Below are 113,577 nucleotides of genomic sequence, written 5' to 3' on the forward strand. Positions count from 1 at the left end.
CGAGCCGCTGTTTCGCCGTCCGCCGGCCCAGCGGGTCGTAGCGGTAGCGCCACACCGTCCCGTCCGGGCCGGTGACGCAGGTGAGCCGGTCCTCGGCGTCCCAGCCGTAGCGCCAGACCTCCGGCCTGCGGGAGAGCCGCTTCCGGCTCCGCAGCACCACGCGGCCGGCGGCGTCGTGCTCGTACCGGAACGCGCCGGCACCCACCAGCCGGGTGCCGGCGTAGGCGCGCTCGCCCTGGTTCTCCTCGACGCCCCCGGAACTCGACCACCTGGCCGGCCAGGACGCCGTGGTCTGGTTGCCAGACGGGTCGTAGGAGTAGCTCTCGCGCCAGGCGGGCGCGTCGACCTCCGTCACCCGGCCGACGGCGTCGAGCCCGAACCGCGTGCCGCCCACGGTGTCGTCACGGACACCGAGCAGGTGGCCGTCATCCCGGTACGCGTAGCGGTGGCGCCTGACCGGTCCCGCCGTGGTGTGCACCGTCTGTTCGGCGAGCCGGCCCGCGGCGTCCCAGGACTGCGTGACGGCCAGGGCGTCGCCCGTCACCCGCTCGACCTCGTGGCCCGACCGGTCGTGGCCGAACGCGACGACCCGGTCCGAGGCGCGAACCTCCGTGCGCCGGCCGGCCGCGTCGTACCCGTAGGCGCTCGTGACGCCCGAGGGGGTGACCCGCGCGGTGCGGCGTCCCGCGGCGTCGTGCGTCAGCGAGAGCGCGCGCTCGTCCACGGACTCGCCGGCCAACCGCCCGGCGGAGTCCCAGGCGAAGACCAGCAGGCAGTCGTCGCGTTCCGCGCTCAGCACCCGGCCGCCGGGGTCGCGGGTGTAGCGGGTGGTGACGCCGTCGGCGTGCCGCGCCGCCACGCGTCCCAGGGCGTCGTACTCGTAGGCGACCCGCTGCTCCAGCGGGTTGGCGCGCGAGGCGACCCGCCCCAGGGCGTCGCGCTCGTAGCGGATGCGGCGGCCGTCGAAGTCCGTCTCGGCGGTCAGCCGGCCGGCCGCGTCGTACTCGTAGGCCCAGGTGAGCCGATGCGGACCGGTCACCGAGGTCAGCCGCAGCGAGGCGTCGTGGGTGAACTCGTGGCGCGCGCCGTCCGGATCGGTACGGGCGGTCAGCAGGTCGAAGGGTCCGTACTCGTACGTCGTAGCGCCGCCGTTGGCGTCGGTGTACCGGATCCGGTTGCCCTCGCCGTCGTATGCCCACCGCTCCTCGGCGCCGTCGGGGCCGACCCGGCGGACGAGGTGCCCTTCGGTACTCCAGGACAGCGAGGTCTCGGCACCCGAGGGGTCGGTGGTGTGCGCGAGGCGGCCGAACGCGTCGTACCGCCGGTGCTCCCGGTGTCCCAGCGGGTTGGTGATCTCGGCGGGAAGGCCGTCCTCGTCGTAGGTGATGTGGGTGCTGTCCCCGAGCGCGTCCGTGCGGCGCGTGATCCGGTGGTGCGCGTCGTGTTCCGTGCGGGTGACGTTGCCGAGCGGGTCGATCTCGGCGACGACCTGGTGCGCGTCGTCGACGACGTAGCGGCTGACCGCGCCCTGGGCGGTGGTGAGGGTGGTGACCCGGGCTCCTGGCCAGTCGGCGTGGGTGCCGTCGTAGTCGAGTGTGAGGGCGACGTGCCCGGCCTCGCCGCCTTCGGCGACGCAGCGGTCCCGGTCGTCGTAGGCGTAGGCGTAGCGGTGGTCGTTCCGGTCGGTCCAGGAGGTGACGCGCAGGCGGTGGTCGTAGGTGAAGCGGAGGGCGAGTCCCGAGGAGTTGATCTCCTCGGTGAGGTTGCCGTCGGTGTAGCCGTAGCGGCGGACGACGGTTTCGCCCAGTGCCAGGGCGGTGACCCGGTCGTGTTCCGTGGTGAGGGTGAGGTGGTAGCCGCCGGAGTGGCGGATGGCAGTGGGGGCGCCCTCGGCGTCGTAGTCGATGTCGACGCGGTTGTCGTTGCGGTCGGAGATGCCGAGGACGCGGCACTCGCCGCGTCGGTCCGGGCGGCGGAAGTGGCGGGTGTGGCCGGCGATCGGGTCGGTGAGGGTGTAGCCGCCGTCGGCCTGGCGGGTGAGGGGCCAGCGGGGGCCGGTCTCGGGGAAGGCGGCCGTGCCGGGGGTCCCGGGGTGGGGGTAGGCGAGGATCATGCCGTCCTCGGCGAGGAAGACGACGCCCTGGTCGTCGACCTGGAGGTGCTGGTCGAGGGTGGAGGACCAGGAGGGGCCGAACCAGCGGCCGGCGGTGTAGCCGGACTGGACGCGGCGGGTGAGGGTGAACGGCAGGGTGCCGGGCAGGGTGACGTCGCTCCGGGGGAGGAACATGTGGCCGGTCGCCATGTCGACCGGGTCGGTGCCGCCGCTGTGGATGGCGGTGCGGACGCGGGCGTAGGCCGACCGCATGCCGTCCGCGAGCAGTGTCCGGCCGCGCGTCGCCAGGCCGCGCACTCCGTTGGCCATGCCACGCAGTCCCATGCCTGCCAGGGAGCGCATCCCCCGGGTCAGGCCGGCGAACGTGGTGAGGCCACGCATGCCGGGGACGCAGTCGAGGGCGGCGAACGCCACGTCCCACAGGGACGCTCGCCCGTTGGCGTAGTCGTAGAGGGTGTCGGCGAGGACGACCAGCGCGGCGGCCAGCACCACCCAGGCGAGCGGACCGCCGATGATCATCACCACGATGCCGAGCACCGCGACGACGACCTTGCAGACCTCGACGATGGTGTCCCAGTTCTCGGACACCCAGTGGACCGCGTCCTCCCACCACCGCCGGTTCTGGATACCCGCGTCCGACGCCTCGTCGATCCCGTCGGCACAGGTGCCGGCCGCGTCCTCGCGTAACTCCTTGGCCTGCCGGGCGAGCGCGCGCGCCGCCGACAGCGCCTCCTCGGCGTCGTCCACCCGACCCTGGGCGTCCGACCGCGCCTGGCCAGCCGCGGTCGCGTCCCGCGTGGCGGCCCGGACCTCCGCCTCGGAGGGCGGTTCCACGTTCTCCCGCTCGCCCTCGCGCTCCAGCCGGTCGGCCTCGTCGCCCGCCCGCGACACCCAGTCCTGCGCATCGGACAAGGCGGCCTGCGCCGAGGAGAGGTCGGCCCGGGCGGCGATCGCCCGGTCCAACGCGCGGTCGGCCATGCCCTGCGCGGTCTCCAGCGTCGGCCAGTACGCCCGCAACGCCCGCGCCGCCAGGTCGTACGAGGTCCGCAGCTTCTCCAGGTTGCCCGGCACCCCGTCGAACTCCGACCGGAACGCCTCGGCCGAAAGACCCGCCCAGTCGTGTACGGCCCGGTCCCCGGCCATCCCCCGCACCCGGCCCAGCGCCTCGCCGACGTCGTCCGCGAACGTCTCTAACTCCTCGGCGAGTTGCCGGACCTCCAGCGGGTCGCCTGGTGTCGGGTCGGAGTCCATGTCGACGGGACTCCAGTCGGAAGGTCGCGCCATGATCCGCCCCCCCGGGCTCACCTGATGATCATGTACCTGACGTTCTGTTGGACGAGGTTATGAGCCGCCGTTGCCCCGCGCAATGGCGCGGGGGCCCGTGGTGGGGGAACACGAAGGACCGGCCGCCACTCCCCTCGTGTGGCGGGCCGGTCCTGTGGTGCGGTGGTGCGTGGAGTAGCGGGGTCAGCCTCGGGACTTGACGCCGACGAAGGCGGCCGAGCCCAGGGCGACCAGGCCGCCCAGCAGGACCAGCCAGATGCCGATCCCGACCGAGACGTCGACGAAGGCGAGCACCTCGTCGATGTCCGCCGCCGACGCCCCTTCGCTCTCGGCCTCCCCGCGCAGCGCGCGGTCCGGGCTGATCACGTTGAGCACCCCGAAGATCGCGACGACCAGCGCCGGAACGGCGGCCGCCATGGCGATCTTGGCGTTCTTGGTGACCAGTCCGCCGACCGCGAGGCCGAGCGTCACCAGGGCGGCGAGCAGGATGAAGAGGCCGTCGCCCTCCATGCCACCGCTGTTGCCGCCCTCCAGAGCGGAGAAGGGGAGGAACGAGCCGAGCGCGGCGAGCGCCGAGCCGACGATGGTGGCGGCGAGCACTCCGTTCGGGACGGCGCCCCCCGCGGGCGCCGCGCCCGCCGGCGCCGGCTGGGTTGGGTAGTTCTGTCCATGACTCATGGGGCGGGACCCTAGGAAGCCGTGTCATGGCCTCGCAACGCGACTGTCCACATTGTCGCCGATGCCGGAAGTTCGTTCGCCGGACGTTCGCGCCGCCCACGCAATCACCCGGAACGGAGCCTTTCGCTCCTTACCTTCCGATCACCTTCCGACAGACTCGAACGGCGATCTACGACGGCACCGGCAACACTTCCACGACCATCGAAGGGTGCCCGGTGATCCGCGACATCGGTCGCGGCCTCGTGGCCTCCGCCGAGCGGGCCGCCGTGCGGGCCCGCCGAAGGATTCGCCGTTCTCCCCACCACGGATCGAGAGGTCGGTCGCGGAGTCGCTCGCCCCGGCCTGGAGACATCCGGGTTCCATCCGTTCGCCATCCGACGTCTCCCGGCCGGAGACCCGCATCCGTCCGGTGACAGCTCAGGTTGCGGCGTCCTCCCTCGTCGTCCGCGTGACGCGGCCGTACCCGGCCCGGGGCGCCGGACCGATGACCTTCGGATGGCACACGGATGCGGCCGTCGCCCAGCATGAGATCCGTCCCCGATTCCCTGCCCGTCAGGGAATCGGAAGACGATCGACAAGGGCTTCGGAGCTTCCGAGGCGACGAGTGAAGGAGAATCCATGGAAACGTCTCCCTTCGAGGAATCGGAAACGGAGATCCTCTTCGAAGAGGTCGACCTGTTCGCGACCGCCCTGATCCAGGGAAACTGCACCAACTACGATTTCCTGCCGGAGGATCTGCCGGCGCCGGAATCCGCGGAGGAGCTGTCCGCCGCGGAGTGAGCTCCCTTTCTCTCGGTGCGACCGGAGGCTGTCCGGTGAATATGCCGGAAGGCCCACCTGACAGTGGTTCAGGGGCTGCCGGCTGCCGGTAGCGGGGGAATTGGCGCGTTGCCGAGCCTCCGGCGGCCGGCGCGATGGTAGGCGCCGACCGTCGGAGGCGTTCCGCGAATCCGGCTCGGTCATCCAGTGAGTGGCGGTTGGCGATCAGGTGGGCGACCCGCACGGCCAGGGTGGTCTTGCCGACGCCGGCCATGCCGTCCAGCGCGATGACGGCCACCGAGGTACCGGGCACGGAGTCGACCATCGCCAACACCTGGCTGATCTCGGTGATCCGCCCGGTGAAGTCGGTCAGGTCGCGCGGCAGGACTCGCGGTGGCACGGCGGCCATCGCCACGTCGGCCGACGTCGGACGGTGCTCCGCGCCCCCGGCCCTGGGAGCCGCCGTCACGCCCCGGGTCGGCGGGTCGGCGGGCGGGGCGAGCTCCGGAGCGCTCAGCAGCACGCGCTGATGCGTCTCGCGCAGGGCCGGCCCGGGATCGATGCCCAGTTCATCGGCCAACTCCCGGCGGATGCGGTCATAGGTTTCCAGGGCGTCCTGCTGCCGCTCGGCCCGGTGCAGGGCGATCATCAACTGCCGGGCGAAGCTCTCCCGCAGCCGGTGTTCGGTGCACAGCTTCCTCAACTCGGGGACCAGCGTGGCCCCCTCGCCCTCAGCCAGCCGCAGGTCCATGAGCTCTTCGAGCGCGGTCATCCGCTCCTCGTCGAGTCGGGCCGCCGCCGCCTCGATGACATGGCCGGTCAGGCCGGCGAACGCCGGTCCGCGCCACAACTCCAGAGCCGTGGTCATCGTCTCGATGGCGTCCTGACCCAGACCTCGCGCTCGCTGCCGCTTGGCGAACGCGACGGTCCGGGTGAACCGTTGGCCGTCGATCTGCTCCTCGGCGAGATCGGCCCGGTACCCCGGCCCCTCCCGGACCACCAGATCGCGGATCGGCGCCACCGAACGCCGCAGTCTGGCAACGGCGTTGTGGACCTGGCGACGCCCCGTGGGCGGTGGAGTGCCGTCCCACAGGACGTCGACCAAGGCGTCCATGGTCAGCACGCGACCGGCGTGCAGCAGCAGGACGGCCAACAGCCGCTGCTGCCTCGGGCCGGGCACGGCCACCCGCCGACCGCCGGTCCACACCTCCAGTGGCCCAAGGAACCTGACTTCCAGTCGGCTTGGGCCTACCTGAGTGCTACCGCGCATTTCAGCAGTATCCACGAGCGACGTGGATAAGCGATCCCCCGAAGGGCCCCGCCCCTGCCGCACCCGGCGATCGCGACTGCCCTCACGAGTCAGTCGTAGCAGAAGCCGCCGCCCAGCGGGCCGCAACCGCTGACCACGTGCCGCTCCGACTCGTCAGCCCCGACGCTCGGTGCCACAACAGCCACCAAAGCCCCCACCGCACACCACGCGCAAGTGATCGCGCCGGTCAGGCCGACGGGCCGGTGCGGTGCACCGGCCCGTCGGGTGTTTCCTGGTGTTTCCGGTGTCAGTGGCGCCGTACGCGCCGCTGACGGGTGATGAGGACCGCCGTCATGCCCGCGCCGAGCAGCAGGGCGGTGAGGGCGATGATGCTTCCCAGGCCGGACGTACCGGTTTCGGCCAGGCCGCCGCCCGGTTTCCGTCCGTCCGGTGCCGGGTCGTTGGGCCCCGGGTCCGTCGGCTCCGCCGGTGGCGGGGACGTGGGCGGTGTCGGGGACGGGGGGTCGGTCGGCGGCGGTGTCGGGGTTTCCGGCTCCGGGATGTGGACGCCGGCGTCGATCGTGTGGTCGACCCCGCCCGGGGTGTCCGGCGCGGTGACCGGGGCGTAGCCGTTGCAGAGCCGGTCGGAGGTCGGCGGGGTCACGTTGGAGTCATGGACCGGGTCGTCACCGGCGCGCGGCAGTGTGAACCGCAGGTCGGTGGCGGCCGGCTGGCCCGGTACCCCGCTGGTGTCCGCCGTGCAGACATCGAACTGCACGGTGTACTCGGCGCCAGGTGTCAGCTGGTACTCCGCGCCGACCCCGCCGAAGTAGTACTCGCCGGCGGCATCGGTGGTGGTCGTGGCGACCTGTTCGCCGTCGGCGTCCAGGAGGTTGATCGTCGCGTCCGGCAGCAGTACGTGCCCCGGGTCCTGGAGGCCGTTGATGTCGCCGTCGTACCAGACCACGTTGCCGATCTGGATCGGTGCGTTCGCCGCGGCGTACGCGATGTCGCCGAGGCCGCCGGCCTTGCCGAACCCGTTCTGGTTCGGGCCGACGAACTCGTACGCGTTGTTGGCCGGGTCGTTGCCGGGGCCGAGGCCGGTGGCGACGTCGTAGTAGCCGGTTCCGCTGGTGACGACCCGGCCGCTCGGGTCCATCTGGGTGCTGACGACCCACTGCTGCTGCGGGATGTAGGCGACAGAGCCCAGGGCGGACTCCTGGTGCGGCCCTGGCTGGGTCGCGGAGCCGCCGTTCGGGAAGAAGTCACCCGGGAAGTACTCGACGACGCTGCCGGGCTGGACCCCGCTGAGGGTCGGGTCCGTCGCGTGGTTGGGGCAGCTTCCGGTGCCTTCCCAGTCGTACCCGCCGTCGGGCCGGGCGCAGGCCATGTTGATGTCGCCGCCGGACATCCCGTTCTGCGGTGTGTCGATGCCCGGCCTCGGGTCGAGACCGCCCCAGCTCACGACGTCCATGAACCGGTCACGGAAGCCGAGGATCAGCGAGCCGTCGCGGGTGAAGGCCATGCTGGCCAGCGAGGGCTGCGGATTGATCATCGCGCCGCCCAGCTGGAAGGAGTCCCAGTCCGCCAGGCCGGTGTGCCACGGGTTCCAGTGGTTGCCCTGGCCGTTGCCAGAGTTGCCGACGTGCACCTGGCCGCGCTCGAAGTCCAGCGGCTGGGACAGCACGGTGGTGAACTCGTCGCCGTCATAGGTGGCGACGACGGCCCTCAGGTCCGCGCGGTCCTGGGTGCTCTCGGCGCTGCACACGCCCCCGACATACAGCTTGCCGTCGTGGGCGGCCACGCTGAACGGACGCCAGTCCCCGTCCGTCGCGCAGCCCGGGTCGGGGATCGGCACGGTCTCCTCGGGCGCCGAGGCCGTCGGCCCGGTCGCGTCGAAGCTGACCAGGCTTCGGGTGAGCAGGTTCACCGCGTACAGGGTCGAGCCGTCCTCCGACAGGGCCAGGCCGCCGATGCTCTCCGTGCCCGGCGCGTCGGTGAACCCGGCGTCCTTGATCAGGTTGTCGGTGTCGTGCGGTGTCTCCGTGGCGCCCGGCACCGTCGCGAACAGCGTCGGGGCACCGCCGTCGACCGGCTGGGCGTAGATCGCGTCGCCGCCCTCCGGCCCGTACTCGGTGTACCGCCGGGCGAACGCCGCCTGGAACAGCTGGTCGCGGTACCGGTCGTAGGCCAGCCCGTAGGTCGTGCCCACCTGGTCCTGGGTGTTGAGGACCTCCGGGCACCCCGCCTGGTCGGGACAGACGCCCCGGGTGTCCGTCCCGAACGCCACCAGCGCCCGGGTGTCCGTCCCGCCCGCGCCGCTCTGGATCGGCACGAAGTAACGGGAGTCGGGCAGTGTGTGGTCCGCCGGGTTCCAGACCCCGGTGGTCACCGAGTCGTCCTGGCCGTCCGAGACGTCCACGAACGAGGTGAAGCTGTCGAAGTGGTTCTCCGCGGTCGAGGCGGGCGCCGCCCGCAGATAGCTGTCGTAGGGTTCCGGGACGGTGACGTCGACCCGGTACCGGCCGCCGGTCAGTTCGCTCGACGGCGGTACGACGACCCTTCCCGTGACATCCGTGACCCCGGTGACCCGGTTGCCCGCGGGGTCGGTGACATCGACCTGGATTCCCCGCTGGGGCACATCCATGGTCGCGTTGATCACGCCGGTGCCGAAGAAGTCCCGCAGTACCTCGACGGTCAGGGTACCGTCGGAGGTCGCGGCCCCGGCCTGCCCGGCGCCGGCCAGGACCGTGCCGACGCCGCCCCCTACCAGGAGCACGCCGGACAACCCCATCCGCAGCAGTGCACCTAAACGCATAGCGCTCCCTTCGTCCTGGGCTGACACAAACCCAGCGACTTCCGCGCAGAGACTACAGTTGACGACCCGTAGTGTTTGGGCAATCACGGAGTTCGAGGGTGCCTCGGTGAGAACTGTTATCTCGCGCCGCGTGGGGAGCACCGACGTCAGGCAGCGCCGCCGGTGGCCACGGTTACGTTGGGTAGCGGCAGCCGTCGTCTGCGTCTCGGCCGCGGCGACCGGCGCGGTCGTCCTCCTCGGCGGCGACGAAGGACCCGCCGCCCCGCGGGCGTTGACCTCGGACGAGGTGAACCGGCTGGCGGTCACGCGATTCCTCAACTACCAGGCCGAAGGCCGGGCGGTGACGATCGACGTGCCGAACGTCGCCGGGGGGCTGGTCATCACCGCATCGGTCGACTACCGCACCCACACCGGTTACGGGGTGGTGCGAGGGACCGGGCGCGACACGTCGAGCGACGGGCTGATCCGGTGGACGGCCACCACCGTCCTCGTCCACCCCATGGCGGACCCTCCGGCGGCCGTCCCGGCGTCGCCGCCCGAGTCCGGTTGGTACAGCCGTCCGTTGCAGACATCCGGCATGACCCTGGACAGTGCGCTGGCCATCGTGCTCGACCTCGGCAGCGACCGGCCGGACAACGCCGCGCTGCTGGCGCAGAACGGCGCCACCTGGCTCGGGCAGGAGCAGGTACGCGGCCAGCGGACGGACATCATGAACGGGCCGCGCGCCGAGGCCGACTCAGGGGCCGAAGCCGACGCCGAAGACGGCGGCGAGTCCGGTGCCGAGGCCCCTGGCGGCGCCACCGGCACCGATACGTCGGGGACCGTGCGTTACTGGATCGGCTCGGACGGCACCATGCACCGGGTCGAGGTCGGTATCGCCTCCGCGCCCGAGCCGGTGGTCCTCGACTTCGACACCCAGACGTATGTCCCCGTCCCGCCGCCGCCGGAAGCCACCCCGACGCCGTAGCCGCGGCTCACGAGGTCCGTACCCGCGCGCCGTCGGCGAGCAGTGCGGGCGACGGCAGCACGATGTCCGCGATGACCGGCAGCGCCGGAACGTCCGGCACTACGGTGGCGCCGGCCGTGTCGGCCCCCGGGAACTCCGGCTGCGGTCCTGGCGCGGCCACCTCGGTGAAGGGAATGCCCGCGGGCGCCGCCGGGCCGCGCCAACTGCCGTAGGGCGTGGGGGATGTGGCGGGGATGGAGCAGGACGCGGTGTCCGCGAGCCCCTCGGGCACGGTCGTCCGAAGCTCGTTCCCCTCCAGGCAGTTGCCCTCTCCCCGGGTGGCGGTGGGGAACGTCCAGCCGATGTCGACGCCGTTGGCGGTGAAGGTGTTGTCCGTGATCCGGTTGCGGTCCGCCGTCAGGTCGGCGGTCGCGGTGATCACGAGCCCGGCGTTGGGGTTGCCGCTGACCAGGTTGCGGATGAACTGGTTGTCGCTGCCGCCGTCGACGCCGATGCCGATGCCCCAGCCGCCGTCGGCCTGTTCCGGGGTCTCCGGCTGCTGGTTGTCGGCGATCAGGTTGCCCGCGATGACGGCGTCGCGCTGCGGGAGCAGTTTCTCCTGGTGGTCGGAGTTGGTGGTCAGCCCGACCCGGTTGCCGACCAGCCGGTTGCCGACCACATACATGTCACCGCTGGCGTTGGTGCCCTCGTAACCGACCGCGTTGAGTTCGGAGATGTTGTCCCGCACCACGATCCCGCACGGCCTGCACTGGCCGACGTAGATCCCCGAGTCCGCCCCGCCCGAGGTGTAGGAGTGCTCGATGACGCCGTTCTGCGCGGAGAACGCGTAGATGCCATAGAGGCCGTTACGGGTCGCGGTCACGTGCGACACCAGGAACGAGTCCAGGAGGGTGACGGGTTCGTCGCCGGTGTCGTAGCCACCGCTCCCCGGCAGCGCGTCGACCGCCGCCGCCGAGCCGGTGACCAGCACCCCGTTGTGCGTGTTGTTCCGCACGGTCAGGTTCTCCACGGCCACCCCGGGCGCCGTGACGACCACACCGGTCGGCTGCCGCACCTGCCCGTCGATGACCACCTCCGCTCGGGACTCGCCCCGCAACGTGACGCGCTCCGTGTCGATCAGCACCGACTCGTGGTACACGCCAGGCGCCACCAGCACCAGGTCACCTGGCCGGGCCAGGGACACCGCGTCCGAGATCGTCGGAGCGTCGGCAGGCACCCGGATCGTCACCTCCGCGCCGTCCGGCCGCCGCCCCTCGCCCGATCCGTCGTCGCCACCGCCGCCACCGCCGCTACAGCCGGTCACCAGCGTCAGTGCGCCCAGGGCAGCTGTCATGACGCGAAGAGCCAATCGAGACATGATCCCAGTCTGACACGGCGTCACCCCGTCGGAACGTCGAACTCCCGCACGCAGTGCGATGGTTGGGCGGCAGCCTCCGGCCGGGTGTGGCATTGTACGCATCATGTCCCGCGCCGACCGTCCCCCGTCACGCCGCGCGTTCCTCGATGTCACCGGTGTCACGGTGGCCGCCGGTCTGCTCGCCGGGTGCTCAGGGGACTCCGCCCGGTCCGACCGGCCAGGCGATCCCGCCCCCTCCGCGGCGGCCACGCCCACGCCGGTCGCGGTGACGGGCCGGTATCAGGCGGGCGTGACGCTTCCCCGGTCGGCCCAGCCCCACCTGCTTGCCCTGGTGGCCGACCTCGGCGACGCGGTGACGCCAGGACCGCTGCTGGCCGAACTCGGCGACACCATCCAGACCCTCACCGCCGGGTCCGACCCACGGCTGCTCGGCCTGTCCCCTGGCGATGTGACCGTGACCGTCGGCGTGGGCCCACGGCTGGTGCGGACGGCCGGCGCCACCCTGCCCGGCGCGGACGACCTCCCGCCGTTCTCCCGCGAACGGGTCGGCTCGCGGGAACGCGGCGGCGACCTGCTGATCCAGATCTGCGCCGGCGACCCCCTGCTCCTGCCGGTCGCCGCCGCCGCGCTCCTGGACCAGGCCGGCGACCGCGTCCAGGAGCGCTGGCGGCAGTTCGGACGCCGCGGTACGGAGGTGCCGGTGGCCGAGGACCGCACCGCACCGCGCAACCTGCTCGGTTTCATCGACGGCATCGTGGGCCCGCACACCACCGCCGAACAGGAACGTGACCTGTGGCTGGCCGGCCCCCCCGCGGTCGCCAGCGGCACCCTGGCCGTACTGCGGCGGATGGAAATCGACCTGACACGGTTCGCCGCCCTGTCCGTCGCCGAGCAGGAGGCGGTCTTCGGGCGGCGCCGGGCCAACGGCGTACCCCTCTCCGGCGGCAGCGTCGACTCGGCCCCAGGACTCAACGCCAAGACACCCGACGGGCGCTATCTCGTCCCCGCGGACGCCCACGTACGCAGGGCGAACCCCACCGTGGTCGGCGTCGGCCACATGCTCCGCCGCTCCTACAGCATCGACGGCCCCGCCCCCGGGCTGCTCTTCATCAGCTTCCAGAACGACCTGCGGACCTTCACGGCCACGCTCACCCGCATGGACACCTCCGACGCGCTGCTGCCCTTCACCACCACGACCGCAAGCGCGACCTTCCTGATCCTCCCCGGCTACGACGCGCGACGCCCGCTCGGTTCCACCCTGTTCGGCTGATCCTCGATCACCACGGTGGCCCCCATGCCGGACCGTACTGACGAGGGCAATACAGCTAGGGCGCCGTGTCGGGTTGCCCGCGCCTGATGGCCGCGTCGACCGAGGCGCCGATGCGGCTCAGGGCCGCCAACTCGTGGGGCGTGAGCCCGTCGATCAGGTACTCGCGGACCGCCGCGACGTGTCCGGGCGCCGCCGCCACGACCGCCTCGTAACCGGCCTCGGTCAGCGTCGCGTTGGTGCGTCTGCCGGAGCCCGGGATCCGGGCCCGCGTGAGCAGTCCGCGATTCTCCAGCCGCCCGACGACATGCGACAGCCTCGACAGCGACGCCGCCGTCCGCGCGGCCAGATCGCTCATCTGCAACGTGTGAGCCGGCTGCTCGGACAGGACCGAGAGCACCATGTACTCGAAGAAGGTCATCCGGGACTCGCGCTGCATCCGCGCGTCCAGGGCGGCCGGCAGGCTGATCATGAGCGCGGAGTTGGCCAGCCACGCCGCCCGCTCGTCGCGGTTCAGCCAGCGCGTTCCGGCGGCCGTACCCTCGCGTTCCCCCGCGCCCGTTCCCGATTCGCCGGGCGCCGCGACGTCGCCCGGCGCCCCGTTCCCCGGACGCCGGCGGCGCCGCCCTTCGGTGCCCGCTGTGGTTTCGGCCATGCGGCCATCCTAGGCCCTTGTTGACGCTTCAAGTTGAGGAGTGTACTTATTGATGCGTCAAGTTCGCCCTGTCGTGGCGCCGGGACCCCGGTGCCCGCGTCGGTGTGCGGGGCTGGCTCATCGATCCAGGAAGGGAACATCGGATGCAGGTCACGTCACTCGGCGGGGTCGAGGTCTCGCGCATCGGTCTCGGGGCCATGGGGATGTCGGCGTTCTACACGGGAGCCGGTCGTGACGACGCCGAGTCGATCCGCACCGTTCGGCGCGCGCTGGATCTCGGTGTCACACACCTGGACACCGCCGAGGTGTACGGGCCCCACGTCAACGAGGAGTTGGTGGGTCGCGCCGTCAGGGGCCGCCGGGACGAGGTCGTGATCGCCACCAAGTTCGGCCTCGTCTCGCACACCGGCCGACCGGGGCCGGACAGCACCCCAGCCAGCGTTCGCGCCGCTGTCGACGGGTCGCTGCGGCGGCTCGGAACCGACCGCATCGACCTGTACTACCAGCACCGGGTCGACCCCGGCGTTCCCATCGAGGAGACGGTGGGGGCGTTGAGCGAGTTGGTGGCCGCGGGCAAGGTGCGCCACATCGGCCTGTCGGAGGCGGCCGCGACGACGATCCGTCGGGCTCACGCGGTACATCCGCTGGCCGCCGTCCAGACCGAGTACTCGCTGTGGACTCGCGACCCCGAGGCCGAGGTGCTGCCCACGCTGCGGGCGCTCGGCATCGGTCTGGTTCCCTACTCGCCGCTGGGACACGGCTTTCTCACCGGCGGTATCCGCACCCTGGACGGCCTGGACGCCACCGACTGGCGGCGTACCAACCCGCGGTTCACCGGCGACAACCTCACGCGCAACCTGCGCATCCTCGACGAGGTGAGCGAGATCGCCGACCAGGCCGGGGCCACGCCCGCACAGGTCGCTCTGGCCTGGCTTCTCGCACAGGGAGACGGCATCGCGCCCATTCCGGGGACCAGGCGTGTCGACCGGCTTCAGGAGAACTGCGCCGCCGACGGAATCCGGCTCACCGCCGACCAGATCACCCGTCTGAACGATCTGCCGCCGGCGTCCGGCGAACGCCATGCCGCGCCCGACATGGCGGCCATCGACCGAATCGAAGACCGATGAACGGAGCTGTGAACACCATGGAGAGCAACGTTGTTCGTGTCGGCATCATCGGGGCGGACACGAAGGCGAGCTGGGCGGGGGCATCGCACGTCCCCGCGCTCGCGGCCCAGCCGACGTTCCGGCTGGCAGCCGTGGCGACACGGCACGAGGAGAGTGCCCGCGGCGCCGCCGAGGCGTTCGGCGCCGAGCGTTGGTTCGCCGACCCGTTCGAGCTCATCAGCGATCCGTCGGTCGATCTCGTCACCGTGGCCGTCAAGGTCCCGGCCCACCGCGAACTCGTGCTGGCGGCCCTCGCGGCGAAGAAGGCCGTGTACGCGGAGTCTCCGCTGGGCACGACCGTCGCGCAGGCGGAGGAGATGGCTGACGCGGCGGGGTCACTGCACACGGCGATCGGCCTCCAGGGCCGGCACAACCCGTCGGTGCGCCGCGCGGCGGAGATCATCGCGCAGGGCCGGCTCGGGCGGCTGCTCTCGGCGCGAGTCGCCGCGACGACCTTCGGGAACGGCCCCGAGTCGGTGAGCGCGTACGAGTACTTCGACAAGGCGGCGGCGGGAGCCGGCTTCCTGGCGATCGCCGCGGGCCACGTGCTGGATGTGGTCGAGGCGGTTCTCGGTGACATCACCGAGATCGACGCGCGCACCGAACTCCTCTGGCCGCGGGTGAAGCTGGTGGACACCGGCGCGATCTCCGTCCGGGAGGTGCCTGACCACCTCGACGCCATCGTCAGGACCGCGTCGGGCGCGCCGGTCGGGGTGCAGATCCTGGCGGGCGTACCCGCGCCTGACGCCCACTTCGGCCTGGAGGTCCGCGGATCGGACGGCTGGCTGAGGCTGACCGGCGATCACCCCGCGGGCGTTCAGGTCGGCGACCTCGCGCTGTCCTCGAGCGTGGACTTCACCCCGCCCGACAGCCCCGTCGCCACCGGTACAGGACCGACCGCCGCCGAGATCTGGACCGGTGCGTCCATCAACGTGGGCGAGGTCTACGCCAGCCTGGCGCGCGACATCGCGAACGGGACCCACCACACCCCGGGATTCGCCCACGCCGCCCACAACAGCCGCCTGATCGCCCGAGTCGAACAGGCCGCGCGCACCGGCCTCCGGCAGTGAGGGCGTGACACCGGGCCATGACCGATACGGCGACCGATTCGCGAGCCCCGGTGACCGACATAGGTTCGTGCCCGGCTGAAGACGCCTGAGGCCCGGAGACTCGACGCCTTTGCGGGAAATCGGCGAGTCGATGCCTCATCAGGCAGGTCGGTCGAATTGTCGTTGTCTCTCCAGGAGTTTCACATGCGCATCGGATTCTCGCTTCCCCAGTACGGCGCGATGGCTCAAGAGCTCAGTAGGCTCGCCGACTTCGCCCGACAGGCCGAGGAACTCGGAGCCGACAGCCTCTGGGTGGGTGACCGCGTGCTGGCCGCGGTGAATCCGAGCGTGGGCTACGGGGGCATGGACACGATTCCGTGGCAGTTGCATTCCATGCTCGACCCGTTCGTGGCACTGGGTGTCGCCGCGAGCGTCACCGAACGCGCGCTGCTCGGCGCCTCCGCACTCATCGCCCCCTGGTATCCCCCGCTGCTCCTCGCCCGGTCGCTGACCGGCATCGACGTGGTGAGCGGGGGACGCCTCATCCCCGGCCTCGGCACCGGTTGGTCGCCCGACGAGTACCAGGGCGTGGGCGTTCCCTGGAAGGAGCGGGGCGCGAGGCTGGACGAGTGTCTGGACGTGCTGGAGGCGGTGTGGACCACCGACCCCGTCGCACGACACGACGGCAGGCACTACGCCTTCCCCGCCGCGCGCATCGGGCCCAAGCCGGTCCAGCGCCCCCGGCCTCCGATCTATCTGTCCGGCTTCGCCCCGGCCTCCCAACGCCGGGCGGCCCGTCGCGCGGACGGCATACTTCCCGTGGCGGTGCCCGTTCCGGGTTCCGCGTTCGACCCCGCCGCGGTGATCAACCGGCCGCTGCGACAGGTCCGCCGCCTGGCCGAGGCCGTGGGCCGCGACCCGGCCGGCATCGACGCGATCCTGAGGATCAACCCCACCACCGAGTCGACCGTGCCGGAGATCGCGGACATCGTCCTCCGCACGCGAGACGAGACCGACGTCGACCACGTCTTCGTGGACTTCGTCTACCTGGCCGAAGAGGGCGTGGACCAGGCGCTGGAGCTGGTCCGGCACACACTGGAACTGACGCGCTGAGGGCCGTGGTTCGACAAACCGACGACCCAGGACCCTAGTTGACATTTCAACTACTGACACCTAGCATGGATGACGCGTCAACCAGGCGGTGGGTCGCCAGCCGGTCAGCCGTGTTCGGCTCACCGCGGGCATCGAGAGACGACAGGCCCGGAGCCGCCCGCCCCACATGCGGAGCGCGCCGTTCGCACGGCTCCTTGACGGTGCACGAAGACGCGGACCAGGGAGGAACGTTGGGAAGCCCACTGCCGCGGATCGACACGGACATGGCCACGTCGCGCTCCTCCGCCCCCGCACGGCCGGGGCAGCGCGGGCGCCCCGGCGGACGGATTCCGGTGACCGTTCACGCACTGGACCCGATCTCCCGGGAGGGCGCGCGAGGCCAGCTGCGCCGTCGCCCGGAGATCGAGCTCCGCGAGGACTCCGAGGCCGGTCCTGACACGGTGGCCCTGCTCATCAGCGACATCCTCGACGACGACGCCGTCGCCCGGCTGCGCCGCATCATGGGCAGCGGGCAGACCCGGGCCGTGCTCGTGGTGGGCTCGCTGCACGACGCCAAGCTCCTCGACGTGCTCGGCATCGGCATCGGCGCCATCGTCTGGCGTCACGAGGCCACCGAGGACCGCCTGGCGCAGGCGGTGATGGCCGCGGCGCGCGGCGACGGCGAGCTGCCGGCCGACCTGCTCGGCCGGCTGATCGACCAGGTGAACGTGCTGCACCGGATGGCGGCCGGCCGGGCCGGCTTACCCGGCTCGGGCCTCTCGCCGCGCGAGGTGGACGTGGTGCGGCTGGTCGCCGACGGCCTCGGCACCAGCGAGATCGCCGCCAAGCTGTCCTACTCCGACCGCACGATCAAGAACATCCTGCACGAACTGACCACGCGGCTGCACCTGAGGAACCGGGCGCACGCCGTCGCGTACGCCCTCCGCGAGGGCTACATCTGACCGGCCGCACGACAGAACGGAAGCCTGACGGTGATTCACGAGGTGGACGAAGTCCTCAAGGGGCTGCTCGGCGGCGGGGCGCTGGCCGGCTCCGGCGTCGAGGTCTCGTTCGACGCGCCCACCCGCGACTGGGCGGCCCGGCGCAACGCGCCCGCGATCAACGCGTACCTGTACGACCTGCGGGAGGACGTGAAGCGCCGCCAGCAGGGAATCACGCCCGTGCGCGACGAGCACGACACGGTTGTGAAACACCGGTCGCCGCCACGCTGGTTCCGGCTGTCGTACCTGGTCACGGCGTGGACGAGGCGGGCGGAGGACGAGCACCGGGTGCTGTCCGCCCTGCTGGCCACGCTGTTGTCCCGCGATCAGCTGCCCCCGTCGGAACTCCCGGGCGCGCTCGGCGCGCTCGGCATGCCGGTGCAGCTGACGGTCGCCGGTGACCACCCCGAGTCCCGCTCCCTCGCCGACATCTGGTCCGCGCTCGGCGGCGAACTCAAGCCGTCCATCGACCTGGTGATGATCGTTCCCTTCCCCGGCTACCCCGAGTACGACGCCGGCCCGCTGGTCACGGAGGGCATGGCGATCCGCGCGCACCGCGTGGACGAGCCCGAGGCGGCCCCCGACGAACGCGCCCACCGGCCCCACCAGGTGGCGATGGCCCGGCGGTCCCCGGGGGCGGCCACGTGACCACGGAGGCCGTGACAGCACCGGAGCACGGCGACCTCGCCCCGGACGACCGAGGGGACGCCGACCCGGGCGTCGCGCTCCTGTTCCGGCTGGCCCGGCTGTGGGAGCGGGTCGCGTGGCTGGTCGAGGACCGTTCCGCCGACGACCCGACCGCCGGCGACCCGATGCGCGGTCTCTACCTGTCCGAGGACGCCGTACGGCATCTGCTGGACACCGCCCCCGCCGCCGCCCACGGCACCGCGCCAGGGCCCGACTGGTCCGCCCCTCCCGACGCGGGCGGCGACCGACTTGGCATGCTCGCCCACCGGTTCGGTCTCACCGAGGTCGATGTCGCCGCGCTGCTCATCGCCGTCGCCCCCGACCTCGACCGCACCTTCGAGCCGCTCTACGGCTACCTCAACGACAACGTCAGCCGCCGCCGGGCCACGATCGGGCTCGTGCTCGACCTGTGCGGGCTGCCAGGGCACCTGGCGGCGGCCCGCGCCCGATTCCACCCGGCGGCGCCACTCGCCGCGCTCGGCCTGCTCACCGTCGAGGAGCCCGAACGCCCCTTCCTCAGCCGCTCACTGCACGTGCCCGACCGCGTCGTGGCGCACCTGCTCGGCGACGACACCCCGGACGCGGCGCTCGCCGCCCACCTGCGCCCCACCCCGGAGCCGACCGCCGCGTACCCCGACGACGGACTCGCCGACCGGCTGTCCGCCCACCTCGCCCGCGGCCCGGCCGTCGTCTACCTGCGCGAGCACCGCGAGGGCGACGGGCTGGCCTGCGCCACCGCCGCGCTGGGCGGCCGAACCCTGGTCTACGACGGCCCGCCCGAGGACGTGCCCACCCTGCTGCGCGAGGCCCGGCTGTCGAAACGCCCCATCACCGTGTCAGGACTGCCGGACGAACCGGCCGCGCTGCTACGGGAGCTGACCGCGCAGCAGGACGTCTCCGTGCTGCTCACCGACCCGCGCCCGTACGACCCCCGTTGGTGCGAACACGACCCGCTGGTGCTGGACGCGCCCCGGCGCGGAGCGGGGGACGCGGCGGCCTGGTCCGCCGCCCTCGGCCTCGCGGCCGGCGACGAGCCGGGGTTCGACCTGGCGACGGCCGTCGCCCCCTACCACCTGGGCGGCGAGGGCGTCGTGCGGGCCGCGCGCGCCGCCCGCGCGCTGGCCGACCTCGACGGCACCCCGCTCACCGCCGCCCACCTGCGCCGCGCCGCCCGGCAGCAGTCCGCCTCCGGGCTCGAACGGCACGCCCGCCAGATCCGGCCCGCCGTCGACTGGACCGACCTGGTCCTGCCGGCCGGGCCGCTGTCCCAGCTGCGCGAGCTCGCGCTGCGCGCCCGGCACCGCGACCGGGTGCTCGGCGAGTGGCGGCTGAGCGCGGGCGGCGGCCGGGGCCGGGGTGTACTCGGTCTTTTCGCGGGCGAGTCCGGCACCGGCAAGACCCTCGCCGCGGAGGTCGTGGCGGCCGAACTCGGCCTCGACCTCTACGTCCTGCAACTGTCGTCGGTGGTGGACAAGTACGTCGGCGAGACCCAGAAGAACCTCGAACGCGTCTTCACCGAGGCGGACCGCACCGACGCCGTGCTGCTGTTCGACGAGGCCGACGCGGTCTTCGGCAAGCGGTCCGAGGTGAAGGACTCCCACGACCGCTACGCCAACATGGAGAGCGCGTACCTGCTCCAGCGCCTCGAGTCCTTCGACGGCATCGCCCTGATGACGACGAACCTGCGGGCCAACATCGACGAGGCGTTCACCCGCCGCCTGGACCTGGTGGTCGACTTCCCCTTCCCCGACCCGGAGCAGCGGCTGGCGCTGTGGCGCCACTCCCTGGAGCGCGTGCCGGGCGCCGAGGACGCCGACCCGAGGGAACTCGCCACCGGGTTCGAGCTGGCGGGCGGCGCCATCCGCAGCGCGGTCGTCACCGCCGCCTACCTCGCCGCCGGGCGCGGCGGGTCGGTCACCGGACCCGACCTGCTGGAGGGCGCCCGCCGCGAGTACCGCAAGGCGGGCCGCCTGGTGCCCGGCGAGTTCACCGCCGCGTGGTAGCCCGGCACGGGCCGCCGGCCCTGGCCCCCACTCGCCCTCCTCGAAGGGCCTGACGATCTGCCACGGCTGGTTGTCGCCCCCGGGTGTACGGCACGCAGGTACACCCGATCGCCGCTGGTCAGAACGCTCCGGAAGCCGCCGCAAGCGGGCGACGGTGGCGGGGGACGAGAGAGAAGGACCGGAAGCTCGGGGAGCGTGCGTGATGCCCGGGTGCCCGCGGTCAGGGCCCAGCCCGGGCGGCACTCCAAGGTTCTGACGAACGCACTACTTCACGGAGCGACAGGCGGCGAAGTGCACGTCTCCCATGCCGGGGCTGAGGAGAGACGACAGCCGAGCCGCCTCCTCGACCGTGACGGTCGTGTCGGGAGCGATGACTCTCAGTTGCTTCAGTTCGCTGATGATCACAGGACCTTGCCTGCGGAGTCCGACGACGTACTTGCCGCGGAAGTCGTAGGGACCCCGGCGCCGTCGCAGCTGGATGGGGCTTCCATGGACGTTCAGTCGCTTCGGATGGTAGAGGGTGTAGTCCGGGATGACGTCGCCCGGCCCGTGGGTGCTGCGGGCGCGGGGGTCCACGGGCTCCTTGGTCTCCTCGTCCTCCGCCGACACGATATCCCGCGTGGTTCCCCGCTGCGGACTTGTCGCGGGCCCCAGTTCACCTCGCTCGATCCGGTGGGCGCGGCTGTCTTCGAGGGGGAAACCATGCGGAGTGTAGAAGTGCACTCTCGTGCCTTCCGGAATGGTCATCGTCAAAGCGCCGCCGGACACATGGTGGGCACCATGACCGGAGAGGACCGTGCCACCGTCGCGCCGACCCGGAGTCCGATGTGCGCGCCAGGATCCCGCCCGGTCACTGATCATTTCCGGTTGTTCCACGGACAGTGCTCCCATCTGCCCGATCAACTCGGTCACCGCGGCGTTCCCGGCACGGTCCTGCAGGTGTTGCATGAGATCTGGCGGGGGTGCGGTGCGGCTCGGCGGGCTCTTCCTGGTGGAGTCGCTGGCGCGCTCTTCGCGATGAAACATCTCCGCTCCCTGGCTCTCTCTCAGGCTCCGTCACGCCTGCTGCCACGATGCGAGAACTCCAGGGACCTCCGCCAGGACCACGCGGGCAGGCACGAAGGCACGCGCGAAGGCGAAAGGGGAACCGTGCGGCCACACCCCGTGCCTTCGGGAGGAGCCACTCACCAGTCCCGATTGGCTGTCAGCTCCCCGCGTTCGCCCCGAACATGCGGGGTCGCCTGTGGCCCTCACTCGTCCTCCTCGAAGGGCCTGACGATCTGCCACTCCTGGTCGTCGTCGTCGACGCAGTCGTAGATGGCGAGCGGGACGCCCGTCTCGTCGGTCAGGCCGTCCACGTCCAGGCACAGGCCGTTGCTGGCGAAGTTGTGGATCCAGTAGCGGTTCTCTCCCCGCTCCTCGAGCCACCACAGCTGGTTGTCGCCCGTCGTGCCATCGCAGGCGGACTGGATGACCTGTGTCCTGCGCGGCTGCCCCCCGCGTCCCGGCAGGTCCATGCACAGACCGTCCGCCGCGTTGACGATCTGGAAGAGCGGCGCGCTGCCCGGGCCACCCTCGGGGTACTTCACCTCCAGGTGCCACACCTGGTTGTCGCCGGCCACTGTGCACTCGGCCTGCTGCACGATGCCGCTCTGCTCTCCCCGGCCCCGTCCGGGAATGTCGGCGCACCGTTCGCTGTAGGTGTTCGACAGCAGGACGTTCCTGGCGGGCACGGGCGATTCCGGCTCCTCGGGTGGTGGCGGCGCACCTCCGCCACCACCGTCGCCCTCCTCCGGGGCCGGCTCCTCTTCCTCCTCGGTGGGCTCCTCGGTCGGCTCCTCCGCGGGCTCGGGCGGCGGCTCGGTCAGCTCCGGGGTGGGGGTGGCCTCGGGCGGCAGCACGTCGCCGGCCGCCGCCGGGCTCGCCGTGGCGGCGCTGGTGACCCTCGGCCGGTTGGCGAACCACAGCACCACGAACATGATGGCGAGGGCCAGCGCGATACCGAAGACGGTGGCCAGCCAGCGGGGCAGCACGCCGAGTTGGCGGTAGACGCCGTCCACGGGCAGCGGCTCGGTGCCCGAGCGCTGCAACGCCAGGGTGTAGGGCCGCTCCTCGCTCGGCCCGATCCAGGTGACCTGCTGGGGCGACAGCCGCGCCTTGACGAACGCGGCCCGCCCCGGCTCGATCCCCACGTTGGCCGGGTGGATCTCGTAGCTGAGCTGGTCGCCGTTGTCACTGCCGCTGATGGAGGCGGTGAGCGGGGTGTTGCCGAGGTTGTCGATGGCGAGCCGCGGCCTGCCCCGGAAACGGCCCCGCACGGTGACGGGCACCAGCTCGGCCCTTACCTCCGTGAAGGGCAGGATGGTGAGGTTGCCCTCGGGGACCGTGACGGCGTCCGGGTGTTCGGTGGGCGTGATCCGCACCGCGTACGGGTTCGGCCCGGCCGCCGCGTCCGGCGACCGGGGCGGCGCGAACGTCAGCTCCACGGTCCCCGTGGTCCCCGGGTAGAGCCGCAGCACCTGCGGCTCCACCCGCGTCCAGGGCGCGATCTGCCCGACGGGCTCGAATCGGTACTCGTCGACGACGTCACCGGTGTTGCGTACACGCAGCCGCACGCGCGTGCTGTCCCCGGCCTCCACGGTGGCGGAGGCGGGTTCGAGGGAAGTCCACAGGCTCACACCCCGACGCTAGGGCGGCCGGTGACGCCGGGTCAGGAGTCTTCCGTGCACGGCCCGGCCGCCGCGAGGGCGGGGCGGTTGCCCTCGCGGGCCGGCCGCGGGGTCACTGGCGGTTGCCGGGCACGTACACCTCGGGCTCCTTCGCCGAGTACACCGACGCGAAATCCTTGTCGCTCCGCTTGCGCACCTTGATGGTGATGCGGGCGGAGTTGATGTCCCGCCTCTCCAGTTCGCGCGCCACGGCCTCGGCCCGCCGGCGCGCCAGACCGCTCGACGCGATGATCCCACCGCTGGCGTGCCCTTCGACCACGATCGGTGCACTCGACTGCCGCCACCCCTCGGCGACGGTGCCAAGCCGGCGGAGGCTGAAGGGCTGCAGGCGGTCCGAGTCCTCCTCGAAGAACAGGCGAGGAACGCTGGTGGTGACGACCGTCATCGCGTTGAGCACGGTTTGGCTGCTCTCGCTGTGGAAGCTGCGCTCGGTCCCCGGTTGGTACATCTTGAAGTACCACAGGTCGCCCATCGCGGACCTGGCCTCCCGCCCCAGCAGCTTGTCGGCCTTCTGCTCGGCCTCGCTCTGCGGCATGAGGGGGCTTCCCGGGTTGTCTCTCACGTACGCCTCGGCGACCACACGGGCCGCCTCGGCCAGCAGCCTCTCCACCATCTTGCCGCGGTTGAAGTTCTCCAGGGTGATCTGGTCTCTGCCATCTCCGCTCTCGGCCAACACCGTGGCGTAGTGGTAGCCCCAGATCCGTTCCTCGCGTCGCCGTACCCGGTTGCGAGCGAAATCGAATCTCTCGGGGACACCGTCACGCGGCGCGGCGGAGATGGTGTGCGTGGTCAGTGCCTCACCGACCCGGGCGTTGGCGTACTCGTTGATGCCGATACCCTGCTCGAGGTCCCGGTTCTCCCCGGAGAACTGGCTTCTGCCGTACGCCTCGCCGGGCTCGAGCGCCGGACGGGGACCCTGGGCGGCCTCTGCCGCCTGCCGCGGAGTCCTCGGTGGCCGGCGCGAGGTCAGCGCGGCAGCGAGGGGCCCCAGCCCAGTGGCGCCTCTGGGGCCGATGTCCCCGGCGACGCCCTGGCCACCCGCGTCGCGGAACATCGCATGACCCAAGGAGCCGCCGACCATCTTCTCGGCGACCTCCACACACTCGTGTTGCACCAGGTGCATGAACCTCTCGCGGACGACATCGTCCTGATCAGTCGCGATCCGGGGCCGGACCACCGTGAGCCGTTCCCCACGGGAGTTGGTCACGGAGTGGCCGCCCTGGGCCAGTCGGACGTAGTTGCCGGCCCTGGCCAGTTTCCGGTTCGCCGAGTCCACGACCTCCGGAACGGCGTAGAACTCCTTGGGCTGGCCCTTCGTGGAGTTGATGGCTATCGTCTCGTCGCCGGACCAGGACATGGTGACCGGCCCCTTCGGCTCGACGTACCGATTCGTGTCAACCTTGAATGCGCCCTCTCTGTCGAGCGTGAGGGAGACCGACCCGGTGTTCACGGCAAAGGCCGGCAGCTGATCGCCGGAATCCGGGGCGAGCTCAGGGGTGATCGGGTTGGTACTGGTCTCGTACCGCTGGACTTGGTGGACGTGGGCAGTCGCCGCCTGGTTGCCGGCGGTGCGTTGGATGTCCCGCTGGACGCCGGGGAGGCCGCCGGGTCCCGACGGTCCGCGGCCGGCCGGTGAGAGCGGAGCTCGCATGACGCGGTCGGCGACGGCGTCGGCGGACTGCTCGAACTCGTCCTTCGGTTCCGAGACGCTCACACCGTCGCCGTGGTCGGTGCCGGCGACCGAACCCGCTCGCTGCTGTCGAAGGTGCTCCAGTTCGTGGGCGATCACTTTCTTGTCGCCCACGGCCTTGCGACTGAGGACGATGTGAGAGCGCGAGGTGTACGCCAAGGCGTCCAACTCGGCCGCCGAGCGGTCCGCTTCCGCTCCCGTGTGCATCCGCACGGAGGCGAAGTTCTCCCCACCGAAGCGCTGTTCCATCTCCTCTCGCAGAGTCGGTTCCATCGGTTGGCCGGGCCGGCGCAGGACATCGTGCACCGTCAGGCGCTGCACCGGTCGCGTCGCCGCCCGCTCCTGTCCGCCGTCGGGTCCGTGCTGCTGCTCGTCCCGGTCGTGGTCGCCCTGCGGGGACCGTGACCGCTGGATCATCGCCGCCACCGCCGCGTTGCCCGCAGTGCCCTGGAGCGCCATCAGGCCGGCGGCGCCCGTCGTTTCCCCGGTCGCTGGCGCCGCGGCGGGCTGCCGTTGCCGGGGCCGGCCGGATCGACCCGCGTGCTGCTCACCCTGATGTTCCTGGCGAAGCGCCATGACGTCCCTTCCCACGGACTGCTGAGCAACCTGTGTCTAGCCCGCCCGGTCGATCGAGGCCAGGGTCTGCGGGTCAGACACGAGGGCACGTGAAGGGGCCGTTTCGGCGCCGCACGGTGCGCTCCGTGCCAATTCGCGCTCCGTCCGGCCGCGCGGGGCAAGCCGGCTTCACCCGGTGGGCAGGGCCTGTGCCCCCGGTCAGGGACTGGCGGACGTTTCTTCCGCCGAACGCGGGAGCGAAGGTGGAACCGTTCCGTCCCGTCTCCGAGGAAGAACGAGGAGAGCCCAACCATGCCCTCGTACCTGTCGCCTGGCGTCTACGTCGAGGAGGTGGCCAGCGGCGCGCGCCCGATCGAGGGGGTGGGCACGTCGGTGGCGGCCTTCGTCGGGCTCGCACCGACCGGCCCGCTGAACGAGCCGACGCTGGTGACCAACTGGACGCAGTACGTGGCGGCCTTCGGTGACTTCACCGACGGGTACTACCTCGCGCACTCCGTCTACGGCTTCTTCAACAACGGCGGCACCGCGGCGTACGTCGTCCGGGTCGGCGGCTCCCCCAAGGACGCCGCTCCCGCGAACGGCGCGGCGCCCGCCGCCGTCACCGGCTCCGGCGGCAGCGCGACACCCCCGGCCGCGCTGCCGCCGGGCGAGCCGAAGCAGCTCGGTACCTTCACGGTCGCGGCCACGGCGCCCGGTGACCTGAGCGTCGAGGTGGCCGACCCCGAGGGCGAGGGGCCAGCCGAGCGGTTCAAGCTGATCGTCAAGGACGGCGGCAAGACCGTCGAGAGCTTCGACGTGACGGCGAAGAAGGGCAACCGCAACTACGTCGTCACCCAGATCAGGGAGCGCTCCCAGCTCGTCGAAGTGGCCGAGGCGGCGGCCGCCGGGCAGCTCGCCCGGCCCGGCAACCAGACCGTCGCGCTGTCGGCCCCGGCGCCCGCGGTGCCGGGCGGGGACGTCGAGGCGGAGCGGCCGGGACCGGCCCAGTACCTCGGCGACTCCGCCGACCGGACCGGCTTCGGCGGCCTGGAGGCCATCGACGAGATCTCCATGGTGGCCGTGCCCGACCTGATGGCCGCCTACCAGAGCGGCGCGATCGACATGGAGGCCCTCAAGGCGGTCCAGCTCGGCATGATCGCGCACTGCGAGCTGATGGGCGACCGGGTCGCCATCATCGACCCGCCGCCCGGCATGAACGCCCGCCAGATCCGGGTCTGGCGCCAGGAGACGGCCGGCTACGACTCCAAGTACGCCGCGCTGTACTACCCGTGGATCAAGTCCTTCGACCCGGCCACCGGACAGGCCCGCCTGGTGCCGCCGAGCGGCCACATCGCCGGCATCTGGGCCCGCAACGACGCCGAGCGCGGCGTGCACAAGGCGCCCGCCAACGAGGTGGTGCGCGGCGCGGTGGACCTGGAGATCCAGATCACCCGCGGCGAGCAGGACCTGCTCAACCCGATCGGCGTCAACTGTGTCCGCGCCTTCCCCGGCCGTGGCATCCGCGTCTGGGGCGCCCGCACCCTCTCCTCCGACCCGGCCTGGCGCTACCTCAACATCCGCCGGTACTTCAACTACCTGGAGGAGTCGATCCTGCTGGGCACCCAGTGGGTCGTCTTCGAGCCCAACGACCAGAACCTGTGGGCCCGTATCCGCCGCAACATCTCGGCGTTCCTGGTCAACGAGTGGCGCGGCGGGGCCCTGTTCGGCTCACAGCCGGAGCAGGCGTTCTACGTCAGGTGCGACGAGGAGTCCAACCCGCCGGAGTCCGTCGACCTCGGCCGGGTCGTCTGCGAGATCGGCGTCTCGCCGGTCAAACCAGCGGAGTTCGTGATCTTCCGGCTCGCCCAGTTCTCCAGCGGCAGCGCGGAGCTGGAGGAGTAGCTCCGCGCGTCACCCGGCGTTCGCGCGCCGGGTGACGGCAGACGTCGTGAACCCAGCCAGCGAGGAACAGGGAAGAGAGCAGAGATGAGTCTCACGGAAACCGACAGCCTTGTCGCACATTCCTTCGGCCTACAGATCGACGGGATCTTCGTCGGATATCTGATGTCGGTGAGCAATTTCCAGACCGAGCAGGACACCATCGAGAACCCGCAGAACTCGGAGAACGGCCAGCCGACGACCGCCATCCTGCCGGGCACGAGGAAGACCGGAAGCGTCGAGATCGTGCGCGGCATGCGGCCCGACCGGACCTTCAACGAGTGGATCAACGACTCCACCGCCGGCCGGATGGGTAGCGCGCGCAAGAACGCGACGATCATCATCATGGACCACGAGCGGAACCCGATCAGGCGGTACAACCTGCGCAGGGCCTGGTGCAGCAAGATTTCGCCGAGCAACCTCACGGCGGGTGAGGCGTCCGTCCTCACCGAGACCTACACCATCGTCTTCGAGGAAATGGTCATCGAGTGATGCGACGGACCATTGCCAGGGCGCCGAGCGGAACCACGCTCGCGCCGGAGCCGCCGGCCGCCGCCTCCCCCGAGGCCACGGCCGGCGGCGTGCCGGGGCAGCTGCGGACGGAATTCCCCTTCCAACTGCCGCGCGGCTACGTGGACGACCAGGGCACGGTCCACCGGGACGGCGTGATGCGGCTGGCGACGGCGCGCGACGAGCTCCTCCCGCTGCGGGACCTGCGGGTGCAGGAGAACCCTGCTTACCTGTCGGTGGTCCTGCTGGGCCGCGTCATCAGCCGCCTGGGCACGCTGGCGATGGTCCACGACGGCGTCGTGGAGGGGATGTTCGCCTCCGACCTGGCGTTCCTCCAGGACTTCTACCGCCAGATCAACGCCGAGGGGCACACCCGCGCGTCGGTGGTCTGCCCCCACTGCTCGGAGCCCTTCGAGGTGGATCTCGGCGGGAGCCGCCTGGGGGAATCGTGACGTACGCGACCGGCCGGCTGCACGAGGAGATCGCGTACGTCGCCTACCACTTCCACTGGGGCCTGGACCAGATCCTGGACCTGGAACACCACGACCGCCGCCGCTACGCGGAGCAGATCGCGTCCCTGGTGACGCGTGCCAGGACGGAGGAGTGAGGCGTGGCCTTGCTCGACAGATTCAGGCTCGACAGACTCAGGAGCGGCGGCCGGCGGGAGGCCGCCGGCGCGGAATCCGGTGTCGGGCCGGAAACCGGGGTCGGTGCGGCGGCCACGGCGCCACCACCACCGGTCGCCTGGGCGGGACTGCCGCCGATCCAGCGGTCGTTGGGCACGGGGCAGAGCGTCGCCGACGCGGAGTTCACCGCGCGGATGGCGACGCTCCAGAACCCGTCGTTCGCGGGAACGCTGTCCCATGCCGTCCTCGACGGCCGCACGATGAGCCTGGCGAGCCGGGGCAGGCCCACGGCGTACGGGAACCCCACCGCGGGACTCGAGCTGCCCTCGTTCACGCTGCCGGTGGTGACGCCGGCGCCGAAGGAGGAGCCCGCGCCGGTCCCTTCCCCGGTCACCGTGCCGCTGACCCCGCCGTCTCGTACGTCGGTGCCGCGGGTGACGCCCGTGGCTGAGCGCGCGCCACGGCCGCCGTCCCTGACGAGGGTGGCGGCGGCCACCGCGCCGCCGGTGCGGCGCCGCGTGCTGCCGGCGTTCCGTCCGGATCCGAAGCCCGGGAACCCCGGGGGCGGGAACCCCGGAAACGACGCCCCCGGCGCCGGGGGAGGCGAAGGGTCGGGTGGGCCCGTTCCGCCGCGTGGCGACGCGGGCGGCGGCGCCGTGCCGAGCCCGGTGAACGGCGGCGTTCCGCCGGTTCAGCGGGCAGTGGCGGCCCCGAAGGTGGCGGCTGACGGCGCGCCGTCCGGCGCCCCCCGTGACGAGCCGCCGGGTCGGACGAGCAGCGCGGCCCGACGGCCGGCGGAGCGGATCAAGGCCCCGGCCCCCGCCAAGTCCCCCTCGGCCCGGCCGCGGGCGGCGGACGCGCGCGAGGCTCCGCCCGGCGGTCGCGCCGCGATCCAGCGTGCGGCGGCGACGGCGACGCCCCGGCGGGAAACCGGCGGAACGGCGGACAGTGGGACGGCCTCGTCGCCGATCCGCCCCTTGACCGTGCCTGCTTCCCTCAGCTCCGTCAGGAGCGACGGCCTCACGGCGGCGCCCGGCGCCACCGTCCAGCGCTCGGTGGCTACACCGCCCGTTGATCACCCTTCCACCCCTGCCCCTGCCTTGGACTCCGGTGGCTCCGCCGTCGCCTCGGCGTCGCGGAACACCCCACGTTCCCCCGCGCGGCTCGGTCTCGGCGCTCCAACGGGTCGGCCGGTGCCACCCGCTCCCCCATCGGCCCGGCGATCGCCGGACGCCGCGCGTCCGTTCCCGGCTCCCCCGGCCGCCGACAGCCGTCCCTCGGCGGATTCCACGCCGGCCGCTTCGCCCGGTCCCGCATCGTCGAGCGTCGCGTCACCGGTCCCATCGACAAGGGCTCCGTCGTCAGCGACCGCGTCGTCGGCGCGTCCAACACCGCGCGACGCGGCCCCCGCCACGCCGGTGAGCCGGCCCGCCCCGGACACCGCTCCGCCCCTGCCCATCCAACGGAGCACCGCGCGCTCCACGCCGCCCGGCCTCGGAGCCCCCGCCACAGCCAAAGCCACAGCCACGCCAACAGACCCGACGCTATTCGCCCCACCGCCCGCGTCCACCACACGCCCGGCACCGGTGCGACGACGCGAGGCCAGGGCTCCCGCACCCACCCCGGCGCCGGATGCGGCACGTCAGGTCCCGGCTCCCTCAACCGCCCACAACCGCCCGTCGGCGGATCCCGCACCGATCCGTCCCGCGACTCCCGGTCCGACATCATCCGTCCGCTCGGCCGCCGCTCCGCCGTCAGTGACCGCGTCGTCGGCCAGTCCAGCACCGCGCGACGCGGCCCCCGCCACCTCCGAGCCATCAGCGCCCCGCCCCTCGGCGGGCCCACCGCCCACGCGCCCCGCCGCGCCAGTGACCCGACCCGCCACGAGCACCTCTCCGACCCCGCCGATCCAACGGAGCACCACCCACCCCACTCCGCCCAGCCCCGGGACTCCCGCCACACCCGGGCCAGCCGAACCGACGCCGCTCGCCGTGCCGCCCGCGCGCCCGACGCCCGTGCAGCGACGCGAAGCCGGGACTCCCGCACCCGCCACGACACGTTCGATCACATCGCCTTCGGCCACCGACGACCCGCCGCTGGCGGGCCCCGATCCGGCCCGTCCCGGGCCGGCTGTCCCATCAGCCGCGGCTCCGCCACCGGTGACCGCGTCGTCGGTCAGCCCGGCGCCGCGCGGTACGGCGCCATCCGCGGCGGAGCCGTCGGTGCCCCGTTCCGTGGCGAGGCCCGTGGCGCGGCGCGTGGAACTGACGAGCCGTCCGGCCAGGGGCACGTCCCAGGCCGCACCGCCGGTTCAACGGAGCACCGCGCGCCCCACCCGGCCAACACCGCCCGCGCACCCGGCGCCGTCTCCCGCCGGGGAACGGTCCGGCCGGGTGCCCCTGCCCTCCGTCGTGCAGCGTGTCACGGCGTCCAACGCCGCGCCGCCGCCCGTCGCGGTCCAGCGGCGTGCGCACGTCCACGCGCCCGCCGCGCCGCGCGGCGAGGTCACCGCGCTTTCCCTGCCCGGCACCCCGGCGCCGGTTCCGATGCCCACCGTCGCCCGCGCGCCCGCACCACCCTCCGTCACGCGACCGGCACCCACACCCACCCCCGCACCCACCCGGGCCCCGGCAACGGTGCGACGGCCGACGGCTCCTGCCCCACCCGTGGTCCAGCGGTCCACCCGGCTGGTGGCCCCGCCCACGACCTCGGCGCCCCCAGCGCCACCAGCGCCCCGGACCCCGCGCGCCGCCTCGCAGCCCGCGGAACGTGCGGCGCCCGCGCCAGCGGCTGGCTTCGATCCGCGCGCGCTCACCCCCCGCCAACTCGACGAGCTGACCCACCGGCTCACCGGCCGCATCACCCGCCTGCTGCGCGCGGAGCTGCGCCAGGACCGCGAGCGGATCGGACGGCTCCGCGACACCCCCCGCTGACCTCCAGCCGACCCGGCAGACCCGGCAGACCCCGCACGAAGGAAAGGTCCACCCTCGATGCCTCAGGAACTCGACCCAGGCACCTCGCTCTTCTTCAACCTCAGCATCGACGGCGAGAGCCTGGGCCGCTTCAACGAGTGCGAAGGGCTGTCCTCCCAGGTGGAGATCGAGCAGCGTCAGGAGGGCGGCAACAACGGCTTCGTCTGGCAGCTGCCGACCCGCGTCAGCTTCTCCAACATCCGGCTGACCCGCCCGCTCACCCCGGAGACCGCGAAGGTCGCCAAGTGGATCTCCTCCATCCAGACGGGAATCACCCGCCCCACCGCGCAGATCAGGGCGCTGCGCGCCGACGGGTCCGAGGTCGCGCGCTGGGGGCTGATCGACGTGCTGCCGGTCAGCTGGCAGGGGCCCGCCTTCAACCCGGCCAGCCCGGCCGTGGCCACGGAGGTCCTGGAGATCGCCCACCACGGATTCACCGACTGAACCGGACTCCAACGGACCTCGACGGACCCAGACGACCGAGAAGAAGGACCGCACCAGCCATGCCCACGGGAAACGGAGGCGCGGGCAAGAGCCTCGTCCGCGCCACGCTCGCCATCCACGAACCCCCCACCGGCTACAGCACCACCCCGGGCGGGCTCATCAAGACCCTCACGCTCGACTTCAACCCGGTGCAGCTGGCCCTCAGCCGCCGCGCCAACTGGGCCGTCACCCCGACCGCGGCCGTGCGCGACGGCTCGCTGCCCGAGTATCTCGGTCCCGAGCCCCGCGAGATGAGTGTGGAGGTCTTCCTCGACTCCTCGGAGGAGCCCGACGGCAACTCCGTGATGCGGAAGGTGAGAGCGCTGATGGAGTGCTGCGAGACGACCGCGAGGAGTGTCGCCGCCAAGCAGCCGTCGCCGCCGTGGGTCGTGTTCCAGTGGGGCTCGTTCGCCACGGCCCGCTTCACCGCGTACGTCTCCTCCGTCGAGGCCACCTACACCCTCTTCGGCACCACCGGCGTGCCGATCCGCGCCACCTGCCAGGTGAACATCCACGAGATCCCCAGCACGACCGGCGGACAGAACCCGACGTCCGGCGCGCTCACCGCCCGGCGGGTGCACCGGGTCGTCGCGGGCGACTCGCTGCAGTCGATCGCGTGGCGCGAGTACGGCGCCGCCGCCGCGTGGCGGTCGATCGCCGAGGCCAACGACATCGACGACCCCGCCGCCCTGCGGACCGGCAGCGAACTGATGCTGCCGGCCGCCGAGGAGGTGACCTACTGATGTCGCAGCGGTCGTTCTCCAACGTCGCCCACGTCTCCATCGGCGGCGGGGTGCTGAGGGGTGAGGCGGCCCGGCAGCTCGTCGACGTCTCGGTCGACCAGGGCATGGGCGTGCCCGCCGCGTTCCAGCTGACCTTCCGGGACCAGCAGCGCACCCTGCTCGGCCTGTTGGGCGTGAAGTTCGGCGACCCGGTGCGGATCTCGCCGGTCGCCGCCGGGCGCGGCACCGCTGATCCGCTCCTGACCGGCGAGGTCACCGGCCTGGAGGTCGACTACGACGGCACCGGCACGTTCGCCGTCGTCCGCGGCTACGACAGCGGCTTCCGGCTGATGCGGCAACGCCGGGTGGTGGCGTACCGCAACCAGCGCGCCTCCGACATCGCCCGCAAGCTGGCCGGCCTGGACGGCGTGACCGTCGGCCGGATCGACGCGACGACGACGGTGTACGAGTTCATCAGCCAGGGGGGCGTCAGCGACTGGGACTTCCTCGCGCGGCTCGCCGCCGAGAACGAGATGGTGATGTCCATCGACGCGCGCGGCACGTTCCAGTTCGTCAACCCCGAGCCGGCCTCCGGCGCGCCCTCGCCGCGGACGAACAGCCAGACCACCCCCTTCGTGCTCGGCCGCACCGACATCCTGCGGCTGCGGGCCGGCGTCACCGCCGCCGACCAGGTCAGCAAGGTCGAGTCGCGCGGCTGGGACGTCGTCGGAAAGCGGCGGATCGTCGGCACCTCCACGGCCGACACCGACCCCGGCATCGACATCGGCAGCACCCCGCGGGCGGCGACCGCCCGGTTCCGGCCCGTCACCCTGGTGGAGACCGGGACCCCGTACGACCGGGACCCCGAGGTCAGGCACGCCGCCGCGGCGCTCGCCGGCGACGTCACCTCGTCCTTCGCCGAGGTGGAGGTCATCGCGCTCGGTACGCCGAAGCTGCGAGCGGGCATCCCGGTGGCGCTCGCCGACGTGGGCGAGCCCTTCGAGGGCAAGTACACCGCGACCTCCGTCCGGCACGTCTTCGGCGACGGGCACTACGAGGCGTGGGTGACCGTCAGCGGGCGGCAGTGGCGTTCGCTGTACGGGCTCGCCTCGGGCGGGGGCGGCGGCGCGGGGACCGCGTCGCGGCTGCCCGGCGTGGCCAACGCGCTCGTCACCGACGTGCAGGACCCGCTGAGGCAGGGGCGGGTGAAGCTGGAGTTCCCGTGGCTCGACGACACGTACGTCAGCGACTGGGCACGGGTGGTGCAGTGGGGCGGCAGGGGTGGCGGCGGGATCTTCCCGCTGGACGTCGGCGACGAGGTGCTGGTGGCGTTCGACCGGGGCGCCCTCGACCACCCCTTCGTCATCGGCGGGCTCTACAACGGCAAGGACAGGCCGACCGACGTGCCCGACGTGCCGCTCCACGACGGGCTGCGGCGGCTGGCGGCCCGGCACACCCTCTCCGACCGCACCGGCAACCGTCTGGACCTGCTCAGCCAGCAGACCGGGGCCGCCAGGCGGGGGGTGCGCCTGGCGACCGGCAACGACCGGCTGGTCATCAACCTCGACCGGACGAAGACCGAGATCAGCATCGACAGCAAGGGCGCGGTCAGCATCAGCGGCAGCCGGTCGGTGTCGGTGGAGGCCGGCACGGACCTCTCGCTGAGCGCCCGGCGCAAACTGTCCATCAGCAGCGGCGGGACGCTCAGCATCGAGGGCCGCGGCCCCGTCAGTGTCAGGTCGCTCGCCGGCCCGGTCGCGCTGAACTCCGCGATCGCCATCAGCCTGAAGGCCGCCGCCACGACGATGACCGTGCAGGTGCCCGCCGTCACCGTGGTCCCGCCCCTGATCAACAAGATGCCGGTGGTGTGATGGCCGAGCAGTTCGTCGGGTCCGGCTGGACGTTCCCGCTACGCATCTCCCCGACCGGCGGCATCGCCCTGGTCGGCGGGGATCAGGAGATCGAGGAGGCCATGCGCCTGGTGCTGGCCACCGCGCCGGGCGAGCGGCCGATGCGCCCCGAGTTCGGCTGCGCGATCCACGACATGGTCTTCGCGCCGGTCAACGAGCAGACCGCGGGCCGCATCCAGCACGAGGTGTACGCCAGCCTCGACCGCTGGGAGCCGCGGATCGAGGTCCACGACGTGGAGGTCACCGCCGGCGACGACCAGAGCGTGCTGTACATCGACGTCCGCTACGCCATCCGCGGCACCAACAACCCGCGCAGCCTCGTCTTCCCCTTCTACGTCATCCCGTCCCACGACGAGCCGGACGACTCCGCCGGCCCGGATCTGTGAAAGCGACCCGACCCGATGGCTCTGCCCTCCCCCAACCTCGACGACCGCCGCTTCCAGCAGTTCGTGGACGACGCCAAGCGCTACATCCAGCAGCGCGCCCCGGAGTGGACCGACCACAACGTCTCCGACCCGGGCGTGACGCTGGTCGAGGCCGTCGCCCACCTGGCCGACCAGGTCGTCTACCGGCTCAACCGCGTGCCGGAGAAGAACCACCTGGCCTTCCTCGACCTCGTCGGCATCACCCTCTTCCCGCCCACCGCCGCCCGCGCGGACGTCACGTACTGGCTGTCGGCGCCGCAGGAGGAGCCGGTCCTGGTGCCGGCCGGCACCGAGGTCGCCACCGTGCGGACGGAGAGCGAGGAGGCGGTCGTCTTCGCCGCCGAGCGTGACCTGACCGTCGTGCCCTGCGCGTTGCGGTACGTGGTGGTGCGCAACAGCGGGGAGCAGGTCACCGACCGGACCGCCGACCTCGCCGAGGGCCGGGACGTGCTGTGCTTCGCCGAGGCCCCGGCCGTCGGCGACTGCGTGCTGTTCGGTCTTACGGCGGCGGTGCCGGACTGCGCGGTGGCGCTGGAGTTGGACAGCCACGTCGACGGCGTCGGCGTGGACCCGCGGCAGCCGCCCCTCACGTGGGAGGCGTGGACCGAGAACGGCTGGCAGGAGTGCGAGGTCGACCGGGACGAGACGGGCGGCCTCAACCGGCCGGGGGCCGTCGTGCTGCACGTCCCCGGCGGGCACGCGCTGTCGCGGGGCGGCGGCCAGCGGGCCGGGTGGCTGCGCTGCCGGGTCACCGAACCCCTGCCGGGCCAGCCGTTCTACACCACCTCGCCGACCGTGCGCGCCGCCGAGGCGTTCACGATCGGCGGCACGGCCCCCGTCGTCCACGCCGAGACCGTCCGCGACGAGGCGCTCGGCGAGTCCACAGGGCTGCCCGGGCAGCGGCTGCGGCTCGCGAACGCGCCCGTCGTCGGTGACGACCCGCCGCTGCTGCTCCAGACCGCCGAGGACGACGGGTGGGTCGACTGGCACGTCGCCCCGCACTTCGCCACCTCAGGGCCGCGCGACCGGCACGTCACGCTGGACGCGACGACCGGCGAGATCGCCTTCGGCCCGGCGGTCCGCGAACCCGACGGCACGCTGCGGCAGTACGGGATGGTCCCGCCCAAGGGCGCGGCCGTCCGCGCCCGCCGCTACCGCACGGGCGGCGGGCGCGCGGGCAACGTGGCGCGCGGCGCCGTGCGGGTGCTGCGCACCTCCATCCCGTACGTCTCCGAGGTCGTCAACCGGGAGGCGGCGCGCGGCGGCGTCGACGGCGAGACGGTCGGGGAGGCGAAGGCGCGGGCGCCGATCACGCTGCGCGCCCAGGAGCGCGCCGTGACGCTGCGCGACTACGAGGAGCTGACGCGGCGCGCCGCGCCGGAGACGGCCCGCATCACGTGTCTCGAGGGGGAGGAGAACGAGTACGGGGCCCACGCCGTGCGGGTGTTGGTGGTCCCGCAGGCGGTCCCGGACCCGGACGGGCGGCTGCGTTTCGAGCAGTTGGTGCCGGGCGACGCGCTGCTGGAACGCGTCACCCGTCACCTGGACGAGCGGCGTCCGATCGGGACGCGTCTCGCGGTGGGGCCGCCGTACTACCAGGGCGTCACGGTGGTCGCGACCGTGCACGCGTTCCGCGGCGTCGACGTCGACCGGGTGCGCGAGCAGGCCCACGACGCGCTCTACCGCCACCTCGATCCGCTGACCGGCGGGGCCGAGGGGGCGGGGTGGCCGTTCGGACGCCCTGTACAGGCGGGCGAGGTCTTCGCGGTGCTCCAGCGCGTGCCGGGGGTGGAGCTGGTGGACGAGGTGGTGCTGCACCCGGCCGACCCGCTGACGGGCAAACGCGGCGACGCGACGAACCGCATCAACCTCGCGCCTTCGGCGCTGGTGTTCTCCTACGACCACCGGGTGCGGGTCATCGGAGACGGGTCGTGAGGGGCTCGGTCGACGGCCTGGCGTCGTCCGCGCCGATCGCCCGGGCCCTGCCGGCCGTGTTCGCCGACGACGACCTGATGCGGCGTTTCGTCGGCGGTCTCGACGACGTGCTGGCGCCGATCCTGAACGTGCTCGACTGCCTGGACGCGTACTTCGGGCCCGACCTCGCGCCGCTGGACTTCGTGCGGTGGCTCGGCACCTGGGTCGGCGCCGAGACGGAAGGCGACGAGGGCCACGGCCGGGAGGACCACGGCCGGGAGGAAGAAGCCCGGCTGCGCGCGGCCATCGGCGCCGCCGCGTACCTGCACCGGATACGCGGCACGCGCCGCGGCCTGTCGGAGGCGGTGCGGCTGGCGTTCGGCGTGGAGCCGGAGATCAGCGAGAGCGGCGGCGCGGCCTGGAGCGCCGGCCCGTTCGGACCGATGCCGGGCCAGCCCCGGCCGCGGCTCCACGTCCACCTGCGGCTCGCCGAGCCGACGCCGGCGCACGAGCACCGCCTCGACACCCTCGTGGCGGCCGCCCGGCCCGCCCACATGCCGTACACGGTCCAGGTGACCGCCCTCGAAAGGACCCCGGAGAGATGAGCACCCTGAACTGTGCCGAGTGCGGCACCCGCGCGGAACCTGGCCAGGCGTTCTGCGAGGCGTGCGGGGCCGTGCTCCGCTGGACGGACCCGCCGGCGCGGGCCGGGGTCGTGGCATCGGAAGCCGCGGGCGCGTCCGGCGGGGACCTGGCCGTCACGGGGCAGAGCCCCGGCGCGGTCGGAACCGCGCCACCCGCCGTGCCCGCCGCAGCCGCCGCGCCGGCGGATTCCGGGTCCGGGGACCCGCTGGCGGACGAGGCGGACACCGCCCCGCAGGCGCGCGTCGCCACTCCGGACGACGTGATGTCCGACCGGGCGCGCCAGCTCCTCGTCCCGGTCGCCGACCCGGCGGGCGCCGCCACCGCGCCGACCGTCAGCCCCGTCCTGCCTGGCCGCCCCGACGCCACGCGCCCCCAGGTACAGACGGTCGACCAGGAGCCCGGCGTGCACGGCGGCCTGCCCTGCCCCTGGTGCGGCACCGCCAACCGCCCCGACCGGCACTACTGCGCCCGCTGCGCCATGCCGATGGCCGGGGACGAGGAGGCCCGGAACGTTCGCCGCCCCTGGTGGCGGCGGATTCTGGACGGCCGCGACCGCGAGGCGCCGTGGGCCGGCGAACGCCCCCGGCTGCGCCGCACGTTCGAGCACCTCCTGAGGTGGCTGGTCGCGGCGCTCGTCCTGACGCTGCTGATCGTCCTCGCCGTGCGGATCCCCGACGGCGTCCGGGCGACCCGGGACCACTTCGCCAGGCGCGGCCCCGTGGAGCCGGCCCGCTTCGAGGCGCTCAACTCGTACGAGGACCACCCGGCCGAGCTGGCTTTCGACAAGCTCAACGACACCTGGTGGGGCCCGGGCGTCTCGCAGTCAGGCGAGGGCGAGTGGATCGAGGCCGGCTTCGCCGAGCCCACCAGGCTGCTCGACGTGATCATCACGCCTGGCGTCTCCACGCGCACCGACCAACTCCGCGAATCGGCGCTGCCGCACCGCGTCGAGGCGCTGATCACGACGGAGGACGGTGGCACGACGACGCGGGAACTCACCCTCGACCAGGGCCTCGGGCCGCAGCGCCGGCAGTTCCGGGCCGAGGGCGTGACCAGCGTGCGCTTCACCGTCCTGTCGTCGTACGGGGCGAGCGCGGACCGGCAGGTGGCCATCGCCGAGATCGAGTTCTTCGGCCCTTCGTCCGGCAACCGCCTGTGACGGAACAGAAGAAAGGGAACAATCCGATGACCGAGAAGGATCTGCGCGGCTGGTACATGCGCTTCGCAGCGGCGCTCAACGCCCATGACTTCGATGGCATGGACGAGTTCATCAATGACCAGGTCCTGCTGAGTGGCGAGCCTGGCACCCGGGACGACGTCGTCACGGTCCTGAAGGGGATCATCGAGGCCGTTCCTGACATGCACTGGGAGGTCAAGGAAATACTGTTCGACCGTGGCGGAATCGCCGTACGCGTGATCAACACCGGTACTCCAGTGAAGGAGTGGCTCGGTGTTCCTCCCTCTGGCGCCTCGTTCGAGATCGTCGAGTACGTCATCTACCAGGTCCGTGACGGTCGATTCGCACAGATGACGAACCTGCACGATTCGGCCGAGTTGCGTCGACAGTTGACCGCCTGAGGGGTGTGGTTCGACATGGGTAACAGCGACAGGACAGCTGTCGTCCTGGGCGCCACGGGGCAGCAGGGCGGGGCGGTCGTCGCGGCGCTGCGGGCGGACGGCTGGGTGGTTCGCGCGGTCGTGCGTGATCCCTCCGGCCAGCGGGCCCAGGCGCTGTCAACCGACGGCGTCGAGACTGTTCGCGGTGATCTCGGCGACTCGGACTCGCTTCGGGCGGCGTTCTGCGACGCCCACGGTGTCTTCAGCGTCCAACCGAACTCAGGCCAGGCCGGCTCCGGCGTGAGCGACGAGGACGAGTTCCGCTTCGGCACGACGGTGGCCGAGATCGCTCAGAACCGTGGCGTCGCCCACCTCGTCTACAGCTCGACAGTCGCTGCGGGGCCCACACCCACGGGTGTTGCCCATCTCGACGTCAAGAGCCGTATCGAGGACCACGTCCGGAACCTGGACATCACCAGTACCATCATCCGGCCGGCCACGTTCATGGAGATCCTGACACTCCCCGGAACGGGCCTCGACCAAGGACGCCTGTCCTTCCTGACGCATCCCGACCGGGCCATGCAGTTCATCGCGGTACGCGATATCGGCCGGATCGCCGCCGCGGTCTTCGGCTCGCCCGATCGATACGCCGATCGCACGATGGAGATTGCCGGTGACGCCCTCACCGGCGAGGCTTTGGCCGAGCATCTGACCCAGGCCAGTGGACGGCCGATCACTTACCGCCGCCTGCCCACGACGCTGCTGGGGCAGGACGAGCTCCTCGGCAGGACAGCGGCACTCGTCGACAACGGCAGGCTGGTGGGACACGCGGACCTCGACGCGTTGCGCGCGGAGTTCCCCTTCCTGCTGTCCTTCGACCGCTGGCTGGCCGGCCCTGGCGCGGGCCTCCTTGAGGAAGCGCTCCGTTCCACGGGTACGGGCATCGCTCTCCGCTGAACGAGGCCCTGCGCGCGTGCTGGCGTCTTCGGCGCCGGCGTGAGCGGCGCGGCTGAGCACGGGGCGCCTCTTCGGGGCGCCTCTTTCAGCTTCCGTTCGCGGCCGAGCGCGGTGGCTGCCGTGCCTGGTTCCTGAACTGTGCGGGCGATGAGCCGACCACGCGGCGGAACGCGGTGCTGAACGCGCTCTCGGACAGGTAGCCCGTGGCCCGTGCGAGCTCGGGGATCGACAGGATGTCGCGGGCGAGGGCGTCGCGCGCGAGGCTCATGCGCCATTGGATCAGGTACTCCAACGGCGGGACCCCGACGTGGCTCTTGAATGCCTGGGCGAACGCGGAACGCGACATGTGGCTGACCTCGGCGAGCTCCTTGAGGCTCCAGGAGTGGGCCACGTCAGCGTGCACGGCACGCAGGGCGGCACCGATGCCGTCCTCGTTCAGGGCGCCAAGCCAGCCGGTGGGCCGGTCTGTCTGACCGGCGTGAGCACGCAGCATGTGCACGAGCAGGATCTGCGCGAGGTGGTTCTGCACCAGCGGGCCGCCGGCGGCGGCGATCCCGACCTCGGTGGCCAGGAGATCGATCAACTGCCCGAGCCGCCCGCCATGAGGATCGGCCACGCGGACGATCACGAGCGGCGGCAGAAGATCGGTCAGGAGGGCCGCGTTCCTGTCGTCGAACGCGATGTGACCTACGCAGAGGTAGAGGTCCTCCTCGGACTCCGGGCCGATCCGCACGAACCCGTCTTCGGCACCCGCCCACACCGGCGCCGCAGGGCGCGGGCTTGCGTCGAGCGCGCTGGCGAGCACGTAAGGCGGCGGGTTGCCCAGCATGAAGGTGTCACCCTCCCGCAGGAGCACCGGCTCGTGCCCTTCGAGGATCAACCAGCACGTGCCGCGCACGAGGCCCCCGATCCGCACGTGCAGGAACGTGTCGAAGCGCAACGCCCACTCACCCACGGCCCGGAGACTGGGCCCGACCACCGTGCGGGGCCTGAGCAGGCCGATCGCGTCAGCCACTGGATCCTGAAAGCCGAGCACTGACGACCCCTCACGGACGATACGTAAAGAATTCCGGACTCTGTATCATAGATAGTATCCCCGATCTCCCGCAGTATCGATGTCGAACGGATCGGTATCGAGAGAGCGTTGGAGACACCCACATGGGACAGCTGGAAGGCAAGACAGCGGTGGTCACCGGGGGCAGTACCGGTATCGGCCTGGCCACCGCCGTGCGGCTGGCGGACGAGGGCGCGCACGTGTTCGTCACCGGGCGACGCGAGGCCGAGTTGGAGGCCGCCGTCAAGACCATCGGAACGGACCGGGCCACCGCGGTCGTCGGCGACATCTCGAAGCCGGCGGACCTGGACCGGCTCTACGAGGCGGTCCGGGCGCGAGACAAGGGTCTGGACGTGCTCGTGGCGAACGCGGCGGTCGGCACGTTCGTGACGCTGGAACAGACCACCGAGGAGCACTTCGACCAGACCTTCGGGGTCAACGCCCGCGGCACGCTGTTCACCGTGCAGAAGGCGCTCCCGCTGCTCAACGACGGCGCCTCGGTCATCCTGACCGGCTCCACGGCCGCCGACCGCGGCATGGAGGCGTTCGGCGCGTACGCGGCGTCGAAGGCGGCCGTCCGGTCCTTCGCGCGGACGTGGTCCAACGAGCTCAAGGGCCGTGGCATCCGGGTCAACGTGGTCTCGCCGGCATGGATCGAGACTCCCGGGGGCACCGCCGCTTTCGGCGACGAGGAGACCGCACGGGCCGTCAAGGAGAATGTCGCCGCGACCGTGGCCAAGGGCCGCATGGGTCAGCCTGAGGAGGCCGCCGCGGTCGTGGCCTTCCTGGCCTCGGAACAGAGCAGCTACGTCGTCGGCGCGAACATCTACGTCGACGGTGGCACGAACCAGATCTGAGCAGGCACCACACGGTGGGTGGCACCGAAGCGTTCCAGGTTCCATGTCGACGGCCGCGGCGGCGTCCGCCGCGGCCCGGCCCCGAACGCCCATCCGGCTCGAAGAACCGCGTGCCGGCCCCACGTCACGAGCCCGGGAAGACCGTGTAACGAATCTACTCGGGCAGGCGGGCAAGGATCGCCTCCAGGCCGAAGGTGAAGCGGTCCTCGAAGGCATCCGGCCGCATGTGTGCCATGACCCGGTGCAGTGCCGGGTGCCTGCCCGCGTCCACGGCCCTGGCCAGCCGGTCGTCGAGTTGGTCGGGCGCGGCCTGTTCCTCTTGGACCAGTCCCAGGAGGAAGTAGATGACCGTCCACGCCGTCCAGGCCGCCTGCTCCTCGTCCGCCCCCGCTTCCAGCAGGGCGTCGACGAGGCGGTCGGCGAAGTGAAGGGTGTGCGGCTCGGCCGAGTAGGTCCCGGTGACCAGGGCGGCGCCGTCGCGGTGCGCGAGCAGCGCTCGCCGGTACCGGCGAGCCAGTTCCCGCGCCCGTTGCCGCGGCGGGGAAGGCAGGCCCGCATAGCCGACTTCGCCCACGACCGCGTCGGCCATGAGTTCCAGCATGCGCGCCTTGGTCTTCACGTGCCACAGGACGGTGTTCATGCGCACCCCCAGGCTGTCGGCCACCGCCCGGGTCGACAGGCCCTCAAGCCCCCGATCCTCCAGCACCCGCAGTGCCGCGTCGACCACGGCCGCGCGGGTGAGCTGGCCCGCCGTGTCTCCCTCGCCTTGCTTCTTGGTCACTGACCTAGTTTACTTCGGAACAGTTCCTGGTCACTGACCAAGGCGATAGGCGAAGGAGAAGAATCGTGAACCACCAGGTCGTCGTCGCCGGAGGCGGGCCCGTGGGCCTGTGGCTGGCCGCCGAACTGCGCCGCTGCGGAATCGCCGTCGCGGTCATCGAGACGCGCACCGAGCGCGACACACGCTCCCGCGCCCTGACCGTGCACCCCCGCACCATCGAGACGTTCGCCTCCCGCGGCGTGCACCACCCCTTCATCAGTGAGGGCATGCCGCTGCCCGGCGGGCACTTCGGCGTGCTGGACTCCCGGCTGGACTTCCGCCGCCTGCCCAGCCCCTTCCCCTACACGCTCGCCCTGCCGCAGGAGCGCACCGAGGCCCTGCTTGAGCAGCAGGCTCTGGAGCTGGGGGCGCCCATCCTGCGCGGTCACGAGGTCACCGGCCTGAGCGAGGGACCCGACAGCGTCCGCGTGCACCTCCGAACCCCCAACGGCCCCTCCACCATGGAGGCGGCCTACCTGGTGGGCTGCGACGGCACGCGCAGCACCGTGCGCGACGCGGCCGGCATCGACTTCCCCGGCACTCCGTCCACCGTGCTCGGCTGGCTCGGTGACGTCGTCCTCGACGAGCCCCCGGCCCCAGGCCACAGCTACTTCGGCCCGACCGGCGCCCTGATGGCCGCCCCGATGCCCGGCGGCCTCCACCGCCTCGTCGGCATCGCCCCCCGCGACATCACCACCACCTGGCCAGGCGACCTGACCCTGGAGGAACTGCGCGAGAACGTCCTCACCGTGGCCGGGACCGACTTCGGCATGCGCGATCCCGTCTGGCTCTCCCGCTTCGGCAACGCCACCCGCCTGGCCGCCCAGTACCGGCACGGCCGGGTCTTCCTCGCCGGCGACGCCGCACACCAGCACTTCCCCGCCGGCGGAGTCGGCATGAACGTCGGTGTCCAGGACGCCGCCAACCTCGCCTGGAAGCTCGCCGCCACCCTCAACGGCTGGGCCCCCGACACCCTCCTGGACACCTACCACGCCGAGCGCCACCCGGTCGGCGTCAACCTCACCGAAACCAGCCGCGCCCAGGTCGCCCTCATGACCGCCTTCACCCCGGAAGGACTCGCCCTGCGCGGCCTGCTCAGCCAACTGATCACCGCCCTGCCCGAACTCAACGACCGACTCGCCGCACAGGTCGGTTCCCTCGCCGTCACCTACCCGCCGACCGCCCCCGGCGCCCATCAACTGACCGGCACCCGCGCCGACGACCTCGCTGTCGACGACACCAGCCTGTTCGCCCTGCTGCGCGCCGACGGCTACCTGCTGCTCGACCTCACCAGCAGCCCGGACCAACCCCTCCACCACCTCGCCCGGCCTGGCCTGCGCGTGCACACCGGCACCCCGCACCCGCTCCCGGCCGACTGGTCCGGCGTACGCGCCGCCCTCATCCGCCCCGACGGCCACGTCGCCTGGGCAAGCGCGGACAGCCACGACACCACGCTCGTCAACGACCTCACCGCCGTCCTCGCCACCACCCACCGGAAGTGACCCGGCCCATGACCGTCCAGCACATCGCCCCGCCCGGCCTCACCAGCCGGGCCGTCAGGACGAGCAGCGCATCCGCGCGGTCCTGCCGAAGCCGGACGAGCTGGTCACCGACCTCGCGAGCCGTACCTGCCCGGGGCCGCGGTGAGCGGCGGAACATCGACGACAGGGCTCAACGGCCCGGTGGAACCGCGGGTGATCGCGGGGAGCCGTCAGGGGTCTCCCGCTCGCCGTCCACGAGTTCGTACCGCAGCGCACCCGAGGGACAGCGCCGCACCACTTCGGCCACGCGCTCGGCCGTGGCGTTGTCCGGCTGGATCCACGGGCGCTTCGCCGTGTCGAACACCTCGGGCAGGCCCTTCACGCACTCGGCGGCGTGCCGGCAGCGCCCGGCCTCGAAGGTCACCGTGATCGACCGCGCCTGATACGCCTTCCGCTCGGATCCACCGCTCATGCCTACCTCCGTCACCGCCGTACTCGGCTCTTCAGTCACTGACCTTGCTGCGGGACTGGTACAGCAGGTCCTGGTAGTCGGGGTGCCGGCTGATCCAGCCCGCGAAGAAGGGGCAGGTGGCCAGCACTCGCAGGTTCGCGGCGCGCCTCGTCGAGGGCGGTGCGGGCCAGCGCGGAACCGACTCCCCTGCCCTCGTACTCCGCCCCGACCTCGGTGTGCACGAACGCAACGAGTTCCGGCGTACGGATGTACTGCGCGACGCCCGCCATCGTGGACTCTCCGTCGACGCGGGCCTCGTAGCGCTTGGCCTCGGGTGCGTCGCTCACTTCGACCGTCATGTGTTCTCCTCGCGGGCCTGATCCCACCCAACTCGACAGAATCTCGTCAGCCAGGACATCACCCTAACCCCGTCAGGTTGACGCATCAACCTACCCCTCGGCAACACGCCCGCGCCGCGGAGCCCGCACGAGGCCGGGGAATTCGGTGCCGCTCCCCGGAACGGGCACCGATCCCGGCGCCTTCCGGCTCGCGCACGAGGGCAGGGTCCGCACCGAAGCCTCTCGGGCACGACGGACGCGACCTCGCCGAGGGACGCATCGCCACCCACGACTAGATGACCCATCAACGATTCGCTAGAGTCCCCCCGTGGACACACCCCCGCGCTGGCTCAACCAAGAAGAGCAGGCCGCCTGGGACAGCTTCATCCGCATGCGGGAGACGCTCATCGGACGGCTACCCCGCCGCGCCCAGGCCGACTCCGGAGTGTCCGCCTCCGACTACCTCGTGCTCGCCAACCTCACCGAAAGAGGCCAGGGGCGGATGCGCTTCCTGGATCTGGCCAAACTCGTGGGATGGGAGAAGAGCCGGATGTCCCACCAGGTCACGCGGATGGCGAAACGCGGGCTCGTGGCCAGGGAGGAATGCCCCGACGACGGACGCGGAGCATTCATCATCGCCACCCCGGCCGGCTACAAGGCGATCGAAGAGGCCCCACCCCAGCACGTCGAACACGTCCGCCGCCTGTTCATCGATGCCCTGACCCCGAACCAGCTCAGCGCACTCGCCCGGATCTCCAAGCGCGTCCTGGACCACACGGAGAAGCAGCCTGACTGACCGAGTGAGGGGGACGCGGCCGCCAGGCCCCGCACGTCAGACGTCGGAACGCCCGGAGGTCGAGTCGGGCCGCTGAGGCCGCTCGCCGAGTACCCGCGCGAAGAGCGCCTCCCGCAGCGCCACTTCACGAGGATCGTCCCAAAGCCGAAATCCGGTGCGGTTCATCGCGTACGCGAAGCCCGTGCCGGTGTCCGGGTCCGCGAAGGCGAACGACCCGCCCAGGCCCATCGCCCCGAAGGCACGGTCCGACTCCGAGCCGAACCGGAACGCCGGGAACGGCTTGACGTACCCCAGGGAGAACCGCGTCTCGACGCGCAACACCTCGTCGAACAGCCCGCCCGTCGGAGGCGTGGCAGCGACGCGCAACGCGTCCATCGTGGCGTCGGTGAGGCCGAGGGCGGCGCCGCCGATTGCCATCTCGCCGTAGAGCTTGGCGATGGACCGCACCTGGCCGACGCCGTTGACCGCCGGAATCTCCGCGGCCTGCACATCCGGCCGGTTGAAGTTCTCCACGGTGCCCAGCACCCGAGGATTACCGAACGCCCGGGAGGTCAAGCTCCGTGGGTTCGCGTATGCCCGGACGAATGACGCCGGCATCGCTCTCAGGTGCAGCATCATCTCCCAGGAGCGAAATCCGTGGATGCGGGCGACCCGATCGCGATCGGCGTCCTGCGACAGACCGAGGTGGAAGTCGAGGCCGAGCGGCGTCGCGATCTCGTCGGCGAAAAACCGGCCGATACGACGTTTCCCGGGGTCGATCCGGCTGATGAGCTCGCTCTCGTACCAGCCCAACGACTGGCCGTGGTAGCCGTGCCGGGTGCCCGGCTCCCATGCCGGCCGCTGCTCGGCAAGGGCCGTGGCGAGGGTGCGGGATCCGGTCAGGTCGCCGAGGCCGAGTGGCCGGTCGATCACCGCCAGCCCGGCCTGATGGGCGAGCAACTGGCGGACGGTGACATGGCCCTTGCCGGCGGCGGCGAACTCGGGCCAGTAGGTCGCCACGCGCTCGTCGTGGTCGAGCAGGCCACGTGCGTGCAACACCGCGAGCGCCACTGCCGCCACGCCCTTGGACGTGGAGAAGACCGGCACCATCGTGTCCGCCTCCCAGGGGAGACGGTCGCGGCCGTCCCGGTATCCGCCCCAGAGGTCCACGACCTTCCGCCCGCCGTGGTAGACGACGCAGGCGGCGCCGATCTCCTTGCGAGTGGCGAAGTTCTCGCGAAAGGCGTCGGCCACCGCGCCATAGCCTTCGTCCACGTCACCGCGAACCAGGTGGGCTGGTACATCGAGTGTGAAGACCACTGCCTTCCCTTGCCTTCCCTTCGTTTTGAACGGCTCCTCCCCTGGCTGGACGAGGCACGCGAGCAAGGCCGGTCACAGCCGCGAGGAAGCTGAACCCCGATGAGGACGGCGACTTCAGGGGCGGGGGATGTTTCGCAGGTTGGCGCGGGCCAGGTCGAGCATCTTGCCGACGCCCCCGTCGAGTACTGTTCGGCCCGCGGCGAAGGCGAATCCCTTGACCTGGGCGGCCGAGATGTGCGGCGGGATCGACAGCGCGTTGGGGTCGGTCACCAGGTCGACCAGGAAAGGCCCGTCGTGGGCGAGCGCCCGCTTGAGTCCCTCGACGACACCCCCGGGGCGCTCAATACGGATCGCCTCCATGCCCGCGCCGCGGGCGATCGCCGCGTAGTCCACCGGCTCGTGGTCGGTCTCGTGCTCGGGCAACCCCTCGACCAACATCTCCAACTTCACCATGCCCAGGGAGGAGTTGTTGAAGACGATCGTCTTCACCGGCAGATCGTGCAGCTTCACGGTGAGCAACTCGCCCATCAGCATGCCCAGTCCACCGTCACCCGACATCGAGATCACCTGGCGGCCGGCGTAGGCGAACTGCGCGCCGATGGCGTGCGGCAGCGCGTTGGCCATGGTGCCGTGCAGAAACGAACCGATCACCCGGCGCCGCCCGTTGGGGGTCAGATAACGCGCCGCCCAAACGTTGCACATGCCGGTGTCCACGGTGAACACCGCGTCGTCGGCGGCGAGTTCGTCCAGAACCGAGGCCACGTACTCAGGGTGGATCGGGGTGTGCTGCTCGACGTCGTGGGTGTAGGCGGAGACCACCGTCTCCAGCGACCTGGCGTGCTTCTGCAACATCCGGTCCAGATAGGTTCGGTCCCGCTTCGCCTCGACCAACGGCAGCACGGCCCGCAGTGTCTCCCGAACGTCGCCGTGGACCCCGAGTTCCAGTACGGTGCGACGGCCGAGGCGGCCTGCGTCGTGGTCGATCTGCACGGTCCGCGCCTGTGGCAGGAAGTCGTTGTAGGGGAAATCGGTACCGAGCAGGACGACCAGGTCGGCCTCGTGCATCGCTTCGAAGCAGGCGCCGTAGCCCAGTAGACCGCTCATGCCCACGTCGTACGGGTTGCCGAACTGAATCCATTCCTTGCCCCGAAGGGTGTGCCCGACGGGGGCGGCAGCCTTCTCGGCGAGCGCCATGACCTCGGCGTGTGCGTCCCGCACTCCCGCACCGCAGAACAGCATCACCTTCCGTGCCGCGTTCAGCTTCTCGGCCAGTGCCCGAACCTGCGTGTCCGGCGCGACGACCCGGCCGCGCTCAGCGACCAGAGCGCTGCTTCCCGTCGGGTGAGTCGCCCTGTCGTGCGCGACATCGCCCGGTATCACCAGGACTGACACCGCGCTGTTGCCAAGGGCCCGTTGCATGGCGATCCGCAGAACCCGAGGCATCTGCTCGGGGGTGCTGATCATCTCGCAGTAGTCACTGCACTCGGTGAACAGCCTTTCCGGATGGGTCTCCTGGAAGAAGCCGGTGCCGATCTGGTGGGACGGGATGTGCGAGGCGAGTGCCAGCACGGGCGCACCGGAGCGGTACGCGTCGTACAGCCCCTGGATCAGATGCGTGTTCCCAGGGCCACAGCTTCCGGCGCACACCGCGAGCCTGCCGGTCAGCTGTGCCTCCGATGCCGCGGCGAAGGCGGCGGCCTCCTCGTTCCGTACATGCACCCACTCGATGCCGTCGGTACGGCGCACCGCGTCGACCACCGAGTTCAGGCTGTCACCCACCACGCCGTAGATCCGCTCCACGCCCGCTTGGCGCAGGATGTCCACCATCTGCTGGGCCACGGTCAGTTTCCGCATCGCCGGACTTCTCTCCCTCGGACTGCACACCTGTCCCATGTGGCTCGGGACACCCTCAGCATAGTTGACGCATCTACCATATGCACAGGGACGCCCGGGCTCGCCACCGGGCGAATCTCCTACCGGTCGACCCATGCGGCGAAGGCAGCGTGCCCGATCACCCTGCTGTCGAGCTGGACGCGGGGCGCAGGCGGACGCGACAGCCGAGGGCGCGCCTACGACGCGAGTTGAGTTGACACGTCAACCGAAGCGGCTAAGGTGACGTCCTGACTGATGGAACTCGGGCCGAGTCGAGCGGGATCGGCTCCAGGTGGAGGTCACATGGCGGTCGAAGTGCGCTCCTCGCGATGAGATCCTTGTCGCCGGCGTTCGGAGGAACTGCCGTTCCGCTCGCCGTGACCTGGCTTGTATGGGGAACCACCTATCTGGCGATCGAGTTCGGGCTGCGCGGGACGGAGCCCCTCACGCTCAGCTCGGTCCGCTTTCTGACGGCGGGTCTGCTGCTGTGGGGCTTGGCCGAACGCCGCAACGAGCCGCGGCTGACGCCCCTTCGGCGGCGGCGGGCCACGCTTGTCGGGGTGCTGCTCTTCTCCATGAGCATGGGCGGCGTGGCGTTGGCCGAGGAGTATGTCGACTCGGGCACGACGGCGCTGTTCATCGCCACGGTTCCGCTGTGGAGCGTGCTGCTGAACACCGCGAGGGGACGGCCGGCGCGCGGCGCGGAATGGGCAGGGGTCTGGCTCGGCCTGGCGGGCGTCGCCGTGCTGTCGGCCGGACTCGGACGCGGCGGGCTGACGGGCGCGGCGATCCTCCTGCCGGCCGCCATATGCTGGGTACTCGGCTCCCGTCTGGACGACCACTCAGCCGGCGCGCGCGGGCCAGCCGCGCAGATGCTCGCGGGTGCCGCGGTGCTGGCCGTGGCGGCCGCCGTCCGGGGCGAGTTCGCGTCACCGCCGCGGCCGACCTGGGGCGCCGGGCTCGCCCTCGCCTACCTCGTGGTCTTCGGGTCCCTGCTGGCGATGGCCGCCTACCGCCACCTCACCGCCCACACCAGCCCGGCTTTGGCCACAAGCTACGCCTTCGTCAGCCCGGTGATCGCCGTCCTGTCCGGCGCCCTCTTTCTGAACGAACCCCTCACTCCCCATGTCCTGGCCGGAACCGCCCTCATCGCCCTCGCCGCCTCCACCACCCTCCTCAGCAGATCCCGGCCTGCTGCCGGACCCACGACGACCGTGCCGGGACATCCTGAAGCAACACGTATGCGGCGGCGTCCAGCGTCATCCCGTTGACCCCCGCCGCCGCGCGTCCCGACACGGCGAGCCGGGATCGCCGCCTCGGGCCGCGACTCGTACAGCGCGCCAAGCCGAACGCGTTCGCTGTCGCCGTCGATACCGGCTCGCACGTGGCCTCACCCTCATGCGTTCGACCCACCCGACAGGCACCAGCAATCTGACGCCCCAGGGCGGTAGTTGACACCTCAAGTACTGATACCTAATGTGGATGATGAGTCAACCAAATGGTGGAGTCGTCAGCCGGTCAGCCCGTCAGAAGGGGAATCCCATGAGCGCCGAGAAGAAGGCCGGACTCGACGCGCTGCTGACGCCCGAGGAGAGCGTCCTCGTGCTGATCGACCACCAGCCGTTCCAGTTCGCCAACCTGAACAGCCACGAACCGATGATCGTCGACAACGTCATCGGCCTCGCCAAGGCCGCCAAGGCATCTGACGGGGAGCACGCCCCGGACGACCTCGACTCGGGGAGCGCCTGCCTGACGCCGACCAACTGGCCGCCGGTCTCTTGGCGGCTTCACTGACCACAGGGCCCCCGCATGGCCGCAGTACGGCTGGAGGCGGCTCTGCCCACAGCCGCACAGCACGACCCTGGTTCCGCTGTGCACGATCCCGATTGTCGAATCCGCAGGGAAGGGAATCGAGAAGTGGTTGAATTATCCCTCGCGCAGCTGCATCCCTCGCTGGACGATCCCGTCCTGCTCTCGATGAATCTGCTGAACGACATCGCCTCGGACCATCCTCAGGCGGTGTCCTTCGCCGCCGGCCGGCCCTACGAGGAGTTCTTCCGGGTCGAGCAGCTCCACGGCTACCTGGACACCTTCGTCACACACCTCACCGAGGTGGTGGGGCTGACGGACGAGGAGGCCCGCAGAACCGTGTTCCAGTACGGGCGGACGAAGGGCGTCATCCACGACCTGGTCGCCCGCTACCTCGAGATCGACGAGGGCATCACCGTCGACCCCGACGCGGTGGTGGTGACCGTCGGCAGCCAGGAGGCGATGTTCCTGACGCTGCGGTCCCTGCACGCCTCGCCGCAGGACGTCGTCCTCGCCGTCGCGCCCACCTACTTCGGACTGACCGGCGCCGCGCGCCTGCTGGACATGCCCGTGCTGGGCGTCGGGGACGGAGACGGCGGCCTCGACCTCGCCGACCTCGATCGTCAGGTGGCAGCGGCCCGCGTCCGCGGACAACGGCCGCGCGCCCTCTACCTCGTGCCCGACTTCTCCAACCCCACCGGGACGAGCCTGGACCTGGCCACCCGGATCGCCCTGCTCGACCTTGCGGCCGATCTCGATCTGCTGATCATCGAGGACAACCCCTACGGCCTCTTCCAGGCCGACCCCGCCACCCGGCCGCCGACCCTCAAGGCGCTCGACACACGGCACCAGGTCGTGCACGTCGGCTCCTTCGCCAAGACCGGCCTGCCCGGCGCCCGCGTCGGCTTCGTCGTGGCCGACCAGCCCGTCACCAGGGACGGCCGTCCGGCGGGTACGCTCGCGGACCAGCTGTCGCTGATCAAGAGCAACGTCACTCTCAACACCTCACCCGTCGCCCAGGCCGTCATCGGTGGCAAGCTTCTGCGCCACGGGTGCAGCATGGTCGCCGCGAACAAGCGCGAGATCGAGGTCTACCGCGCCAACCTGCGGCACGTGCTGGCCGGCCTCACCGCGCGGTTCGCCGCCACCGGCCCGGTGACGTGGAACACCCCGGCAGGCGGGTTCTTCGTCGTCCTGACGGTGCCGTTCGCCGTGGATGACCGTTCGCTGCGCAGATCGGCGCGCGACCACGGGGTCATCTGGACCCCCATGCACCATTTCCACACCGGCATGGCCTCCTCACACCAGATTCGGCTGTCCTTCAGCCTGCTCGACGACGCGTCGATCGACGAGGGACTCGACCGGCTGACTGCCTTCGTGACGGCCGAGGCCCAGGCGCCCGGTCATTCCGCCTGATCGCCGGCCCTTTCTCCCGCCCTCGGTCCGGCCGGAAAGCCGCCATGGCAAGCGGCCGCCCATCTGCGCAAGAGATCGTGTCCGATCACCTACGCGACAAAAGCGTCGGCCTGCCCGCGTGTCGCCGCACGGGTGATTCGGTGACCATTCGCCCCGAAGAGAATGCCGATGATCAGACACATTGTGCTGTTCAAGTTCAAGCCAGGCTTCGGCTGGCAGGATCCCGCGGCCCTCGCGGCCGAGCGGTCCTCGCGGCTCGTCGGCGAGCGGGTGCCCGGCCTCCTGCACTGGCAGGTGGGCCGCAACACCGCCGACCGTCCGACCGCCTACGACTTCGCCGCGATCGGCCTGCTGCCCGACCAGAACACCCTGCGCAGCTACCAGGACCACCCCTTCCACCAGGAATCCGCGGCGCTGTGGCGCGCCATCAGCACCTGGGTCGTCGCCGACATCGAGGAGTGACGCATGACCGTCGAGCTGGGCTGGATCGACGTCCGGCCCGCACCGGCCGGGCCCCCGGCCATCGGAACGCTCGGCCCCGAGGGGACGAGCAGCGAGCAGGCCGCCCGGCTGCTGCGGACCCGCCTACCCGACGGGCCGTCGATCGTGCTCAGGACGACCTACGAACAGGCCATGGAGGACCTGAGGGCCGGCACCGTCAGCCATGTGGTCGTCGCCAACGCCTATCGGGACATCCACCACTTCTACATGGCCGACGACATCGCGCTGGCCAGCGTCTTCCTCATGGACACCCCGCTGTACGGCATCGCCCGGCGCGCCGACGGCGGTCCGCTGTCCGACCGCCCGAGCGTGGTGACGCACCCCTCGCCGCGACCGTTGGTCGACCAACTGCTGCCCGCCGCCTACCAGTTCCCCGAAGTGGCCACCGCGGACTCCACCAGCCAGGCGGCCCGGGCCGTGGCCGAGCGCCGTTACGACCTCGCGCTCACCACCGAACCGGCCGCCACACGGCACGGACTGCGCTTCATCTCCCGACTGCGCCCGATCCGCATGGTCTGGTCGGTCTTCGTTCGCGGCTGAACCCGCACCCCACCCGCACAGCCACTCCACGGGCGTGTCAAGTGAACGGCGCGCGCCGTGAGGCGCGGTGATGCGAGCGGAGGTGGAAGGCCACCGCCTGTGGCCTCTCGCAGCAGGTCGGAGTAGCTGAAGTCCCGCTCGACCGGATCAGCGGCCGAGGACGCTTCATGCCGGGAACGGGGACGTCGGATGCCGGGCAGGCCCCGGATGCCTGCCCGTTTCACGAGCAGTTCGACCATGCCGTGGCTGACACGGATGCCCAGGCCCAGGGAGAGCTCAGCGTGGACGCCGCGGAAGCCTCAGGTGCGTGCCGCGGGATGCGGTATGGATCCCGGTGATGGCGTCGGTCAGCGGGATGTGCAGGAACACCTGCTCGGTGGCGCGGCGGCCGTGGTCGCTGCTGGTGATCCCCGGCTCATGGCCGGTGTCGATACGGTGCTGCCGACGCCAGACACAGATCGTCTGGTCACTGGTCCCCAGGAACTGGGCGACCTCCGCGACCTTACGGCCGGAGGCGAGGAGGGCGAGGACCTTGCGGCGGAACTCGGGTGGACAGCTGCGGGGCGGATGGTTCTCCTGGGGCGCTGGGTGACTGACCGTCCAGCAACCCGACTCCACCGAGCCCGGGGCACATCACGGACTCCAACCAGCTCGGGGCAGCACGCACAGGGGCAGCACGCACTGCGGGTTCAGCGGCTGCTCAACGGGGGCACGTCCGTGGTCCCTGCCAAGGTGGTGGCCGATGGTCACGGCTGTCGGGACGGCGGTGAGAAGCCGGACGAGGACGATCTCCCTTCGTGTACGCCCGGAGGACGCGTCCGGGGCAGCTCCGGACGGTATACCGCACCCCCAGACGCACTTGTGGTCCAGCTGGCCGGTGACTCACTGATGCGGCGGCACCGCAGCCGTTGAGCTGATGACGTTGTTGACGACGACCGCGGTCATGGTGCGTGCGACCGCTTCGCTGGCGGCTCCGGCACCCCAGTTGCCGCGTTCCAGTTCCTGGGCACGGTTGATCACCGATGAGGTCCAGGGGATCTGCGGGTCGAACTGTTGGAGCGTGCCGCTGCCCCAGATCAGTCCGGCAAGTGCGGCGATCCGAGCGGTTGGCTCCTCACCCTCGACGAGAACGTCGCGGACTTCTTTGAGAAGGCCGGCCCGGCGCCCGTTTCGACCGTCCTTGAGGACGGTCGTGTGGAAGATGCCGAGTACCTTGCGGCTTTCCCTGCGGATGTCGCCGCGTGCGATGAGGCGTTCCAGCAGGGGCTGACGGAGTGTCGGGCCGATCGCGGGGAGCACCGTCTGGACGCCACGGGGTTTGTCCGACACATACTCCCAGGCAGAGAGGAGGATCTCATCCGACGGCGCCCTCTCCGGGACGACCTCCACGTTGACGGCCCCGGTCCGGGTTGTCCTTGTTGCCACAGATCCCTGAAGGGCAAGGTCCGCGAGCACGGCTCCGGCGAGCGCGTAGAAGAGAGTGTTCTCGCCTGCGATGACGCCGGACTCGGGTTGAAGGAGGAGAAGCAGGAGGTCCTCGGGCAGGATCGGGGAGTCAGGACTGTTCGCCCTCCAGGGTGTCTTTGCCCTTGCCTCGATGGATGGTTCGTCGGGCTGCTGAGTCATTCGTCGGATACCTTCTCCTGCCGTGTGAACCGCTGCCGCCCTCGGCCGCGACGTTGCTCGACAGTTGCGGCGGCGGCTCCGAGGTGCCGCCCCAACTACTCCGCTTCAGGTTGGCTGGCGGGAGGATCCTGTCAGCCTCCTCTCTTCCGCAGCCGGCTCTCGCACTGGGCCACCTTGTGCGGCGGAGTTACCACGTGCTCCACGCTGCCTACGACTGTGACTCGGCCACCATCGCCAGGATCAGGATCGGGCACGATCGATTCCGGGTCGACGAGGTAGACCTCATGACCGTCCAGCGTGAGCCGGCGCGCGACCTCCAGCAGCATGCGCCGCGCCACGTCGTCGATCGAGTAGACCCTGGTGAGGTCCAAAACCACCCTGATTTCCGGGGGCGAGGTGGCCACAGTTTCCCGAACGATTCTCTCGGCTCCGGCAAAGCCGATCGCACCTTGCAGTTCGAGGACCCGGAGCACGTTCGGTCCGCTTCCGACGACACGGTTGGATCGCACGACCGCACCCGCGGTGGCAGGGACCTCCATCACATGCAGACCCATATCTACGGAGAATCGTTCGAACAGTGACACCCCACGAACGCTGTTTCCGTGAGTATCCAGTCGGGGTGAGAACGCGGCAATGCCGATCTGTCCGGGAAGCGCGCCAATCAGACCCCCAGCCACCCCACTCTTCGCCGGAATACCGACTTGGGTCGCCCAGTCACCGGCCGCGTCATACATTCCACAGCTAAACATGACGCTCAGTACCTGACGCACCACTCGTTCCGGCACCACCTGCTCACCCGAGAGAGGATTAATCCCACGGTTGGCCAATGTCGCGGCCATGACGGCCAGATCCCGTGTGCTGACGAGCACGGAACACTGGCGGGTGTAGCCGTCGACCACGGCCCTCGCGTCACTGGTGAGGACGTTGTGACTGCGGAGCATGTGTGCAATGGCGAGGTTGCGGTGCGCGTGTCCCATCTCTGACGCGCACACCCGCTCATCTATCTTCAGTCGACGACCGGCGAAGGCCGAGAGGCCGTGAACCACCCGTTCCACGCGCTCTGTCGAATTCAGGTGCTCTGCGCCGGCCAGCGAGTGAACGGTGATCGCGCCAGCGTTGATCATGGGATTGAGTGGGCGTCCGGTGTCGCTTTCGAGGGAGATCTCGTTGAACGCCTCCCCGGACGGCTCGACACCGACTTTGGCGAGCACAGGGTCGAATCCGCGATCGAAGAGGGCCAGCGCGTACGTGAACGGCTTGGAGATCGATTGGATCGTGAACTCAATATCGATGTCACCGGCGCCATAGACCACCCCTTCAAGTGTGGCAAATGCCGCGCCGAGACGCTCGGGATCCGCTGCTGCGAGCTCGGGGATGTATCCCGCCAGCTCTCCGGACGTGTCCGACTCCACACCTTCGAGCACCTCGGCCAGATAGTCGGGAATGACTGACCGCATTCGTCCTCCTCCAACAAATGTACAAGCTACGCGCTGTGAATCAGCGCTGCTTCCGTCGTAGCAGCGGGTGCCTCACCGAATCAGAACGTTGATGCCCGAGTGATGGGATATCGCGCTCGTCTCCGCGCAGCGTGCGAAACCAGCGCGATGTCAGCAGGTATCGCCTGGCGGAACGCGCCACCATGAGCGGCAAATTCATCGGCGAGCTTGATTCATCTGGCTGTCTTTTCCTGAGAGGGCATCATGGCGAGCCGAGCTTTCCCGGTCGGGCCGAGACGCTGATCGTCGGTTTGCGGGCGCTCGAAAGGTCTGGCCGGAGCATGGGGGCCGGTGAGAGCGCGAAGCCGGTCGGCGTCGACGTTGGCTCCGAACGCGGGGGTTCCGGGCTCGAGCCGGACGCCCGCCGCGAGGTCGCCGATGGTGAGGGAGTCGAATCCGAGCGTGTCGATCAGCGCTGACACGACGGCGAGATCCTGGGGCGAGTCGCCGGCGATCGCGATCGCCTTGCGTCCGGGGCCGCCTGCCGGACGGGCCTCGGCTTCCAGATCGTGGTAGCCCATGTGGTTGAGGGCTTTCACGACACGGGCGCCCTTGAGGAACCGCCGCACGACCTCGCTCGAAGAGGTGCCGGGCGGGAGGATCGCGTCGCGGGGACCATCGATCTCCCACCAGTGGTTCATCGCGTCGACGACCAGCTTCCCCGCCAACTTCGAAACCGGGAGACCCCGGTGCTTGCCGAGCGGGAGAGCGAGGATCACCACATCGGCGGCGTCCACGGCCTGGGCCGGCCACACGGGGGTCGCTCCTGGGGTGAGGACCTTGGTGGCCAGCGCGATCCTGGAGGGATCACCGGACCCGGAGACCAGGACCCGATAGCCGGCGGCGACCGCCAGGCGCGCCAGGACGGTGCCGAGCTTCCCGGCCCCCAGGATCCCGATGGTGGTGACGGGTGCGGTCATCGTGTCGCTCCCGCCGTGGCCGCGGGCTGCTCGGCCAGAAGTTCGCGGACCCGCGGGATGACTCGGGACCCGTACAGTTCGACCGACCGTAGCCGCGCGGAGGCCGAAACGGTGCCGGCGGCGGAGTAGATCATGTCGAACCGGCCCGCGTCCAAGACCCGGACGGCATGAGCGATCTTGGTCGCGACCGTCTCGACCGAACCGACATACAGCGACCCTCGGTCCACCTCGGCGTCGAACTCCTCCCGCCGCAACCGCGGCCAGCCGCGCAACCCCCCGATCCGGTCGCGGATCTCCCGATACCCGGGGTAGAAGAGCTCCCTGGCCTCTTCGTCGGTGGCGGCGACGAAGCCGGGCGAGTGCATGCCGATCGGCCGCGCCGTCGTGCCGAACTCCTCGCTCGCGCGCCGGTACAGATCCACGTAGGGAGCGAACCGGTCAGGGGCGCCACCGATGATGGCGAGCATGAGGCGGAAACCGTACCGAGCGGTGCGCAGCACCGACTGCGGTGTCCCACCGACCCCCACCCAGGTGTCGAGACGCCCCGAATCGGTCTTCGGGTACACGTCCGCATCGCGCAGGGCGGCCCGTGTGGTGCCTTCCCACGTGACCGGCGTCTCCTCCAAGAGCCGATGGAACAGCTCGAGCTTCTCCTCGAACAACACGTCGTAGTCCTTCAGTTCGTACCCGAACAGCGGAAACGACTCGGTGAACGAACCACGCCCCAGGATCACCTCGGCGCGGCCGCTGGAGAGCGCGTCGACCGTCGCGAACCGCTGGAACACCCGCACCGGGTCGTCCGAGGACAACACCGTCACACCCGAGGCGAGCCGGATGCGCTTCGTAACGGTCGCGATGCCCGCCAGCACCGTCTCGGGGCTGGAGATCGCGTACTCGGGTCGGTGGTGCTCGCCCAACGCGACCACGTCGATGCCGACCTGGTCGGCAAGGACCGCTTCGCTCACCGCGGCGCGGATCGCCCGCGCGTGCGAGACGATCTCGCCGCGGTCGTCGCGGGGCCGGTCCCCGAAGCTGTCGATACCGAACTCGATGCGCGAAACATCCATCGTGTGCACTTTCTTCAACGCCTTCTTGGTGTCGGGGTGTGACGGTGCGCGGTTCGTCATGCGAGAGCGGGACCTCCGCCAGGAGCGATCGGCACGGCCTCCCTGCCGGCCAGGTCCCAAGCGCCCTCACCACCGGCCAGCAACTGACGCACATCTAGTTGATGTATAAACTATCGATCTGTGATTGATGCGTCAACCAGGGAATCGGGCATGGTGGGCGCGGCCACGCGTGCGCGGATCCGGTGCCGGCAATGGCCTGGTCGATCGCGGATGTGGCCCGGATGTACGGGGTGACGTCCCGGACGCTGCGGCACTACGACGAGATCGGCCTGCTGCCGCCGGCGTGGACGGGGAGCAACGGGCACCGCTACTACGAGGAGGCGGAGGCGCGCGAGCGGTGGCCGGAGCGTGGGAGCAGTCCCGGCGGACCGTCGCGGGGATGACCGCCGATGGTATGGAGCAGTGGCGGCGTGAGGCGACGGCGCAGCTGATCCGCATGGCGGAGTTCATGGTGGCCGGCACACCCGTCGTCGATCCCGCGGTGCAGGCCGAGGTGGAGGCAGCGCGACGCCATGGCCGTCTACGCCGACGCACGGCTGAGCTGAGCGACGGCGTACCAGCCGCGTCCATCCCAGGACCACCGAACCGACCTCGCCCTCCGCGCGCGGCCGCTGCGTCACCGCCGCCCCCGACGTGCCCCCGGGCGGTGCCGGGGCTCATGTCACGGGCGGGACCGGGCCGGGGTGCCGTGGTGCCGCTCCGTGGGCTCGGCCGAGAGGGGACGCGGCGACCGGAGGCCGAACATGGTCCGCAGCCCCGGTGTCCTGCGGATGATCTCGTAGCTGGCGACGCTGAGGCAGAACGCCGGAACCATGATGCCGGCGAAGGCGAAGACGCCGTGTACCTCCGCCCGCAGAACGTAGTACGCGATCACGATCACATAGGTCTGGTGCAGGATGTAGACCGGAAAAGCCGCCCGGCTGAAATAGTCCATGAAGGCCGACCTGCGGTCGAGATACCGTTTCCCGTACCCGAGCATGGCGAGCAGCGTTGCCCAGTACACCGGATAGTGCCAGGCAGTGAACAGGAGATCCGTCCGACTGCCTGTCGTGAACCTCTCGACGACAATCCCGATGGCGCCCGGCACGGCGATGCACAGGTAGCCGCGCCGGGCCCGCTCCAGAGTGTCGGTGATCGTATCGCTGGTGGCGATGAGGAATCCGAGCAGAACATAGCCGGCGTACACGAAGATGTTCTCTCCACCGATCTCCGGGAGGAACGACAGCATCGCCAGCCCAGCCGCCGGGAGAAGCGCGAGAACCGGCCTGTTCAGCCAGGCGGGCGTGTACTGGCGTCGGATCGCCCTGAGCATGAGAGGGAGCAGGGCGATCGATATGAGGAAGAGGAAGAGGATGAACCACAGGTGGGCCGGGGAGAGTCCGGTGAACACCGTCCACTGCGAGAAGTCGGTGAAATAGGCACCCAGGAACTCGAGGTAACCGCCGCCGTAGCCCTCGTGGAACCTCATCGCGTAGTACGCCTGCGGCGGCACGACGACGAGGCAGCCGAAGAAGAACGGTATCAACAGCCGCAGATACCGCTCCTTGACGTAGCTCCGAGCCGGCCGCTTCCGCAGTGCGTAACAGCTCGACATGCCGGCCAGGAGGAAGAGCAGCGGCATGAACCAGAAGGAGGAGACGTTGACCAGGGCGGAGGAGAAGGTGTTCACCTGCCCTTTGACGTAGAACTCCGAATTGTCGTTGAAGATCCTGGCCGTGTGGAACGGGAACAGGAAGAGGATGGCCAGGTTCCGCAGCCAGTCGATGTGTTCCTTGCGCTTCACTTCTGTGCTTCCTCGGTCAGCCGGCCGAGCGCGGCGCCAAGCGCCGGCTCGGCGGTAACGGCGTCGGCAGGAGGTGTGATCCCGGCGCGTGCGGCGAACACCCGCCCGGCAGCGACGAGCGGCCGGCGGCGCACCTCCTCACGAGGGGGACGAGGCACGGGCCCCGGCGAGTGACTGTTGCTCTCTGCACCTGACATGCCCCCATTGTTGCATACCTCGGGTATTCAGTTCCTCGGGTATCGGGACGTCGCCGCCCCCTCCCCCGGTCGTCCGACGAGTCGGGATCCGGTCGGCCTGCCGGATACTCGGTGGCCCCTCGGGGGCCCACTTGGCAGGCTGCCGCCATGACCTCCCAGCTCAGCGACGTGCCGAGCCATTCCTGGCTCGGCACCCCCATCGACGCCCGGCCCCTGTTCGCCCCGGAACACACCGCGCTGATGACCACGCTCCGCGGCCTGGCGCCCGCCGAGTGGCACGAGGAGACCGTCCCAGGCTGGACCGTGCGCGATCTCGCCGCCCATGTCCTCGGCGACTGCTACGGCCGACTCGCCCGCGACCGCGACGGCCACCGGGAAGGCCCCGCCTTCGCACCCGGCGAGACGCTGGAGGCGTTCATCCACCGCATCAACCAGGAGTGGGTGGACGCGTTCTCCCGGGTGAGCCCGGCCGCGCTCACCGAAACCCTGGACCTCGTCGGCCGGCGGACCGCCCGGTTCTTCGAGACCACCGACCCCAACACCCCGTCGCTCGGGGTGTCCTGGGCGGGCATCGACCCCGCACCGATGTGGCTGGACAGCGCCCGCGACCTCACCGAGTTCTGGACCCACCGCCAGCAGATCCGCCACGCCACCGGCCAGGAGACCGACCCCGACCCGCGGTTGTTGTCCGTGGTCCTCGACACCTTCATGCGCGCCCTGCCCCACACCCTGCGCGAGGTCGAGGCGCCGACCGGCACGCACGTCCGGATGCGAATCGACGGCCCCGCCGGCGGCAGTTGGACCGTCACGGCCGCCGGAGACGGCTGGTCACTGGCCGAGCCGGGCAGCGAACGCCCCACCGCGATCGTGCGGCTCGACGCGGAGACCGCCTGGCGCCTGTGCACCCGGGGCATCCAGCCGGACGACGCCCTGGCAGTCGCCCGCGTCGACGGCGAGCGCGAACTGGCCGAAGCGGCCTGTCAGATCGTCTCGATCATCCACTGACCACGGCCACCTGGCTCCGGCGCGGCGCGGCGCGGTCAGCCGTTCCGCAGGGCGGGCAGGACGGCGTTGTCGATGAAGCCGACCAGGTAGTCGGCGTCCGCGTAGGTCCCCTCGAACAGCGGGCGGGTGAGCAGCGCGGCGAAGAGCAGCTGTGGCAGGAAGGCCGCCGCGGAGGAGCGGTCGGGCAGTTCGCCGCGTTCGACGGCGCGGTGGACGAAGGAGGTGAGGTGTTCGCGCTCCGGCTCGATCAGCGTCTCCCTGAGTGCCCTGGCCAGAGCCGGATCGGCGAGGGTCGCGTGGGCGAGGCCCGCGATGAGCGGGGTGTCCTTCTCCGCCTGGTCCGCCAAGGTGCCGGCGAAGGCCAGCAGATCACCACGCAGCGTGCCGGTGTCTATCGCCCCCGCGTCCACGGGACGCGTGGCGTACAGCGCGGCCGCCACCATGCGCGGCTTGCCCTGCCACTGCCGGTACAACGTCGCCTTGCTGCACCGGGCACGCGCCGCCACCGCGTCCATCGTCAGCGCGTCGTAACCGACCTCCCGAAGCACCTCGACGGCGGTGGTCAGCAGCTCCAGTTCGCGCCCGGGACTCATCCGCGGGCGGCGAACCGCGGGGGCCGGTGCTTCGGCGGGCATCGCACACTCCATATCGCCCTCAGCCTGATGCTCAGGGAGCTTCCTGCGTTCCAGGGGGCTTCCCCACCTGCGACGTGTATGTGTTCCGCTCCCGCCCCCACGGAATCGTACTGTATGCCCAGGTCAGGCCGACGCTGGACGCGATCGGACCAGGACCGTGTGCCGGCCGTGACGCCCGCGGCGACGAAGCGTCGCGCGAGCACCACTTTCGACACTTCGTGGAAAAAGCTCGCCCTCTCCTTGTCGAAGATGTTGGCGATTTCATAAAAGTCTTCTACGGTCGCCGTGTTCCTGTCATGTGGAGGAAGGCGGGGCCATGGTGCCACCCAACGTTGTCGTGGTTCTGGCGGACGACCTGGGCGTCGGTGATCTCGGTCCTTACGGCTCGCGCCTCCTGCGTACGCCGGCGACGACCCGGCTGGCGGCCACCGGCGTCGTCTGCGAGGCGATGTACGCCGCCGCCGCGACCGACACGCCGTCCCGCGCCGGCTTGCTCACCGGGCGCTACGGCGCGCGCTACAGCCTGCCGGCCTCCACCGCCCCCGGCTCCGACGCCGGCCTGCCCCAGGACGCGGTCACCGTCGCGAAGTTGCTCCGCGACGCGGGCTACGCCACCGGTCTCTTCGGTCAGTGGCGGCTCGGCGCGCGGCCGGGCCAGCACCCGCTCGATCACGGCTTCGACCGCTTCGAGGGCACCCTGCACGGCACCGACGTCACGCCGCTGGCCTGGTACGAGGGGCGGACGGCCGTCGTGGACGACACCGACTCGGCGCTGGCCGCGCGTCACCTCACCGACGCCGCCCTGGACTTCGTCGACGACCACCGCGACGGCCCGTTCCTCGCCGTCCTGTCCCACCTCGGACCGCACGCCCCCTACCGGGTCGAGCCCCGCTTCCACGGCGCGTCGGCCGCCGGCGCCTATGGCGACCTGGTCGAGCAGCTCGACCACTACCTCGACGTGCTCCTGCGTCACCTCGACCGCAGGCGCCTGACCCGCCGCACGCTGGTGATCGTCACCAGCGACAACGGCCCGCGCTACGAGGGGCGCAACCAGGAGCGGCGCGGCCGCAAACCCGAGGTCTTCGACGGCGGCGTCCGCGTCCCGTTCATCGCCTCCTGGCCGTCCGTCACCCGCCGCACCCGCGACCGGACGCCGCGGTCGTTGCTGGACCTGACGCCGTCGCTGTGCGCGCTCGCCGCAGTGGACCCGCCGGACGGCCTCGACGGCGAGGACATGTCGGCGCTGCTGTCCGGCCGCCCCGCGCCCGACCGGGGACCTGTCTACCTCTTCTTCGACGAGTGGCTGAACGCCGTGCGCAGCGACCGCTGGAAGCTGCACGTCGCGTTCGGCGCCCATCGGACCGCGTACATGCCGCAGCTGTTCGACGTCACGGCCGACGTCCGCGAGGCGTACAACCTGGCCGCGCTCCACCCGGACGTCGTGGAGCGGCTGCGCGGGCCGCTGGAGGAGCTGCGGGACGACGTCGCCGCCGAGGCGGCGGCGTGGAAGGAGACAACGACCGCATGAGCGCCATACCCCCCGACGCCACGCCGGCCACGACATCCGCCACCCGACGCACCGTCCTCAAGGGGTCGGGCGCCATGGGCCTGGCCACCGTCGCCGGCGTCAGCGCCGCCACCCCCGCCCAGGGCGCGGAGGCCGTCCCCCCGAACGTCGTCATCGTCTACTGCGACGACCTCGGCTACGGCGACCCCGGCTGCTACGGCTCACCGCTGGTGCGCACGCCTGCCATCGACGGCATGGCACGGCGCGGCATGCGCTTCACCGACTTCTACGCCGGCGCTCCCACCTGCACCCCGTCCCGCGCCTCGCTGATGACCGGCTGCTACGCGCCGCGCGTGAACCTCGCGACCGTGCTCTTCCCCGACCACACCAACGGGATGTCGTCGCGCGAGACCACGCTCGCCACCTACCTCGGGGGCGCGGGCTACGCGACGGCCCACATCGGCAAGTGGCACCTCGGCAACCCCGCCGTCGACCCCGGACTGCACCCCATGGAGCACGGCTTCGACCGCTACTTCGGCCTGCCGTACTCCAACGACATGGCGCCGTTGCCGCTCTACGACGACCGGGAGATCACCGAACAGCCCCCGGACCAGGCGAGCCTGACGCGGCGCTACTCGCAGGAGGCGATCGCCTTCATCCGCGCCCACGCCGACCAGCCGTTCTTCGTCTACCTCGCCATCACCCAGCCGCACGAGCCCCTCGCCTCGGAGTTCGCCGGCCGCTCGGCGGCGGGCCCGCACGGCGACTCGGTGGAGGAGATCGACCACTACGTGGGCGTCCTGCTCGACGAGCTCGACGCCCTCGGCGTCCGCGACAACACCTGCGTGATCTTCACCAGCGACAACGGGCCGTGGTACGTCGGCAGCGCCGGGGACCTGTACGGCCGCAAGGTCGAGACGTACGAGGGCGGCCAGCGCGTGCCGTTCGTGGTCGAGTGGCCCGCCGTCGTGCCCGCCGGGGTCACCTACCGCCAGCCCACCTCCCTGGTGGACGTCCTCCCGACCCTGCTCGAGGCCGCGGGCGTCGAGCCGGAACCGGACCGCACCATCGACGGCCGCAGCATCCTGCGCGCCCTGACCACCGGCCGCCGGGTGGACCGCGGCGACATCTTCTACTACGACGACCAGCGGACGCCGTCCATCGGCAACTGCAACGCCGTGCGGCGCGGCGACTGGAAGCTGCACGTGCGCCGCGCGCCAGGACCGTACTTCACCGGCCGCGGCTTCTCCACCACCGAGGAACTGCCGCAGCTCTTCAACCTCGCCCGCGACCCCGGCGAGTGCTACGACCTCTCCCGGCACCACCCCGAACTCGTCGCGACGCTCAGCGCCCGCATCGACGAGTTCGACGCCGCCCTGCGGGCGGACCACGCCGAGCGCTACGGCACGCCCTGACGCCTGCCGACGCCACCGGATGCATGACGCGACCACGGGGCGGACGAGTCGGCCTGTACGCCGGCCCCCTTCGGTGGCGCGACGTACCCACTTTTTTGTGGGTACTTGTCGGCGGCCTCGCGTCCGGGTGAGGCTGTGTGTGCGGCGGCCGGGAGGGCCGGCCGGGGTCGAGGTGCCGGGGAGGTCGGCGATGTCAGGAGGCGGCGTGGGCCCCGGTGAGCCGGTCCAGGCGCCGGTGTCCCCAGTCGGAGAGGGGCGCCAGCGCGTCGGCGAGCTCGCGGCCGAGGGCGGTCAGGGAGTAGACCGTCTTCAACGGCAGCTCGTCGTACACCCGCCGGTGCACCAGCTCGTCGGCCTCCATCTCCCGGAGCGCCTGGGTCAGGACCTTCTCGCTGATCTCCGGTAGCCGCCGGCGAAGCTCGCCCGGACGCTGGGGGCCGAACTCCAGGGCCCACAGCAGGGCGGTCTTCCACTTGCCGTCGATCACGGCGATCGCCGCCGTCACTCCGCAAACGTTCGTGTCCTGAGCGCGACCGCGCGTCATCTCCACCCCTCACAACCATCACCACTGTCGACAAAGCGATAGGAGCTGAGCTGAGGTATGTCCTCACCTGCCAAGTCCCCCGACCAGTCTGCCGTGACCGTCATCGGGTTGGGGCCCATGGGCCGCGCGCTCGCCGGGGCGTTCCTGGACGCGGGGCTGCGGACCACGGTCTGGAACCGCACCCCGGGCCGCGACCGGGAACTCGTCGCGCGGGGCGCGACCAGCGCCGGAACGGCCGAGGAGGCGGTCGCCGCGAGCGAACTGACCGTGGTGTGCGTGGTGAACCACGACGCCGCGGACGCCGTCCTGCGCCGCCCGGCGGTCGCCGACGCCCTCGGGGGACGCACGGTGGTGAACCTGACCGCCGACACCCCCGACCGGGCACGCGACGCCGCCGCCTGGGCGGCGGAACACGGCATCGGCTACCTGGACGGCGCGATCATGACGCCGACCACGACCATCGGAACACCGGACGCCGTGTTCCTGCATAGCGGGCCGGAACCGCTCTACGACGAACACCGGAAAGTCCTGGACGCACTCGGCGGCTCCCACACGCACCTCGGTATGGAGATCGGCCGCGCCGCCGCCTACGACATCGCCCTGCTCGACATCTTCTGGACGGCGATGGCCGGCTACGCGCACGCGGTGGCCGTGGCGCGGGCGGAGGGGATCACCGCCCGGGAACTGGCGCCGTTCGCCCGGGGCATCGCCACGATCCTGCCGCCGATGTTCGAACTCGGCGCGGAGGACATCGACAACGGTGAGTACACCGGTGACATCAACCCGATCACCTCGACCGTGTCGACGATGGCCCACATCGTCCACACCTCCGAGGGACACGGCATCGACGCGAGCCTCATGCGCGCCGCCGAGGGCCTCGCCCGCCGCGCCATCGGACGTGGGCACGACACCGACGGATTCATGCGGGTCATCGACATCATGAACCCCCGCTGAGCCGGCGGCAGCACCCGCTCCGGCCTGGACGATGGTGTTCGGAGTTGCGCAGATGCGTTGACTTTCTTTCGAACTCGCTTTTACGCTGCGCGCGTTCACGTCCCGTGGTCCCGCGCGACAGCCAGGAGTGATCCCATGACGCCCATCGGACGACGCGCCCTCATCGGAGCGTTGGGAGCCGCCGCCACCGTGCCCCTGGCCGGTGGCGCGGCGCACGCCGCCGACGAGCCACCGAGTGGGCTGCGGCTGAACGAGTTCTGGGCGCACGACGCGTTCGTCGTCGCCGACCGGAGCACCGGCACCTACCACCTCTACCACACCACCCCCGAGGACAGTCAGGAACCGGGGCTCGTCACCTTCGGCTATCGCAGCCGGGACCTGGTCTCCTGGCAGGGGCCCTACGTCGTCTTCCGGGTGCCGGAGGGCAACTGGGCGACGGACGGCGGCTGGGCGCCCGAGGTGCACCGCCACCGCGGCCGGTGGTACCTGTTCGTCACCCTGCACGACGCCGAGGCGGAGTTGGCCGCGCCGCCCGAGGTGCCGTACCGCACCCACCGGCGCGGCACGATCGTGGCCGTCGGCGACTCGCCGGCCGGCCCGTTCACGCCGCTGAACCTCGACCGCCCGCACACGCCCGACACGTTCATGGCGCTGGACGGCACGCTGTTCGTCGAGCGCGGTCAGCCCTGGCTGGTCTACGCGCACGAGTGGGTCCAGCGCCTCGACGGGACGATGGAGGCCGTTCGCCTCACCCAGGACCTGACCGGCACCGTCGGCGACCCGGTGCACCTGTTCAAGGCGTCCGACGCCCTGGGCATCAACCAGGTGGTCACCGCGACCGCCGCGCCGCTCACCTATGTCACCGACGGCCCCCAGTTCCACCGCAGCCGCACGGGCGACCTGCTGATGCTGTGGTCCACCTGGATGGGCCCGTCCGGCGCCCAGTACTACGTGCAGACGCAGGCCCGTTCGGCCTCCGGCACCCTGGCGGGCCCCTGGGAGCAGCGGCCGGTGCTGGTCGAGGACAACAGCGGCCACGGCATGCCGTTCCGCGCCTTCGACGGCACCCTGCTGCTGGTCCTGCACCACCCCTTCGGCTCGCCGGACAGCCGCGCCCGGCTGTACGAACTCCACGACGCCGGCGACCGCTTCACCCTCGGCCGACGCCGCCGCGACCTCGACGGCGGCGAGCCCTGAGCCAGGCCGGGGAGGCTCGCCGAGCAGCGGCGAGAACAGCGCGCCGGCCAGGTCCGGATCGTGCCCTGGCAGGTGCTCGCTGAGGGCGCCGACGGTGTCGGGGTGGTGGGGGCCGGGCGTGCCAGGTTCGCGGGCACGGGTCAGGTGCCGATGGTGTGCCAGACGGTCTTGGTCTCCAGGAAGGTGTGGAGGCGCCGGACCGTGGGGGTCGCGGTCCAGTCCTCGGCCGGGTCGGGCAGGTGGACTCGTTTGAGGGTGTCGGCCGCGGCGGCCTGGAGATCCGGTGCGAGGTCGCCGGCGCCGGTGAGGTCGAGGGCGTTGACGTCCTGGTGGGCGGCGAGTGTGGGGGCGAGGTCGGCGAGGCGGCCGGTGAGGATGTTGGCGGTGCCCGCCGGCAGGTCGGAGGTGGCCAGTACTTCGCCGAGGGTCAGGGCCGGTAGGGGGGCGGCCGGGTCGGCGATCAGAACGGCCGTGTTGCCGCCGGCGAGGACGGGTGCCAGGACCGACACCAGGCCGAGGAGAGGTGAGGCGGTGGGGGCGCAGACCGCCACCACCCCGGTGGGTTCCGGTGTGGAGAGGTTGAGGTAGGGGCCGGCGACGGGGTTGGTGGCGCCCATGGTCTGCCCGATCTTGTCGGTCCAGCCGGCGTACCAGATCCACCGGTCGATCGCCGCGTCGACCTGGGCGGCGGCCTTGCGCGTGCTGGTGCCCTGGCTGTCGGCGACCTCCGCGGTGAACTGGTGGTGCCGGCCCTGGAGCATTTCGGCGACGCGGTAGAGGATCTGGCCGCGGTTGTAGGCGGTGGTGGTGGACCAGCGGGGGAACGCCTTGCGGGCGGCGGTCACGGCGTCGCGGGCGTCCTTGCGGGAGGCGAGCGGTGCGTTGGCCAGCCAGCGGCCCTTGGGATCGGTCACCTCATACACCCGTCCGCTCTCGGACCGGGGGAAGGCCCCGGCGATGAACAGCTTGTACGTCTTCAGCACCCGCAGTGGCGTGGTGGGTGGGGTGGGCTTGTGGTCAGGCATCGAGGTAGGGCTCCAGTCCGTGTCGGCCTCCCTCGCGGCCGTAGCCGGATTCCTGGTAGCCGCCGAAGGGTGAGGTGGGGTCGAACTTGTTGAAGGTGTTGGACCAGATCACGCCGGCGCGCAGCCGCTGGGCCATCCACAGCGTCCGGGAGCCCTTCTCGGTCCAGACGCCGGCGGAGAGTCCGTAGGGGGTGTTGTTGGCCTTGGCGACGGCCTCGTCGGGGGTGCGGAACGTCAACACGGACAGCACGGGGCCGAAGATCTCCTCCCGCGCGATCCGGTGCGATGTGGCCACGTCGGTGAACACCGTCGGCGCGAACCAGTAGCCGTTGCCTGGCAGGTCGCACGGCGGGGACCAGCGTGTGGCCCCCTCCGCCTCGCCGGCGTCGGCCAGGGTGCGGATGCTGGCGAGCTGTTCGGCGGAGTTGATGGCCCCGACGTCGGTGTTCTTGTCCAGCGGGTCACCGACCCGCAGCGTCGCCATCCGGTGCTTGAGGCGGTCGAGCAGTTCCTCCGCGACGGATTCCTGCACCAGCAGGCGGGAGCCCGCGCAGCAGACGTGGCCCTGGTTGAAGAAGATGCCGTTGACCACACCCTCGACGGCCTGGTCGAGCGGCGCGTCGTCGAACACGATGTTGGCGCCCTTGCCGCCGAGTTCGAGGGTGAGCCGTCTGCCGGTGCCCGCCAGCTGGCGGGCGATGGCGCGGCCGACCTCGGTGGAACCGGTGAACGCCACCTTGTCCACGCCCGGGTGGGCGGCCAGCGTCGCGCCCGTGGTGCCGTCCCCGGGCACGATGTTCACCACGCCCGCCGGCAGGCCCGCCTGCCGGCAGATCTCGGCGAAGCGCAGCGCGGTGAGCGGCGTGGTCTCGGCCGGTTTCAGCACCACCGTGTTGCCGGTGGCCAGGGCGGGCGCGATCTTCCAGGCCAGCATCAGCAGCGGGAAGTTCCACGGGATGATCTGGCCGGCCACGCCCAGCGGGCGCGGGTTGGGGCCGAAGCCCGCGTGGGCCAACTTGTCGGCCCATCCCGCGTAGTAGAAGAAGTGCGCCGCCACCAGCGGCAGGTCGGTGTCCCGGGTCTCCCGGATCGGCTTGCCGTTGTCCAACGACTCCAGCACGGCCAACTCCCGCGCCCGCTCCTGCACCAACCGCGCGATCCGGAACAGGTACTTGGCGCGCTCGGCGCCCGGCAGCGCCGACCAGCCGGGGAACGCGGCGCGGGCCGCGGCCACCGCCGCGTCCACGTCGGCCTCGCCGCCCTGGGCGACCTCGGAGAGCACCTCCTCCGTCGAGGGGGAGACGGTCTTGAACGTCCCGCCGTCCGCCGCCTCGCGGAACTCGCCGTCGACGAACAGGCCGTAGGACGGGGCGATCTCGGCGGTCGCCCGGGACTCAGGCGCCGGCGCGTACTCGAATTTCATGATCTCGTCAGCCCCACTCAGTCCACCGTCACGTAGTCCGGGCCCGAATACCGGCCGGACGTCAGCTTCTGCCGCTGCATCAACAGGTCGTTCAGCAGGCTGGAGGCGCCGAACCTGAACCACGCCGGGTCCAACCAGTCCTCGCCCGCCGTCTCCTTGACCACGACCAGGTAGCGCAGCGCGTCCTTGGTCGTCCGGATGCCGCCCGCCGGCTTCACACCCACCTGCCGCCCGGTGGCCACGCGGAAGTCCCGCACCGCCTCCAGCATCAGCAGCGTCACGGGCAGCGTCGCGGCGGGCGCCACCTTGCCCGTCGAGGTCTTGATGAAGTCCGCGCCGGCCAGCATCGCCAGCCACGAGGCGCGGCGCACCGCGTCGTAGGAGGCCAGTTCGCCGGTCTCCAGGATCACCTTCAGGTGCGCGGTACCGCACGCCTCGCGGACGGCGGCGATCTCGTCGTGCACCGTGCGGTGGTCGCCGGCGAGGAACGAGCCCCGGTCGATGACCATGTCGATCTCGTCGGCGCCCGCCGCCACCGCCTCCCGGGTGTCCAGGAGCTTGACGTCCAGCGGCGCCCGGCCGGCGGGGAAGCCGGTGGCCACCGAGGCCACCTTGACGCAGGAGCCGGCCAGCGCCCGCTTCGCCACCCGCACCAGGTCCGGGTAGACGCAGACGGCCGCGGCCGATGGCGCGGTGGGGTCACCGGGGTCGGGCAGCACGGCCTTGGCGCACAGCGACCGCACCTTGCCGGGCGTGTCGGCGCCCTCCAGGGTCGTGAGGTCCACCATGGACAGGGCCAGGTCCAGCGCGAACGCCTTGGCCGTGGTCTTGATCGAGCGGGTGGCCAGGGCCGCGGCGCGGCCTTCGAGGCCCACCGCGTCGACCCCGGGCAGACCGTGCAGGAAGGTGCGCCAGGCGGCGGACGTGGCGCCGGGTCCTGGCGAGGGCATCAGGTCAGGCACGGGAACCCCGCTTCTCTATGACCATGTTGAGGATGAGGGCGACGACGAGGATCAGGCCGGTCACGACCATCTGGAAGAAGGAGCCAAGGCCCATCAGGTTGCACAGGTTGCGCAGCACCGACAGCAGCAGCACCGCCACGAAGGTGCCCAGGACACCGCCACGCCCACCGAACAGGTTGGTGCCGCCGAGGACGACCGCGGCGATCGCGTCCAGCTCCAGGCCGTTGAAGGCGGTGGGCTGGCCGATGGTCAGGCGGGACGTCAGCAGGACGCCGGCCAGCGCCGACAGGGCGCCGGAGATCGCGAAGACGGCGGTGATGACGCCCCGGACGGGCAGGCCCGACAGCCGCGCGGCCTCCTTGTTGCTGCCGACGGCGTAGACGTACTCGCCGAACGTGGTGCCGCGCAGGACGAGCCCGGCGAGGATCGCGACACCGATGAAGACGAGGCCGGCGATGGGCACGTAGCCGACGAAGCCGCCGCCGATGAGCTGGAACGCCTCCGAGGAGCCGGCACTCGCCGGTTCTCCGTCGGTCAGCAGATAGGTGAGGCCGCGGATCGCGGTGAGCCCCGCCAACGTCGTCATGAAGGCGGGCAGCGACAGGTAGGCGGACAGGCCGCCCATCAGCGCGCCGAAGCCGGCGCCCACGGCGAGGCTGAGGGCGATCGCCAGCACCATGTTCATGTCGTGGTCGAGCAGCAGGGCCACCGTCATGCCGCCGAACGCGGCGACGCTGCCGACCGACAGGTCGATGCCGGCGGTGAGGATGACCATCGTCATGCCGACGGCGACGATGCCGGTGAGCGCCGACTGCTGAAGGAGGTTCGACAGGTTCCTGGTGGTGAGGAACTCCGGGGAGAGGAAGCTGGCCACGACGCACAGCGCCAGGAAGACGATGACCAGGTTGAACCTGACGACCAGTTCGGCACCCCGCCGGCCCGCCGGGCCGCGCACCGCGGCGACGGGCCCGGTTCCGGCCGGGGCCGGCTCCGGGGTGCGGGACGTCACGGCTGTCTCCGGTCCCGGGGACGAAGTGCTCATGGTGTCGCTCCTGTGTGTGGCGCCATTCCGGTGATGACGGTGTGTGCGATGTCGCTCTCCGCCGTGGTGCGGGGGGCGAAGCTCGCCACGTTGCGGCCCTCGTGCAGCACCCAGACGAGGTCCGCGTTGGCGGTCAGCTCGTTCAGCTCGCTGCTGGCGAGCAGGACGGCGACGCCGTCGTCGGCGAGGCGCCTGACCTGCCGGTACAGGTCGGCCTTGGCTCCGACGTCGAGGCCGCGGGTGGGTTCGTCCAGCAGCAGGACGCGGACGCCGCCGCGGCTGATCCACTTGGCGAGGACGACCTTCTGCTGATTGCCGCCGGACAGCTGGCCCACCAGTTGGTCGGGCGAGGCGTGGCGGACGCCCAGGTCGGTGAGGACCGGGCGGGACCGACGGCGGGCGGTGCCGCGCGGGTCCAGCCAGGGCCGTCGGCCGAGCGCGGTGACCCCGGCGTTGCGGGCCACCGACAGGCCCAGCATCAGGCCCTGTTCCTTTCGGCTCTCCGGCACCAGCGCCAGGCCGGCGCGGACCGCGGCGGCGGCGCTGCGGGGCCGTAGTTCGACGCCGCCGAGGCACAGCGAGGCCGTCGTGGGGCCGTTGCCGAACACGGAGTTCAGCAGCGTGGTGCGGCCGGCGCCGCCGAGGCCGGCCAGGCCGACGATCTCTCCGGCCCGCACCTCGATGCCGCGGACGTCGATCAGGCCGGGGCTGCGCACCTCGCGGACCTCGAACAGCGGCGGTCCCGAGGGCCGCGGGCGGTGGGTGGTGCCGACCAGTTCGCGGGTGTCGCCGATCATGGCGGCGACCAGCCGGTCCGTGGTGGTGGCCGGCACGTCGTGGACGCCGACGGTGCGGCCGTCACGGAGGACGGTGGCGCGGTCGCCGATCTCCATCACCTCGTCCATGCGGTGCGAGATGTAGATGACGGAGCGGCCCTCGGCGGTGAGGGAACGGATCACGTCGAAGACCTTCCGCAGGTCGTTCTCGCCGAGGGTCGCGGACGGCTCGTCCATCACGATCAGCCGCGCGTCGGCCGTGAGGGCCTTGGCGATCGCGGTGAGCTGCTGGGCGGCGATGGGCAGGTCCCGCACCTTCGCGGTGACGGGGAAGTCGCCGCCGACCCGGGCCACGGCGGCGCGGGCCAGTTCGGCGCGGCGCCGGCGGCGGATCACGGGGCCGGTGGCGGGGGTGTGGCCGAGGAGGACGTTCTGGGCGACGGTCAGGTCGGGGATGAGGTCGAGTTCCTGGTAGATGACGGCGATGCCGGCGGCCATCCCCGCCTGGGGGCTGGTGAGGCGCACCGGTGTGCCGTCGATAGTGATCTCGCCCGCGTCGGGCTGGAGGGAGCCGGCGAGGATCTTCATCAGGGTGCTCTTGCCGGCGCCGTTCTCGCCGAGCAGGCAGTGTGTCTCGCCGGGCAGCACGGTCAGGTCGGCGTGGTCGCAGGCCAGGGTGCCGGGGAACCGCTTGACGATGCCGCGCATCCGCAGCCGTGGTGCCGCGCCCGGGGGCGGCGTCTCGTGGTCGCTCACGGTGCTCAGCGCTCCTCGCATTGGCCGGGGTTCAGCAGATGGAAGGCGGTGTGGTCGTCGGTGACGAGGGTGTTGCACAGCCCGCTGGTCACGACGGCCGTGCAGACCGCGTGCTTGGCGACGCCGGACACGACGGCCACCGACACCGGCCGGCGACGCAGGTCGTCGAGCGCCATGCCGAGGGTGCGGGCGTCCAGCTCCGGGTCGACGACGTGGCCGGCGGCGTCGATGAACCGGCCGGCGACATCGCCGACCGCGCCCGCGGCGGCCAGCCGCCGCAGGTCGTCGGCGTCCAGGTAGCCGGAGCCGACCAGCACCGAGTCGCTCCCTATCCCGCCGGGGCTGAACAGTGCGGTGTCGGCGGCCGACGCGTGGGCCAGCACCTCGGCGACCGCGCTGTCCTCCTCCAGGACCCTGCGGGTGGTCTCCTGCTCGACGATGGCCGGCGCCGGCAGCACCGTGACGGTGCCCTGGCCCAGGTGCGCGATGCGGCTGGCCATGTCCTGCGCGGAGCTGGGCCGCCGGGAGCGGCTGAGGCCGCCGTTGATCTGCACGACGTGCACGCCGTGCGCCCAGCCCGGGGTGAGGGCGCGGGCCAGCTGGTCGAGGGTGCGGCCCCAGGACACGCCGAGCAGCCTGGGCGAGGGCCGCAGCCGCGCCAGGTAGTCGGCGCCTGCCTCGGCGACCCGGACCCGCAGCTCCTCCTCGTCCTCGGAGGGCGCGCGGGCCACCACGACGGCGCCGCGCAGGCCGAACGTCTCGGTGAGCCGCTCCTCCAGGTGGTGCATGCGGGTCCTGGGGTGGACCACCTCGATCCGCACGATGCCGGCCTCTCGGGCGTCGGCCAGCAGCCGGCCCACCTTCCAGCGGGTGAAGTGCAGTTGCTCGCCGATCTGCTCCTGGGTGAGGTTGCGCTCGTAGTACATGGTGGCGACCTGGTAGAGCAGCGCCTCGTCCTCGACGGGGTTCACGGCGCACCCCCGCCGGTGACGGCCGGCACGGCCGGCGGCGGGGCGGGGGCCGCGGTCCGGTCGGCGGCGCTGAGGCGGTGCGCGAGGGCGCGGGTGGCGGCGGTCGCCTCCTGGTACTCGGCGTAACCGCGGTCGTGCACGTCACGGGTGGCGGGGTCGGGCTCGACGAGCTCGGCGACCGGCGCGAAGCCCGCGGCGGCGGCGGCCAGGGCGCCGGCCCCGCCACCGACGCCGGCCGCGGCGATGACCGCGCAGGCCCGCAGGGTGAGGTTGTCGCCGCGGATCAGGCGCAGCGGCCGGCCCAGGACGTCGGCGGTGGTACGCAGCCACAGCGGGTTGTGGCGGATGCCGCCGGAGACCACGACCTCCTCGACGGGGACGCCGCCGGCGACGAACGACTCCAGCACCTGCCGGGTGCCGTAGGCGACGCCCTCGACGGCCGCCCGGTAGATCTGCTCGGGGGTGGTGCCGGCGGTGAGGCCGAGCACCGCGCCGCGCAGCCTGGGGTCCCGCAGCGGGGTGCGGTTGCCCATGAAGTAGTCAAGGACGAGCAGGCCGTGGCCGCCCGCCGGCACGTCGGTCGCGGCCTCGATCAGGGCGGGCAGGTCGGCGCGGGAGCGGCCGAGGAACTGCTCGCCGACCCAGGTGAGGACCGAGCCCGAGGTGACCTGGCCGCCTTCGACGAGCCAGCGGCCCCGGCTGAGCGCGTCGGGGTAGGGGCCCCAGACGGTCGGGGGGAACACCGGGTCCGTGATCTCGGTGACGAACGCCGTGGAGGTGCCGGAGACCACGGAGACCATGCCGTCGCGGGGCCCGCCGACGGCGAGGAGCGACAGGTGGGCGTCGATGCCGCCGGACGAGACGACGGCGGGCCCCGTGATGCCGAGTTCGGCGCGGGCCGCCGGACCGACCGGGGCGATCGGGTCGCCGACGGGCACCACCCGGGCCGGCAGCTTGGCGCGCAGGTCGGGCACGCCGAGTTCGGCGTACAGGTCGTCGGGAAACCCGGCGCCCAGCGGGTCGTAGTTCCACTTGCAGACGGCGTTCATCCCCGAGCCGGCCCACTCGCCGGTCAGCCGCCACACCAGGTAGTCGACGGCCTCGGTGATGTGGCCGGCGGCGCGGTACACGTCCGGTTCGTGGCCGGCCAGCCACATCGCCTTCGGCACCAGCCACTCCACGGCGTCCCCGCCGCCCGCGTACCGCAACACCGGGTGGCCGGTGGCCGCGGTGCGTTCCGACTCGGTACTGGCGCGGCTGTCCATCCACAGCAGCGCGGGACGCAGCGGACGGCCCGTGGCGTCGAGGACGGCGACCGTGGAGGCGGTGGTGGCCACGGCGACCCCGGCCACCGGGGGCGTACCGGCCTCGGCGAGTGCCGCCCGGGTGGCGGTGGTGACGGCGCGCCACCAGTCCTCGGGGTCCTGCTCGGCCCAGCCGGGGCGGGGGTAGCGGGTGGGGTAGCCGCTCTGGGCCGTACCGAGCGGGGTGCCGTCCGGCGCGTACACGCCGACCCGGGCGCCCTCGGTGCCGAGGTCGATGGCGAGGAGTGCGGTCACGGCCGCTCCTCGTTCGGGAGGAACAGGACTTTGGAGCTGAAGACGGACCGCTCGCCCAGCTGCCGCATCAGCTCGGGGAGCGCGTCGAGGCCGAGCTCGTGGGTGATCATGAACTTCCAGTCCAGGCGGCCCTCGTGCATGGCCCGGGCCGCGACCCGCCACTCGTCGCCCGGGAAGGGGGCGGAGAACGAGTTCCACGCGCCGTGCAGGGTGACCTCGCGGCGCAGGAAGTTGCTGAAGGTGGGCTTGGGCAGCACGACGGGGTCGTGCGGGATGCCGATGAACACGGCGTGCCCGTGTCGGGCGGCGAGCGAGACGGCCTGGTCGGCGGTGGCCGGAACGCCGGCGGACTCGACGACGACGTCGTAGCCGTCGCCGGCGAGTTCGGCGGCCTGCTCGGGGGTGGTGGCGGTGTGGGTGGCGCCGGCCTCCAGGGCCATGGCGGCCTTCTGCTGGCTCACGTCGACGGAGAGCACCTCGGCGGCGCCGGCGAGCCTGGCCCACTGGATGGCGAACAGGCCGATGGGGCCGGCGCCGACGACCGCGACCCGGTGGCCGGTGCGGAGCTTGGTACGCCAGATGGCGTGCAACGCGATGGCGGCCGGGTCGAGCATCGCCGCGGCCCGCGGGTCGAGGTCGGCGGGCAGCACCATCAGGTTGCCGGCGGGAACGGTGACGTACTCGGCGTAGGCGCCGGCGCGCCGGCTGCCGAAGTAGCCGTAGTCGGAGCAGAGGCTGAAGTGGCCGCGGGCGCAGGAGGAGCAGCGGCGGCACGGGATGAGCGGCGGCACGGCGACCAGGTCGCCCTCGCGGACGCCGCCGGCGGCTGCCAGGTCGGCGCCCAGCGCGACGACGTGGCCGGCGAACTCGTGGCCGCAGATCAGGGGCAGGTGGTAGGAGCCGCCGGGCCGCAGCATCCGTGCGATGTCGGAGCCGCACACCCCGCAGGCGGCGACGCGGACGAGAGCCTCGTCCGGGCCCGGCACGGGCACCGCCACCTCCTCGACGCGGATGTCCTGGGGGGCGTGCAGCACCGCAGCGCGCATGGTCTCCGGCATGATCGTGTGGTTCCTCTCCTGGTGGCGCTCGGTCAGGGGGTCGCGCGGGGTCACTCGGCGGCGCGGGCGAAGGTGGTGTCGCCGGTGAACTCGGCGGCGTTGTCCCTGTCCACCAGCGCGGTGCCGGCGTCGATGGTGGCGTCGACCTCGTCGCCCTCGCTGACGGCGACGGCGGTCCGCACGGCGCGTTCGCCCAGTGCGATCGGGTCGTTGAGCGCGGTGGCGATGTAGGAGGTGTCGCCGGCGATGGCGTCGACGGCCTCCATCAGCCCGTCGACCCCGGCCACCAGCACGTCGTCGCGGCCGTTCTCGCGCAGCACCTGGAGGGCGCCGAGCGCCATGTCGTCGTTGTGGGCGTAGACGACGTCGACGTCCGCGTTGGTCTGGATCAGGTCCTGCATGGCAGTGACCGCCTCGGACCGGATGTAGTTGCAGTAGGGGCCCTCGACGATCTCGATGTTCCCGGCGGCCTCGACGGCCTCGTGGAACCCGGCGCTGCGGTCCCTGGCCACCGCGCCGCCCGCGTCGCCGCGGATCTCGACGACCTTGCCTCCGTCGTCACCGAGCTCGGCGGCGACGCGTTCGCCGACGAGCCGGCCCATCGCCACGTTGTCCCGACCGACGTGGGAGGCGGCGCCCTCGGGGACCGGCCGGTCCAGGGTGACGACCTCGATGCCGGCGGCTCGGGCGGCGGCCAGCCCCGGCTGGGCACCCTGCGGGTCGACGGGGTTGACCAGCAGCACGTCGACACCGCGGGTGATCAGGTCCTGGATGTCGTTGTTCTGCTTGGTGACGTCCCCGCCGGCGTCGGCGAAGTACAGATCGGCCCCGGCGTCCTCGGCCGCCGCCTCGGCTCCCTCGCGCAGCTGCACGTAGAAGGGCGACTGCTGGGTCGCCTGGCTGAACCCGATGGAAACGGGCCCGTCCCCGGAGGAGCGCTCGCCGTTGTCCGAGCCGCCGGGGGTGGTGGACACCGAACAGGCCGAGATCACCAGAAGCCCTGATATGGCTATACAGACACCCAATCCACGCTTCGTACGCATATGAGCCTCCAGAAGTGGTTCTGGCGACGGACAGTAGGCGCGGAATTAACCCGCTGGCAACAGATGCGGAATTTTTTGCTCATCCGAGCAGGATCGGACAGGGTCATGACAAATCATCGGCACCGGCGGAGATCGTCCGGCCGGCGGCCTGGTCCTGGACGGTGCCGACCTGCCCCCGCCGCAGGGACGAACTCAGGACCTCCCCTTGTGGAAGGCGGTCCAAGAGCACCATCGCCACGTCTCCGCGCCACCGCCGGTCGCCCCGAAGGCGTGCCGCCGTGCGCTCGGCGTGAGGCGTGACGCGCGAGTGCTGTGGGTCCAGCTCCCGGCCGGAGGACGGCCACGCTCAGGGACTGCCGCTTGCCGGCGTCGTTGGCGTCGTTGGCGTCGGCCCGACTCGGATCGTGGCGCGGCCGCCGGCGTGGTGGCCTGGTCAGGCGGTTGTGACAGCGGTGCCGGCGTGTTCGAGTGCGGCGATCTCGCCGGTGGGCGCGGTGGCGTCGGTGACGAGGGTGTGCAGGAGGGTGGAGGGGCCGACGTGGGCGTGGGCGGTTCGGCCGAGTTTTCGCCCGTCCGTGGCGGCGATGACGCGACGTGCCGAGGCGATGCTCGCCTTCTTCACCGCGGCGTCGTCGAGGTCGTAGGCGGTGAGGCCGTCGGCCGCGTTCAGGCCGCAGCAGCCGATGACGGCGGTGTCGAAGCGCAGCGCGGCCAGGGAGGCGAGGGTGAGGGGACCGGTCAGGGCCCCTTCGGCGGCGCGGGGATGCCCTCCGGGCACGATCAGACGCAATACGCCCAGTGGGGCCCCGGAGAACGAAGAACGACCCCTGACCGCGTTTCCGCAGGTCAGATGCCGTATCGTCAGGGTAGCGGCGCCAGGGTTCGAACCTGGGTGGGCTGAGCCGGCAGATTTACAGTCTCCCCGGCACACATCTCTGACCAGGTGGTTTCTGGCTCTTAGCGCCCGCTGCCCCACAAATCCCCCACAGCGGCGATCCCGAGGGACGGCCGTGGGTAGGAACGCTGCCTCCAGCTCAACCTCCATGCTGGCGATCAGGCTGCCCTGATCGCCGCAGAGCACCACCCGGCCAACCCACTTCGAGGCCGACGCCCGAGAGGTGCCCATCTCGGCGGCGACGTGCGCGATCGGTCGGGCGCGGGCAGCGGTTCGATCAGGCGACGGCGGCCTTCGATGGACAGCGGCGCATTGCGGTGAGCCATCCGTGTCAGCTGGCGTCGGGGCGCATCGCGGCCGCGGTGTCCGTGGCGACGGTGAGCGGGTCGGTGATCGGTCGGCCGAGTAGTTGGGCGAGGTCGTGGCTGGTCGTGCTGAGGAACCCGTGGCGGACGCTGGTCGCGATCGAGGCGAGCATCGGCGGCTGGAACGGCAGTAGCGCCTCGTCGGCGAGGAGTTGGGCCCGGTACTCCCCAAGCCCGATGGTCCGGTGCGCGACTCCGAGGGATTCGGCGATGCCGGCGGCGCTGATCGGTTCGCCGACCAGATCGTAGGCGACACGCGTCATGGACCACTCGTCTCCGTCCTCAGCGACGAGCACGGTCCGCACCACGAAGCGGTCGGGCAGCCGAGTCGTCAATGGGACCACCTCGCGGTCGAAGTCGTTCGGCACTCCGACACGGAACACACCCATCGCCGCCCCACCCACCGGCTCTGTGGCTCCCACAACACGTCCTCCTCCGCCCGGGCCTTCCGCGGTCACCACGGCCCGGGCAGCGATCACCTGGATGCCGGGACACAGTGGGAGGGCCACCACCAGCACACCGTCCACCAGCTGGAACCCGGACTCGGTGTGCACCGGCATGCTCCACGGGCAGCCCACGGCCCCCACCGCCAGCGACGCGAGTGGCGCCACCGGGCGAGCTCGCCGAGACGGATGGCCTGGCATACGTAGTCCTCCCTTCGGCGGACGGTTCAGCTCACGTTGCCACTGTGGGAGGTGCCATGGGGCACAGGGTGTGAAGAGGTGGATGCCGAGGAGCCCGCACCTCCACAGCTGCCCAGGAACAGCAGTAGCGCGAACAGGATGAACAGCCCTCCGCCACCCACAACCACGGTGGCGGGAGTGTTGAGTCGGCGAGTGTGGGGACGGACGTAGGAACCGTTACTGCGGTAGTGCCCGCGAACGTGGGTGGAGTGGCCTGCCGAGGTCTGCTGCGAGACGTGGGTGTTGGTCGATTTCCTGGTGCGGCGGGTGTGGGGACGGACGTAGGAACCGTTGCGACGGTAGTGCCCACGGACGTGTGACATGAGGGACTCCTCGGGCTGGGTCACGGGCGGGTTGGGCGGCGCGGTGCTGGCACGGCGCGGAGGAGGTGCCATAGCGGGGTGGGACCGGTGGCCCACTTGGCGAGCACGTGTCGGTCGACGAGATGTAGGCGTTGTGAGCGTGCGAAGTCGCGGGCGTTGGAAGTGAAGCGTCCGTTGGTGACAAGAACGATCACGTCGCCGTGGTGGACGGGGCGGCCGGTGCCGTTGAGAACGTGCAGGTCGCGGACGCCGACCGCGGCTCCGTGCAGCCCTGCCTTTCGGTGCTTGCACTGGATGACCCAGCGGCGGCCGCAGGGGTCAGTGGCCTTCACGTCGGCGCCGTTGTCCCCGGCTCCGCCGACCTGGACGGCGTTGGCGCAGCCGTCGCGACGCATCAGGTCCCGTATCGCGTACTCGAAGTCACGGTGATGCAGCCCGTCGATCTGTCCGATGGCATATCCGGGCACGTTCTCTGGTACTGCCGAAGGACGGCCCCCACGCCCCTGCCACTGCCGGCGCACCGATAATGCCGCTGCCACAGTGGCCAGGAGCAGCAGCACGAAGATTCCGGGGTGTTCGGCCAGCCAGCGCATGACGCCGATGAACAGAGACCAGACCACCGCCAGCATGAGGAGCGAGAACCCCGCTCGTTCCCAACGACCTCCCTGCCCGCCGACCCGCTTGGGAGTCCGACGGCGCGGTGGTGTGCGGCGGCGTGCCGGCGGACGGGCGCTCACCGTTGAAGGCGCTTCGAATCGGCGGCCTCCGCCGGCCGGCTGGGTAACTGCTCCTGGCCCCGTGCAGAGTTCCCCGCGCCGAACGTGATGGATGCCGAGGAGACAGCCGCTGGGGTGGCGGAGTTGGGGATGCGTGCCTGCTGGCCGGAGTTGGAGCCGGGGCTCGGGCGCTTGAGCACTCTGGTCTCGTCCACCTGGATGTCGTGCCTGTCAGTGGGCACTGCCCCACCTTCCCTCTCGCCGTGCCGCCCCCTTCCCGAGACGACCAATCCATGAAAGCAGTAGCCACTGACAATCCGTCATCTCAAGATCACTAACTGTTCGCATGCGGTCGAGGGCTGCCCACGCACCGCCATGTCCCGGCGCCCCGAGGGGCATGGGAGCGACGGATGAGTCGGCCTGTACACCGGGTTCATCCACCGCCCCCGCCGGGCCCGTTTTCAAGCCGGGCCGTACAAGCCCTGAGCTGGGGCGACGCCCTCAGAGCGGACCGCAGCCGATCACACACACCCACCCCAATTCGCCCCCGATTCGCCCCGGCCAGCCACCGGCGGCGGACGCTCCGAAGACCGTCGGACCATGGGCTCGCAGGGGTCCTCCCTCACGAGGGCCTCGATCCATCAAGCCGAGGAGACTTGGCCCGACCTCTTGCATGCCATGCAATCCAGCCCTCAGCGGGGCAAGCCGAATCAGCCGCCTGACCTGCACGAACCATCCTCCGACATCCTCCGACATCCACAGCCGTCCACAGCCGTTCGCGCCCGTTGTCACTCAGATAGTCACTCACCCCGCGCCCTCCCTCATGTGGGCCAGCCTCGGTTCAGAGCAGAGACCGGGGCCGAGATGACATCATTCGAAGGGTGCGGTCCTCCGCGATTTCAGCAACACCCCGGGCCCAACGACACGACCGAAAGTCCGCTGCAAAACGGCTCCGCACCCAGCCGCCACTGTCCAGCCTCACCTGCGGCTTATCTCTGGGGTGTGTCGTCATCGCCCCTGCGAGGAGTGTTCCGCGCCGGCCGGACTCGCGCGCCGTGCCGCTGTGGTGGTCCCCGCGCGAGCGAGGGTGTTCCGTCGGTCAGCGCCGGCCGCCATGGCGATGTCGCGCAGGGGCGTCCGTCGCAGCGCCAGCGCCAGCGCCACGAACGCCTCGGCGAGGACTGAGGCGTGGGCGTCCTCGGCGACCCGCAGCATCTCCCCGCCTACCGGACCACGAACTCGTCACCACCTCGGCCGTCCACCCCGGCGTCGTACGGCCGTAAACCACTGGGACGGCCGTCGTCGTGCTCGGCTGGGTCTCAGTCAACGTCGAGGGCTGGCCGGCACTGGCCCTGTACCCGTCGACGCATCTACTGGACTGCCGGAACCGCCTGCACCACGAACTCGGAAGACTCCCGGCGAGACCTCCTCCGACCGACTTCGGATATCGCCGAAACCCCGTGGCCAAGCTGTCCGGTCTGTCCAGCGCACGTCTCCAAGGAATGCACCAGATGCTCGGGCTCCGGTCAGGTCGGCGCCGATCAGGTCGGCGCCGGTCAGGTGGGCTCCGGTCAGGTCGGCGCCGGTCAGGATGGCGTGAGTCAGGTCGGCGCCGGTCAAGTCGGCGCCCCTCAGATCGGCATCGACGAAGCGGGCGTTGACTAGGTGAGCACGCTCCAGGGTGACGCGGCGCAAGTGGGCCTCGGTCAGGCGAGCGCCATTCAGGGTGGCGCGGGTCAGGTCGGCGCGAACCAAGGTGGCGCGAGTCAAATCGGCTTCATTCAGGATGGCGTAGGTCAGGTCGGCGTCGAGCAAGTTGGCGTGGACCAGGCTGGCCTCAGTCAGGTTGGCGCGACGTAGGCGGGCCTCGGTGAGTTTGGCGAACATCAAGCAGGCGTGAACCAACCTGGCACCGGCGATGTCGGCGCCGGTCAGATCGGCGCCGGTCAGATCGGCGCCGGCCAGGTCGGCGTCGACCAGGTCGGCTTCAGACAGGTCGGCGCGGGCCAGGTTGACGCCGACCAGCTCTGCGCCAGCCGAGCCAGCTAGGAGAGCAACAAGTCGGCGTCGGCGTACCTCTCCGAGCCGTGCACCCTCGCCGATCACATCCTTGAGCATCTTGGCGGCGGTCCTTCTCGGCCCCTGCCGCGCCTGAGGAACTGCCCGATCGAGCAGGTCGCGCAATACCTCGTCAAGCGGCCTATTCTCCACGGTTGCTCCCGAGCCGGGCGTTGGACGGCGGGTACGCGCGCTGGCAGAAGGGGCACAGGCTTCCAGTCGGCATGCAGATCAAGGTGCTGATCAGGTCCAGCGCACCGGCTTCGGCCCGTCGTAGTACCTCGCTCGTCCCATGGTGCTGCATTTCGCGCGCTTTTGAGAGAGTAGAGACATACTGCCGCCAACAATCCTCAGCCCGGTCCCAGTGCTCCTGATGCCACCGGCAGAGTTCGTCGATAGTCCTGCGGTCACGATCGGTGGCTTCCTTGTGCACGTCATGCAACGAGCGCAGGAGGTTCACCCCCCGCCGCTCGACGACCGGTCAGCCCGGTCTCGAAGCTCGGCAAGGATGTCTGCCAGGTCCTGGTTGCGATGGGCCTCGATCTGACCGGCCACAATGTAGCCGACCAGCCCACCGATGAGGGCTGGGAGCAGAGCCCAACCGGCCACGGAGAGAGGCCAAGCGCACCAGGCCGGGTCGACCTCGGCCGGGGACGTGATGCCCACCAGCACGGTGTACGCCTTCACCCAGCCGACCAGTAGGCCGTTGAGAACGAACAGGCCGCCAACAGCCCCGAGAACTGGGGCTGCCCGAATGAGTAACCACCGCGGGAGACGAGGCAGCGCATCGCGAGACGCCCACCACAGCCGTATCCGCCCTATCACTCCAGGCGGGGGCGGGGAGGAATCGCAGATGAGACCACACAATCACCGTAGCGGCACGCGCGGTCACGAGTGGGTGGTTCCAGGAAATCTGGACAGGGGCCACGGAGGGGGCTGCGGACGCAGTGCTCACCGCCTTGTCGCGATGACGTTCTCCGGCTCATCCAGCCAGACCCGGTGCTCGCCGTCAGGTTGGACCGTGAGCCCATACCGGTCGACACTCGGCTCCCCGAGCCCGGTCCACCACGTGTACGTCTCCACGAGCTCGTCCCACAGCGCGCGTTCGCCGGCCTGGCGGACGACGACCTCGTCATCGCCGCGGCGCACCGCGGCCGTCCAGCCAGGCGTAGTGCGGCTGTAGAGCCACTGAGTGTGCCCGTCCACGTGCTCCTGCACGGCGTGGATGGCCCCGCGGATCCGCAGGCCGGCGATGAACGGGAACGGGTGCCAGGGTCCGTGCTGCGGCCACACCTCCGTGCTGAAATCCCTGAAGGGCAGGCCCTTCGGAGACGGCGCACGCTCCGCCCGCTGGGTCCGGAGCTTCATGAACCGCACCAGGCTGAGGAACCGGCCTGACGCGGTGCCGTCCGGGTGAACCGTCAGGCGCAGCAGAGCGTCGCTCTGCACGTACGGGGTGCCGTAAGGCAGGAGGATAGCGCCGCCGGGCCGCACCTGGGCCAGCCAGGCCGCCGGGATGTGTCGGACGCCGGCGGTGACGATCAGCCGGTCGAAGGGGGCGGCGTCCGGGACGCCGAGCACGCCGTCGCCAGCGACGACTCGCGGCCGTAATCCGGCCTCGGCCAGCGCCCGTTCGGCGGCGGCCGCCACCCCGGGGTCGACTTCGACGGTCACCACGTTCGCGTCGCCCAGGCGGTGGGCGAGCAGGGCCGCGCTCCACCCGGTCCCGGTGCCGACCTCGAGCACGTGCATCCCCGGCTCAACGTCCAGCAGATCGAGCATCCGCGCCACCAGGCCGGGTTCCGATGCCGAGCTCGTCGGGTCTTGCCCCGGTTCCGGGCCGCGGTGCGCGCCGTCGTCCCACTGGGTGATCACCGGGCCGTCGCCCTCCGCGATCCGCAGCCACGCCGCCGGGTCCACCGGGCGGTCGACCGCCCGGCCGGCACCGGTATCGGCGGCGAACGGCCAGACCTGATCCGGCAGGAACGCGGCGCGCGGCACAGCCCTGAACACCTCGCGCCACGCGGGCGCGGCGGAGGCAGGCACTACGCCGGGTCTCGACAGCAGCGGGTTCACTCCGTGTCCTCGTCGTCGTCCTTGGGCCGACGATGCGCTCCCCCGCCCTGTGGCGATCCGCTGTCCGGGTAGGTGTCGCTCGGCGCTTCCCACTCGGCCCCCGGCAACTTGCTGCTGCTGCCCGTCGGCTTGTCGTCGCGGTGCTGCCCCGCCATGCCTGCCTCCCCTGTGCGCAACGCGGTTGCGTGCTCGCGCACCGTACTCGGCGCGCGGAGGGGCGCGGTAGGGCGCGCTTCTCACCAGTAGGCGCCGCACGTGCCGGGTTCAACGGTGACGCCGCAGGATGACCGGGCAGTTCGAGCGCATGCTCCCGGCGGTCGTCAGCTGCCCTGATCGCCGCCCATCCGGCGGCGGGCGTGGATCTGCCAGTCCCGTACCCGGGGTTCGCGGGCCCACGGGGTAAGGGCGGTGTGGATGTCTTCAACGTATTCACGGGCCCGGTCGGAAGCGACACCGGACAGGATGTCCACCGCGCGGCGCCCGACGGCCAGCCCTTGGTCCAGCTCGCGAGCCTGGAGATGGGCAGTGGCGGTAACGGACAGTCGTAGGCCGACGGCCCGGGTGTGGCCGGCAGGCATAGCGCACTGGGCATCCCAGCCGGCCGCGATGTGCAGTTTCCCGAGGTCGCGGTAGATCTCCACGGCGTCGGACGCCATGCGGGCCGGACCGAAGTAGTCGATGTAGGTGGGTGCTTCGGTGTCCCGGGCGGCATCCAGCAACTGTTCGCAGCCGGACAGGGCCCGAGCCGCCGAACGTCCGTCGCCGGTGCGGGCGTGGGCGCGGGCCTCGATCAGCCGGGCGAAGGCGAGCACTTTGGGAGTGGAGGAGCGGCCGGCGCGTTCGACCGCCCCCTGCGCCATGTCGATCGCCTGCGACGGGTAGCCGCGTCGCATCGTCTGCAACGCCATGGTGGCCAGGACGTAGCAGCCCAACTCGGTATCTCCACCGGCCCTGGCCAGGCTCAACGCCTGGATGAAGTGCCGTTGCGCGAGGTCGTGCCGGCCACCGTCGAACGCGGCCCAGCCCGCCAGGCGGGACAACTCGGCGGCGGCGGAGTAGAGGCCGGCACCGATGTCCTCGGTGTAGCTACCGGTGAGCAGCGGGGCGGCGTGGGTGGTCAGAACGTCGATGATCTGGCTGGTGCGCCAGGTCCCCCCGCCGTAGCGGGCATCCCACTTGCGGGCCTGCTCAGCGGCGGTCCACAGCTCGACGAGACCCTGCCGCCACTGGACGAGCCGGCGCCGGCCACCGTCACCGCGGCGTTCTTCACCCACCACCTCAGGCACCTGGCCGAGTTCGGCAGCGACGCGCACCTCACCGGCGACGGCGGCGACACCCTGCTCACCCCGCCGCTTGCCAACCTCGCCGACCTCGCCCGCCGCCACCCCGCCCGCGCCGCCCGCCAAGCGACCGGCTGGGCCACGCTGCTGCGCACCAGCCCCGCCCACCTGCTCCACGACCTGGCCGCCAGCCGCACCATCACGAGGCCCGGGGCCCTGCGCCGTGCCGCGACCGAGCTCACCGGCGGCCGCCGCCCGCGGACTTCCCTCACCGGCTGGATCCCCGCCGGCCCGGCACCGGCCTGCGCCGCGAAGGAGACGGCCGAACTGGTCGCCGCCAGCCTCACCACCTCGGCCGCCGCAGACCACCAGCCCGACCCCGGCCACGCCGCCACCTGGTTGATGCTGGAACAGATCCGGGAGGTCGCACGCACCGCGGCCGCCGACGCCCAACTCGCCCACGCCGCCGCTGGCGTCCGGCTGCACAACCCGTTCCTCGACCCGGCGGTGGTGGCCGCCGTTCTGTCCGCCCCGGCCCACACCTACGCCAGCCCTCACACCTACAAGCCGCTCCTCACCGCCCTCCCGGGCCTGCTGCCTCCGATCATCGCCGGCCACACGACCAAGGGCGACTCCACGAGCGACCATATCCGCGGCCTGCGCGCCAACCTGCCGACGCTCCTCGACCTCGTCGACGGCGAGCTCGCCACCCTCGGCCTGATCGAGCCGGCCGCCCTCGAGGAGACGCTGGGCCGGGCCGCCGCCGGCATCCCCGGCCACGCCGACCAGATCGAGCCCGTCCTCGCCCACGAGCTGTGGCTACGCTCCCTCACCACGGCCCCGCCCACCACCTGGCAGCCGCGTCCCCCGAGCCGGTGTTCAAGCGGAGCCCGATGGGGCGGCGGGGCCGGATGGTAGGTTCGTGCGCCGGCATGTGATCGGCGGAATTGCGAGGGCGATCGGACGGGAGCGGCCGAGTCCGTGAGGGCGGGGTGCCTGGTGTCATCGTCCATAGGCCGTCGCTGGCCAGGGTTGACGTGGCGTGGCTGCTCGTTTCGGCGGCCGTCGGTGCGGCGACGGGCTGAGCTGCGGCGCGGCGACCTCCGGAGGCCGGATTCCCCGTCTCACATCGCCGAGGCCGCCGCTCGTCGAACGGATCCGACGTGACTGGGTGTTGACGGCTTCACAGTCGCGTTGAACGAAGTAGTGCGCCGGCGCGGGGCGTTGGCCGAACGGGGACGGGGTTATGAGGCCACTGCGGGATCAGGATCCGCGCGAGGTCGGCGGGTACCGGCTGCTGGGGACGCTGGGCACCGGGGGGATGGGGACCGTCTATCTGGCGCGCTCGCAGCGCGGCCGGCTGGTCGCCGTGAAGTTGGTGCGACCCGACCTGGCCGGCAACCAGCTGCTCCAGGAGCGGCTGGAGCGGGAGATCCGCTCGGCGATGCGGGTGGAGGGCGACTGGGTCGCGGCCGTCCGGGCCCATGACGTCGAGGCCGCCACGCCGTGGGTGGTGAGCGAGTACGTTCCCGGCCTGCCGCTCGACAGCCTGCTGACGAAGCTCGGGCACGGGCTGGCCGAGCATCATCTCTTCGCGCTGGCCAACGGGTTGGGGCAGGCGCTCCTGGCCGTGCATGCCGCGGGACTCGTGCACCGCGACCTGAAGCCGTCCAACGTGATGATCACCGTCGAGGGACCTCGGGTCATCGACTTCGGCATCGCCTACGCCGTCGAGTCGGCCGAGCGGCGGCTCACCAGAACGGGGGTGGCCGTCGGCACGCCCGCCTTCATGTCGCCCGAGCAGTTCGAGACCCCCACGGCCCTGACCCCGGCCAGCGACGTCTTCGCGCTGGGGTCCGTCCTCACCTACGCCGCCACCGGGGCCACGCCCTTCGGCCCGCTGGACAGCGACCTGTACGCGCTGATGCTGGAGATCACCCGCGGCGCCCCGCGTCTGGGCGAACTGCCGGACGAGATACGCCCGCTGATCGCCGCGTGCCTGGCGCGGGACCCGGCCGACCGGCCGAGCCCGGAAGAGATACTCACCACCACCTTCGACTACCTGAAGGCGCAGCCGCCGGGGCCCTGGCTGCCACCCTCGGCCCTGCGGGCGGTCGAGGAACACGACGCCGCGGTACGGGCGTTCGTCGCCGACGCGGAGGCGGGAACCCCGGTCTCCCCACCGCCCTCACCTCCCGCACCCGCCACTCCTTACGCGCCCACGGCGGACGGGGCTCGAACGGTCTCCGCCCTTCCCACCGCCCCGGTCGGGCTGTCGCCCGCCGGCTTCGGCCCACCCTCACCCGCGGCGTCGGCGGAGCCCTCGTCACTCGTGGCCACCCGCCGGGTGCGGCTGCTCGTGCTCGCCGTGTTCATCCTGGTGATCGCTGTCGGGGCGCTGGTCCGTGGCCTGATCACCGGGAACGGGGACGACGGACGGACCGGGGCGGGAACTCCGACGGACCCGGACGACGGGCCGACCGAGGATGCGCCCGGGGAGGCGCCGGCTGGGCCGAACACCGAGGAGTACGTGGGCGACTGGCAGGGCACCGCCTCCTGGGACTACGGCGACGAGTACGACAACTGGTCGGTGCGCGTCCACGTGGAGCCCGACCTCGACGGAGGGCCGGCGGGCACCGTCCGGCTCCTGGCCACCGACGTGCTGTGCGAGATGTCCATCATGGAATCGTCCTGGGACCCCGACGACAACGACGGGCGGGGAGCGTGGCGCTTCACGCCCGAGGTGGCCCGCATGGTTCCGGAGGACGCGCCGGAGGACTCCTGCCCGGGCGAACAGGGCCTGGCGGCCGCGGCGGACGGAACGATGTACTGGTGGATCCCGGCCACCGGCGGAGGCGTCACCCTGGAGTCGACGTGGGCGCCGCAGAACATCGACTTCCCGCCGATCAACGGCCAGTGGGAGGTGCCACAGCAGGATCTGGCCGGCCTGCTCGACGTTCCCGGTGAACCGGACGGCGATCCCTACCAGATGACCGTCACCGGCGGTGGCCTCGGCGCCGCCGTCGTCTCACTCCAGCCACCGGCCTCCTCCCCCTACTCCGGCTGTTCGTGGGAGGCGTACCTGGCCACTGTGGGCTCCATCCAGAACATCCTGCTCAGCCCGTTCGTGGAGTCCCGGTGGAGTGAGAACTGCGGCATCCGGCCCGCCCAGGTCGGCTACGCCGCGTACCCGCAGGACGACACGCTCGTCTTCGAGGCGCTCAACGTCGACCCTGGCCTTTTCTTCACCGCACGCCGCGGCGCCTGACGAGGCGCCACCCACGAGGTGCGGGCGGGCTGGTCCGTGTCGAAACACCTGGGGCTGCGAGGATGACGGATCCGTGTCCACGGCGGCGAAACGGCTCGGCGCTCGACGCCCGTGACGGCACTCTGCCGCCCGAGCCCAGTTACCCGCGATCCGGACGAAGGGGGAAAGACGCTCTCGTGGTGACAGACGCCGAGTGGACTCGGATTCGGAGGGGGCTGCGCTACGGGCAGGTTCTCGAGGGCACCGTCGTGAAGGTTCCTCGGCCCGGTGCGATCGGGATCTTCGTGGACGTCGGCCTGAGCGTCGAAGGCTTCGTCGATGTCCTGTTGCTCCCAGAGCAGAGCGATGGCTGGCCTGCGGAAGGCACCGTCGCCGATTTCGAGATCTGGTGGGCCGACAGCCGGCAGCAGATCCGACTGAAGCCGTCAGACTCTCGCTATCTGCGGAACGACTTCCTGGACTTCGTGGCACGTTGTCGTCCCCATTGGTCATCCGAGGTCGGCCAACCCGTTCGTGATCCCGGGCCTCCCCCCACAACGAACTGCGGGTCGCTTCGGCCTGACGGACCGCCCGCCAAGTCGCCGTGAGATCTGGTGAGATGGCCGACCATCATGGCGCGAGCCAGTGTCGCGACCGGAGTTGACCACAGGTTCGGTGTCGATCGACCAACGTGCTGCTGGCCTCGGCGGGCGGGAGGCCGTCCCGCCTGCTCGGCATGTCCCGCAGCAGCCCCAGGCACTCGGGAACGAAGTCGCCGCGCGGCAGGGGGCGTTGGGCCAGAGTGTCGAAGTAGGCGGCGAACCGGGCGTCGAACCTGGCCTGGTGTTCGGCCAGGCGCTCACGGATACCGACTGTGGTCGGGGCGATCACCGGGCGTGGTACCAGCGCGCGGCGCGTGATCACGCGAGGGAGTCCAGGAAGCCCAGCAGGGCCGCGTTGACCTCGGTGGGGCGTTCCTGTTGGGTCCAGTGCCCGCAGCCGGGCAGGATGATCGAGCGGCGGAGGTCGGGAACGTGGGGCGAGTGGCCGGCGACGAGTTCGGCGCCGCCGGGCAGGGCCGTGGCGAGGTCCCGGTCGCCGACCACGTAGAGCGCCGGGACGCGGACGACGTGCTCCGGCCAGGCGCGGGTGAGGGCCCAGTTGCGATCCATGTTGCGGAACCAGTTGAGGCCGCCCGTGAAGCCCTCCGGGCCGAAGTCCTCGGCGTAGACGTCCACGTCGGCGGCGGTGAGCCAGTCGGGAAGGGCCAGCGGCTCGGGCCAGATGTCCAGCAGCCCGCCACCCTCGGGGACGATCGGGCTCCAGGGGAAGGCCTCGCCCGAGGCTCCCCACAGGGCGCGGCGGATGGTCGTCCATGGGTCGCGGGTCAACTCGTTGTCGGCCAGGCCCGGGTGCTGGACGTAGGCGGTGTAGTGGCGGGGGCCGGCCGCCGCACGAAGCGCCGCGATGGGAGGTCTTGAGGGGCGTGGCCCGAGGGGGGTGCCGAGGGAGACCACGCCCCGGACGCGGTCGGGCCGCAGCAGCGCGGCGTACCAGGCGACGGAACCGCCCCAGTCGTGCCCGACCACCACGGCCCGTTCCGTGTCGAGGGCGTCGAGCAGCGCCAGCACGTCGCCGACGGTGTGCAGGATCGTGTAGTCGCCGACGTCGGCCGGCCGTTCGGTGCGGCCGTAGCCGCGTTGGTCGAGGGCGACCGCGTGGTAGCCGGCCACGGCGAGGGCGGTGAGCTGGTGGCGCCAGGAGTACCAGGACTCGGGGAACCCGTGCAGGAGGACGACCAGCGGGCCGGCGCCGGCCTCGGCGATGTGCGTGCGCAGCCCGCCCGCCTGGACGTACCGGTGGGTGATCTCGATCATGACGACCACGCTAGGAACGATCAGGACCGGGGCCCATGTCCCGGCGGCTCGTCCGCATCGCCGATCATCTCACCATGGACGTACTGGCCGACATGATGGTGGCGGACCGCATCGGCGGCGTGGTGACGGTCGCGTTCAGCGCGGCCGGCTCCTGGGGCGTCCGCAGCGCCCCGGCCCCCACCGCCGCCTTCCACGCCGTGACGCACGGCAGTTGCTGGCTGCGGCGGCCCGACGCGGAGCCCGTCCGGCTCGTCGCCGGTGACGTGGCGTTCCTGCCGCTGGGTGGCGGCCACGGGATGACCGGCGAGCGGCACGGCGTCCCGGTGCCGCAGGAGCGGCTGTTCACGGCGCGGGCCGAGGATTCGCCGCACCGGGTCGCGTTGCCGGGGGACGGCCCGGCCACCCGGCTGCTGTGCGTCGGCTACCGGTACGCGGCACACGCCGCCCACCCGGCGCGTACGCTCCTGCCGCCGCTCGTGCACATCCCCGCCGCCCGCGGGGATGTGGCGGCGCTCGACGTCCGGGCCACCCTCGGCACGCTGGGCTCGGAGGCCCGCCGCACCGCGCCGGGCGCGCGGACGATCACGGGCCGGCTGACCGACGTGCTCCTGGTGCAGGTGCTGCGGGCCTGGCTGGGTGTCGCCGAGGACGCCGACGCCGAGACGGCACGCGCGGTCGCGGCGCGCGGGGTACGCGACCCGGAGATCGCCCGGGCCCTCGCCGCCCTGCACCGGGAGCCGGCGCGGGAGTGGACGGTCGCCGGGCTCGCCGAAGCCGTCGGCCTCTCCCGCGCCACGCTCTCCCGCCGGTTCCGCCAGGCGGTGGGCGAGCCGCCGCTCGCCCACCTCACCCGTCGGCGGATCGACCTGGCCGCCCGCCGTCTGCGGGACACCGACGACCCGCTGCACGTCATCGCCCAACACGTCGGTTATTCCTCGGAGTTCACGCTCTCGCGGGCCTTCACCCGGGTTCGCGGCGTCACACCGACCGCGTACCGCTCGCACGGCCACGGCGGGTGACCGCTTCGGTCGTCGGCCGGCGTTCGGGGAGGAGCAGGGCGAGGAGGGCGGCCAGGGAGCAGACGGTCATGCCGAGGAACAGCGGCACGGCCGAGTGTTCACCGGCGATGCCCATGAGAGGGGCGACGGCGGCGCCGAGGAGGCTCTGGAGGGCGCCGAGCACGGCGGAGCCGGTGCCCGCGGCGTAGGGCACGCGCGCCAGGGCGAGCGCGGTGGCGGTGGTGAAGACCTGGCCGAGGCCGAGGAATCCGATGCCGACCAGGCTGAGGGCCCATGCCCGGTTGAGCTGCCCGGCGAGGGTGACGAGCAGGGCGAGGGCGCTGGACCCGAAGAGCAGAACGAGCCCCAGGCGCAACAGGGTTCCCGCGCTGAAGCGGCCCACCAGGCGGGCGGCCGCCGCGCTGGAGAGGGTCGCTGTGAGAGCGCCGAAGGAGAAGACGACGGACGCCTCCCCGACGCCGAAGCCGAGGACGTTCTGCAGCAGGAAGGGGGAGGCGGCGATGTAGCAGAACAGGGTGGCGCTGGCGAAGCAGAAGGCGAGGGTGTGGCCGAGGTAGCCGCGGTCGGTCAGCACGGAGGCAGCGGCTGCGGCGGTGCTGCCGAGGCCGCCGGTGTGCCGGCGGTCCGCGGTCAGGCTCTCCGGGACCACGAGCAGTGAGATCAGGAACATGAGCGCGGACGCGCCGGTCAGTACCCAGAAGACGGCGCGCCAACCCCCCGGGCCGCCGACCACCGCGCCGCCGACCAGCGGGGCCACGATGGGGGCGACACCGCCCAGGGCCATGAGCATGCCGAAGATCCGGGCCGCCGCCGCGCCGGTCGCCAGGTCGGACACCACGGCCCGGCCGACGACGAGGCCGGCGGCTCCGCCGAATCCCGCCAGGAACCGCAGCCCGACGAGGAGTTCGAGCGAGGGCGCGATCGCGCAGAGCGCGGTGACGAGGGTACAGAGGCCGGTTCCGACCAGGATCGGTCTCCGGCGCCCGTACCGGTCGGAGAGTGGCCCGAGCACCAGTTGGCCTGCCGCCAGCCCGAAGAGGAAGGCGGTGAGGGTGAGTTGGGCGCCGGCGGCGTCAGTGGACAGGTCTCGGGCCAGCGCCGGCAAGCCCGGCAGGTACATGTCCGTGGACAGCGGAGTGACGAACGACAGCAGGGCGAGGGTCGCGACGAGACCGCTCGACAGGAACCGGCTGGGGGCCTTCGACGCGGGACGATCGGCGCGCCGTATCGGGGCATGAGGGGGCAACGCCGCTCCTGAGGGGATGACGAGCAAGTTGGCTATAGTTATATAACTATAGGAGTTGGCGAGGCTAGGATGATCCCGTGAGCGAGGGCAGTGTCGTACCCGGCGACGAGGGACTGTTGCGCGAGGCCAGAACGCTGACGCCGGTGCTCTACACACTCGCCCGCGTCCTGCGGCTGCGCGGCGTCGCGGAGGCCGGCCTGTTCCAGCTGCCGCCCTCGGAGCTGGAAGTCCTGCGCTACGTCCTGGCGTCACCCGGCACCGGAACCGGCACCCTCGCCCGCGAACTCGGGCTGCACGCGAGCAATGTCAGCACCACCGTGCGGAGCCTGGTCGCCCAAGGGCTGATCCGCCGCGAACCCGACCCACACGACCGCAGGGCCGTGCGCCTCCTCCCCACCACCGACGCGATGCACGGCATGGCCCGGATCGAGGACGCCTGGGCACAGCTCTTCGCCGACGCCCTGGCCACGCTGCCGCCCCACGAGCGCGCCGCCCTCGCCGACGCCACGCCCGCCCTCCGCTCCCTCGGCCTCGCGCTGCGGAACCACCGGGACACCGACTCCGTATGAACCAGGCCTGGCGACAGTGCGTTTCGGCGCCCGAGGAGGAGCGATGAACGCCCGATTCCCGGCATCCGGAGCGCCGGCCCTCAGCGGGATCGTCCTCGCGCTCGCCGCCCTGGCCGGCTGTTCCACCGCACCGGCTGCCCCGGCCGGCCGCGGCGTACCCGCCTGGAGAACGGACGCCACGCCGGCGAGCGTCAGCGAGCAACTCGGCGTGCCGATCCCCGCCGCGGCGACCGACCGGCGTGCCGCCTACCAGGACGGCTTTCAGGACGATGCCCTGCTCCTGGCGTTCCTGCTGCCCTCCACCGAGTTGGACAGTTTTCTCCTGACGCTGGCCCCGGAGGTCGAGCTGAACCAGCGGGACGAGCCGCGTCTCCCGTCCTCCACGCCCATGGCCCCCTTCGCGCACCTCGGCCTTCCGGAGCCGGAGGCCCTGCCCGACGTGCGGGAAGGCCAGGTGTGCGCACCGTGCGAAGGCCAACTCGACTTCCTGGACGTCGCGGTGCACCCGCTCGACGACCGCACCAGCCGCGTCTATCTCAGGGGAGTCGACTGACGGCCGAAGACGTCGATGACCATGCCGCGATCGAGAATGATGTCGATGACGTCGTACAGGGTGCCGGTGCGCGGGACACACGCGAGGTCTTCACGGTAGGTGGCGGTGACCGTCATGGGGGCTCCTCTGGGAACGTGCCCGGGGGGTGGGGACCGGCCTGGGCGAGCGCTTGCCGCGGCGGTCGCGCCGCTCCGAGAGGTCTGCCATGACACGAGTCAGCGCAGGGGTGTTGACCCCCCGCCTCAGCTGACGGGCTGTCCGGGCGCCCGGCGGCCGGGTGGTCCACGTTCCGACCCGACCGAGCAGGTCCTTTCTCAGGAAGCGCGCCGGCTCCTGGCCCAGGACGCCAGGGCCGGGGCACTGTCCACGTCGTACGCCACCGTCCGGGACCTGCCCGGTGCCTCCTGTGTCGCCCCGACGGCTTCGGCGAGTGGCGCGGCAGTCCCACCCTGGTCAGCCGGTCGGCGAACGCCAGCGACCCGGAAACCGCCCGCCGCCTGTGGACCGTCTCCGAGGAACTCACCAGCGTCACCTTCCCCGAGCGACCGCGCACCACGACCGCCCGGGCCTGATTCCCGCGCGGCGACAGATATCCAGCGACCGACCGCCACCTGGCACGATGCGCGGGCGCCACATCGGCGCTCACGGTGCCGCCGCGGGGTCGGGCAGGCGTGTGCGGCGGAGGATGAGCATCGCTCCGGCGGCCGAGAGGAGCGCGGCCGCGGGGAAACTGATCCAGAGCCACGGCGTCCCCAGCGGGCTGAGGGTGAGCAGGAGCGGGACGTGGACGGCGAGGACCGACCCGACGGAGATCATGAACGAGGGGCGGGCCCGACCGCGTGCCTGGAAGTAGGTGGCGAGCAGTGCCGTGACCCCGGCGAAGGGGTAGCCGAGCGCGATGAGGCGCAGCACCTCGGCCGTCGTCGAAGCGGCGCTCGGGTCGTCGGTGAAGGTGGCGGCGAGCGGGTCGGCCGCGGCGAGCAGGACGAGACAGGCGACCACCCCGTAGAGGATGGTCGCGCGCAGCGCGAGGACCCGGGTGCGTTCGGCGCGCGGGATCAGGCCGCGGCCGGCGTTGTAGCCGATGAGCGGTTGCATGCCCTGGGCGATGCCGGTCTGCGGCATGAGGACGAAGGTGGTGACGCGGACGGAGGTGGCGTACGCGCTGAGGGCCGCCGGGTCGCCGAGGGCCGCCAGGCGGTTGTTGGCGATGAACATGATGAGGGTGTTGCCCAGGCCGGCGAGGAACGACGGTGCCCCCACGGCCACCAGTTCGCGCAGGGTGGGGCCGTGTGGCCGGAGGTCGGCGAGGGTGATGCGGTAGGGGCGGTCGCGTTGGAGGAAGAAGAACCACAGGCTCATCGCCATGGAGACGGCCTGGCCGCCGACCGTGCCCAGGGCGGCGCCGCGCACTCCCCAGCCGAGGCCGAAGATCAGCAGTGGGTCGAGCACGATCTGGCACAGGACCGGGAGTATCCACAGCAGGGTGGAGAAGCGGAGGCGCCCCTCGGCGCGCACCAGGCTGGAGAAGCCAGTGGCGGTGATGGCGCCGGCGAGCATGATCAGCGCGTAGTCGTGGGCGTGGTCGCGGACGGCGCCCCGGGCGCCGAGCAGGGTGAGGAGCGGGTCGAGCAGGAGCAGGCCGAGGACGGTGATGGCGATCGCCGTCGTCCAGTAGACGAGGAAGGTGTTGCCGGCGGCCCGCGCGGCCTGGCGCGGGTTCCCGGCACCGAGGCTGCGCGAGACCATGGACGCGCCGCCGACGCCGACCGTGGTGGAGACGGCGCCGAGGATCAGCAGCACGGGCGCCACGACGTTCACGGCCACCAGCGCGTCGGGGCCGACGCCTCGGGCGACGAACCAGGCGTTGGTCAGGGCGTAGATGCCGTAGGTGGCGACCGACATGGTGGTGTGGGCGCTGGTGCTCCACAGCAGCCGCCCGACCGGCCGGGTGCCGAGCGCCGCCGTGTGGTCGCGCCGCCCGGCGCGCTGGGCGGGGGATGCCGTGGTGGCCTCTTCGCCCACGCCCATCAGCGGGTCACGGGGCCGCGGCCGAACCGGGTCATCAGCAGGTCGAGTTGTGCGCGGCCGAAGTCGTGGGTCGCCGGGTCCTGGTGGCCGCGGTACGTGGTCTCGACGACCATGATGACGGCGAGGTAGAGGGAGTACAGCCGCCGGCGGACGCGCTGTGACGCGGACAGCTCTGCTGTCCCGTAGCCCCGCATGAAGTCGGTGGGGTCTCCGAAGGCCGGCAGGTCGATGCCGGTGAATCCGGCCTCCATGAGCGGGTCTCCGTAGAGGGCCCGTTCGTGGTCGAGGATCGCGACGATCCGGCCGTCCCTGATCATCGAGTTCTTGGTCCAGAGATCGAGTTCGACGAACCGCGGCTCGGTCACCTCGTCGAGCACACCCGCGTTCTCGGCGAGCACGGCGCGGATGTCGTCATAGCTCCAGCCGATGGCGACGTCGGCCCGCGCACCGTCCCTGAGGGTGTCCTCGATCATGTGGCTGAATGCCGCCCGCCAGGTCGCCGAGCCCGGGCCGGCCAGTGGCCCGAAGTGCGGCCCCACGATCGAGTTGAGCTCCCGGTTGAGCGCGCCCAGCTGCCGTCCGCCGGCGACGACGACCTCGTCGGGGAGGCGTCCCTCCGAGGTGGCGATGCCGAAGTTGTCCGCGTCGACGTACTCCATGAAGAAGTAGTCCGCGTCGACCAGTTCCCGGGAGAGATCGGCGTGGTCGACCCGGGGTATCGGCACCTTGGTGTGGTCGCGGACCAGGGTCATGGCGGCGAGTTCGTTGCGCATCATCTCGTGCTCGCGGGTCAGCACCGCCACGCCGGCGGGTGGCGCGATCTTCAGCACCGACTGCTGTCCGTCGCGAAGCCGGATCCGATAGGCCACGTTGAACCAGCCGTGCGTGAACTCCTCGGCGAAGTCATCGTCCTCGGGTACCTGAGCGCTCCCGTAGGCTCGCTCGATCATCGCTCGCAGGGTCTCGGTCGACTGTCGGTTCTTGGTGATGCTCTCGGTCACGGCTTTCACAGACGTTCCTTCGGGGTGCGGCTCCACGGGTCGGCCCGGCCACGACCTGGCTTCTCTCCCACGGGTGGCCGGACGCGTCACACCGTAGTGCGGGGCGGCACGCCGCAGCTATGGGAGCGTTCCCCTATCGGGCGGGCCAGGTCGGTGCGTTCCACAGCTCTCCCTCAGCAGCACGCGCACCGGCACGTGCAGGTCCTGCCGTGGCAGCCTCGGATCGGCCAGGCACGCGCGCAGGATGTCCACCGCGAGCCGCCCCAGATCCGTCATCGGCTGCTCGACCGTGGTCAGGCGGGGTGAGGAGGTCCGCCCGCCTTCGATGCCGTCGAAGCCGGTGAGCACCACGTCCCCAGGCACGTCGATCCCCTCGGCGTCGAACACGTCCAGGAAGCCCAGGGCCGTCTCGTCGTTCGCGCACACCAGTGCCCCGGGCAGCGGGACGCGACCGCTTCGGTGGTTCGCCACGAGCCGCCGGGCCAACCGGCGCCCCGTCGCCCGGGAGAAGTCACCGCGCAACGCCGGCTCCTGGGGAGCCGGTAGGCCCACCGCCTTCATGGCCACGCGGAAGCCACGGAAGCGGTCGATGTCGTCGAGGGCGTTCGCACGGCCTGCGACATACCGAACGTCGTGGATCCCGTGTGTCCGGACGAGATGCTCGACCAGCGCCTGGACTCCCCTCGCGTTCTCGACGCCGACGTGGTCGTACCCGCCGGCTGGCCGCGGCCCCGCGAGGAGAACGACGGGCAGCCGGTGCGCCACGTGCTCGAGGAGTTCGTCCGGCAGCGTCCCGGCGACCACGATCAGCCCGTCGACCCGCCCCGCCAGGTCACGCACCCGCGCCTCGGCCTGCGGCGGTCGGGCGACCACCACGGTCAACGCGTACCCCGCCAGCCACGCCGCGTACTCGGCCCCGCGGACCACCTCGCCGAAGTACAGGCTGCCCCACGAGGATCCCCCCGGTGCCGTCGCGTCGTCGGTGACCACCTCCACGCCCGAGCCGGTCCGCACCGGTACCCGCACGTCGGCCGCTGGCCCCACATCGGGCAGGCACAGTCCCAGCATCCCGGTCCTGCGGGCCACCAGCCCCCGGGCGGCCCCCGAAGGGACATAGCCAAGCTCTTCGATCGCCCTCTCGACCAACTGCCGGGTAGCGACCGCCACATACCCCGTACCGCTGACCACCCGCGAGACCGTGGACACGGACACGCCGGCACGTCTGGCCACGTCCCGCATGGTGGCGACCCTGACCAGGGAGGCGGCACCGGCGGAGGCGCCATCGGTCGACGGCCGAACCGGTCGGCTCATGACCGTGGCGATTCCCGAACGACCGAAGCCGGGGCCTCGGCCTGCGGACGGCGGGAGGGGTGGGTGGTTTCAGCGGGCTTTCGCGCCTGGAGCACGCCGGAAAGGAGCAGGACCAGGACGCCGGCGGCCGGGACGATGAGGAGGCCGACTCGCAACCCGGCGGCGTCGGCGAGCAGGCCGACCAGCGGTGGCGAGAGCAGGAACCCCAGCCGCATCAGCCAGGAGACGAGGGTCAGACCGGTCCCGGCGCGCAGCCCCGGGAGGTCGTCGGCCTGCTGCATGGCGGCGGGGACGAGGGTGGCCACGCCCAGGCCCGCGGCGGCGAACCCGGCGATGGTGCCGGGGACCGTCGGGAAGGCGAGGGCCAAGCCCATGCCGGCGGCGACGACCATGCCACCGGCTCGGGCGACGGCGCGCTGCCCGAAGCGGTCCACCAGCCGGTCGCCGATCAGCCGGCCGACGAACTGGGCTCCGACCAGGGAGATGTAGCCGGTGGCGGCCAGGGCGCCGGCGGCGTGCAGTTCGGTCGAGAGGTAGAGCGTCGCCCAGGAGCTGCCGGCGTCCTCCACGATCGTGCCGCCGATGGCGATCAGGACCAGCGCCGCGATCACGAGAACGAGCCGGGGCCGGGCGGGCACCGAGGCCTCAGCCGACCTGAGGGGGCCGGGGGCAGGGCCGGTGTCGGGGACGGAATCCGGCTCGTCGTCGCGTCCTGGCAGGCAGAAGCGCAGCGCGATGAGCGAGACCAGGGAGAACAGGGCGGCGGCGACCCCGAGGTGGACGCCGCGCGGCACATCCAGCGCGATCGCGCCTGCGGCCATCGAACCGCCGAGGACGGCGCCGATCGACCAGACGGCGTGGAAGGAGTTGAGGATGGAGCGGCCGTAGCGGCGCTGGACCCGGAGCCCGTGCGCGTTCTGCGCGACATCGGTGATCGCGTCCATCGCCCCGGTGGCGAACAGTACGGCGGCGAACACCGCGGTGGAGGGTCCGAGGGCCGCGCCCAGCACGCCCACGCCCGTCAGACAGGTGCCCACGACCGCCGTCGGGGCCGAACCGAAGCGCCGGATCACCATCGCCGCCGCCAGACCAGCCGAGATGGCCCCCGTGGGGAACGCCGCCACGGTCAGCCCGTAGACGGCGCTGTCCATGCCGAGATCGGCCTTGATCCCCGGGAACCTCGGGACCAGGTTCGCGAACAGCGCCCCGTTCGTCAGGAAGAGCACCGCCACCGCGGCTCGGGCCCGCCGGTCCTCCTGGGTGGGCTGGACATGCACATCGACTCTCACGTGTACGATCGTACGCCGTTGGGCGTACGATCGTACACGTAACATCGAGGGACCACCCCTACGAGCGCTCCAGGTGTGTTGCCTCGGGACGTTGGTGACACGCGTGCCGGGTGCCCCGGCGGCCCTGATCACCTGGGCCGCGATCATCCTGACGAATCGCCGCCTCACCCATGGTGGCCGGTTGTCGCGGTCGGTGTGATTCGCTCACGCCGGCGGCCCGACCATCGGGCCATCTCCCACAGCCGGCCAGTCGCCCCCTGCGCACCTGGACGCGCGCGACTCCGGTCAGCACAGCAGCAGTTCAGCCGACCGGTGTCGTCTGGGCCAGGGCGATGCGCCAGTCGTCGCCCTGGCGGGTCAGGACGTAGGTCATGACACCGACGGAGGGCAGCTGGGAGGATCCCTCCGCCTCGGACCGTTCGTCGTGGACGGTCTTGGTCAGACTGACGACAGCGACGTCCGGGGTGGTGAAACGGATGTCGTCGATCTCCAGCGAGGTCCGGATGTCCCTGAGCGGGGAAGAGAGGGCCTCGGCCATGGCCGAGGCGAACGCCTCACGCCCGAAGAGGCGCCGCCCAGCTATGTTGACGATCACCACGTTCGGGGTGTGCAGCGCGGGCAGCACGTCCGGGTCCAGCTGCGCCTCCTGGGACCGCGCGACCAACTCGCGGATCCGCTGCTTGTCGGCTTCGTCGACGGGGATGGTGAAGTTCGGGGTGTTCATGGGAGGCAACCTAGGACTTCAACTTTCGTTGAAGTCAACTTCTGCCGCAGCCAGGACCTCCCTCGCCATCGGCCCGCTCGGCATCGGCCAGACCCTGATCCATCGCCACCCCCAGCTTCGCGTGCCTACCGGGGAGACCAGCGGGGACCCCTGCCCGCGTCGACCCGGTGACCGGCTACCGCCGCTACGCACCGGAACAGCTGGACCAGGCCCGACTGGTCGCCTGGCTCCGGCGTCTGGGAATGCCCCTGGCCCGCATTCAGCACGTCGGCACGCTGAACGCGGCCGCGGCCGCGGCAGCCCAGGAGGTCCGCGCGTTCTGGGCCGAGGTCGAGGCCGCCACCGCCGCGCGGCGGGACCTGGCCACCTTCCTCATCGACCACCTGTCCCGGAAGGATCCCGCCATGTTCCCCACCGCCAAGCCCTTGGGCATTCGTTACGCCGCTCTGTCCGACACGGGCCTGGCCCGCGAGAGCAACCAGGACACCGCCTACGCCGGACCCCGGCTGCTCGCCGTCGCCGACGGCTGCGGCGGCCCCGACAACGTCAGCTGCGTGGTCGCCGACGTCATGGAACGTCAGCGGTAGGAGCGAGCCGCACGCACTTCGTGTTGCAGCGGATGCGCTCTCGAGAGCGCATCCGCGAAGCGGCCGGGTAGCGGGGCGCGGTCAGCCGCGTGATCGCACGCGATAAACCCGGCGACGTCGGCGATCGTCCCCGGGATAGTGGTCGCCCATGGATGAGGTCAAAGTCGTCGTCGCCCATTCCGAGCGTGCGACTCTGCGCGTCGGTGACGTGTTCCTGAAGGTGGACGCCGATCAGGCGCGCATCGACGTCGAGGTCGAGGCGATGGCCCTCGCGCCGGTCCCGACCCCGGAGGTCCTGTGGCGCAAGCCGCACGTGCTCGCGATCGCCGCACTCCAGGGGACGGTGCTCGGCCGTCTCGGTGAGCCCTCGACCGGGGCGTCGACGGCGTGGGCCGCGGCGGGCGCCGCCATCCGGAAGCTCCACGAAGCGCCGTTGCCGCCCTGGGCCGGCCGACGCCGCCGGAATCCCGACGAGTTGGCGGCGGAACTCGACCGCGAGTGCGAGTCGCTCGTGACGAACGGCGTCCTGCCCCCCGACCTGGTCACCCGCAACCGCCAGGTCGCCGAGGCCGCGCTCCGGCCGTGGACTCCGGCGTTCACGCACGGCGACCTGCAGATCGCGCACGTCTTCGTCGACGGCGACGAGGTCACCGGCATCATCGACTGGTCCGAGGCGGGCCGGGGTGACGCCCTGTCCGACCTCGCTACCCTGACGCTCGGACACGAGGAGCACCTCGACGACGTCCTCGCCGGTTACGGCACCGCCGTCGACCTCGACGTGATCCACGCGTGGTGGTCGCTGCGAAGCCTGCTGGGGATTCGCTGGCTGGTCGAGCACGGCTTCGACCCCTTCGCACCGGGTTGTGAGGTCGACGTGCTGAGATCCCGGATGTGAGGCCGTGGGGGCCGGACCGGCCACGTATGCGTTCCGACGCGTCGAGCAGGTCACCCCCTGGGGCGCATCGCCTGCCCTTGCGCTCGACAGCGGGCGGCGGAAGCAGTGCGGCAGCGCGATCGCTCCGTCCACGACCCAGCGGTACACGCCCAGGCCGGAGCCGTGCCCGGTGCCGCGCCGGGCAACCGGCCAAGGAGACACCACAAGCGGCGCCGGCCCACCACCGGCCACCCTGTTACCCCTTCCCAAAGTTGAAGTCTGAACCGGCGCGCACTCGTTACAGCGGTCTCGCCGCGGCATGTACTCCCGCGGCGGTGAGGGACCCGCGTCGCCGGAGGTGGCACCGTCGCGCCAGGGGCGCTAGGAGGGCGCCCCCGCCGGGAAAGCGGTCTGGTCGTCCGTGCGTGCCGGGTCCGGGGCAAGGTCTCGGAGGAGGTCGGGGGAGAAATTGCCGCCGGTCAGGATCGTGGCGAAGGAAGCGACACCGAGGTCGTGGCGCAGCGCGGCGGCGATGCCGACCGCGCCCGAGGGTTCCAGGATGAGGCCCAGGGTGTCCCGCACCAACCGCAGCGCCCGCCGGATGTCCTCCTCCTCGACGAGGACGACCTCGTCGACGACCTCGCGCATCCAGGCCACCGCCGCGGGCACCGGCACCCGTACGGCGATGCCGTCCGCCATGGTGCGCGCCGGCCCCGTGGTCTCGGGCACGCCGGTGCGCCAACTCGTCGCCATGGCGGGGGCGCCCGCCGCGCACACCCCGATGATCCGGGTACGAGGTGAGCGGGCCTTCGTCCAGCAACCGATGCCGCTGACGAGTGCGCCGTTGCCGACCGGGACCACGATGGCGTCGAGACCGAGCGGGCCAGTTCCACGGCGATGGTGCCGGCTCCCTCCGCGATGAGCGGCTCGTCGCCGTCCTCCACGAAGACGCACTCCTCGCGGGTGTCGGCGTACGCCCGGGCCGCGTCCTTGGCGGCGTCGAAGTCGGTGCCCGACAGCACGACTTCGGCACCCAGTTCCCGCATCCGCGCCACCTTGTTGGGGTTGGCGTCCTGGGCGGCGAACACCGTCACCGGGATACCGCGGGCCCGCCCGACATACGCCATCGCCTGGCCGAAGTTGCCGGCCGAGGCGCAGACGACATGACGCGCGACCGCCGCCCGCCGCAGGAAGAGGTCCACTCCGCGGCCCTTGAAGGACCGGAGCGGGTTCAACGTCTCCACCTTGACCACGGTGTCCCGGCCGAGTGCGCGGGAGAGCGAGGGGTCGGAGAACTGGGGGGTGTGGAGGAAGGCGGGGTCGATGAGACGGGCGGCCTCGTCGATGCCGTCAGGAGACAAACGCGTTACGGTCATGACTCATCCTAGGTCGGCACTCGGCACTCGGCGCTCGCCGTACGGGAGGCGGCGTGCGGGAGGCGGGGTTCCAGAGGCTCGCGGTGAAGGGCCCGGCTACGCCCGAGTACCAGGTCCCCGGTGCTGCCGGGCGCGGTCTACCCGGATGTGGGCGACCGGACGTCGCACCAGGGAGACCGGAGCACCCGTGGCGCGGCGTCGCGCCCGAGGAGATGGCCCGCGCCTCCCTCGTCGGTCAGCCCCTGCACCAGTCGAGCCCGATCGTGGCCTCCTTCCTGCTGCTGGTGGGCCTGGCCAGGGTCGACCTCGGGGAACACCAACGGCGAACCATCTGGCGCGCGGTCCTCGTCGGCCTGGTCATGCTCGCGGTCGGCGGCCTCACCCTCGCCTTCCCCCTCTGACGCTACGGTGCGCCGAAGTCCTCGACGAGCGGTACGCGGTCTCCGGCGCCCAGCCGGTCGAGACGTTCCAGCAGGCCCTCACCGCCGCCTGGAACGACCGTCCCGCCGGGGTGCGGGCGGCTACGCCCGGAAGCGTTCGCGATAACGCGCCGGGCTGAGGCCGAAGTGGTGGCGGAAGCGACGGCTGGCGTAGTTGGGGTCCGGCCAGCCGACCCGGCGCCCGATCGCCGCGACCGGCAGGCCGGTCTCCATCAGCAGCGCCGCCGCACGCTCCGCCCGCAGCCGCCCCAGGTAGGCCATGGGCGGCACCCCCATCCGCTGCGCGAACAGCCGGGCCAGCCGCCCCGCGGACAAGCCGGCCGCGGCGGCGAGCCGTTCGACCGTCCACGCCGCCGCCACGTCCTGCTCGAGCAGCCGCACCGCCGCCGTCACCGCCGGGTGCGGCCGTGCCGTCGCCCCACCGCCCGAGGGCAGGGCTCCACCGAGTACGCAGAGCAGCAACCCCACCCGCACCTCCCGCGGCGCGCCGCCCGCGGCCAGCAGCGTCAGACTCGCCTCCGCCAGGGCCAAGCCGGCGTCGGTCAGCCTCGGGAGCGCGGCCGCGCCGTGCAACGCCTCGGCGAACCGGGGGTCCGCCCGCAGCCAGGCGAGTTCGTGGCCGAGCACCTCCGAGCCGAGGTAGACGTTGTGAACCACCAGGTCCGCGCAGGCGTCGTAGCCATGCCAGTCGCCCGGGCGAACCAGCACCACAGAACCACGTGCCAGCGGCCGTTCGCCCGCCGCCGACACGTGCACCGCGCTGCCGCCCGTCACCACCGCGAGCTCGAGGAAGTCGTGGCTGTGCGGCGCGGCGGCCCAGGTCAAGTCGTAGCGCTCCGCGACCACATGGTGCTGGCCCGGCGGAAAGACGTCCGCTCTGCGTACCCGATGCATAGCGGGATTGTGCTATACGACGGGCGGTTTCGTGCTGTCCGGGGGACGTCCCCCGCTGCGACCGTGAAGCACATGACATCCACGGCTGATCGCCCTCGCACCACTCCCGACACACTCACCGACGAGCAGCTCGCCCGCTACCGCCGCGACGGTTTCGTCCACCTGCCGGGCGTCATCTCCCGCCAGGACGCCGCCCGGTACGCGAACGCCGCGCTCACCGCCCGTGAGCGGCTGAGCGACTTCCACCCCGGTGCCGCCTTCACCCAGCTGTTGCAGCTGTGGGGGACCGACGCCGTTCTGCGCGAGCTGACCCTCGACCCGGGGCTCGCGGGTATCGCCACCCGGCTTGCCGGGATCCCGCTGCGGCTGTGGCACGACCAGTTGCTCATCAAGGAGCCGCACAACGGCGCGTCGACGGAGTTCCACCAGGACCAGCCGTACTGGCCGCACGCCGGGTCCCGACACGCGCTGTCGGCCTGGGTGGCGCTGGTCGACGTGCCGGCGGAGCGCGGCTGTATGACGTTCATCCCCGGCAGCCAGCACCTGGAGGGGCTGCGCGCGCAGGACCTGACCGACCACGACGACCTGATGAACCTGGCCCCCGACCTGCTCTACCAGCCGCGCGTCACCGTGCCGTTGCGGGCCGGCGACTGCACGTTCCACGACTCCCGGCTGGCGCACGCCGCCACCCCCAACCACACCGGCGACCCGCGCATCGCACACGTCGTCATCTACGTCGACGCCGACACCCGCCTGGCACCGGAGCCGGCCCATCCGGTCACCGACCCGCTCGGCCTGACGCCGGGCGACCGGCTGCCGGACGAGCGCTTCCCCCCGTTCGCCACTTCACGCGGCACGATGTGAAGTCCCAAGGAAAAGCTCTGTCAGGAGTGTTAACAACACAACAGGTCCTGTTGTAGCTTTCTGCCGCCTTCCCCCAACCACGGAGAAGCGGACCTTGATGATGGACAGAAGCGGCCGGCGCGGCCCCGAGCACCGCCGGCAGGACATCGCCGACCTGGTGCTCTCTGCGGGCTCCCTCGCCGCCGCCGACCTCGCCGGACGGTTCGGCGTCAGCCTGATGACGATCCACCGCGACCTCGACGAGTTGGAACGCCGGGGCATCGTGCGCAAGCACCGGGGCGGCGTCACCGCCCAGCCGTCCGGGGTGTTCGAGAGCAATGTCGCCTACCGGCTGAAGTCGATGGGGGCGGCGAAGGACGCCATCGCCGAGCGGGCGGTCGGACTGATCGAGCCTGGCATGGCCGTCCTGCTCGACGACTCCACCTCGGCGCTCGCGCTGGCCCGCCGGCTGGTGGGGATCACGCCGCTCACCGTCGTCACCAACTTCCTGAAGATCATCAACCTGCTCGCCGGCGAGCGCGACATCCGGCTGATCGCGCTCGGCGGCGACTACGACCCCCTGCACGACTCGTTCCTGGGGGTCTCGTGCGTGGACGCGATCGAAGTGCTGAACGTGGACCTGTGCTTCGTGTCCACCTCGGCGGTTTCCGAGGGGTTCACCTACCACCAGGAGCAGCACATCGTGTCGGTCAAGCGGGTCATGCTCAGGGCCGCGGCCCGCAACGTGCTGCTGCTCGACCACTCCAAGCTGGGCAGGGTGGCGCTGCACCGGGTGGCCCCGCTCTCGTCGTTCGACCGCGTCATCGTCGACGACGGCGCGGACCCCCGGGCGTTGCGGGACCTCGACGAGCGGAACGTCCCCTACGAGGTGGCGGCGACCTGACCATCGCGCGTCGCCGGTCGCCGGTCGCCCGGTCACGGGCAGGGCGGGCACAGCCTGACGTAAATTCAAGGAGGAATTTATGACCGCGTCATTCCGGAAGGGGCCACTCGACCGTCGCCGCTTCCTGCGGTTGTCGGGAGGCGCCGCCGCCCTGACCGCGCTGCCCGCGGCGTTGACCGCCTGCGGCGGCGGGTCTTCTGGCGGCTCCGGCTCGCTGCGGCTCGTCGGGGTCGCCGACCAGCAGGCGCCGCTCGACCTGCTCACCGCGGAGTACACCGCCTCCGAGTTCGAGACCTCGTACTCCCCGACCGACCAGGTGCAGACCTCGCTGCGCACCCAGTTGGGCGCCGGCAACGCCCCCGACGTGCACGTCCTCTACCCGGGCAACGGCAGCGCCATGAGCATGGCCCAGATCGCGCAGGCCGGACTGCTGGCCGACCTGAGCGGCCAGGCGTGGACCGGGAACATACCCGACAACTTCAAGCCGGCCTTCCAGCACGAGGGCAAGACCTATCTCTACTCGGCCGGCGCCAGCGTCATCGGCGCGATCTACAACCGGAGCGTCTTCCGGGAGGCCGGAGTCGAACCGCCGGAGACCTGGAGCGAGTTCCTCCAGGTGTGCGAGGCGATCAGGTCGGCCGGGAAGATCCCGATCGCGCTGGGCGCGCAGACCCCGTGGGTCACCCAACTGATCAGCTACGCGCTGGTGCCGTCCACCGTGTACGCCCGGAACCCGGAGTTCGACGGCCAGTTGCGGGACGGCTCGGCGAGCTTCGCCGACTCCGGCTGGGCCGACGCCTTCGAGATGTATCTGGAGCTGCGGGACCGGGGGTTCTTCAACGACAACCCCAACGGAACCACGTTCGAGCAGCAGACCGCCATGGTGGCCACCGGCGACGCCGCGATGGCCATCCAGGTCTCGGCGGTGCTGCCGGACTTCCGCGGCGCCGCCGCGAACCCGGACGACCTGTCGATGTTCCCGGTGCCCGGCTCGGACACGGCGGCCGACGTGTGGATCCCGGCCGGCGTCGTGGTCGGGCTCGGCGTCAGCACGAACAGCCGCAACCGTGAAGCCGCCCTGGCGTTCGTCGAGTTCCTCGGCGAGCAGCGGAACATCAACCGCTGGTCGGAGGAGATCGCCTGCGTGCCGTTGGTACGCGACTCCGCCTCCCGGATCGACCCGGTGCTCGAACCGTTCCTGCCGTTCATGGACAGCGACCGGGCCGTCCCCTTCATGGACCAGGCATGGCCCAACGCCGAGGTCCAGCCGACCCACTTCGCGGTGGTGCAGGAGATGCTCGGCGGGCAGACCAGCGTCGAGGACGCGCTGAACAGGCTGGACGAGACCTACCGGCAGGAGTAGCCCCGTGTCCTCGACAACACAGCCAGGGGCGTGGCCGACGACACGCCGAGGGGCCGGCCGCCGACGGCGGGGCGGCTTCCTGTCCCCGCCGTGGTGGTTCGCCGCGCCGGCCCTGCTGGTGTACGCGCTGGTGGTGCTGTATCCGAGCGTCAGCGGCATGGTCTACGCGTTCACCGACTGGAGCGGCATCGGCGACCGCTCGTTCGTCGGAGTGGACAACTTCCGGCAGTTGTTCCGGGACGACGCGGCGCGCGGCGCGCTGGGCAACACGCTGGCGCTGACCCTGGCGATCGTCGTCCTCCAGAACGGCATCGGCCTGCTGCTGGCCCTCGGCGTACACACCCGCATCAGGTCGCGGGGGCTGCTGCGGGTGATCTTCTTCGCGCCGGCCGTGGTCAGCCCGGTGATGGTCGCGGTCCTGTGGAAGTACGTCTACAACCCCGCGCCGGACGCCGGTCTCAACGGCGTTCTCGGCGCGATCGGGCTCGGCGGCCTGCGCCAGGACTGGCTGGGCGACCCGTCGCTGGCCCTGTGGTCGGTGGCCGGGATGGTCATCTGGCAGTTCGCGGGCTACTCGATGATCATCTTCCTGGCCGGCCTCTCGGGGGTGCCGGACGAACTGCACGAGGCCGCGATGATCGACGGCGCCGGGCGGTTCCAGCGCTTCCGGCACGTCACCTGGCCCCTGCTGGCACCCGCGCTCACCATCAACATCATGCTGTCGACCATCGGCGGGCTGAAGATCTTCGACCAGGTCTACGCGGCGACCAACGGAGGGCCCGGCTATGCCAGCGAGACGCTGTCCACGGTGCTGTTCAAGGAGGCGTTCGTCCTCGGCCACTACGGCTACAGCACGGCGATCGCGCTCGTCCTGGCGCTCTTCGTCGCGGCGGTGTCGCTCGTGCAGATCCACTACCTGCGCGGCAGGGAGGTGAACGCGTGAGACTCCGCTACGGGTTCCGCACGTTCCTGCTGGAGATCGTGATGATCGCCGTCGCCCTGGCGTTCCTCTTCCCGGTGTACGCGCTGATCACGCTGTCGCTGAAGGACGAGCGGCAGATCGCCGCGGAGCCGCTGTCGTTGCCGACCGAGCCGACGTTCGGCAACTTCTCCCGCGCCTGGTCGCAGGCCACGCTGGGCGAGGCGCTGCTGAACAGCACGCTCATCACGGTGCTCAGCCTGGTGGCGCTCATCGCGACCGGGTCGTTCGCGGCCTACTTCCTGGCCCGCTGCGCCTCCCGGCTGGGGTTCCGGCTGTACGTGCTGTTCCTGCTCGGCATCGTGCTGCCCTTCCAACTCGGCATGATCCCGCTGTTCAAGCTCATCGACTCGATGGGCCTGTTGGGCACCTACCAGGGGATGATCCTCTTCTACACCGGCATCCAGCTCCCGTTCACGGTCTTCCTCTACACCGGGTTCATCCGGGCGCTGCCCGGGGAGTACGCCCATGCCGCGCTGATCGACGGCGCCACCCATCTCCAGGCCTTCACCCGGGTGGTGTTCCCGCTGCTGCGGCCGATCACCGGAACCGTGCTGATCCTCAACGCCGTGTTCATCTGGAACGACTTCTTCACGCCGTTGCTGTATCTGGGCGGGTCGGCGCGGGAGACGGTCCCGGTGCGGATCTTCGCCTTCGTCGGCCAGTACGTCTCGGACTACGGGCTGGTCTTCGCCGGTCTCGTGCTGGCGTCGCTGCCGATCGTCGCCGCGTTCCTCGTGCTCCAGCGGTACGTGATCAGGGGCTTCGCCAGCGGGATGAAGGGATGAAGGGGTGAACCGGGCGTCGGGGCGCGCGTCTAGGGCGCCCCGACCGGTGTCCAGCCGTCCCCGCAGGCGCCGCCGTCGGCCGCCTCGGTCACGGTGACCTGATCGCCTGCGGGGGTGAGCAGGGGGTGGTAGAAGCGCGCTATCTCGGTGCTGGACCGCGGCACGTAGTGGAAGATCAGCGAGCGCCGGAACCGGTCGGTCGTCCGGTTCGGGCCCGACCCGTGGACCAGGCTGCCGTGGAAGAGGAGCACGTCGCCGGCGCGCATCTCGGTCTGGATCTCCGCCATGCCCGGGGGCAGTTCGACGCCCGAGTCCGTGAAGGACTCCGATCGGTCGGCCTCCTGGGGGCACACCAGCTCGTACCGGTGCGATCCGGGGGCCACCCGCAGCGCGCCGTTGGCCGCGTCGCAGTCGTCCACCGCGATCCACACGGCGAGGCAGGTCTCGGGGTGGGCCCGGAGGAACAGGTTGTCCTGGTGCAGCGCCTGGCCTCGGGCGGTGGGCGGCTTGAAGTAGAACATCGACTGGGCGCCGAGCGGCGGGCCGATCAGCTCCGCCACCCGCGCCACCAACCGGGGCTCCAGCATCCAGCGCCGGGCGAGCCGCCCCGCCTCGGTGTCGAACCTGCGGTGCGGATGGACGAAGCGCGGGTAGCGGGCCAGCACGTCGTCCTCGGGGACATGGTCGTCATGGCCCATGGACCGGTCCCGCTCGACCTGCTCCATGAAGACGTCACGGATTTCCTCGATCTCGGCCGACGAGAGGAGTGCGCGCACCTGGACCACACCGGCTCGCGCGTACTCATCGGCGATCCCGACTCCGGGTTCACGCACGATGGATGACATACGAGCGATTCTGGTCGGGCGCCCGCCCACTGGATATGGCGGAACGTGGCGCACACATGGAAGATTCTGCTGTGCACGGCGAACGACCGCGTGCGGAGTCACGCAGCCCGGTGATCGACCAGGTGCAGGGCGGGCGTCTGCGTGAGGGGCCGCAGTACGCCACCTTCCGCAGCCGGGGAACGACCGACTGGCTGCTGATCCACACCACCGCCGGATCCGGGCAGTTGACCGGGGCGGACGGAAGCGTGCGCACGGCGGTCGGCGACACGGTCCTCCTGCGGCCCGGAGTCCGCCACGACTACCGGACGGCGCCCGGGGAGGCGCTCTGGGAGATCGTCTTCTCGCACTTCCACCCCCGGCACGCGTGGCTGCCGCTGCTCGACTGGCCCCAGCCCGTCACGGGCGTCGGCCGCATCCGCACCGGCGGCGAGGTGCACCAACGCGTCACCGCCACGCTCACCCGCTCCGCCCATGCCGGGGCGGGCACACTGCGGCAGGCCACGGCGTTCGCGATGAACGCCCTGGAGGAGGCACTGCTGTGGTGCGACACGCAGAACCCCCTAGCAGCCCGCATGGACGAACGGGTGCTGCGGGTCATCGACCACGTGGACGCCCATCTGTCCGAGCCGCTGACCGTCGACCGGCTGGCGGCGCGCGTGCACCTCTCGCCCTCCCGGCTGACCCGCCTGTTCACCGAGCATCTGGGAACCAGCCCGCAGCGCTACGTCGAGCGGCAACGCATGACCCTGGCCAAGCAGCTCCTCGACCTCACCAACCGTCCGGTGGCCGCCATCGCGCACGAGCTCGGCTGGCGCGATCCGCTGTACTTCTCCCAGCGCTTCCGGCGGTTCACCGGGCAGAGCCCGACGGCCTACCGAAGGCGAGGCGAGGACCCGACCTGAGCGCAGCGGGTCCACCACCTGGTCGGTTGTCCTTCGAGTGCGTCGGGCCGCCCGGTCGGAGATGAGCGCCGACTTCGTCCCGGACGGACACGACGGCCGACGAAGCGGACGCGCGGGACGTCAACCTCGATCATCGAAAGTCACGACCTTGCGACACTACGTGACGACCGCCTAGGGTCGACTCCCGCGACTCCGCGGTCGCCGGTGGGAGGAGCCAGGCAGATGGCACGGATCGTCGTCCGAGGTGGGCTGGTCGTGACGGCGGCCGACGAGGTCGAGGCCGATGTGCTGGTGGAGGGCGAGAAGGTGGTCGCGCTCGCGGCGCGCGGCAGCGCGGAGGCCGAGGGGTGGCGCGCCGAGCGGGTCGTCGACGCGGGTGGGAGGTACGTGATCCCCGGCGGGGTCGACGCCCACACCCACATGGAGCTGCCGTTCGGCAGCACCGTGGCGTCCGACACCTTCGAGACCGGCACAGTGGCGGCGGCCTGGGGTGGGACGACCACCGTCGTGGACTTCGCCGTGCAGCGGCGGGGCCGGTCGCTGCGCGAGGGGTTGGACGCCTGGCTGGCCAAGGCCGCCGGCGCGTGCGCGGTGGACTACGGGTTCCACATGATCGTCTCGGACGTGACCGACGCTTCGCTGCGGGAGATGGACGGGCTGGTGGCCGACGGCGTCACCTCGTTCAAGCTGTTCATGGCCTATCCGGGGGTGTTCCTCAGCGACGACGGGCAACTGCTGCGGGCGATGCAACGCGCCGGCGGCAACGGCGGGTTGGTGATGGCGCACGCCGAGAACGGGGTCGCCATCGACGTGTTGGCGGCGCAGGCGCTGGCGGCCGGCCGCACGGAGCCGCGGCACCACGGGGAGGTGCGGCGGGCCCTGTTGGAGTCGGAGGCGACGCACCGGGCGATCCAACTGGCGCGGGTCGCCGGGGACGTGCCGCTGTACGTCGTCCACGTGTCGGCGCGGGAGGCGGTCGCGGAGCTGGCCAGGGCGCGCGACGCCGGGCTGCCGGTCTTCGGGGAGACGTGCCCGCAGTACCTGTTCCTGTCGGCCGACAACCTGGCCGAGCCCGGCTTCGAGGGCGCCAAGTACGTGTGCAGCACCCCGCTTCGGCCGCGCGAGCACCAGGCGGCGCTGTGGCGGGCGCTGCGCACCGACGACCTCCAGGTGGTGTCGACCGACCACTGCCCGTTCTGCTTCGCCGGGCAGAAGGAGCTGGGGCGGGGCGACTTCACGAAGATCCCCAACGGCCTGCCTGGCGTCGAGCACCGGATGGACCTGCTGCACCAGGCCGTGGTGGACGGGCACATCTCGCGGCGCCGGTGGATCGAGCTGGCCTGCGCCGCGCCGGCCCGGATGTTCGGGCTCTACGGGCGGAAGGGCACCCTCGCCCCCGGCGCCGACGCCGACCTGGTGGTCTACGACCCGGCCGCCGAGCAGACGATCTCGGCCGCCACCCACCACATGAACGTCGACTACTCGG

The 113,577-nt window shown here is 71.5% G+C and carries 100 protein-coding genes and 10 pseudogenes (2 of these 110 only partly in view); 55 read left to right on the top strand and 55 right to left on the bottom strand.

The genetic code is table 11. The features are described from left to right. Together ACYVPE_RS00270 and ACYVPE_RS00275 are read right to left on the bottom strand one after the other, a co-directional pair. Nucleotides 1-3,397 carry the 5' portion of a DUF6531 domain-containing protein gene (locus ACYVPE_RS00270; RefSeq protein ID WP_461031255.1) on the bottom strand. Its footprint begins 695 nt before the window's first position, so the window shows 3,397 of its 4,092 coding nt (coding positions 1-3,397); its start codon is at nt 3,395-3,397; the stop codon falls past the left edge of the window. 183 nt (nt 3,398-3,580) lie between these two features. Then, a complete protein-coding gene (locus ACYVPE_RS00275) occupies nt 3,581-4,075 on the bottom strand; it encodes a hypothetical protein (protein WP_461031256.1) in 495 nt (164 codons plus the stop codon). Between the two features lie 618 nt (nt 4,076-4,693). Here ACYVPE_RS00275 and ACYVPE_RS00280 point away from each other — a divergent pair. Both ACYVPE_RS00280 and ACYVPE_RS00285 read left to right on the top strand, forming a co-directional pair. Beyond that, nucleotides 4,694-4,855: a hypothetical protein gene (locus ACYVPE_RS00280; protein ID WP_461031398.1), complete on the top strand. Its 162-nt coding sequence runs from the start codon at nt 4,694-4,696 to the stop codon at nt 4,853-4,855. Nucleotides 4,856-5,121: 266 nt separating this feature from the next. Continuing rightward, nucleotides 5,122-5,364, top strand: a complete 243-nt coding sequence (locus tag ACYVPE_RS00285) for a hypothetical protein (protein WP_461031399.1) — start codon at nt 5,122-5,124, stop codon at nt 5,362-5,364. Nucleotides 5,365-5,411: 47 nt separating this feature from the next. On the opposite strand, the pseudogene ACYVPE_RS00290 reads toward ACYVPE_RS00285, so the two are convergent. Continuing rightward, nucleotides 5,412-6,104, bottom strand: a pseudogene (locus ACYVPE_RS00290) (AfsR/SARP family transcriptional regulator); the annotation flags it as partial. A 286-nt stretch (nt 6,105-6,390) separates the two neighbouring features. Next, nucleotides 6,391-8,901: an SdrD B-like domain-containing protein gene (locus tag ACYVPE_RS00295; protein ID WP_461031257.1), complete on the bottom strand. Its 2,511-nt coding sequence runs from the start codon at nt 8,899-8,901 to the stop codon at nt 6,391-6,393. A gap of 130 nt (nt 8,902-9,031) precedes the next feature. Here ACYVPE_RS00295 and ACYVPE_RS00300 point away from each other — a divergent pair, with 130 nt between their 5' ends. Further along, complete coding sequence (locus ACYVPE_RS00300; RefSeq protein ID WP_461031258.1) at nt 9,032-9,868, top strand: hypothetical protein; 837 nt, start codon at nt 9,032-9,034, stop codon at nt 9,866-9,868. A 7-nt stretch (nt 9,869-9,875) separates the two neighbouring features. On the opposite strand, the gene ACYVPE_RS00305 is transcribed toward ACYVPE_RS00300, so the two are convergent. Beyond that, entirely contained in the window at nt 9,876-11,225 is a 1,350-nt protein-coding gene (locus tag ACYVPE_RS00305; RefSeq protein ID WP_461031259.1) for a right-handed parallel beta-helix repeat-containing protein, read from the bottom strand. Between the two features lie 103 nt (nt 11,226-11,328). Here ACYVPE_RS00305 and ACYVPE_RS00310 point away from each other — a divergent pair, with 103 nt between their 5' ends. Continuing rightward, nucleotides 11,329-12,495: a Dyp-type peroxidase gene (locus ACYVPE_RS00310; protein WP_461031260.1), complete on the top strand. Its 1,167-nt coding sequence runs from the start codon at nt 11,329-11,331 to the stop codon at nt 12,493-12,495. 55 nt (nt 12,496-12,550) lie between these two features. Here ACYVPE_RS00310 and ACYVPE_RS00315 read toward each other — a convergent pair whose 3' ends face one another. Continuing rightward, nucleotides 12,551-13,147: a MarR family winged helix-turn-helix transcriptional regulator gene (locus ACYVPE_RS00315; protein WP_461031261.1), complete on the bottom strand. Its 597-nt coding sequence runs from the start codon at nt 13,145-13,147 to the stop codon at nt 12,551-12,553. A gap of 143 nt (nt 13,148-13,290) precedes the next feature. On the opposite strand from ACYVPE_RS00315, the gene ACYVPE_RS00320 reads away from it, so the two are divergent. From ACYVPE_RS00320 to ACYVPE_RS00345, 6 genes are all read left to right on the top strand, one after another. Beyond that, nucleotides 13,291-14,274 (top strand): aldo/keto reductase, encoded by a 984-nt coding sequence (locus ACYVPE_RS00320; protein WP_461031262.1) that lies wholly within the window; start codon nt 13,291-13,293, stop codon nt 14,272-14,274. Between the two features lie 17 nt (nt 14,275-14,291). Then, a complete protein-coding gene (locus tag ACYVPE_RS00325; RefSeq protein ID WP_461031263.1) occupies nt 14,292-15,383 on the top strand; it encodes a Gfo/Idh/MocA family protein in 1,092 nt (363 codons plus the stop codon). A gap of 183 nt (nt 15,384-15,566) precedes the next feature. Beyond that, nucleotides 15,567-16,475: a TIGR03619 family F420-dependent LLM class oxidoreductase gene (locus ACYVPE_RS00330; RefSeq protein ID WP_461031264.1), complete on the top strand. Its 909-nt coding sequence runs from the start codon at nt 15,567-15,569 to the stop codon at nt 16,473-16,475. A gap of 263 nt (nt 16,476-16,738) precedes the next feature. Further along, the gene (locus tag ACYVPE_RS00335) at nt 16,739-17,416 is read left to right on the top strand and encodes a helix-turn-helix transcriptional regulator (protein ID WP_461031392.1); all 678 of its coding nucleotides are present in this window, start codon (nt 16,739-16,741) and stop codon (nt 17,414-17,416) included. 30 nt (nt 17,417-17,446) lie between these two features. Then, entirely contained in the window at nt 17,447-18,103 is a 657-nt protein-coding gene (locus tag ACYVPE_RS00340; RefSeq protein ID WP_461031265.1) for a Pvc16 family protein, read from the top strand. An 11-nt stretch (nt 18,104-18,114) separates the two neighbouring features. After that, nucleotides 18,115-20,145 (top strand): ATP-binding protein, encoded by a 2,031-nt coding sequence (locus ACYVPE_RS00345; RefSeq protein ID WP_461031266.1) that lies wholly within the window; start codon nt 18,115-18,117, stop codon nt 20,143-20,145. Nucleotides 20,146-20,409: 264 nt separating this feature from the next. Here ACYVPE_RS00345 and ACYVPE_RS00350 read toward each other — a convergent pair whose 3' ends face one another. From ACYVPE_RS00350 to ACYVPE_RS00360, 3 genes are all read right to left on the bottom strand, one after another. Beyond that, on the bottom strand, nt 20,410-21,171 hold the full coding sequence (locus ACYVPE_RS00350; RefSeq protein WP_461031267.1) for a putative adhesin: 762 nt from the start codon (nt 21,169-21,171) through the stop codon (nt 20,410-20,412). A 224-nt stretch (nt 21,172-21,395) separates the two neighbouring features. Then, on the bottom strand, nt 21,396-22,823 hold the full coding sequence (locus ACYVPE_RS00355; protein ID WP_461031268.1) for an RICIN domain-containing protein: 1,428 nt from the start codon (nt 22,821-22,823) through the stop codon (nt 21,396-21,398). Nucleotides 22,824-22,926: 103 nt separating this feature from the next. Beyond that, nucleotides 22,927-25,140 (bottom strand): eCIS core domain-containing protein, encoded by a 2,214-nt coding sequence (locus ACYVPE_RS00360; RefSeq protein WP_461031269.1) that lies wholly within the window; start codon nt 25,138-25,140, stop codon nt 22,927-22,929. A gap of 291 nt (nt 25,141-25,431) precedes the next feature. Between ACYVPE_RS00360 and ACYVPE_RS00365 the strand changes: the two genes are divergently transcribed. The 4 genes from ACYVPE_RS00365 to ACYVPE_RS00380 all read left to right on the top strand — a co-directional run bounded on the left by ACYVPE_RS00365 (nt 25,432) and on the right by ACYVPE_RS00380 (nt 28,174). Continuing rightward, the gene (locus tag ACYVPE_RS00365) at nt 25,432-27,021 is read left to right on the top strand and encodes a phage tail sheath subtilisin-like domain-containing protein (RefSeq protein WP_461031270.1); all 1,590 of its coding nucleotides are present in this window, start codon (nt 25,432-25,434) and stop codon (nt 27,019-27,021) included. 84 nt (nt 27,022-27,105) lie between these two features. Further along, a complete protein-coding gene (locus ACYVPE_RS00370) occupies nt 27,106-27,549 on the top strand; it encodes a phage tail protein (protein ID WP_132820892.1) in 444 nt (147 codons plus the stop codon). Continuing rightward, nucleotides 27,549-28,019 carry a hypothetical protein gene (locus tag ACYVPE_RS00375; RefSeq protein ID WP_461031271.1) on the top strand — a complete coding sequence of 157 codons (471 nt, stop codon included), beginning with the start codon at nt 27,549-27,551 and terminating at the stop codon, nt 28,017-28,019. The genes ACYVPE_RS00370 and ACYVPE_RS00375 overlap by 1 nt, the downstream gene beginning before the upstream one ends. Beyond that, complete coding sequence (locus ACYVPE_RS00380; protein ID WP_461031272.1) at nt 28,016-28,174, top strand: DUF6760 family protein; 159 nt, start codon at nt 28,016-28,018, stop codon at nt 28,172-28,174. Before ACYVPE_RS00375 ends, ACYVPE_RS00380 begins: the two co-directional genes overlap by 4 nt. Here ACYVPE_RS00380 and ACYVPE_RS00385 read toward each other — a convergent pair. After that, nucleotides 28,123-28,689: a hypothetical protein gene (locus tag ACYVPE_RS00385; RefSeq protein WP_461031273.1), complete on the bottom strand. Its 567-nt coding sequence runs from the start codon at nt 28,687-28,689 to the stop codon at nt 28,123-28,125. The genes ACYVPE_RS00380 and ACYVPE_RS00385 overlap by 52 nt on opposite strands. A gap of 2,194 nt (nt 28,690-30,883) precedes the next feature. Between ACYVPE_RS00385 and ACYVPE_RS00390 the strand changes: the two genes are divergently transcribed. The 10 genes from ACYVPE_RS00390 to ACYVPE_RS00435 are packed head-to-tail and all read left to right on the top strand — an operon-like array spanning nt 30,884 to nt 39,778. Beyond that, on the top strand, nt 30,884-31,126 hold the full coding sequence (locus tag ACYVPE_RS00390) for a hypothetical protein (protein ID WP_461031274.1): 243 nt from the start codon (nt 30,884-30,886) through the stop codon (nt 31,124-31,126). A 57-nt stretch (nt 31,127-31,183) separates the two neighbouring features. Further along, nucleotides 31,184-31,609, top strand: a complete 426-nt coding sequence (locus tag ACYVPE_RS00395) for a phage tail protein (protein ID WP_461031275.1) — start codon at nt 31,184-31,186, stop codon at nt 31,607-31,609. A gap of 59 nt (nt 31,610-31,668) precedes the next feature. After that, nucleotides 31,669-32,391 carry a CIS tube protein gene (locus tag ACYVPE_RS00400; protein ID WP_461031276.1) on the top strand — a complete coding sequence of 241 codons (723 nt, stop codon included), beginning with the start codon at nt 31,669-31,671 and terminating at the stop codon, nt 32,389-32,391. Continuing rightward, nucleotides 32,391-34,241 (top strand): VgrG-related protein, encoded by a 1,851-nt coding sequence (locus ACYVPE_RS00405; RefSeq protein WP_461031277.1) that lies wholly within the window; start codon nt 32,391-32,393, stop codon nt 34,239-34,241. The genes ACYVPE_RS00400 and ACYVPE_RS00405 overlap by 1 nt, the downstream gene beginning before the upstream one ends. Beyond that, on the top strand, nt 34,241-34,666 hold the full coding sequence (locus tag ACYVPE_RS00410) for a GPW/gp25 family protein (protein ID WP_461031278.1): 426 nt from the start codon (nt 34,241-34,243) through the stop codon (nt 34,664-34,666). Before ACYVPE_RS00405 ends, ACYVPE_RS00410 begins: the two co-directional genes overlap by 1 nt. A gap of 15 nt (nt 34,667-34,681) precedes the next feature. Next, entirely contained in the window at nt 34,682-36,640 is a 1,959-nt protein-coding gene (locus ACYVPE_RS00415) for a putative baseplate assembly protein (protein WP_461031279.1), read from the top strand. After that, the gene (locus tag ACYVPE_RS00420) at nt 36,637-37,224 is read left to right on the top strand and encodes a phage tail protein (protein WP_461031280.1); all 588 of its coding nucleotides are present in this window, start codon (nt 36,637-36,639) and stop codon (nt 37,222-37,224) included. The genes ACYVPE_RS00415 and ACYVPE_RS00420 overlap by 4 nt, the downstream gene beginning before the upstream one ends. After that, complete coding sequence (locus tag ACYVPE_RS00425) at nt 37,221-38,423, top strand: zinc ribbon domain-containing protein (protein ID WP_461031281.1); 1,203 nt, start codon at nt 37,221-37,223, stop codon at nt 38,421-38,423. Before ACYVPE_RS00420 ends, ACYVPE_RS00425 begins: the two co-directional genes overlap by 4 nt. 26 nt (nt 38,424-38,449) lie before the next feature. Beyond that, complete coding sequence (locus tag ACYVPE_RS00430) at nt 38,450-38,842, top strand: ester cyclase (RefSeq protein WP_461031282.1); 393 nt, start codon at nt 38,450-38,452, stop codon at nt 38,840-38,842. Nucleotides 38,843-38,857: 15 nt separating this feature from the next. Further along, nucleotides 38,858-39,778 (top strand): NmrA/HSCARG family protein, encoded by a 921-nt coding sequence (locus tag ACYVPE_RS00435; protein WP_461031283.1) that lies wholly within the window; start codon nt 38,858-38,860, stop codon nt 39,776-39,778. Nucleotides 39,779-39,863: 85 nt separating this feature from the next. On the opposite strand, the gene ACYVPE_RS00440 is transcribed toward ACYVPE_RS00435, so the two are convergent. Then, entirely contained in the window at nt 39,864-40,793 is a 930-nt protein-coding gene (locus tag ACYVPE_RS00440) for an AraC family transcriptional regulator (RefSeq protein WP_461031284.1), read from the bottom strand. Nucleotides 40,794-40,936: 143 nt separating this feature from the next. Between ACYVPE_RS00440 and ACYVPE_RS00445 the strand changes: the two genes are divergently transcribed. After that, complete coding sequence (locus ACYVPE_RS00445) at nt 40,937-41,689, top strand: SDR family NAD(P)-dependent oxidoreductase (protein WP_461031285.1); 753 nt, start codon at nt 40,937-40,939, stop codon at nt 41,687-41,689. Between the two features lie 154 nt (nt 41,690-41,843). Here ACYVPE_RS00445 and ACYVPE_RS00450 read toward each other — a convergent pair whose 3' ends face one another. After that, entirely contained in the window at nt 41,844-42,470 is a 627-nt protein-coding gene (locus tag ACYVPE_RS00450) for a TetR/AcrR family transcriptional regulator C-terminal domain-containing protein (RefSeq protein ID WP_461031286.1), read from the bottom strand. A 62-nt stretch (nt 42,471-42,532) separates the two neighbouring features. On the opposite strand from ACYVPE_RS00450, the gene ACYVPE_RS00455 reads away from it, so the two are divergent. Next, the gene (locus ACYVPE_RS00455) at nt 42,533-44,011 is read left to right on the top strand and encodes an FAD-dependent monooxygenase (RefSeq protein WP_461031393.1); all 1,479 of its coding nucleotides are present in this window, start codon (nt 42,533-42,535) and stop codon (nt 44,009-44,011) included. 169 nt (nt 44,012-44,180) lie between these two features. Here the strand turns inward: ACYVPE_RS00455 and ACYVPE_RS00460 are convergent, their stop codons facing one another. Beyond that, on the bottom strand, nt 44,181-44,462 hold the full coding sequence (locus tag ACYVPE_RS00460) for a (4Fe-4S)-binding protein (RefSeq protein ID WP_461031287.1): 282 nt from the start codon (nt 44,460-44,462) through the stop codon (nt 44,181-44,183). A gap of 31 nt (nt 44,463-44,493) precedes the next feature. Further along, nucleotides 44,494-44,800: pseudogene (locus tag ACYVPE_RS00465) on the bottom strand (GNAT family N-acetyltransferase). A gap of 307 nt (nt 44,801-45,107) precedes the next feature. Between ACYVPE_RS00465 and ACYVPE_RS00470 the strand changes: the two are divergent. Further along, the gene (locus ACYVPE_RS00470; protein WP_461031288.1) at nt 45,108-45,575 is read left to right on the top strand and encodes a MarR family winged helix-turn-helix transcriptional regulator; all 468 of its coding nucleotides are present in this window, start codon (nt 45,108-45,110) and stop codon (nt 45,573-45,575) included. Nucleotides 45,576-45,611: 36 nt separating this feature from the next. Here the strand turns inward: ACYVPE_RS00470 and ACYVPE_RS00475 are convergent, their stop codons facing one another. Together ACYVPE_RS00475 and ACYVPE_RS00480 are read right to left on the bottom strand one after the other, a co-directional pair. Continuing rightward, nucleotides 45,612-46,940 carry a serine hydrolase domain-containing protein gene (locus tag ACYVPE_RS00475; RefSeq protein ID WP_461031289.1) on the bottom strand — a complete coding sequence of 443 codons (1,329 nt, stop codon included), beginning with the start codon at nt 46,938-46,940 and terminating at the stop codon, nt 45,612-45,614. 48 nt (nt 46,941-46,988) lie between these two features. Beyond that, nucleotides 46,989-48,728, bottom strand: coding sequence for a pyruvate dehydrogenase (locus tag ACYVPE_RS00480; protein ID WP_461031290.1), 1,740 nt, complete (start codon nt 48,726-48,728; stop codon nt 46,989-46,991). Between the two features lie 395 nt (nt 48,729-49,123). On the opposite strand from ACYVPE_RS00480, the gene ACYVPE_RS00485 reads away from it, so the two are divergent. The 5 genes and pseudogenes from ACYVPE_RS00485 (at nt 49,124) to ACYVPE_RS00505 (ending at nt 53,012) form a co-directional block, all read left to right on the top strand. Then, nucleotides 49,124-50,017, top strand: coding sequence for an EamA family transporter (locus ACYVPE_RS00485; RefSeq protein WP_461031291.1), 894 nt, complete (start codon nt 49,124-49,126; stop codon nt 50,015-50,017). Nucleotides 50,018-50,288: 271 nt separating this feature from the next. After that, nucleotides 50,289-50,453 (top strand): annotated as a pseudogene (locus ACYVPE_RS00490) (hydrolase); the annotation flags it as partial. 210 nt (nt 50,454-50,663) lie between these two features. Continuing rightward, nucleotides 50,664-51,971 carry an aminotransferase class I/II-fold pyridoxal phosphate-dependent enzyme gene (locus ACYVPE_RS00495; protein ID WP_461031292.1) on the top strand — a complete coding sequence of 436 codons (1,308 nt, stop codon included), beginning with the start codon at nt 50,664-50,666 and terminating at the stop codon, nt 51,969-51,971. Between the two features lie 168 nt (nt 51,972-52,139). Further along, nucleotides 52,140-52,433 carry a Dabb family protein gene (locus ACYVPE_RS00500; protein ID WP_461031293.1) on the top strand — a complete coding sequence of 98 codons (294 nt, stop codon included), beginning with the start codon at nt 52,140-52,142 and terminating at the stop codon, nt 52,431-52,433. 3 nt (nt 52,434-52,436) lie between these two features. Next, nucleotides 52,437-53,012 (top strand): type 2 periplasmic-binding domain-containing protein, encoded by a 576-nt coding sequence (locus ACYVPE_RS00505; protein ID WP_461031294.1) that lies wholly within the window; start codon nt 52,437-52,439, stop codon nt 53,010-53,012. 276 nt (nt 53,013-53,288) lie between these two features. On the opposite strand, the gene ACYVPE_RS00510 is transcribed toward ACYVPE_RS00505, so the two are convergent. The 5 genes from ACYVPE_RS00510 to ACYVPE_RS00530 all read right to left on the bottom strand — a co-directional run bounded on the left by ACYVPE_RS00510 (nt 53,289) and on the right by ACYVPE_RS00530 (nt 58,121). After that, the gene (locus ACYVPE_RS00510; RefSeq protein WP_461031295.1) at nt 53,289-53,630 is read right to left on the bottom strand and encodes a transposase; all 342 of its coding nucleotides are present in this window, start codon (nt 53,628-53,630) and stop codon (nt 53,289-53,291) included. A gap of 264 nt (nt 53,631-53,894) precedes the next feature. Beyond that, entirely contained in the window at nt 53,895-54,638 is a 744-nt protein-coding gene (locus ACYVPE_RS00515; RefSeq protein WP_461031296.1) for a GOLPH3/VPS74 family protein, read from the bottom strand. A gap of 131 nt (nt 54,639-54,769) precedes the next feature. After that, a complete protein-coding gene (locus ACYVPE_RS00520) occupies nt 54,770-56,095 on the bottom strand; it encodes a glutaminase (protein WP_461031297.1) in 1,326 nt (441 codons plus the stop codon). A gap of 212 nt (nt 56,096-56,307) precedes the next feature. Continuing rightward, nucleotides 56,308-57,054, bottom strand: coding sequence for an NADPH-dependent F420 reductase (locus ACYVPE_RS00525; protein WP_461031298.1), 747 nt, complete (start codon nt 57,052-57,054; stop codon nt 56,308-56,310). Then, the gene (locus tag ACYVPE_RS00530) at nt 57,051-58,121 is read right to left on the bottom strand and encodes an LLM class flavin-dependent oxidoreductase (RefSeq protein ID WP_461031394.1); all 1,071 of its coding nucleotides are present in this window, start codon (nt 58,119-58,121) and stop codon (nt 57,051-57,053) included. Before ACYVPE_RS00530 ends, ACYVPE_RS00525 begins: the two co-directional genes overlap by 4 nt. 251 nt (nt 58,122-58,372) lie before the next feature. Between ACYVPE_RS00530 and ACYVPE_RS00535 the strand changes: the two are divergent. Further along, nucleotides 58,373-58,507: pseudogene (locus ACYVPE_RS00535) on the top strand (MerR family DNA-binding transcriptional regulator); the annotation flags it as partial. Nucleotides 58,508-58,842: 335 nt separating this feature from the next. Here the strand turns inward: ACYVPE_RS00535 and ACYVPE_RS00540 are convergent. After that, entirely contained in the window at nt 58,843-59,964 is a 1,122-nt protein-coding gene (locus ACYVPE_RS00540) for an acyltransferase family protein (protein WP_461031299.1), read from the bottom strand. A 344-nt stretch (nt 59,965-60,308) separates the two neighbouring features. On the opposite strand from ACYVPE_RS00540, the gene ACYVPE_RS00545 reads away from it, so the two are divergent. Then, the gene (locus tag ACYVPE_RS00545; RefSeq protein ID WP_461031300.1) at nt 60,309-61,166 is read left to right on the top strand and encodes a maleylpyruvate isomerase family mycothiol-dependent enzyme; all 858 of its coding nucleotides are present in this window, start codon (nt 60,309-60,311) and stop codon (nt 61,164-61,166) included. Between the two features lie 35 nt (nt 61,167-61,201). Here the strand turns inward: ACYVPE_RS00545 and ACYVPE_RS00550 are convergent, their stop codons facing one another. After that, nucleotides 61,202-61,801, bottom strand: coding sequence for a TetR/AcrR family transcriptional regulator (locus ACYVPE_RS00550; RefSeq protein ID WP_461031301.1), 600 nt, complete (start codon nt 61,799-61,801; stop codon nt 61,202-61,204). 316 nt (nt 61,802-62,117) lie between these two features. On the opposite strand from ACYVPE_RS00550, the gene ACYVPE_RS00555 reads away from it, so the two are divergent. Both ACYVPE_RS00555 and ACYVPE_RS00560 read left to right on the top strand, forming a co-directional pair. After that, a complete protein-coding gene (locus ACYVPE_RS00555; protein WP_461031302.1) occupies nt 62,118-63,329 on the top strand; it encodes a sulfatase-like hydrolase/transferase in 1,212 nt (403 codons plus the stop codon). After that, complete coding sequence (locus ACYVPE_RS00560) at nt 63,326-64,723, top strand: sulfatase family protein (RefSeq protein ID WP_461031303.1); 1,398 nt, start codon at nt 63,326-63,328, stop codon at nt 64,721-64,723. Before ACYVPE_RS00555 ends, ACYVPE_RS00560 begins: the two co-directional genes overlap by 4 nt. 193 nt (nt 64,724-64,916) lie before the next feature. Here the strand turns inward: ACYVPE_RS00560 and ACYVPE_RS00565 are convergent, their stop codons facing one another. After that, complete coding sequence (locus tag ACYVPE_RS00565; RefSeq protein ID WP_461031304.1) at nt 64,917-65,267, bottom strand: winged helix-turn-helix transcriptional regulator; 351 nt, start codon at nt 65,265-65,267, stop codon at nt 64,917-64,919. A 57-nt stretch (nt 65,268-65,324) separates the two neighbouring features. Between ACYVPE_RS00565 and ACYVPE_RS00570 the strand changes: the two genes are divergently transcribed. Together ACYVPE_RS00570 and ACYVPE_RS00575 are read left to right on the top strand one after the other, a co-directional pair. Beyond that, nucleotides 65,325-66,221 carry an NAD(P)-dependent oxidoreductase gene (locus ACYVPE_RS00570; RefSeq protein WP_461031305.1) on the top strand — a complete coding sequence of 299 codons (897 nt, stop codon included), beginning with the start codon at nt 65,325-65,327 and terminating at the stop codon, nt 66,219-66,221. Between the two features lie 135 nt (nt 66,222-66,356). Beyond that, nucleotides 66,357-67,418 (top strand): glycoside hydrolase family 43 protein, encoded by a 1,062-nt coding sequence (locus ACYVPE_RS00575; protein ID WP_461031306.1) that lies wholly within the window; start codon nt 66,357-66,359, stop codon nt 67,416-67,418. A 140-nt stretch (nt 67,419-67,558) separates the two neighbouring features. Here the strand turns inward: ACYVPE_RS00575 and ACYVPE_RS00580 are convergent, their stop codons facing one another. From ACYVPE_RS00580 to ACYVPE_RS00670, 19 genes and pseudogenes are all read right to left on the bottom strand, one after another. Beyond that, nucleotides 67,559-68,443: an aldehyde dehydrogenase family protein gene (locus ACYVPE_RS00580; RefSeq protein ID WP_461031307.1), complete on the bottom strand. Its 885-nt coding sequence runs from the start codon at nt 68,441-68,443 to the stop codon at nt 67,559-67,561. After that, the gene (locus ACYVPE_RS00585) at nt 68,436-69,866 is read right to left on the bottom strand and encodes an aldehyde dehydrogenase family protein (protein ID WP_461031308.1); all 1,431 of its coding nucleotides are present in this window, start codon (nt 69,864-69,866) and stop codon (nt 68,436-68,438) included. The genes ACYVPE_RS00580 and ACYVPE_RS00585 overlap by 8 nt, the downstream gene beginning before the upstream one ends. Before the next feature lie 17 nt (nt 69,867-69,883). After that, nucleotides 69,884-70,816, bottom strand: coding sequence for a deoxyribose-phosphate aldolase (gene deoC, locus ACYVPE_RS00590; protein WP_461031395.1), 933 nt, complete (start codon nt 70,814-70,816; stop codon nt 69,884-69,886). A 4-nt stretch (nt 70,817-70,820) separates the two neighbouring features. Further along, the gene (locus ACYVPE_RS00595; RefSeq protein WP_461031309.1) at nt 70,821-71,870 is read right to left on the bottom strand and encodes an ABC transporter permease; all 1,050 of its coding nucleotides are present in this window, start codon (nt 71,868-71,870) and stop codon (nt 70,821-70,823) included. Further along, nucleotides 71,867-73,402, bottom strand: coding sequence for a sugar ABC transporter ATP-binding protein (locus ACYVPE_RS00600; RefSeq protein WP_461031310.1), 1,536 nt, complete (start codon nt 73,400-73,402; stop codon nt 71,867-71,869). The genes ACYVPE_RS00595 and ACYVPE_RS00600 overlap by 4 nt, the downstream gene beginning before the upstream one ends. A 5-nt stretch (nt 73,403-73,407) precedes the next feature. Beyond that, nucleotides 73,408-74,373 carry a sugar-binding transcriptional regulator gene (locus tag ACYVPE_RS00605; RefSeq protein ID WP_461031311.1) on the bottom strand — a complete coding sequence of 322 codons (966 nt, stop codon included), beginning with the start codon at nt 74,371-74,373 and terminating at the stop codon, nt 73,408-73,410. Beyond that, nucleotides 74,370-75,932 carry an FGGY-family carbohydrate kinase gene (locus tag ACYVPE_RS00610; RefSeq protein WP_461031312.1) on the bottom strand — a complete coding sequence of 521 codons (1,563 nt, stop codon included), beginning with the start codon at nt 75,930-75,932 and terminating at the stop codon, nt 74,370-74,372. Before ACYVPE_RS00610 ends, ACYVPE_RS00605 begins: the two co-directional genes overlap by 4 nt. Further along, nucleotides 75,929-76,990 (bottom strand): galactitol-1-phosphate 5-dehydrogenase, encoded by a 1,062-nt coding sequence (locus tag ACYVPE_RS00615; RefSeq protein WP_461031313.1) that lies wholly within the window; start codon nt 76,988-76,990, stop codon nt 75,929-75,931. Before ACYVPE_RS00615 ends, ACYVPE_RS00610 begins: the two co-directional genes overlap by 4 nt. A 50-nt stretch (nt 76,991-77,040) precedes the next feature. Further along, nucleotides 77,041-77,964 carry a substrate-binding domain-containing protein gene (locus tag ACYVPE_RS00620; RefSeq protein ID WP_461031314.1) on the bottom strand — a complete coding sequence of 308 codons (924 nt, stop codon included), beginning with the start codon at nt 77,962-77,964 and terminating at the stop codon, nt 77,041-77,043. A gap of 502 nt (nt 77,965-78,466) precedes the next feature. After that, a pseudogene (locus ACYVPE_RS00625) lies at nt 78,467-78,820 on the bottom strand (DeoR/GlpR family DNA-binding transcription regulator); the annotation flags it as partial. A gap of 273 nt (nt 78,821-79,093) precedes the next feature. Next, nucleotides 79,094-79,254, bottom strand: a pseudogene (locus ACYVPE_RS00630) (IS481 family transposase); the annotation flags it as partial. A gap of 5 nt (nt 79,255-79,259) precedes the next feature. Further along, nucleotides 79,260-79,682 (bottom strand): hypothetical protein, encoded by a 423-nt coding sequence (locus ACYVPE_RS00635; RefSeq protein ID WP_461031315.1) that lies wholly within the window; start codon nt 79,680-79,682, stop codon nt 79,260-79,262. Between the two features lie 637 nt (nt 79,683-80,319). After that, nucleotides 80,320-80,928, bottom strand: a complete 609-nt coding sequence (locus tag ACYVPE_RS00640) for a restriction endonuclease (RefSeq protein ID WP_461031316.1) — start codon at nt 80,926-80,928, stop codon at nt 80,320-80,322. Nucleotides 80,929-82,023: 1,095 nt separating this feature from the next. Next, complete coding sequence (locus ACYVPE_RS00645; protein ID WP_461031317.1) at nt 82,024-82,230, bottom strand: hypothetical protein; 207 nt, start codon at nt 82,228-82,230, stop codon at nt 82,024-82,026. A 108-nt stretch (nt 82,231-82,338) separates the two neighbouring features. Continuing rightward, entirely contained in the window at nt 82,339-83,133 is a 795-nt protein-coding gene (locus tag ACYVPE_RS00650) for a pentapeptide repeat-containing protein (RefSeq protein WP_461031318.1), read from the bottom strand. Nucleotides 83,134-83,529: 396 nt separating this feature from the next. Beyond that, on the bottom strand, nt 83,530-83,898 hold the full coding sequence (locus ACYVPE_RS00655) for a DUF6313 family protein (protein WP_461031319.1): 369 nt from the start codon (nt 83,896-83,898) through the stop codon (nt 83,530-83,532). A 126-nt stretch (nt 83,899-84,024) separates the two neighbouring features. Further along, complete coding sequence (locus tag ACYVPE_RS00660; RefSeq protein WP_461031320.1) at nt 84,025-85,074, bottom strand: methyltransferase domain-containing protein; 1,050 nt, start codon at nt 85,072-85,074, stop codon at nt 84,025-84,027. A 71-nt stretch (nt 85,075-85,145) separates the two neighbouring features. Then, nucleotides 85,146-85,304: a hypothetical protein gene (locus ACYVPE_RS00665; protein WP_461031321.1), complete on the bottom strand. Its 159-nt coding sequence runs from the start codon at nt 85,302-85,304 to the stop codon at nt 85,146-85,148. Between the two features lie 165 nt (nt 85,305-85,469). Then, nucleotides 85,470-86,189: a hypothetical protein gene (locus tag ACYVPE_RS00670; protein WP_461031322.1), complete on the bottom strand. Its 720-nt coding sequence runs from the start codon at nt 86,187-86,189 to the stop codon at nt 85,470-85,472. A 69-nt stretch (nt 86,190-86,258) separates the two neighbouring features. Between ACYVPE_RS00670 and ACYVPE_RS00675 the strand changes: the two genes are divergently transcribed. From ACYVPE_RS00675 to ACYVPE_RS00685, 3 genes are all read left to right on the top strand, one after another. Continuing rightward, complete coding sequence (locus ACYVPE_RS00675; protein WP_461031323.1) at nt 86,259-87,347, top strand: asparagine synthase-related protein; 1,089 nt, start codon at nt 86,259-86,261, stop codon at nt 87,345-87,347. Between the two features lie 328 nt (nt 87,348-87,675). Next, complete coding sequence (locus ACYVPE_RS00680; protein ID WP_461031324.1) at nt 87,676-89,697, top strand: serine/threonine-protein kinase; 2,022 nt, start codon at nt 87,676-87,678, stop codon at nt 89,695-89,697. A gap of 179 nt (nt 89,698-89,876) precedes the next feature. After that, entirely contained in the window at nt 89,877-90,284 is a 408-nt protein-coding gene (locus ACYVPE_RS00685) for a hypothetical protein (protein WP_461031325.1), read from the top strand. Between the two features lie 22 nt (nt 90,285-90,306). Here the strand turns inward: ACYVPE_RS00685 and ACYVPE_RS00690 are convergent, their stop codons facing one another. Together ACYVPE_RS00690 and ACYVPE_RS00695 are read right to left on the bottom strand one after the other, a co-directional pair. Beyond that, nucleotides 90,307-90,600, bottom strand: coding sequence for a hypothetical protein (locus ACYVPE_RS00690; protein WP_461031326.1), 294 nt, complete (start codon nt 90,598-90,600; stop codon nt 90,307-90,309). Next, on the bottom strand, nt 90,597-91,553 hold the full coding sequence (locus tag ACYVPE_RS00695; RefSeq protein WP_461031327.1) for an alpha/beta fold hydrolase: 957 nt from the start codon (nt 91,551-91,553) through the stop codon (nt 90,597-90,599). The genes ACYVPE_RS00690 and ACYVPE_RS00695 overlap by 4 nt, the downstream gene beginning before the upstream one ends. A 35-nt stretch (nt 91,554-91,588) precedes the next feature. On the opposite strand from ACYVPE_RS00695, the gene ACYVPE_RS00700 reads away from it, so the two are divergent. Further along, nucleotides 91,589-92,572 (top strand): AraC family transcriptional regulator, encoded by a 984-nt coding sequence (locus ACYVPE_RS00700; RefSeq protein ID WP_461031328.1) that lies wholly within the window; start codon nt 91,589-91,591, stop codon nt 92,570-92,572. On the opposite strand, the gene ACYVPE_RS00705 is transcribed toward ACYVPE_RS00700, so the two are convergent. Further along, entirely contained in the window at nt 92,532-93,818 is a 1,287-nt protein-coding gene (locus ACYVPE_RS00705) for a multidrug effflux MFS transporter (protein WP_461031329.1), read from the bottom strand. The two genes, ACYVPE_RS00700 and ACYVPE_RS00705, sit on opposite strands and share 41 nt — an antisense overlap. 77 nt (nt 93,819-93,895) lie before the next feature. Here ACYVPE_RS00705 and ACYVPE_RS00710 point away from each other — a divergent pair, with 77 nt between their 5' ends. After that, nucleotides 93,896-94,387 (top strand): MarR family winged helix-turn-helix transcriptional regulator, encoded by a 492-nt coding sequence (locus tag ACYVPE_RS00710; protein WP_461031330.1) that lies wholly within the window; start codon nt 93,896-93,898, stop codon nt 94,385-94,387. Between the two features lie 43 nt (nt 94,388-94,430). Beyond that, the gene (locus ACYVPE_RS00715; RefSeq protein ID WP_461031331.1) at nt 94,431-94,940 is read left to right on the top strand and encodes a hypothetical protein; all 510 of its coding nucleotides are present in this window, start codon (nt 94,431-94,433) and stop codon (nt 94,938-94,940) included. Here the strand turns inward: ACYVPE_RS00715 and ACYVPE_RS00720 are convergent. Then, nucleotides 94,934-95,056, bottom strand: a pseudogene (locus tag ACYVPE_RS00720) (gas vesicle protein); the annotation flags it as partial. The gene ACYVPE_RS00715 and the pseudogene ACYVPE_RS00720 overlap by 7 nt on opposite strands. Before the next feature lie 211 nt (nt 95,057-95,267). On the opposite strand from ACYVPE_RS00720, the pseudogene ACYVPE_RS00725 reads away from it, so the two are divergent. Further along, nucleotides 95,268-95,512 (top strand): annotated as a pseudogene (locus ACYVPE_RS00725) (oxidoreductase); the annotation flags it as partial. 70 nt (nt 95,513-95,582) lie between these two features. On the opposite strand, the gene ACYVPE_RS00730 reads toward ACYVPE_RS00725, so the two are convergent. The 5 genes from ACYVPE_RS00730 to ACYVPE_RS00750 form a co-directional block, all read right to left on the bottom strand. Continuing rightward, nucleotides 95,583-96,965, bottom strand: a complete 1,383-nt coding sequence (locus ACYVPE_RS00730; RefSeq protein WP_461031332.1) for an MATE family efflux transporter — start codon at nt 96,963-96,965, stop codon at nt 95,583-95,585. A gap of 5 nt (nt 96,966-96,970) precedes the next feature. Continuing rightward, on the bottom strand, nt 96,971-97,972 hold the full coding sequence (locus ACYVPE_RS00735) for a phosphotransferase family protein (protein WP_461031333.1): 1,002 nt from the start codon (nt 97,970-97,972) through the stop codon (nt 96,971-96,973). 117 nt (nt 97,973-98,089) lie between these two features. Continuing rightward, entirely contained in the window at nt 98,090-99,283 is a 1,194-nt protein-coding gene (locus ACYVPE_RS00740) for a LacI family DNA-binding transcriptional regulator (protein ID WP_461031334.1), read from the bottom strand. Continuing rightward, nucleotides 99,280-100,572 (bottom strand): MFS transporter, encoded by a 1,293-nt coding sequence (locus tag ACYVPE_RS00745; protein ID WP_461031335.1) that lies wholly within the window; start codon nt 100,570-100,572, stop codon nt 99,280-99,282. Before ACYVPE_RS00745 ends, ACYVPE_RS00740 begins: the two co-directional genes overlap by 4 nt. Nucleotides 100,573-100,873: 301 nt before the next feature. Further along, a complete protein-coding gene (locus ACYVPE_RS00750; RefSeq protein ID WP_461031336.1) occupies nt 100,874-101,296 on the bottom strand; it encodes an SgcJ/EcaC family oxidoreductase in 423 nt (140 codons plus the stop codon). A gap of 101 nt (nt 101,297-101,397) precedes the next feature. Here ACYVPE_RS00750 and ACYVPE_RS00755 point away from each other — a divergent pair. Continuing rightward, nucleotides 101,398-101,829, top strand: a pseudogene (locus ACYVPE_RS00755) (MerR family transcriptional regulator); the annotation flags it as partial. Nucleotides 101,830-102,031: 202 nt separating this feature from the next. Further along, nucleotides 102,032-102,778, top strand: coding sequence for a phosphotransferase (locus tag ACYVPE_RS00760; protein ID WP_461031337.1), 747 nt, complete (start codon nt 102,032-102,034; stop codon nt 102,776-102,778). 360 nt (nt 102,779-103,138) lie between these two features. Here the strand turns inward: ACYVPE_RS00760 and ACYVPE_RS00765 are convergent. Next, nucleotides 103,139-104,133, bottom strand: a pseudogene (locus tag ACYVPE_RS00765) (threonine ammonia-lyase). A 212-nt stretch (nt 104,134-104,345) separates the two neighbouring features. Here ACYVPE_RS00765 and ACYVPE_RS00770 point away from each other — a divergent pair. Beyond that, entirely contained in the window at nt 104,346-104,534 is a 189-nt protein-coding gene (locus tag ACYVPE_RS00770) for a hypothetical protein (protein WP_461031338.1), read from the top strand. Between the two features lie 120 nt (nt 104,535-104,654). On the opposite strand, the gene ACYVPE_RS00775 is transcribed toward ACYVPE_RS00770, so the two are convergent. Next, complete coding sequence (locus ACYVPE_RS00775) at nt 104,655-105,467, bottom strand: helix-turn-helix domain-containing protein (RefSeq protein WP_461031339.1); 813 nt, start codon at nt 105,465-105,467, stop codon at nt 104,655-104,657. 72 nt (nt 105,468-105,539) lie between these two features. Between ACYVPE_RS00775 and ACYVPE_RS00780 the strand changes: the two genes are divergently transcribed. The 5 genes from ACYVPE_RS00780 (at nt 105,540) to ACYVPE_RS00800 (ending at nt 110,344) form a co-directional block, all read left to right on the top strand. Then, complete coding sequence (locus ACYVPE_RS00780; protein ID WP_461031340.1) at nt 105,540-106,331, top strand: phytanoyl-CoA dioxygenase family protein; 792 nt, start codon at nt 105,540-105,542, stop codon at nt 106,329-106,331. A 97-nt stretch (nt 106,332-106,428) separates the two neighbouring features. Beyond that, nucleotides 106,429-107,214 (top strand): DeoR/GlpR family DNA-binding transcription regulator, encoded by a 786-nt coding sequence (locus tag ACYVPE_RS00785; protein ID WP_461031341.1) that lies wholly within the window; start codon nt 106,429-106,431, stop codon nt 107,212-107,214. A gap of 79 nt (nt 107,215-107,293) precedes the next feature. Beyond that, on the top strand, nt 107,294-108,577 hold the full coding sequence (locus ACYVPE_RS00790; protein ID WP_461031342.1) for an ABC transporter substrate-binding protein: 1,284 nt from the start codon (nt 107,294-107,296) through the stop codon (nt 108,575-108,577). A gap of 4 nt (nt 108,578-108,581) precedes the next feature. Continuing rightward, nucleotides 108,582-109,520, top strand: coding sequence for a carbohydrate ABC transporter permease (locus ACYVPE_RS00795; protein WP_461031343.1), 939 nt, complete (start codon nt 108,582-108,584; stop codon nt 109,518-109,520). After that, a complete protein-coding gene (locus ACYVPE_RS00800) occupies nt 109,517-110,344 on the top strand; it encodes a carbohydrate ABC transporter permease (protein WP_461031344.1) in 828 nt (275 codons plus the stop codon). Before ACYVPE_RS00795 ends, ACYVPE_RS00800 begins: the two co-directional genes overlap by 4 nt. Before the next feature lie 29 nt (nt 110,345-110,373). Here the strand turns inward: ACYVPE_RS00800 and ACYVPE_RS00805 are convergent, their stop codons facing one another. After that, nucleotides 110,374-111,189 carry a phytanoyl-CoA dioxygenase family protein gene (locus ACYVPE_RS00805; protein ID WP_461031345.1) on the bottom strand — a complete coding sequence of 272 codons (816 nt, stop codon included), beginning with the start codon at nt 111,187-111,189 and terminating at the stop codon, nt 110,374-110,376. Nucleotides 111,190-111,245: 56 nt separating this feature from the next. Here ACYVPE_RS00805 and ACYVPE_RS00810 point away from each other — a divergent pair, with 56 nt between their 5' ends. Beyond that, nucleotides 111,246-112,091: a helix-turn-helix domain-containing protein gene (locus tag ACYVPE_RS00810; RefSeq protein WP_461031346.1), complete on the top strand. Its 846-nt coding sequence runs from the start codon at nt 111,246-111,248 to the stop codon at nt 112,089-112,091. Nucleotides 112,092-112,313: 222 nt separating this feature from the next. Next, nucleotides 112,314-113,577: the 5' portion of a dihydropyrimidinase gene (gene hydA / locus ACYVPE_RS00815; RefSeq protein ID WP_461031347.1), read on the top strand. The gene runs 140 nt beyond the window's last position; only the first 1,264 of its 1,404 coding nucleotides appear in the window; the start codon lies at nt 112,314-112,316; its stop codon lies off the right edge, out of view.

The organism is Streptomyces mayteni (assembly GCF_054783955.1).

What these genes read in the sequence shown, in the direction of transcription:
- ACYVPE_RS00460 (WP_461031287.1), bottom strand. Translation starts at nt 44,462, where the DNA reads ATGAGCGGTGGATCCGAGCGGAAGGCGTATCAGGCGCGGTCGATCACG.
- ACYVPE_RS00400 (WP_461031276.1), top strand. Translation starts at nt 31,669, where the DNA reads ATGCCCACGGGAAACGGAGGCGCGGGCAAGAGCCTCGTCCGCGCCACG.
- ACYVPE_RS00515 (WP_461031296.1), bottom strand. Translation starts at nt 54,638, where the DNA reads ATGACTCAGCAGCCCGACGAACCATCCATCGAGGCAAGGGCAAAGACA.
- ACYVPE_RS00565 (WP_461031304.1), bottom strand. Translation starts at nt 65,267, where the DNA reads ATGACGCGCGGTCGCGCTCAGGACACGAACGTTTGCGGAGTGACGGCG.
- ACYVPE_RS00555 (WP_461031302.1), top strand. Translation starts at nt 62,118, where the DNA reads ATGGTGCCACCCAACGTTGTCGTGGTTCTGGCGGACGACCTGGGCGTC.
- ACYVPE_RS00715 (WP_461031331.1), top strand. Translation starts at nt 94,431, where the DNA reads ATGAACGCCCGATTCCCGGCATCCGGAGCGCCGGCCCTCAGCGGGATC.
- ACYVPE_RS00580 (WP_461031307.1), bottom strand. Translation starts at nt 68,443, where the DNA reads ATGCCTGACCACAAGCCCACCCCACCCACCACGCCACTGCGGGTGCTG.
- ACYVPE_RS00370 (WP_132820892.1), top strand. Translation starts at nt 27,106, where the DNA reads ATGAGTCTCACGGAAACCGACAGCCTTGTCGCACATTCCTTCGGCCTA.
- ACYVPE_RS00360 (WP_461031269.1), bottom strand. Translation starts at nt 25,140, where the DNA reads ATGGCGCTTCGCCAGGAACATCAGGGTGAGCAGCACGCGGGTCGATCC.
- ACYVPE_RS00650 (WP_461031318.1), bottom strand. Translation starts at nt 83,133, where the DNA reads ATGCTCAAGGATGTGATCGGCGAGGGTGCACGGCTCGGAGAGGTACGC.
- ACYVPE_RS00335 (WP_461031392.1), top strand. Translation starts at nt 16,739, where the DNA reads ATGGCCACGTCGCGCTCCTCCGCCCCCGCACGGCCGGGGCAGCGCGGG.
- ACYVPE_RS00790 (WP_461031342.1), top strand. Translation starts at nt 107,294, where the DNA reads ATGACCGCGTCATTCCGGAAGGGGCCACTCGACCGTCGCCGCTTCCTG.
- ACYVPE_RS00320 (WP_461031262.1), top strand. Translation starts at nt 13,291, where the DNA reads ATGCAGGTCACGTCACTCGGCGGGGTCGAGGTCTCGCGCATCGGTCTC.
- ACYVPE_RS00520 (WP_461031297.1), bottom strand. Translation starts at nt 56,095, where the DNA reads ATGCGGTCAGTCATTCCCGACTATCTGGCCGAGGTGCTCGAAGGTGTG.
- ACYVPE_RS00305 (WP_461031259.1), bottom strand. Translation starts at nt 11,225, where the DNA reads ATGTCTCGATTGGCTCTTCGCGTCATGACAGCTGCCCTGGGCGCACTG.
- ACYVPE_RS00615 (WP_461031313.1), bottom strand. Translation starts at nt 76,990, where the DNA reads ATGCCGGAGACCATGCGCGCTGCGGTGCTGCACGCCCCCCAGGACATC.
- ACYVPE_RS00780 (WP_461031340.1), top strand. Translation starts at nt 105,540, where the DNA reads ATGACATCCACGGCTGATCGCCCTCGCACCACTCCCGACACACTCACC.
- ACYVPE_RS00640 (WP_461031316.1), bottom strand. Translation starts at nt 80,928, where the DNA reads ATGCTGGCGGTGGTCTGGTCTCTGTTCATCGGCGTCATGCGCTGGCTG.
- ACYVPE_RS00315 (WP_461031261.1), bottom strand. Translation starts at nt 13,147, where the DNA reads ATGGCCGAAACCACAGCGGGCACCGAAGGGCGGCGCCGCCGGCGTCCG.
- ACYVPE_RS00760 (WP_461031337.1), top strand. Translation starts at nt 102,032, where the DNA reads ATGGATGAGGTCAAAGTCGTCGTCGCCCATTCCGAGCGTGCGACTCTG.
- ACYVPE_RS00405 (WP_461031277.1), top strand. Translation starts at nt 32,391, where the DNA reads ATGTCGCAGCGGTCGTTCTCCAACGTCGCCCACGTCTCCATCGGCGGC.
- ACYVPE_RS00550 (WP_461031301.1), bottom strand. Translation starts at nt 61,801, where the DNA reads ATGCCCGCCGAAGCACCGGCCCCCGCGGTTCGCCGCCCGCGGATGAGT.
- ACYVPE_RS00545 (WP_461031300.1), top strand. Translation starts at nt 60,309, where the DNA reads ATGACCTCCCAGCTCAGCGACGTGCCGAGCCATTCCTGGCTCGGCACC.
- ACYVPE_RS00665 (WP_461031321.1), bottom strand. Translation starts at nt 85,304, where the DNA reads ATGGCGGGGCAGCACCGCGACGACAAGCCGACGGGCAGCAGCAGCAAG.
- ACYVPE_RS00415 (WP_461031279.1), top strand. Translation starts at nt 34,682, where the DNA reads ATGGCTCTGCCCTCCCCCAACCTCGACGACCGCCGCTTCCAGCAGTTC.
- ACYVPE_RS00310 (WP_461031260.1), top strand. Translation starts at nt 11,329, where the DNA reads ATGTCCCGCGCCGACCGTCCCCCGTCACGCCGCGCGTTCCTCGATGTC.
- ACYVPE_RS00805 (WP_461031345.1), bottom strand. Translation starts at nt 111,189, where the DNA reads ATGTCATCCATCGTGCGTGAACCCGGAGTCGGGATCGCCGATGAGTAC.
- ACYVPE_RS00525 (WP_461031298.1), bottom strand. Translation starts at nt 57,054, where the DNA reads ATGACCGCACCCGTCACCACCATCGGGATCCTGGGGGCCGGGAAGCTC.
- ACYVPE_RS00635 (WP_461031315.1), bottom strand. Translation starts at nt 79,682, where the DNA reads ATGGGTGTGTTCCGTGTCGGAGTGCCGAACGACTTCGACCGCGAGGTG.
- ACYVPE_RS00330 (WP_461031264.1), top strand. Translation starts at nt 15,567, where the DNA reads ATGCGCATCGGATTCTCGCTTCCCCAGTACGGCGCGATGGCTCAAGAG.
- ACYVPE_RS00775 (WP_461031339.1), bottom strand. Translation starts at nt 105,467, where the DNA reads ATGCATCGGGTACGCAGAGCGGACGTCTTTCCGCCGGGCCAGCACCAT.
- ACYVPE_RS00750 (WP_461031336.1), bottom strand. Translation starts at nt 101,296, where the DNA reads ATGAACACCCCGAACTTCACCATCCCCGTCGACGAAGCCGACAAGCAG.
- ACYVPE_RS00700 (WP_461031328.1), top strand. Translation starts at nt 91,589, where the DNA reads ATGTCCCGGCGGCTCGTCCGCATCGCCGATCATCTCACCATGGACGTA.
- ACYVPE_RS00295 (WP_461031257.1), bottom strand. Translation starts at nt 8,901, where the DNA reads ATGCGTTTAGGTGCACTGCTGCGGATGGGGTTGTCCGGCGTGCTCCTG.
- ACYVPE_RS00530 (WP_461031394.1), bottom strand. Translation starts at nt 58,121, where the DNA reads ATGGATGTTTCGCGCATCGAGTTCGGTATCGACAGCTTCGGGGACCGG.
- ACYVPE_RS00785 (WP_461031341.1), top strand. Translation starts at nt 106,429, where the DNA reads ATGATGGACAGAAGCGGCCGGCGCGGCCCCGAGCACCGCCGGCAGGAC.
- ACYVPE_RS00695 (WP_461031327.1), bottom strand. Translation starts at nt 91,553, where the DNA reads ATGATCGAGATCACCCACCGGTACGTCCAGGCGGGCGGGCTGCGCACG.
- ACYVPE_RS00445 (WP_461031285.1), top strand. Translation starts at nt 40,937, where the DNA reads ATGGGACAGCTGGAAGGCAAGACAGCGGTGGTCACCGGGGGCAGTACC.
- deoC (WP_461031395.1), bottom strand. Translation starts at nt 70,816, where the DNA reads ATGCCCTCGCCAGGACCCGGCGCCACGTCCGCCGCCTGGCGCACCTTC.
- ACYVPE_RS00365 (WP_461031270.1), top strand. Translation starts at nt 25,432, where the DNA reads ATGCCCTCGTACCTGTCGCCTGGCGTCTACGTCGAGGAGGTGGCCAGC.
- ACYVPE_RS00395 (WP_461031275.1), top strand. Translation starts at nt 31,184, where the DNA reads ATGCCTCAGGAACTCGACCCAGGCACCTCGCTCTTCTTCAACCTCAGC.
- ACYVPE_RS00575 (WP_461031306.1), top strand. Translation starts at nt 66,357, where the DNA reads ATGACGCCCATCGGACGACGCGCCCTCATCGGAGCGTTGGGAGCCGCC.
- ACYVPE_RS00375 (WP_461031271.1), top strand. Translation starts at nt 27,549, where the DNA reads ATGCGACGGACCATTGCCAGGGCGCCGAGCGGAACCACGCTCGCGCCG.
- ACYVPE_RS00645 (WP_461031317.1), bottom strand. Translation starts at nt 82,230, where the DNA reads ATGCTGCGGGTCGCCGAGGACGCCCACGCCTCAGTCCTCGCCGAGGCG.
- ACYVPE_RS00560 (WP_461031303.1), top strand. Translation starts at nt 63,326, where the DNA reads ATGAGCGCCATACCCCCCGACGCCACGCCGGCCACGACATCCGCCACC.
- ACYVPE_RS00275 (WP_461031256.1), bottom strand. Translation starts at nt 4,075, where the DNA reads ATGAGTCATGGACAGAACTACCCAACCCAGCCGGCGCCGGCGGGCGCG.
- ACYVPE_RS00680 (WP_461031324.1), top strand. Translation starts at nt 87,676, where the DNA reads ATGAGGCCACTGCGGGATCAGGATCCGCGCGAGGTCGGCGGGTACCGG.
- ACYVPE_RS00430 (WP_461031282.1), top strand. Translation starts at nt 38,450, where the DNA reads ATGACCGAGAAGGATCTGCGCGGCTGGTACATGCGCTTCGCAGCGGCG.
- ACYVPE_RS00435 (WP_461031283.1), top strand. Translation starts at nt 38,858, where the DNA reads ATGGGTAACAGCGACAGGACAGCTGTCGTCCTGGGCGCCACGGGGCAG.
- ACYVPE_RS00500 (WP_461031293.1), top strand. Translation starts at nt 52,140, where the DNA reads ATGATCAGACACATTGTGCTGTTCAAGTTCAAGCCAGGCTTCGGCTGG.
- ACYVPE_RS00570 (WP_461031305.1), top strand. Translation starts at nt 65,325, where the DNA reads ATGTCCTCACCTGCCAAGTCCCCCGACCAGTCTGCCGTGACCGTCATC.
- ACYVPE_RS00595 (WP_461031309.1), bottom strand. Translation starts at nt 71,870, where the DNA reads ATGAGCACTTCGTCCCCGGGACCGGAGACAGCCGTGACGTCCCGCACC.
- ACYVPE_RS00770 (WP_461031338.1), top strand. Translation starts at nt 104,346, where the DNA reads ATGGCCCGCGCCTCCCTCGTCGGTCAGCCCCTGCACCAGTCGAGCCCG.
- ACYVPE_RS00740 (WP_461031334.1), bottom strand. Translation starts at nt 99,283, where the DNA reads ATGAGCCGACCGGTTCGGCCGTCGACCGATGGCGCCTCCGCCGGTGCC.
- ACYVPE_RS00480 (WP_461031290.1), bottom strand. Translation starts at nt 48,728, where the DNA reads ATGCGGAAACTGACCGTGGCCCAGCAGATGGTGGACATCCTGCGCCAA.
- ACYVPE_RS00280 (WP_461031398.1), top strand. Translation starts at nt 4,694, where the DNA reads ATGGAAACGTCTCCCTTCGAGGAATCGGAAACGGAGATCCTCTTCGAA.
- ACYVPE_RS00585 (WP_461031308.1), bottom strand. Translation starts at nt 69,866, where the DNA reads ATGAAATTCGAGTACGCGCCGGCGCCTGAGTCCCGGGCGACCGCCGAG.
- ACYVPE_RS00425 (WP_461031281.1), top strand. Translation starts at nt 37,221, where the DNA reads ATGAGCACCCTGAACTGTGCCGAGTGCGGCACCCGCGCGGAACCTGGC.
- ACYVPE_RS00410 (WP_461031278.1), top strand. Translation starts at nt 34,241, where the DNA reads ATGGCCGAGCAGTTCGTCGGGTCCGGCTGGACGTTCCCGCTACGCATC.
- ACYVPE_RS00325 (WP_461031263.1), top strand. Translation starts at nt 14,292, where the DNA reads ATGGAGAGCAACGTTGTTCGTGTCGGCATCATCGGGGCGGACACGAAG.
- ACYVPE_RS00810 (WP_461031346.1), top strand. Translation starts at nt 111,246, where the DNA reads ATGGAAGATTCTGCTGTGCACGGCGAACGACCGCGTGCGGAGTCACGC.
- ACYVPE_RS00505 (WP_461031294.1), top strand. Translation starts at nt 52,437, where the DNA reads ATGACCGTCGAGCTGGGCTGGATCGACGTCCGGCCCGCACCGGCCGGG.
- ACYVPE_RS00350 (WP_461031267.1), bottom strand. Translation starts at nt 21,171, where the DNA reads ATGTTTCATCGCGAAGAGCGCGCCAGCGACTCCACCAGGAAGAGCCCG.
- ACYVPE_RS00285 (WP_461031399.1), top strand. Translation starts at nt 5,122, where the DNA reads ATGACGGCCACCGAGGTACCGGGCACGGAGTCGACCATCGCCAACACC.